The organism is Streptomyces sp. NPDC087787 (genome assembly GCF_044743035.1).
In the GTDB taxonomy this organism is placed as follows: Bacteria; Actinomycetota; Actinomycetes; order Streptomycetales; family Streptomycetaceae; genus Streptomyces.
In genome coordinates this window covers 1-111625 of sequence record NZ_JBIUVQ010000002.1, presented here as the reverse complement: position 1 = coordinate 111625, position 111625 = coordinate 1, and the positions used below count along the sequence as shown (strand labels likewise).

At 73.6% G+C, this 111625-nt stretch carries 104 protein-coding genes and 3 pseudogenes (1 of these 107 cut by a window edge); 47 read left to right on the top strand and 60 right to left on the bottom strand.

From position 1 onward, the window contains the following. The 3 genes in view from ACIOWN_RS04570 to ACIOWN_RS04560 are tightly spaced (each overlapping or abutting the next) and all read right to left on the bottom strand, a layout consistent with a single transcriptional unit that may run on beyond the window. Positions 1-1235, bottom strand: the 5' portion of a protein-coding gene (locus tag ACIOWN_RS04570; RefSeq protein WP_401980354.1) for a V-type ATPase 116kDa subunit family protein. Its footprint begins 208 nt before the window's first position; 1235 of the gene's 1443 nt are visible here — the first part of the coding sequence; the start codon lies at positions 1233-1235; its stop codon lies off the left edge, out of view. After that, complete coding sequence (locus ACIOWN_RS04565) at positions 1222-2151, bottom strand: hypothetical protein (protein ID WP_362348491.1); 930 nt, start codon at positions 2149-2151, stop codon at positions 1222-1224. The genes ACIOWN_RS04570 and ACIOWN_RS04565 overlap by 14 nt, the downstream gene beginning before the upstream one ends. Next, the gene (locus ACIOWN_RS04560; protein WP_362348493.1) at positions 2148-2624 is read right to left on the bottom strand and encodes a hypothetical protein; all 477 of its coding nucleotides are present in this window, start codon (positions 2622-2624) and stop codon (positions 2148-2150) included. The genes ACIOWN_RS04565 and ACIOWN_RS04560 overlap by 4 nt, the downstream gene beginning before the upstream one ends. Before the next feature lie 368 nt (positions 2625-2992). On the opposite strand from ACIOWN_RS04560, the gene ACIOWN_RS04555 reads away from it, so the two are divergent. After that, positions 2993-3619 (top strand): CBS domain-containing protein, encoded by a 627-nt coding sequence (locus ACIOWN_RS04555; RefSeq protein WP_362348495.1) that lies wholly within the window; start codon positions 2993-2995, stop codon positions 3617-3619. A 72-nt stretch (positions 3620-3691) separates the two neighbouring features. Here ACIOWN_RS04555 and ACIOWN_RS04550 read toward each other — a convergent pair whose 3' ends face one another. Then, positions 3692-4315 carry a LysE family transporter gene (locus tag ACIOWN_RS04550; RefSeq protein ID WP_362348497.1) on the bottom strand — a complete coding sequence of 208 codons (624 nt, stop codon included), beginning with the start codon at positions 4313-4315 and terminating at the stop codon, positions 3692-3694. A gap of 279 nt (positions 4316-4594) precedes the next feature. On the opposite strand from ACIOWN_RS04550, the gene ACIOWN_RS04545 reads away from it, so the two are divergent. From ACIOWN_RS04545 to ACIOWN_RS04525, 5 genes are all read left to right on the top strand, one after another. Further along, on the top strand, positions 4595-5809 hold the full coding sequence (locus ACIOWN_RS04545; protein WP_362348498.1) for a cytochrome P450: 1215 nt from the start codon (positions 4595-4597) through the stop codon (positions 5807-5809). Positions 5810-5821: 12 nt separating this feature from the next. Next, positions 5822-6019: a ferredoxin gene (locus tag ACIOWN_RS04540; RefSeq protein WP_362348500.1), complete on the top strand. Its 198-nt coding sequence runs from the start codon at positions 5822-5824 to the stop codon at positions 6017-6019. A gap of 121 nt (positions 6020-6140) precedes the next feature. Beyond that, a complete protein-coding gene (locus tag ACIOWN_RS04535; RefSeq protein ID WP_401980350.1) occupies positions 6141-6755 on the top strand; it encodes a flavoprotein in 615 nt (204 codons plus the stop codon). 80 nt (positions 6756-6835) lie between these two features. Further along, positions 6836-7804: an aldo/keto reductase gene (locus tag ACIOWN_RS04530; protein ID WP_362348504.1), complete on the top strand. Its 969-nt coding sequence runs from the start codon at positions 6836-6838 to the stop codon at positions 7802-7804. A gap of 280 nt (positions 7805-8084) precedes the next feature. Further along, complete coding sequence (locus ACIOWN_RS04525) at positions 8085-10454, top strand: ricin-type beta-trefoil lectin domain protein (protein ID WP_362348506.1); 2370 nt, start codon at positions 8085-8087, stop codon at positions 10452-10454. Between the two features lie 6 nt (positions 10455-10460). Here ACIOWN_RS04525 and ACIOWN_RS04520 read toward each other — a convergent pair whose 3' ends face one another. From ACIOWN_RS04520 to ACIOWN_RS04505, 4 genes are all read right to left on the bottom strand, one after another. Next, positions 10461-10955, bottom strand: a complete 495-nt coding sequence (locus ACIOWN_RS04520; protein ID WP_362348508.1) for a universal stress protein — start codon at positions 10953-10955, stop codon at positions 10461-10463. A 20-nt stretch (positions 10956-10975) separates the two neighbouring features. Further along, positions 10976-12178 carry an arsenic transporter gene (locus ACIOWN_RS04515; protein ID WP_401980345.1) on the bottom strand — a complete coding sequence of 401 codons (1203 nt, stop codon included), beginning with the start codon at positions 12176-12178 and terminating at the stop codon, positions 10976-10978. Positions 12179-12319: 141 nt separating this feature from the next. After that, entirely contained in the window at positions 12320-13042 is a 723-nt protein-coding gene (locus ACIOWN_RS04510; RefSeq protein WP_401980343.1) for a DUF4232 domain-containing protein, read from the bottom strand. A gap of 254 nt (positions 13043-13296) precedes the next feature. Continuing rightward, positions 13297-14661: a serine/threonine-protein kinase gene (locus tag ACIOWN_RS04505; RefSeq protein WP_401980340.1), complete on the bottom strand. Its 1365-nt coding sequence runs from the start codon at positions 14659-14661 to the stop codon at positions 13297-13299. Between the two features lie 46 nt (positions 14662-14707). Here ACIOWN_RS04505 and ACIOWN_RS04500 point away from each other — a divergent pair, with 46 nt between their 5' ends. Then, a complete protein-coding gene (locus tag ACIOWN_RS04500) occupies positions 14708-15259 on the top strand; it encodes an RNA polymerase sigma factor (RefSeq protein WP_362348512.1) in 552 nt (183 codons plus the stop codon). Between the two features lie 13 nt (positions 15260-15272). On the opposite strand, the gene ACIOWN_RS04495 is transcribed toward ACIOWN_RS04500, so the two are convergent. After that, complete coding sequence (locus ACIOWN_RS04495; protein ID WP_401980337.1) at positions 15273-17648, bottom strand: SpoIIE family protein phosphatase; 2376 nt, start codon at positions 17646-17648, stop codon at positions 15273-15275. 219 nt (positions 17649-17867) lie between these two features. Between ACIOWN_RS04495 and ACIOWN_RS04490 the strand changes: the two genes are divergently transcribed. The 4 genes from ACIOWN_RS04490 to ACIOWN_RS04475 all read left to right on the top strand — a co-directional run bounded on the left by ACIOWN_RS04490 (position 17868) and on the right by ACIOWN_RS04475 (position 22800). After that, a complete protein-coding gene (locus ACIOWN_RS04490; protein ID WP_362348516.1) occupies positions 17868-20114 on the top strand; it encodes a glycoside hydrolase family 9 protein in 2247 nt (748 codons plus the stop codon). A gap of 187 nt (positions 20115-20301) precedes the next feature. Further along, entirely contained in the window at positions 20302-20547 is a 246-nt protein-coding gene (locus ACIOWN_RS04485) for a hypothetical protein (RefSeq protein ID WP_100571383.1), read from the top strand. Positions 20548-20550: 3 nt separating this feature from the next. Continuing rightward, positions 20551-20928, top strand: a complete 378-nt coding sequence (locus ACIOWN_RS04480; protein ID WP_326805618.1) for a toxin Doc — start codon at positions 20551-20553, stop codon at positions 20926-20928. Between the two features lie 234 nt (positions 20929-21162). Continuing rightward, the gene (locus ACIOWN_RS04475; protein WP_362348518.1) at positions 21163-22800 is read left to right on the top strand and encodes an RICIN domain-containing protein; all 1638 of its coding nucleotides are present in this window, start codon (positions 21163-21165) and stop codon (positions 22798-22800) included. Positions 22801-22986: 186 nt separating this feature from the next. Here ACIOWN_RS04475 and ACIOWN_RS04470 read toward each other — a convergent pair whose 3' ends face one another. From ACIOWN_RS04470 to ACIOWN_RS04460, 3 genes are all read right to left on the bottom strand, one after another. After that, complete coding sequence (locus ACIOWN_RS04470) at positions 22987-23682, bottom strand: alpha/beta fold hydrolase (protein ID WP_401980336.1); 696 nt, start codon at positions 23680-23682, stop codon at positions 22987-22989. Positions 23683-23781: 99 nt separating this feature from the next. Further along, positions 23782-25386 (bottom strand): cytosine permease, encoded by a 1605-nt coding sequence (locus ACIOWN_RS04465; protein WP_362348522.1) that lies wholly within the window; start codon positions 25384-25386, stop codon positions 23782-23784. Positions 25387-25582: 196 nt separating this feature from the next. Next, positions 25583-26149, bottom strand: a complete 567-nt coding sequence (locus tag ACIOWN_RS04460; RefSeq protein ID WP_362348524.1) for a hypothetical protein — start codon at positions 26147-26149, stop codon at positions 25583-25585. Between the two features lie 346 nt (positions 26150-26495). Between ACIOWN_RS04460 and ACIOWN_RS04455 the strand changes: the two genes are divergently transcribed. Next, a complete protein-coding gene (locus ACIOWN_RS04455) occupies positions 26496-26633 on the top strand; it encodes a hypothetical protein (RefSeq protein ID WP_401980334.1) in 138 nt (45 codons plus the stop codon). A gap of 163 nt (positions 26634-26796) precedes the next feature. Here ACIOWN_RS04455 and ACIOWN_RS04450 read toward each other — a convergent pair whose 3' ends face one another. The 4 genes from ACIOWN_RS04450 to ACIOWN_RS04435 form a co-directional block, all read right to left on the bottom strand. Continuing rightward, positions 26797-27039, bottom strand: coding sequence for a CDGSH iron-sulfur domain-containing protein (locus ACIOWN_RS04450; protein WP_362348526.1), 243 nt, complete (start codon positions 27037-27039; stop codon positions 26797-26799). Next, the gene (locus ACIOWN_RS04445) at positions 27011-27703 is read right to left on the bottom strand and encodes a HemK2/MTQ2 family protein methyltransferase (RefSeq protein ID WP_362348528.1); all 693 of its coding nucleotides are present in this window, start codon (positions 27701-27703) and stop codon (positions 27011-27013) included. Before ACIOWN_RS04445 ends, ACIOWN_RS04450 begins: the two co-directional genes overlap by 29 nt. Next, complete coding sequence (locus ACIOWN_RS04440) at positions 27704-28717, bottom strand: iron-containing redox enzyme family protein (protein WP_401980332.1); 1014 nt, start codon at positions 28715-28717, stop codon at positions 27704-27706. A gap of 75 nt (positions 28718-28792) precedes the next feature. After that, positions 28793-28999: a hypothetical protein gene (locus tag ACIOWN_RS04435; protein ID WP_362348532.1), complete on the bottom strand. Its 207-nt coding sequence runs from the start codon at positions 28997-28999 to the stop codon at positions 28793-28795. 187 nt (positions 29000-29186) lie between these two features. Between ACIOWN_RS04435 and ACIOWN_RS04430 the strand changes: the two genes are divergently transcribed. Further along, on the top strand, positions 29187-29714 hold the full coding sequence (locus tag ACIOWN_RS04430) for an SRPBCC family protein (RefSeq protein WP_362348533.1): 528 nt from the start codon (positions 29187-29189) through the stop codon (positions 29712-29714). Between the two features lie 38 nt (positions 29715-29752). Here the strand turns inward: ACIOWN_RS04430 and ACIOWN_RS04425 are convergent, their stop codons facing one another. The 5 genes from ACIOWN_RS04425 to ACIOWN_RS04405 form a co-directional block, all read right to left on the bottom strand. Next, positions 29753-32569: an NHLP bacteriocin export ABC transporter permease/ATPase subunit gene (locus tag ACIOWN_RS04425; protein WP_401980329.1), complete on the bottom strand. Its 2817-nt coding sequence runs from the start codon at positions 32567-32569 to the stop codon at positions 29753-29755. Between the two features lies 1 nt (position 32570). Further along, positions 32571-34793 carry an NHLP family bacteriocin export ABC transporter peptidase/permease/ATPase subunit gene (locus tag ACIOWN_RS04420; RefSeq protein ID WP_401980326.1) on the bottom strand — a complete coding sequence of 741 codons (2223 nt, stop codon included), beginning with the start codon at positions 34791-34793 and terminating at the stop codon, positions 32571-32573. Beyond that, the gene (locus ACIOWN_RS04415) at positions 34790-35596 is read right to left on the bottom strand and encodes an HlyD family efflux transporter periplasmic adaptor subunit (protein ID WP_362348538.1); all 807 of its coding nucleotides are present in this window, start codon (positions 35594-35596) and stop codon (positions 34790-34792) included. Before ACIOWN_RS04415 ends, ACIOWN_RS04420 begins: the two co-directional genes overlap by 4 nt. A gap of 75 nt (positions 35597-35671) precedes the next feature. Continuing rightward, entirely contained in the window at positions 35672-35887 is a 216-nt protein-coding gene (locus tag ACIOWN_RS04410) for a type A2 lantipeptide (protein ID WP_100571394.1), read from the bottom strand. Between the two features lie 572 nt (positions 35888-36459). Continuing rightward, complete coding sequence (locus tag ACIOWN_RS04405) at positions 36460-36906, bottom strand: anthrone oxygenase family protein (RefSeq protein WP_401980324.1); 447 nt, start codon at positions 36904-36906, stop codon at positions 36460-36462. 88 nt (positions 36907-36994) lie between these two features. Between ACIOWN_RS04405 and ACIOWN_RS04400 the strand changes: the two genes are divergently transcribed. Then, positions 36995-37573 (top strand): TetR/AcrR family transcriptional regulator, encoded by a 579-nt coding sequence (locus ACIOWN_RS04400; RefSeq protein WP_362348542.1) that lies wholly within the window; start codon positions 36995-36997, stop codon positions 37571-37573. Positions 37574-37720: 147 nt separating this feature from the next. On the opposite strand, the pseudogene ACIOWN_RS04395 reads toward ACIOWN_RS04400, so the two are convergent. Further along, positions 37721-38076 (bottom strand): annotated as a pseudogene (locus ACIOWN_RS04395) (DUF4158 domain-containing protein); the annotation flags it as partial. A gap of 227 nt (positions 38077-38303) precedes the next feature. On the opposite strand from ACIOWN_RS04395, the gene ACIOWN_RS04390 reads away from it, so the two are divergent. The 3 genes from ACIOWN_RS04390 (at position 38304) to ACIOWN_RS04380 (ending at position 41707) form a co-directional block, all read left to right on the top strand. Next, positions 38304-39563 carry a S1 family peptidase gene (locus ACIOWN_RS04390; RefSeq protein ID WP_401980321.1) on the top strand — a complete coding sequence of 420 codons (1260 nt, stop codon included), beginning with the start codon at positions 38304-38306 and terminating at the stop codon, positions 39561-39563. Positions 39564-39866: 303 nt separating this feature from the next. Further along, positions 39867-40184, top strand: coding sequence for a hypothetical protein (locus ACIOWN_RS04385; protein ID WP_362348546.1), 318 nt, complete (start codon positions 39867-39869; stop codon positions 40182-40184). A 101-nt stretch (positions 40185-40285) separates the two neighbouring features. Then, entirely contained in the window at positions 40286-41707 is a 1422-nt protein-coding gene (locus ACIOWN_RS04380; RefSeq protein WP_401980640.1) for a cytochrome bc complex cytochrome b subunit, read from the top strand. Here the strand turns inward: ACIOWN_RS04380 and ACIOWN_RS04375 are convergent. Next, positions 41637-42026, bottom strand: coding sequence for a cytochrome c oxidase subunit 4 (locus ACIOWN_RS04375; RefSeq protein WP_362348548.1), 390 nt, complete (start codon positions 42024-42026; stop codon positions 41637-41639). The genes ACIOWN_RS04380 and ACIOWN_RS04375 overlap by 71 nt on opposite strands. Beyond that, positions 42023-43690, bottom strand: a complete 1668-nt coding sequence (gene ctaD / locus ACIOWN_RS04370; RefSeq protein WP_362348677.1) for a cytochrome c oxidase subunit I — start codon at positions 43688-43690, stop codon at positions 42023-42025. Before ctaD ends, ACIOWN_RS04375 begins: the two co-directional genes overlap by 4 nt. 107 nt (positions 43691-43797) lie before the next feature. Between ctaD and ACIOWN_RS04365 the strand changes: the two genes are divergently transcribed. Then, positions 43798-44166, top strand: coding sequence for a DUF6479 family protein (locus ACIOWN_RS04365; protein ID WP_401980318.1), 369 nt, complete (start codon positions 43798-43800; stop codon positions 44164-44166). Positions 44167-44226: 60 nt separating this feature from the next. Next, positions 44227-44406: a hypothetical protein gene (locus ACIOWN_RS04360; protein ID WP_362348552.1), complete on the top strand. Its 180-nt coding sequence runs from the start codon at positions 44227-44229 to the stop codon at positions 44404-44406. A gap of 122 nt (positions 44407-44528) precedes the next feature. Here the strand turns inward: ACIOWN_RS04360 and ACIOWN_RS04355 are convergent, their stop codons facing one another. Together ACIOWN_RS04355 and ACIOWN_RS04350 are read right to left on the bottom strand one after the other, a co-directional pair. Further along, on the bottom strand, positions 44529-45113 hold the full coding sequence (locus ACIOWN_RS04355) for a hydrolase (protein ID WP_401980316.1): 585 nt from the start codon (positions 45111-45113) through the stop codon (positions 44529-44531). 55 nt (positions 45114-45168) lie between these two features. Beyond that, positions 45169-45630, bottom strand: a complete 462-nt coding sequence (locus tag ACIOWN_RS04350) for a MarR family winged helix-turn-helix transcriptional regulator (protein ID WP_401980313.1) — start codon at positions 45628-45630, stop codon at positions 45169-45171. Between the two features lie 109 nt (positions 45631-45739). On the opposite strand from ACIOWN_RS04350, the gene ACIOWN_RS04345 reads away from it, so the two are divergent. After that, on the top strand, positions 45740-46246 hold the full coding sequence (locus ACIOWN_RS04345; protein ID WP_401980310.1) for a metallophosphoesterase family protein: 507 nt from the start codon (positions 45740-45742) through the stop codon (positions 46244-46246). A 410-nt stretch (positions 46247-46656) separates the two neighbouring features. Here ACIOWN_RS04345 and ACIOWN_RS04340 read toward each other — a convergent pair whose 3' ends face one another. The 9 genes from ACIOWN_RS04340 to ACIOWN_RS04300 form a co-directional block, all read right to left on the bottom strand. Continuing rightward, complete coding sequence (locus tag ACIOWN_RS04340) at positions 46657-47319, bottom strand: SRPBCC family protein (RefSeq protein ID WP_401980308.1); 663 nt, start codon at positions 47317-47319, stop codon at positions 46657-46659. 15 nt (positions 47320-47334) lie between these two features. Continuing rightward, positions 47335-48441 (bottom strand): XdhC/CoxI family protein, encoded by a 1107-nt coding sequence (locus ACIOWN_RS04335; protein ID WP_362348561.1) that lies wholly within the window; start codon positions 48439-48441, stop codon positions 47335-47337. Positions 48442-48443: 2 nt separating this feature from the next. After that, complete coding sequence (locus tag ACIOWN_RS04330; RefSeq protein ID WP_362348563.1) at positions 48444-49727, bottom strand: VWA domain-containing protein; 1284 nt, start codon at positions 49725-49727, stop codon at positions 48444-48446. Between the two features lie 5 nt (positions 49728-49732). Next, on the bottom strand, positions 49733-50608 hold the full coding sequence (locus ACIOWN_RS04325) for a MoxR family ATPase (protein ID WP_100571407.1): 876 nt from the start codon (positions 50606-50608) through the stop codon (positions 49733-49735). A 15-nt stretch (positions 50609-50623) separates the two neighbouring features. Then, on the bottom strand, positions 50624-51478 hold the full coding sequence (locus ACIOWN_RS04320; RefSeq protein ID WP_362348565.1) for a xanthine dehydrogenase family protein subunit M: 855 nt from the start codon (positions 51476-51478) through the stop codon (positions 50624-50626). Continuing rightward, complete coding sequence (locus ACIOWN_RS04315) at positions 51475-53865, bottom strand: xanthine dehydrogenase family protein molybdopterin-binding subunit (RefSeq protein ID WP_362348567.1); 2391 nt, start codon at positions 53863-53865, stop codon at positions 51475-51477. The genes ACIOWN_RS04320 and ACIOWN_RS04315 overlap by 4 nt, the downstream gene beginning before the upstream one ends. Further along, positions 53862-54368 carry a (2Fe-2S)-binding protein gene (locus tag ACIOWN_RS04310; protein ID WP_362348569.1) on the bottom strand — a complete coding sequence of 169 codons (507 nt, stop codon included), beginning with the start codon at positions 54366-54368 and terminating at the stop codon, positions 53862-53864. The genes ACIOWN_RS04315 and ACIOWN_RS04310 overlap by 4 nt, the downstream gene beginning before the upstream one ends. A gap of 165 nt (positions 54369-54533) precedes the next feature. Beyond that, a complete protein-coding gene (locus ACIOWN_RS04305; protein ID WP_362348679.1) occupies positions 54534-55763 on the bottom strand; it encodes a glycosyltransferase in 1230 nt (409 codons plus the stop codon). A gap of 528 nt (positions 55764-56291) precedes the next feature. Next, positions 56292-56657: a nuclear transport factor 2 family protein gene (locus ACIOWN_RS04300; RefSeq protein WP_362348571.1), complete on the bottom strand. Its 366-nt coding sequence runs from the start codon at positions 56655-56657 to the stop codon at positions 56292-56294. 364 nt (positions 56658-57021) lie between these two features. On the opposite strand from ACIOWN_RS04300, the gene ACIOWN_RS04295 reads away from it, so the two are divergent. The 6 genes from ACIOWN_RS04295 (at position 57022) to ACIOWN_RS04270 (ending at position 61845) form a co-directional block, all read left to right on the top strand. Further along, on the top strand, positions 57022-58107 hold the full coding sequence (locus tag ACIOWN_RS04295; RefSeq protein WP_401980305.1) for an S-(hydroxymethyl)mycothiol dehydrogenase: 1086 nt from the start codon (positions 57022-57024) through the stop codon (positions 58105-58107). After that, a complete protein-coding gene (locus ACIOWN_RS04290) occupies positions 58107-58736 on the top strand; it encodes an MBL fold metallo-hydrolase (RefSeq protein WP_362348575.1) in 630 nt (209 codons plus the stop codon). Before ACIOWN_RS04295 ends, ACIOWN_RS04290 begins: the two co-directional genes overlap by 1 nt. 207 nt (positions 58737-58943) lie before the next feature. After that, on the top strand, positions 58944-59858 hold the full coding sequence (locus tag ACIOWN_RS04285) for an SDR family oxidoreductase (RefSeq protein WP_401980302.1): 915 nt from the start codon (positions 58944-58946) through the stop codon (positions 59856-59858). Positions 59859-59935: 77 nt separating this feature from the next. Beyond that, a complete protein-coding gene (locus ACIOWN_RS04280; RefSeq protein ID WP_401980300.1) occupies positions 59936-60742 on the top strand; it encodes an SDR family NAD(P)-dependent oxidoreductase in 807 nt (268 codons plus the stop codon). A gap of 135 nt (positions 60743-60877) precedes the next feature. Beyond that, positions 60878-61573, top strand: a complete 696-nt coding sequence (locus ACIOWN_RS04275) for a L,D-transpeptidase family protein (RefSeq protein WP_401980297.1) — start codon at positions 60878-60880, stop codon at positions 61571-61573. Positions 61574-61659: 86 nt separating this feature from the next. Next, positions 61660-61845 (top strand): hypothetical protein, encoded by a 186-nt coding sequence (locus ACIOWN_RS04270; RefSeq protein WP_100571417.1) that lies wholly within the window; start codon positions 61660-61662, stop codon positions 61843-61845. 72 nt (positions 61846-61917) lie between these two features. On the opposite strand, the gene ACIOWN_RS04265 is transcribed toward ACIOWN_RS04270, so the two are convergent. Further along, positions 61918-63300 (bottom strand): S1 family peptidase, encoded by a 1383-nt coding sequence (locus ACIOWN_RS04265; protein ID WP_362348581.1) that lies wholly within the window; start codon positions 63298-63300, stop codon positions 61918-61920. 130 nt (positions 63301-63430) lie between these two features. Further along, a complete protein-coding gene (locus ACIOWN_RS04260) occupies positions 63431-64450 on the bottom strand; it encodes a DUF3800 domain-containing protein (protein WP_362348683.1) in 1020 nt (339 codons plus the stop codon). 265 nt (positions 64451-64715) lie between these two features. On the opposite strand from ACIOWN_RS04260, the gene ACIOWN_RS04255 reads away from it, so the two are divergent. Further along, positions 64716-66011, top strand: coding sequence for a glycosyltransferase 87 family protein (locus ACIOWN_RS04255; protein ID WP_362348582.1), 1296 nt, complete (start codon positions 64716-64718; stop codon positions 66009-66011). A 27-nt stretch (positions 66012-66038) separates the two neighbouring features. Here ACIOWN_RS04255 and ACIOWN_RS04250 read toward each other — a convergent pair whose 3' ends face one another. Then, complete coding sequence (locus ACIOWN_RS04250; protein WP_362348584.1) at positions 66039-66452, bottom strand: zinc ribbon domain-containing protein; 414 nt, start codon at positions 66450-66452, stop codon at positions 66039-66041. A 147-nt stretch (positions 66453-66599) separates the two neighbouring features. Next, entirely contained in the window at positions 66600-67361 is a 762-nt protein-coding gene (locus ACIOWN_RS04245) for a TetR family transcriptional regulator (protein ID WP_401980292.1), read from the bottom strand. Between the two features lie 162 nt (positions 67362-67523). Between ACIOWN_RS04245 and ACIOWN_RS04240 the strand changes: the two genes are divergently transcribed. Both ACIOWN_RS04240 and ACIOWN_RS04235 read left to right on the top strand, forming a co-directional pair. Next, positions 67524-68357 (top strand): hypothetical protein, encoded by an 834-nt coding sequence (locus ACIOWN_RS04240; protein ID WP_401980290.1) that lies wholly within the window; start codon positions 67524-67526, stop codon positions 68355-68357. Between the two features lie 143 nt (positions 68358-68500). Then, positions 68501-69172: a peptidoglycan-binding protein gene (locus ACIOWN_RS04235; protein ID WP_401980287.1), complete on the top strand. Its 672-nt coding sequence runs from the start codon at positions 68501-68503 to the stop codon at positions 69170-69172. A 28-nt stretch (positions 69173-69200) separates the two neighbouring features. Here the strand turns inward: ACIOWN_RS04235 and ACIOWN_RS04230 are convergent, their stop codons facing one another. From ACIOWN_RS04230 to ACIOWN_RS04215, 4 genes are all read right to left on the bottom strand, one after another. Beyond that, entirely contained in the window at positions 69201-71567 is a 2367-nt protein-coding gene (locus ACIOWN_RS04230) for a SpoIIE family protein phosphatase (RefSeq protein ID WP_401980636.1), read from the bottom strand. Between the two features lie 143 nt (positions 71568-71710). Further along, on the bottom strand, positions 71711-72085 hold the full coding sequence (locus tag ACIOWN_RS04225) for a hypothetical protein (protein ID WP_362348592.1): 375 nt from the start codon (positions 72083-72085) through the stop codon (positions 71711-71713). 282 nt (positions 72086-72367) lie between these two features. Beyond that, positions 72368-73291 carry a MurR/RpiR family transcriptional regulator gene (locus tag ACIOWN_RS04220; RefSeq protein ID WP_362348594.1) on the bottom strand — a complete coding sequence of 308 codons (924 nt, stop codon included), beginning with the start codon at positions 73289-73291 and terminating at the stop codon, positions 72368-72370. A 159-nt stretch (positions 73292-73450) separates the two neighbouring features. Next, positions 73451-74110 carry a nucleoside/nucleotide kinase family protein gene (locus ACIOWN_RS04215; RefSeq protein WP_362348596.1) on the bottom strand — a complete coding sequence of 220 codons (660 nt, stop codon included), beginning with the start codon at positions 74108-74110 and terminating at the stop codon, positions 73451-73453. Positions 74111-74215: 105 nt separating this feature from the next. On the opposite strand from ACIOWN_RS04215, the gene ACIOWN_RS04210 reads away from it, so the two are divergent. After that, a complete protein-coding gene (locus ACIOWN_RS04210; protein WP_362348598.1) occupies positions 74216-74968 on the top strand; it encodes a beta-phosphoglucomutase family hydrolase in 753 nt (250 codons plus the stop codon). Then, the gene (locus ACIOWN_RS04205) at positions 74965-77310 is read left to right on the top strand and encodes a glycoside hydrolase family 65 protein (protein ID WP_401980284.1); all 2346 of its coding nucleotides are present in this window, start codon (positions 74965-74967) and stop codon (positions 77308-77310) included. The genes ACIOWN_RS04210 and ACIOWN_RS04205 overlap by 4 nt, the downstream gene beginning before the upstream one ends. Before the next feature lie 120 nt (positions 77311-77430). On the opposite strand, the gene ACIOWN_RS04200 is transcribed toward ACIOWN_RS04205, so the two are convergent. Both ACIOWN_RS04200 and ACIOWN_RS04195 read right to left on the bottom strand, forming a co-directional pair. After that, positions 77431-78324 (bottom strand): M56 family metallopeptidase, encoded by an 894-nt coding sequence (locus ACIOWN_RS04200; protein ID WP_362348602.1) that lies wholly within the window; start codon positions 78322-78324, stop codon positions 77431-77433. Further along, positions 78321-78704 (bottom strand): BlaI/MecI/CopY family transcriptional regulator, encoded by a 384-nt coding sequence (locus ACIOWN_RS04195; protein ID WP_362348604.1) that lies wholly within the window; start codon positions 78702-78704, stop codon positions 78321-78323. Before ACIOWN_RS04195 ends, ACIOWN_RS04200 begins: the two co-directional genes overlap by 4 nt. A gap of 270 nt (positions 78705-78974) precedes the next feature. On the opposite strand from ACIOWN_RS04195, the gene ACIOWN_RS04190 reads away from it, so the two are divergent. After that, complete coding sequence (locus ACIOWN_RS04190; protein ID WP_401980281.1) at positions 78975-80462, top strand: hypothetical protein; 1488 nt, start codon at positions 78975-78977, stop codon at positions 80460-80462. A gap of 9 nt (positions 80463-80471) precedes the next feature. Here the strand turns inward: ACIOWN_RS04190 and ACIOWN_RS04185 are convergent, their stop codons facing one another. Next, a complete protein-coding gene (locus ACIOWN_RS04185) occupies positions 80472-81200 on the bottom strand; it encodes a phosphatase PAP2 family protein (RefSeq protein WP_401980280.1) in 729 nt (242 codons plus the stop codon). Continuing rightward, positions 81197-81799, bottom strand: a complete 603-nt coding sequence (locus tag ACIOWN_RS04180) for a phosphatase PAP2 family protein (RefSeq protein ID WP_362348609.1) — start codon at positions 81797-81799, stop codon at positions 81197-81199. Before ACIOWN_RS04180 ends, ACIOWN_RS04185 begins: the two co-directional genes overlap by 4 nt. A 276-nt stretch (positions 81800-82075) precedes the next feature. Between ACIOWN_RS04180 and ACIOWN_RS04175 the strand changes: the two are divergent. Continuing rightward, positions 82076-82576: pseudogene (locus ACIOWN_RS04175) on the top strand (FTR1 family protein); the annotation flags it as partial. A gap of 132 nt (positions 82577-82708) precedes the next feature. Continuing rightward, positions 82709-82837, top strand: a complete 129-nt coding sequence (locus ACIOWN_RS04170; protein ID WP_401980633.1) for a DUF5709 domain-containing protein — start codon at positions 82709-82711, stop codon at positions 82835-82837. A 35-nt stretch (positions 82838-82872) separates the two neighbouring features. Here the strand turns inward: ACIOWN_RS04170 and sthA are convergent, their stop codons facing one another. Continuing rightward, positions 82873-84276: a Si-specific NAD(P)(+) transhydrogenase gene (gene sthA, locus ACIOWN_RS04165; protein ID WP_401980278.1), complete on the bottom strand. Its 1404-nt coding sequence runs from the start codon at positions 84274-84276 to the stop codon at positions 82873-82875. A 94-nt stretch (positions 84277-84370) separates the two neighbouring features. Further along, positions 84371-84577: a hypothetical protein gene (locus tag ACIOWN_RS04160; RefSeq protein ID WP_358729697.1), complete on the bottom strand. Its 207-nt coding sequence runs from the start codon at positions 84575-84577 to the stop codon at positions 84371-84373. 230 nt (positions 84578-84807) lie between these two features. Between ACIOWN_RS04160 and ACIOWN_RS04155 the strand changes: the two genes are divergently transcribed. Then, positions 84808-86652 carry a glycoside hydrolase family 15 protein gene (locus tag ACIOWN_RS04155; protein WP_401980276.1) on the top strand — a complete coding sequence of 615 codons (1845 nt, stop codon included), beginning with the start codon at positions 84808-84810 and terminating at the stop codon, positions 86650-86652. A gap of 46 nt (positions 86653-86698) precedes the next feature. Here ACIOWN_RS04155 and ACIOWN_RS04150 read toward each other — a convergent pair whose 3' ends face one another. The 3 genes from ACIOWN_RS04150 to ACIOWN_RS04140 form a co-directional block, all read right to left on the bottom strand. Continuing rightward, positions 86699-89458, bottom strand: coding sequence for a SpoIIE family protein phosphatase (locus ACIOWN_RS04150; protein ID WP_362348617.1), 2760 nt, complete (start codon positions 89456-89458; stop codon positions 86699-86701). A gap of 70 nt (positions 89459-89528) precedes the next feature. Then, positions 89529-90221: a GAF and ANTAR domain-containing protein gene (locus ACIOWN_RS04145; protein WP_362348619.1), complete on the bottom strand. Its 693-nt coding sequence runs from the start codon at positions 90219-90221 to the stop codon at positions 89529-89531. Positions 90222-90413: 192 nt separating this feature from the next. Then, entirely contained in the window at positions 90414-90887 is a 474-nt protein-coding gene (locus ACIOWN_RS04140) for a hypothetical protein (protein ID WP_362348620.1), read from the bottom strand. Between the two features lie 207 nt (positions 90888-91094). Here ACIOWN_RS04140 and ACIOWN_RS04135 point away from each other — a divergent pair, with 207 nt between their 5' ends. Beyond that, a complete protein-coding gene (locus tag ACIOWN_RS04135; RefSeq protein ID WP_362348621.1) occupies positions 91095-91568 on the top strand; it encodes an SRPBCC family protein in 474 nt (157 codons plus the stop codon). Between the two features lie 2 nt (positions 91569-91570). Here the strand turns inward: ACIOWN_RS04135 and ACIOWN_RS04130 are convergent, their stop codons facing one another. After that, positions 91571-92455 (bottom strand): fructosamine kinase family protein, encoded by an 885-nt coding sequence (locus ACIOWN_RS04130; protein WP_362348623.1) that lies wholly within the window; start codon positions 92453-92455, stop codon positions 91571-91573. Continuing rightward, complete coding sequence (locus tag ACIOWN_RS04125) at positions 92452-92916, bottom strand: low molecular weight protein-tyrosine-phosphatase (protein ID WP_362348624.1); 465 nt, start codon at positions 92914-92916, stop codon at positions 92452-92454. The genes ACIOWN_RS04130 and ACIOWN_RS04125 overlap by 4 nt, the downstream gene beginning before the upstream one ends. A 442-nt stretch (positions 92917-93358) precedes the next feature. Here ACIOWN_RS04125 and ACIOWN_RS04120 point away from each other — a divergent pair, with 442 nt between their 5' ends. After that, positions 93359-95638 (top strand): catalase, encoded by a 2280-nt coding sequence (locus ACIOWN_RS04120; RefSeq protein WP_362348626.1) that lies wholly within the window; start codon positions 93359-93361, stop codon positions 95636-95638. 195 nt (positions 95639-95833) lie between these two features. Continuing rightward, a complete protein-coding gene (locus tag ACIOWN_RS04115; protein ID WP_362348627.1) occupies positions 95834-96364 on the top strand; it encodes a hypothetical protein in 531 nt (176 codons plus the stop codon). A gap of 49 nt (positions 96365-96413) precedes the next feature. Here the strand turns inward: ACIOWN_RS04115 and ACIOWN_RS04110 are convergent. Then, positions 96414-97927 (bottom strand): annotated as a pseudogene (locus ACIOWN_RS04110) (glycerol-3-phosphate dehydrogenase/oxidase). After that, positions 97924-98568 (bottom strand): TetR/AcrR family transcriptional regulator, encoded by a 645-nt coding sequence (locus ACIOWN_RS04105; RefSeq protein ID WP_362348630.1) that lies wholly within the window; start codon positions 98566-98568, stop codon positions 97924-97926. Before ACIOWN_RS04105 ends, ACIOWN_RS04110 begins: the two are co-directional and overlap by 4 nt. Positions 98569-98620: 52 nt before the next feature. Between ACIOWN_RS04105 and ACIOWN_RS04100 the strand changes: the two genes are divergently transcribed. Together ACIOWN_RS04100 and ACIOWN_RS04095 are read left to right on the top strand one after the other, a co-directional pair. Next, entirely contained in the window at positions 98621-100216 is a 1596-nt protein-coding gene (locus tag ACIOWN_RS04100; RefSeq protein WP_401980631.1) for an FAD-binding oxidoreductase, read from the top strand. 49 nt (positions 100217-100265) lie between these two features. After that, positions 100266-101147: a YegS/Rv2252/BmrU family lipid kinase gene (locus tag ACIOWN_RS04095; protein WP_362348632.1), complete on the top strand. Its 882-nt coding sequence runs from the start codon at positions 100266-100268 to the stop codon at positions 101145-101147. A 28-nt stretch (positions 101148-101175) separates the two neighbouring features. Here the strand turns inward: ACIOWN_RS04095 and ACIOWN_RS04090 are convergent, their stop codons facing one another. Further along, entirely contained in the window at positions 101176-101541 is a 366-nt protein-coding gene (locus ACIOWN_RS04090; RefSeq protein WP_362348634.1) for a transglycosylase family protein, read from the bottom strand. A gap of 166 nt (positions 101542-101707) precedes the next feature. On the opposite strand from ACIOWN_RS04090, the gene ACIOWN_RS04085 reads away from it, so the two are divergent. From ACIOWN_RS04085 to hypE, 7 genes are all read left to right on the top strand, one after another. Next, positions 101708-103417 carry an enoyl-CoA hydratase-related protein gene (locus ACIOWN_RS04085; RefSeq protein ID WP_362348636.1) on the top strand — a complete coding sequence of 570 codons (1710 nt, stop codon included), beginning with the start codon at positions 101708-101710 and terminating at the stop codon, positions 103415-103417. Beyond that, on the top strand, positions 103414-104016 hold the full coding sequence (locus tag ACIOWN_RS04080; protein WP_362348638.1) for a hydrogenase maturation protease: 603 nt from the start codon (positions 103414-103416) through the stop codon (positions 104014-104016). Before ACIOWN_RS04085 ends, ACIOWN_RS04080 begins: the two co-directional genes overlap by 4 nt. Positions 104017-104082: 66 nt before the next feature. Continuing rightward, positions 104083-104856: a hydrogenase nickel incorporation protein HypB gene (gene hypB, locus ACIOWN_RS04075; RefSeq protein ID WP_362348640.1), complete on the top strand. Its 774-nt coding sequence runs from the start codon at positions 104083-104085 to the stop codon at positions 104854-104856. After that, entirely contained in the window at positions 104853-107225 is a 2373-nt protein-coding gene (gene hypF / locus ACIOWN_RS04070; protein ID WP_401980266.1) for a carbamoyltransferase HypF, read from the top strand. The genes hypB and hypF overlap by 4 nt, the downstream gene beginning before the upstream one ends. Positions 107226-107298: 73 nt before the next feature. After that, a complete protein-coding gene (locus tag ACIOWN_RS04065) occupies positions 107299-107631 on the top strand; it encodes a HypC/HybG/HupF family hydrogenase formation chaperone (RefSeq protein WP_362348644.1) in 333 nt (110 codons plus the stop codon). Then, positions 107631-108791 carry a hydrogenase formation protein HypD gene (gene hypD / locus ACIOWN_RS04060; protein ID WP_362348646.1) on the top strand — a complete coding sequence of 387 codons (1161 nt, stop codon included), beginning with the start codon at positions 107631-107633 and terminating at the stop codon, positions 108789-108791. The genes ACIOWN_RS04065 and hypD overlap by 1 nt, the downstream gene beginning before the upstream one ends. Then, a complete protein-coding gene (gene hypE, locus ACIOWN_RS04055; protein ID WP_362348648.1) occupies positions 108784-109866 on the top strand; it encodes a hydrogenase expression/formation protein HypE in 1083 nt (360 codons plus the stop codon). Before hypD ends, hypE begins: the two co-directional genes overlap by 8 nt. Positions 109867-109935: 69 nt before the next feature. Here the strand turns inward: hypE and hypA are convergent, their stop codons facing one another. Genes hypA through ACIOWN_RS04040 form a run of 3 tightly spaced genes read right to left on the bottom strand, consistent with a single transcriptional unit; the run spans position 109936 to position 111531 of the window. Continuing rightward, positions 109936-110295 (bottom strand): hydrogenase maturation nickel metallochaperone HypA, encoded by a 360-nt coding sequence (gene hypA, locus ACIOWN_RS04050; RefSeq protein ID WP_362348649.1) that lies wholly within the window; start codon positions 110293-110295, stop codon positions 109936-109938. Positions 110296-110341: 46 nt separating this feature from the next. Then, positions 110342-110938, bottom strand: a complete 597-nt coding sequence (locus ACIOWN_RS04045) for a DUF5947 family protein (protein WP_362348651.1) — start codon at positions 110936-110938, stop codon at positions 110342-110344. Further along, positions 110935-111531: a NifU family protein gene (locus ACIOWN_RS04040; protein ID WP_362348653.1), complete on the bottom strand. Its 597-nt coding sequence runs from the start codon at positions 111529-111531 to the stop codon at positions 110935-110937. Before ACIOWN_RS04040 ends, ACIOWN_RS04045 begins: the two co-directional genes overlap by 4 nt. Between the last annotated feature and the right edge of the window lie 94 nt (positions 111532-111625).

Below are 111625 nucleotides of genomic sequence, written 5' to 3'. Positions count from 1 at the left end.
ATGACTCCGGCGGCGCCACGCCCTGCCAGGGCCGTGGTGCCGTGCCATACCAGGCCGGCGAGCGCGGCATGGGTGAGGCCGAAGGCCGCGAGCCGGGCGAACGAGAGGGTGTTGGTGCCCGTGCGCACGACGACGTCGAACAGCCGTACCGCCGTCTCGGCGAGTCCCGCGCCGCCGCCCGCCGTGGCCCGGAACAGGCCCGACGCCACCAGCGCCAAGCCGACCACGGCAAGGGCGCCCCCGGCGACGGCCGGAGCCCGCAGGTGCAGAAGCAGGCCCGCCGCGGCCAGAGCGAGCCCCAGATAGAACAGAAGTCCGGCACAGCCGGACGCCGCGTACAGTCCCGTGCCCCAGCCGCCCTCACGCACGCGGTTCACCGCGCCGGCGGCGTGCGCGAGCGCCAGCAGACCGGCCCCTATGGCCACGGCGGCGGCCAGTAGACGGGTGGGATCCTCCAGCGGGCTCAGCCACAGCACCGGCAGCAGCCCGGTGGGCCCGAAGAACTCGCCGTAGGCGGCGCCCGCGAGCACGGAGGCGACTCCCGCGCCCGCCAGGAAGGGCCACAGCCTGCCCAGCCGGGCCCATCGCCGGGGCCACCCGAGGCGCAACGCCAGCGCGCCGAGCAGCAGCAACGCCCCGTGCCCCACGTCACCAAACATGATCCCGAACATCGCGACGTACGCCAGACCCGCGGGCCACGAAGGGTCGAGGTCCGCGTAGGCGGGCGTGCCGTACGTCGTCACCAGCGGGGTGAAGGAGGCGGTCCGGCCCGGTCGAAGCAATGTCGGGGGATCGATTCCGCGCGGGGAGGGCAGCGGCAGCAGCGCACCGCCCGCCGCGGCCAGCCGCCCCGCGACGCGGGGAACCTCGGCGGCCGGGCACCACCCGGCCAGCGCGGCGACCTCCCCACGCCGTACGGCGCCTTCCGCACGCTCCTCCAACTGGGCCTCGCCCGCCAGCAGAGCGACACTGCCCCGCTGTTCGAGCAGATCGAGATCGGGCGAGGCGGCTGCCAGAACAGCTGGAGTGGCGCTCTCGGGTCCGGCGGTCGTCCTCCGCCCGCGCAACCGCTGCAGCCGCACGGCCGCCGCTCCCGAGGCAGCCTCCTCGGCCCGGTCCAGTTCCACGCAGCCGGCTTCGGCGATGCGCACGAGTGTGTCCCGCAGGGCCACTTGCGGCACGACCACCGCCACACGGCGCATCCGGACCGGCGTCACCGCCTCAGACCAGGGCATCGAACGCCTCCCCGGGCCGTCCACTACGGGCAGCCGATTCCAGCGCCGCCCGCACCCGCCAGGCGTCCACGGACAGCACGGCGACCGCACCAACGACCACCCTGGGCCCGTACCGGCCCTCGCGCAGCATCGCCGCCCCGTCGGACTGCACCGTCCGCCACCAGCGGACCTCGGCCCGCCACAGCTCACCCGGCTCATCGACATCCGCCAGGACCCAACCGGCCGCCGAGGGCAGGTGCTCACGGAACTCCTGGTAGGAGGCGGCGATCGGCGCCCGGGTCCCGAGCAGCCGTGCCGCATCGCGCCGCACGGGCTCCGGAAGAGAGCGGTGGTGTACGAAGAGTTCACGCGCCGCCAGCAGGAGCGCGCGTCCCCGGGCCCAGCGGCGTGCGGACGGTACGGCGACAGCGGTACGCCGAGCGGCGGCCATCCGCATGCCCGTGAGCAGGGCCCACGGCGTATCGCCGCCCGGGTCACCCCAGGGTGAGGCGGTGAGCGCCGCGCGCAGTTCCGCGGGCGTCCCGGCCCGCTCCAGACTTCGCCAGGCGGTCTCCAGCGCCCCGAGCCGGTACGGCTCAGGCGCCTTGGCGCGGCGACCCTCCGGTGCGGTCAGCCGGGCGACCACGTTGGCGATCTCGAACCCGGCGGCGAGCGGAACGAGCAGGCGAGCACCACCCGGCGGCAGCCATCCGGCCAGAACCCGCAGATGCCACAGCACGGTGGCGGCCACCGCCCGCTGCGCTTGCGGCAAGCCCGTCGCTGTCCGCGCGTAGCGAGCGTACGGCGTCGTGGCCAGGCGCTGCAGGGCGTCGTCGAGCGTTGGGCCACGGGCGATCTCCCGCGCCGCACCGGCACCCGGATACCGGCCGGCGAGGGCTTTCGCGCGCACCGCCCCGGCGACCCAACCGGCACTCATGGCTCTCCCCGCGCCCCGCCTGCCAGACGCAGGGCATCGGCCACCACGACGTCCACCAGGTGCGGCATGCGCTCCATGGCCCGCGCGTGGATCGCCGAGGCCGCGCGGTCACCGGCGGCGCGCAGGGCCTCGGCGTCCCGCCGCGCCTCCCGGAGGAGTGGTTCAGCGGTCTTTCGGCGAACCTCCGGTGCTTGTTCCCGCGCGGCCGCCACAAGACGTTCGGCTTCGCGGGAGGCGTCCCGCCGAAGGGCCTCGGCTGTCTCTTGAGCGGCGGCCCGGATCTGTTCCGCCTGCTGTTGAACATCCGTCAATCGGTCGAGGGCAGGCTCCAGTTCCGCGGCGCGCTCCGACGCACGGTCGGCGGGCACGCCCGTGGCGGACGCTCCCGGCGTGCCCGCCGGACGGAACCGCTCCAGGAAGTCCCGCAGGCTCATCGGCGGCCTCCTGCCGATCGGCTGTTCCTTCAGTTTCACCGTTCCTCGCCCGCCCCGCACCGGATAGGGCCGTCACGCCGTTCCACCAGGGCCGATCGGCTCTTGGCACGGTCAGGGAGAGCGAAATACTGGGATGGCAGGCAGCTCGACGGAGTGAGGAGGCCGCCGTGGACGCGCACCAGAACTTCCGCGCAGAGGCCGAGGCCCGGCGGGATGTGCCCTCCCGCTCCTGGAGCCCCGAGGAAACGGCACGGCACGAGAGGCTGCTCCGTTACCTGGGTGCCGTGGCCAGGGCCGCGGCGAAGCACGCGGGCACCGCGGCCGAACAGCCCGGCACGGAGGGGCAGGGAACGTCGGCCGCCACTCCTACGCCGCGGCCGGCACTCCCCGAACCCGGGGTGCCTTTGGTGCGGGACGTGATGCACGTGCCGGCGACCTCCCTCCGCGAAGACCTGCCGTATCGCGACATCGCCCGCCTGCTGGCACGCGAGCATGCGGGCGCGCTCCCGGTCGTGGACGCCGAGGACCATGTGGTCGGCGTTGTCTCGGAGTCCGATCTGCTGGCGAAGGTCGCCTTCGATGCCTCCGGTCACCGGCCCGGACCCGTCGGCAGGCTGCGTGAACGCCGAATCCATGGCAAGGCGCGTGGTGAAACGGCCGCCGACCTGATGACCAGCCCCGCGATCACGGTTCTGCCCGGCGCGACGGTTACCGAGGCTGCCTGGCTCGCTGCGCTGGCCAGGTTGAAGCGAATGCCCGTCACCGATCGCAGGGGCCGTCTGGTGGGCGTCGTGCGCCGTGACGCGCTGCTGCAGGCGCTGATCAGGGACGATGTCGGCATCCAGACCGAGGTGCAGGCCAGGATCGAAGCCTGCTGTCCCCCGGCAGACCGGGAGACCGTCGACGTGACCGTGCACGACGGCATCGTGGAGCTGACCGGGCGGCTGCCCTCGGCGACGATGGCCCGGCTGGTGGCCCAGGTCGACGAGATCGCCGACGTCGTCGAGGTGAAGAACCTGCTCACCACCGCCTGACCTCGGCCGCCGTCATCGGACCGGCACCGTCCCCACCCGCGCCGCCACGGGCCGCGGCTGCCACCGGGGTGCTCACCCCGGCGCTGCCGCCATCCGTGCCGCCAGCAGCATGATCACGCCGCTGGACACCAGGGCCGTCGCCAGTTGTCCCCGGGGGCCTGTCAGGGTGCGGCCGAGCAGCGTGCCGCCGCCCGCGAGCAGTAGTTGCCAGCTTGTGGAGGCGGCGAAGGCCGCCAGGACGAACACCGCCCGATCGGACGGTGTGGTGGCGTGCGTGCCGAGGACCAGTGCCGCGAAGTAGAGCAGCGTGGTGGGGTTGAGGAGGGTGAGGCCGAGCAGGGCGAGGTACGCGCGGGCCGGGTTCGGTGGCGGTGGGGCCGTCCGGGTGGCCGTCCGGTGCCCTCGGTACCGGCGCAGCGCGCCGGCCGCGCCCCGGACGGCCAGCGCGGCGAGGAGCAGGGCCGAGGCCCAGCGCAGCGGCACGATCACCGGTCGCAGCGCGGTGGCCAGGGCCGAGCCGCCGAGGGTGGCGAGCAGGGCGTAGAGCCCGTCGGCCGTCGCCACGCCGAGCGCGGCGCACACACCGGTCCGCAGGGACGAACGGGCGGTCAGGGTGACGAGGTGGGCCCCGACGGCTCCGACGGGCACGGCGATGCCGTAGCCCGCGAGGAGACCCGCGACGAGCGCGGCGCTCACGACCGCGGCGGACCGGGTCTCCGGGGACGGCCGGGCTGCTGTCGGCCCCGCGACGGAAGGCCGGCGGCGGACGGCAGCGGCGGGAGCACGCGGGTCGTGGACATGGCCGGATCCTGTACGCCGTACCGTTTCGGCGGCAACCGAATTACGATGCGGAATGGATGGTTCCCGGCCAGATCCCGCAGGTAGCCGATCTGGCCGAACTTCATGTCGTGCACTGGATGCCCCGGGCATCTAATGAAGATCGGCACGACGCATCCTTCGTCTGCGAGGTCTTCCATGACAGACACGACAGACCTGACCGAGCTGTCAGATCCCGTCTCCTTCCCCCAGGACCGGAGCTGCCCGTACCACCCGCCCACCGGGTACGACCCGCTGCGCACCGAACGGCCGCTCGCCCGCATCCGGCTCTACGACGGCCGCCCCGCCTGGCTCGTCACCGGCCACGCCGTCGCCCGTGACCTGCTGGTCGACCCCCGCCTGTCCACGGACCGCACCCGCTCGGGCTTCCCGGCCACCACCCCTCGCTTCGCCGCGTTCCGCGACCGCAAGCCGGCGCTCCTGGGCGTCGACGACCCCGAGCACCGCACCCAGCGGCGGATGATGATCCCGAGCTTCACCCTCAGGCGCGCCACCGAGCTCAGGCCGCGCATCCAGGAGATCGTCGACGAACTGCTGGACGCGATGATCGCGCAGGGACCCCCGGCCGACCTGGTGCGTTCCTTCGCGCTGCCGGTGCCGTCCATGGTGATCTGCGCCCTGCTCGGCGTGCCCTACGCCGACCACGAGTTCTTCGAGGAGCAGTCCAGGCGGCTGCTGCGCGGACCGGCGGCCGAGGACACGCAGGACGCCCGGGACCGGCTCGCCGCGTACCTGGAGGACCTGATCGACCAGAAGCGGCGCCGGCCCGGCGACGGCCTGCTGGACGAACTCGTCCAGCAGCGCCTGAACGAGGGCGAGCTCGACCGCGAGGAACTGACCGCCCTGGCGATGATCCTGCTGGTCGCGGGCCATGAGACCACCGCCAACATGATCTCCCTGGGCACCTACACGCTCCTGCTGCACCCCGAACGGCTGACCGAGCTGCGCGCCGACCCCGCGCTGCTGCCGGCCGCCGTCGAGGAACTGATGCGGATGCTGTCCATCGCGGACGGACTGCTGCGGCAGGCCACCGAGGACATCGAGATCGCCGGGACCACCATCAGGGCCGGGGACGGCGTGGTCTTCTCCACCTCCGTCATCAACCGCGACGAGGACGTCTACCCGGCCCCCGACACCCTCGACTTCCACCGCTCGACCCGCCATCACGTCGCCTTCGGTTTCGGCATCCACCAGTGCCTCGGCCAGAACCTCGCCCGCACCGAACTGGAGATCGCCCTGCGCACGCTCCTCGAACGGCTGCCCACGCTCCGGCTCGCCGCCCCACCGGAGGAAATCCCCTTCAAACCCGGCGACACCATCCAGGGGATGCTGGAACTCCCCGTCAGCTGGTAAGAGGCTGCCGTCATGCACATCGAGATCGACAAGGACCGCTGCATCGGCGCCGGACAGTGCGCCCTGACCGCCCCAGGGGTGTTCACCCAGGACGACGACGGCTTCAGTGACCTGTTGCCCGGCCGGGAGGACGGCGCCGGCGACCCGATGGTCCGGGAGGCCGCCAGGGCCTGCCCCGTGAGTGCCATCACGGTGTCCGAGGACGGGTAGGGGGCCAAGCCGCGCCGCCCGCCGCCGTGGGGTCGGGCCGACGTGGCGGCCGGCCGGCCCGTCCGGTGCCCGTCGCGTCGCCCCGTGGCCCCGGCGGCGGGGGATTGACTAGGGTTCCCGGGTGAGCGAACAGGCCCAGCAGTCCTCGGAGGCGCCGCCCGCGAAGAACGCCGGGACGGCGCCCGGGAAACCCTTCCTCTACGTCGTCGTCTGCGCCGCCGGCATCGCCGAGGGCGTCAGCAAGCTGATCACCGCCGCGCAGGAGCGGGGCTGGGAGGTCGGTGTCATCGCGACCCCGGTCGCCATGGGCGGCTTCTTCGACACCGCCGCCGTCGAGGCGCAGACCCGCCGCCCCGTACGGTCGGCCTGGCGCACGCCGGGCGACCCGCGCCCGTTCCCGCCGCCGGACGCCGTGGCCGTGGCGCCCGCCACCTTCAACACCCTCAACAAGTGGGCCGCCGGGATCGCCGACACCCTCGCCCTGGCCACCCTGTGCGAGACGTACGGCCTGGGCGTCCCGGTCGCGGTCCTGCCGTGCGTCTCCGACACCCTCGCCGCCCACCCCGCCTACCGCGACAGCCTCGTCCGCCTGCGAGGGATGGGGGTCCGCTTCGGTGAGCCGTTCTCCGGCGAGCCGGCGCCGGGCGGCGGCCGCCCCGAGTTCGGCTGGGAACGGGTACTGGACCTGCTGGACACGTCCGTGACGCGGACGCCCGCGGGCAGCCCCGGCCCGTGACCGGCGACGCCACCGAGGCACGCACCAAGGACGACCGCACCTAGGACAACCGCATCCACTCAGCGACAGGAGCAGCAACGATGCAGTACGTGAAGCTCGGTTCGACGGGCCTCGAGGTGTCGCGGATCTGTCTGGGCTGCATGACCTACGGCGTGCCCGGCCGCGGTTCGCACGAGTGGACGCTCGACGAGGAGGCGTCGCGCCCGCTGATCCGGCAGGCGCTGGAGGCGGGGATCACGTTCTTCGACACGGCCAACGTCTACTCCGACGGCACGAGCGAGGAGATCGTCGGCCGCGCGCTGCGCGACTTCGCCCGCCGCGACGACGTCGTCCTCGCCACCAAGGTGCACGGCCGGATGCGGCCGGGGCCCAACGGCGGCGGACTGTCCCGCAAAGCGATCATGACGGAGATCGACCACAGCCTGCGCCGGCTGGGCACCGACTACGTCGACCTGTACCAGATCCACCGCTGGGACCCGCACACACCGGTCGAGGAGACCATGGAGGCGCTCCACGACCTGGTGAGGGCGGGCAAGGTCCGCTACATCGGGGCGAGTTCGATGTACGCGTGGCAGTTCTCCAAGGCCCAGTACACGGCCCGGCTGCACGGCTGGACCCGGTTCGTCTCCATGCAGAACCACTACAACCTGCTCTACCGCGAGGAGGAGCGGGAGATGCTGCCGCTGTGCGCCGACCAGGGCGTCGGCGTACTGCCGTGGAGCCCGCTGGCCCGCGGCCGTCTCACCCGGGACTGGGGCACCACCACCGAGCGCAGCGTCACCGACGCCTTCGGCGGCCGGCTCTACGCGGAGGGCGACCGCGGCATCGTCGAGGCCGTCACCCGCGTCGCCGGTGACCGCGGGGTGCCGCGTGCCCAGGTCGCCCTCGCCTGGCTGCTGCGCCAGGACACGGTCACGGCGCCGATCGTGGGCGCGTCCAGGCCGGAACACCTGCGGGACGCGGTGGCCGCCGTCGAACTGGAGCTGAGCGACAAGGAGGCCGAGGAACTGGAGGGACCCTACACGCCGCACGCCGTCAGCGGTCACTGAGGGCGGAAATTGCCGTGTGCATCGGGTAGTAATCGCATTCCATCCGCGGGAATTGACAATAGGTCAACGCGGGGCGCCGAGAGCATTATGCACAAAACTGTGTGATCCCTTGTTGCTCGCCGCCGGCCTGTGCAAAGGTGTGGCCAGTCGGCGAGCAGGCCATGGTCCTCCCTCTGAGCGGGGGACGTTCGAGATGTCGCACGCCTTCTTCGGCACGGACTTTTGGTATGGACCAAGTCCGCGGTGTGTATGGAGGAATGCAGCCGTGAAAGACCCGGGCATGTCCAATTCCCCCACGTCACCCGCTCCGTTCGGTACCACGGACGAGCAGTTGAGTGCCGAACTCCGGAAGTGGACGGGCGCCTCGCCCGCTTTGCTGCCGGTGGGTGAACTCCTCGACCGGCACTGGGAGTCGGCCTTCGCCTACGCGCGGCTGTGCACCGACGGGTCCCATCCCGCGGGCATGCTCACCACGGCGGCCTTCACCCGGCTGTTCGGCCAGTCCCTGCGGCAGTCCGGTCCGACGGCCGCCTGGCGGCCCCAACTGCTCGTCACCGTAAGGCGGCTCGCGGGGGAGTGGAGTACGGACCACCGCCGGGAGATGCTGCACCCCGAGCTGCGGGCCGCGGACGCCGAGGGCGAGCGGATCGCCGCGCGGCTGCTGCCGCCGGGCGACCGGCGGCTGCTGTCGCGGGCGTTCCAGCGGCTGCCGCAGACGGCCCGCGCCCTGCTGTGGCACGCCGAGGTCGAGGCCGAGCCGCTCGCCACGCCGGCCCGGCTTCTCGGCCTCGACGAGGAGGACGCGCGCCTCGAACTCGAGCGCGCCCGGGAGCGTTTGCGTGAGGAGTGCCTCCAGGTCCACCGCGAGATCGCACCCCGGCAGGAGTGCCTGCTCTACCTGCGGCTGCTCGACGTGACCCACCGGCGCGGCGGCGTCCACGTCGACCCCGACCTGCGTACGCACCTGGCCGGCTGCACGCACTGCCGGCAGACCGCCGGCCAACTGGCCCAGTTCAACGGAGACCTGGGCGCCGCGCTGGCCGAGGGCGTCCTCGGCTGGGGCGCGGCCGGCTACCGCGCCCACTGCCTGGCCGGCCCCCCGGCCCCGACGGAACCGGCCCCTGAGCGAACCGCGCCCACCGGGGGCGAGCCCTTCACACCGACACGGCCCAAGACACGCGCAGGTGACGACCTTTTCGCCCCTAACCCGCCCGGCCCACCGGCGGCCGGTGACGCGTACCGGGGGCGGCGGCCCGGCGCGACGGACCGGGACGGCGCCCTCCCCGCCACCCTGCCCGCTACGGAGTCCGCGTCGGCCGGGGACCCGTTCTTGGCATCGGGTCCGTCCGCTCCGGTGGCGGCCGGCGAGGCGTACCCGGGGCGGCGGCCCGGCGTGGCGGGCCAGGGCGGTGCCCTGGGCGCGAACCCGCCCTCCCCCGCCGGGTCCCGCGACCCCGAGTCCGTGTCGGGCGTACCGGCTGAGGGCGAACTGTTCGCGCCGCCGGATCCGTCCGCACCGCCGGCGGCCGATCAGGCCCGCCCCCCGGCGCCCGGCGCCCTCCGCGCGGTCCCGCCCACCCCGGGCGGGCAGCTCGTCCCGGAGGCGTCCGACGCCGTGCCCTTCGGGGCTCCCTCCTCCGCCGAGCCCTGGGGTTCCGGCCCGCCGACCCTCACCCCGGCGCGCGGTCCGGGGGCCGGGCCGGGCGGGGAACCGGGCCCGGCGGAGCGCGGTGGCACGGCAGCGGGACCGGGGGGCAGGGCGGCACGCCGGGGGCGGGTGGCGCGGAAGGCGGCGCGGCGGGTCGCGCGGCGGCGGAACGTGGCCATCGCCGCGGCGACGGTGAGCGGGCTGGTCGTGCTGCCGTTCGCGCTGTGGGCGGTGCTCGGCTCCGGGGACGGGGCCCCTGCGCGCGCCGAAGGGCAGAAGCCCACCGAGCCGCCCGGCACCGGCGCTTCCGCCTCCGGACCGTCCTGGACCGGAGCCGGGACGGCGGCCAGGGGCACCCTGCGCGGACGGCTGCACAACGCCGCGTCCGGGCTGTGCGTCGGCCCCGTCGGCGGGAAGGCCGTCGAAGGCGCCGAGACCGAGCTGACGGCCTGCTCCTCGGCACCCGGCCAGCAATGGGTCTACGAGACCGACGGACTGCTGCGCAGCGGCGCCGCGCCCGCCCTGTGCCTGGACTCCCACCTCGGCTACTCGGTACGGCTCGCCCCCTGCGTGGACGTCTCCCGGCCCGGCGCCAAGAACATCCGCTACGACTTCACCCTTCAGGGCACCCTCGTACCCCGCTTCGACCAGGACCTGGCCCTGACGCCCGCCGCCACCGACGGCGGCGGCGCCCTCGTGCTCAAGACCCGCGTGAAGAGCGACACCCAGCGCTGGGCGATGGACACCACCATGCCGGAACTCCAGATGGAGGTGGTCAACTGGGACCTGGACGGCGGCTCGTCGGCCGGACCCCCGGCCCCGGCACCCGGCCCGTCGGACTCGGCGGAACCGGGCACACCGGCCGGCATCACGCCGCGGACCACCCCGCCACCCCCGGCCGCCGACGCGGGCACACCCGCCGCGGACGGCTGCTCCTCAAACGGCCACCCCTGCTCCTGGAACGACCGGGACAGGCACCGCCACCACGGCGGCGGCCGCTGAACGACGTCAGCGGTGGCGCGGGGGCGGGGGAGGGGGCATCGTCGTGAGGTCCGGGGCCGCCTCCGGCCACACCAGCAGCACCGCACAGGGCGCGTGGTCGACGGCGAACCGCGCGGCCGGGCCGAGACTGTGCGGGCCGAGCCGCCCACGGTCGCCGTCGCGGGCGAGCACCAGCAGGTCGGCGTCCTCCGCGGCCGCCACCACCTCACGCTCCACCCGCCCGCGCCGCTCCACCAGCGTGCACGGCCGCCCCAGCCGGGCCGCCGCAGCCTCGAGGAGTTCCGCCGCCGACGTACCGCCGAGGTCCGTGAGCAGGTCGCCGGGGTCGCGTTCGGCACCGCCGCGGCCGAGCAGCCCGGCGAAGGCCCCGTGCGCCACGGCGGGCACGTCCGGCCCGCTGACGTGCAGCAGGACGACGTCGGACGCGTGCGGAGCATGGGTGCGTACGGCGTCCACGCAGGCGGGCCAGGTGCCCTCCACCAGCCAGGTGATCACACGCATCCGCTCGGCCTCCTCCACCCTCACAGAATCCGGAGTGCTCCCCACAGTGCCACCACCGCGGGCACCAGCGCGGCCGGCACGGCCAGCAGGCCCAGCCGGGTGAACTCCCTCAGGTCCACCCCGTGTTGGTGCTGGTGCACGATCCGCCGCCACAGCAGGGTCGCCAGGGACCCGGCGTAGGTGAGGTTCGGGCCGATGTTGACGCCGAGCAGGACGGCGAGGACCGCCCCCGGTCCGGCCGGTGCGGTCAGCGGCAGCAGGACCAGCACCGCGGGCAGGTTGTTGATCAGGTTGGCGAGCACGGCCGCCACCGCGGCGACGGCGAGCAGCGCGGGCAGCCCCGTACCGCCGGGCAGGACGCGCCCGAGCGCCCCGGCGAGCCCGTTGTCGACCACCGCGCGGACCACGATGCCGAGGGCCAGCACGAAGGCGAGGAAGGCCGGTGCCGCGGCCCGCACCACGCTCAGCGCGGTCGCCCTGCGCCGCAGCAGCGCCCGCCCGGCCAGGACCAGCGCCCCCGCCAGCGCGGCCCACACCGGTGCCACGCCGAACGCGGAGGCCACGACGAACCCGGCGAGCGTACAGGCCACGGTGACCAGGGCGAACAGCGGCAGTTCGGGCGGTTCACCGGTGGGCGGTGAGGGCACCGCCGCGGCCAGGTCGCGGGCGAAGAAACGCCGGAACACCACGTACTCGGCGCCGATCGCGACCAGCCACGGCAGCGCCATCAGCGCCGCGAACCGGGTGAAGCTCAGCCCGCTCGCCGCGAACGCCAGCAGGTTGGTGAGGTTGGAGACCGGCAGCAGCAGCGACGCCGTGTTGGACAGGTGCGTGCAGGCGTAGACGTGCGGCTTGGGCCGTACGCCGGTGCGGGCGGCGGTGGCGAACACGACCGGCGTCAGCAGCACGACCGTGGCGTCCAGGCTGAGCACGGCGGTGATGGCGGACGCCAGCGCGAACACGGAGGTCAGCAGCCGCACCGGGCGGCCGCGCGACCGGCGGGCCATCCACGCCCCGCAGGCCTGGAACAGCCCCTCCACGTCGCAGAAGTGGGCGAGCACCAGCACCGCGGCGAGGAACCCGACCACCGGCCCCAGCCGCTCCGCCTCGGCCCGCGCGTGGTCGAGGCGGATCGCGCCGGTGGCGACGGCGATCCCGGCGGCGGGCACGGCCATGACCGCCTCGGGCCAGCCGAGGGGACGGACGACGGCCCAGGCGAGCACGGCGACGAGCAGGACGACCGAGAGTGCCTCGGCCAGCGGGGTGTTCAGAGCGGTGTTCCTCAGGACGTGACCGATGGTGCACGCCCATCAAAGCAAAGGACCGTGCCCACCTTCGCGTGAGAGCGCCGCGGACGGGCCGGGTCAGGGCTCGGTGCCGGGGCTGAAGACCGTCAGGAACACCGAGGAGGCGTTGCCGCCCACCGGCACCTGGCCGGCCGTCCACTTCACCGTGAGGTGGTCGCGTTCGTCGGGCGGCGTGACGATCAGCGCCGCGGGCGTCGCCGTCCTTGCCCCGCTCACCCCGGGATTGGAGAAGGTCAGTCCCGCCCAGGCGCTCCGGCCGGGCTTCAGCGTCACCGTGGTGGGCGTGCCCGAGGACCGCTTCGGGTCCGGGCCGAGCTGCCTGCCGGAGGCGTCCACGAAGGCGGCGCCGGGATAGCCGCGCACGGTGCAGGTGCGGCCGGAGGTGTTCGTCAGGACGACCGGGAAGTTCTCCTGCCCGGCGCCCGGGTTCACGCGGCCCACCGACGCCCTGAGTTCGGAGGTGTGGCAGCGGGTGCTCGCGGCGGGGGCGGCGGTGCCGCCCGTGTGCCGGGCGGTGCCCGGGGCGGAGGTGGCCGTGCCGCTCGGGGGCGCGGCGCCGACGCTGGGAGCCGAGCTCGTGCCGGGTGCCGTGCCGGGTTCCGTACCGGGTGCCGTCCCGGGGGTGGTGTCGCCGGTCGCGGGCGCGGCGGTGCCGGACACCCTCTGCGGAGCGCCGCTCGCGCCGCTGCCGTGGCCGCAGGCGGTCAACGGCAGGCCCAGTACGGCGACCGCGCCGACGAGCAGGGCCGCCCGGCGGGCGGACGGGGACTTGTGCGCCATGTTCCACACTCCTGGGTCGCTCGCACGCGGTGACCGCGTGCCTCCGGCGCCGGGTGCGCCGTCATGAGTGTCCGATGCGCGGACCGGGCGAAAAGTTCGCGACCGTTCGCACCCTTTTTCCGGGACTTCTTCCCGCGTCCTTCTCCGGTGACTGCCGTCCGCGCGTCTCTCCCGGTGACTTTTCCCGCGCGGAGCCCGGGCGGCCCTCGCCCGAACGGGTCAAGCCGCCCTCGCCCGTACGAGGTCCCGCGGGATCACGTGACGCGCAGGGAGCGCAGTACGCCGTCGGTCGCGTCGCCGCCGCCGTGCTGGCGGATCTGCACGTACACCTGCGGCTGCCCGCCGCCCGCCGGGACCAGCGCGGTCTCCGTGAGCCGGCCGCCGCCGGGGCAGCCGCTCCAGGTCCGGACCCGGCCGTGCCACCGCCCGCCGGTGTAGGCGCGGGCGCCGTCGTAGTGGCAGTCCGGATGGCCGAGCGCGTCGACGCGGGCGATGACGTCGCCGCGCTCGCTCAGGCCGGCGAACACCCCGCTCACGTCGGCCCCGAGGTCCTGCCACCGGGTCAGGTCGCCGGCGACGGCGAGCCCCGGCTCGTGCCCGGCGGGCAGCCCCAGCGCCGCCGGGTTCCAGCCGGAGTCGCGCAGTTGGCGCCCCCAGCCGTCCGGCACCCGCACCGCGATCCGGCCCGTGGCGTCCTCGACGTCGACCCCGGACGCCGAGGACGGCAGGTCCACCCGGGCGAAAACGGCGCCGGCGACGGCGACGGCGGCCACGGCGGCGGCGAGCACCGCGGTCCTGGACCGCCCGCGGGGGCGGACGGCGGACGCCGGGGCCGAGGCCAGCTGCTCCAGTTCGTCCGCGAACGCCTTGGCGGTGGGCCAGCGCCGTTCGCGGTCCGGCTCCAGGGCCCGCGTCAGGGCCCGGGCGACGCCGGGGTCGAGGCCCGGCCGCAGCCGCTCGGGCCGTATCACCGCGCCGGGTTCGGCGGGCACGGTGCCCGTGACGAGCCGGTAGCCGACCGCGCCGAGGCCGTAGACGTCCGCCCGCGCGTCGATGCCCGCGCCGGGTCCGGCTTGCTCCGGCGGCCGGTACCCGGCCGAACCCGCCGCCAGGGTCAGCCCCGAGGCCTGCGCCAGGCTCTTGGCGAGGCCGAGGTCGGCGAGCAGTACCCGGCGGGTGCCGTCCGGCGCGGTGCGCAGCAGCACGTTGCTCGGCTTGACGTCCCGGTGCACGATGCCCGCCTCGTGCAGGGCGTGCGCGGAGCGGGCGGCCAGCGCGGTCAGCCGCAGGGCCTCGGGCACCGGCAGCGGGCCGGCGGTGAGCAGGTCGTCGAGGGTGCCGGCGTCGGCGTACTCCATGACGAAGTACGGTCTGCCGTCCGGGAGTTCGCCGATGTCGTAGACCTGAGCCACCCGGGACGAGCCCGCCCTGCGCAGCAGCCGTGCCTCGGCCAGGAACCGTTCGCGCACGTCGAGGCGGTGGGACCAGTTCTCGGCGAGCACCTTGACGGCCACGGGGGCCTCGAGCTCGTCGTCGTGGGCGAGCCACACCGTGCCGAAGGCGCCCGTGCCCAGGCGCCGTTCGAGCCGGTAGCGGCCGATCCGCTCGAGGGAGTGCATGCGACTATCATGCCTGCCGCGGGATCGACGCAAAGGGGGCCTTGTCGTGCAGAACGCCGCACCGGTCGAAGACCTCGCCCGCCGAGCCGCCGCCGGTGACGGCGCCGCGCTGGAGGCACTGCTCCAGCAGGTCCGGCCCGAGGTGGTCGGGCGCTGCGGGCGTTTCCTGCCCTGCCGCGAGGACGCCGAGGAGGCCGCGCAGGACGTACTGCTCCGGATCGCGCGCGGGATCACCTCCTTCGAGGGCCGCAGCCGCTTCAGTACCTGGCTGTACACGGTCGTCGCCAACTGCTGCCGCCAGAAGTACCGGGAGCTCAAGCGCCGCGCCGCCGAGCAGCCCGCGCGGATCGAGCCCGCGACGTACGCCGACCCGCGCACCACGAGCGTCATCGCGGGCTCGCGGGTGGACCTGCTGGAGGCGCTGGACCGGCTGGAGCGGGAGTATCCCCATCTGGTGGCGCCGCTGGTGTACCGGGACATCTGCCGGCTGGAGTACGCCGAGGCCGCCGAACGGGCGGGCGTTGTGCTCGGCACGTTCAAGTCGCGGCTGCACGAGGCGCGCCGGCGGGTGCGGCCCTGGCTGGCCGACGGATCCTGAGACCCGGCCGGGCTCACTCGTCGTCGAGCAGGCCCAGCTCGGCCCAGATCGTCTTGCCCTCGGCGGTGTGCCTGCTGCCCCACCTCCGGGTGAGCTGGGCGACCAGCAGCAGGCCGCGGCCGCCCTCGTCCCAGGACTTGGCCCGGCGCAGATGCGGAGCGGTGTGGGTGGTGTCGGACACCTCGCAGGTCAGGTGCGCCTCGTCGTGGATGAGGCGGAGGCGTATGGGCGGCGTGCCGTACCGGATCGCGTTGGTGACCAGCTCGCTGACGACCAGTTCGGTGGTGAACGCCGCCTCGCTCAGACCCCAGTCGTCGAGCCGGTCGACGACCTGTTTGCGGACCGGGGCGACCAGCGACGGGTCGGCGGGGATGTCCCAGGTCGCCACCTGGGAGGGCGGCAGGGCGCGGGTGCGGGCCAGCAGCAGCGCCGCGTCGTCGGAGGCGCTGCCCGCGGGCAGCAGGGTGCGCAGGACGCGGTCGCAGGCCTCCTCCAGGGAGCCGTCGCGGGCGGCCAGGGCCTCGCACAGCAGCCGGTGGCCGGCGTCGGTGTCCCGCTCGCGGCTCTCCACCAGCCCGTCGGTGTAGAAGCACAGCACACTGCCCTCGGCCAGCTGGAGCTCGACGCTCTCGAACGGCAGCCCGCCCAGGCCCAGGGGCGGTCCGGAGGGCAGCTCCACCCGGCGGGGCGGGCCGTCCGGCGGGATCAGCATCGGCGGCGGGTGCCCGGCGCGGGCGAGCGTGCAGCGCCGGGAGACCGGGTCGTACACCGCGTACAGGCAGGTCGCGCCGACCTCGCCGGGCCGTCCCTCGGCCCCGGCCTCGGCGGACAGCCGGGTCACCACGTCGTCCAGATGGGTGAGCAGTTCGTCGGGGGCGAGGTCGATGTCGGCGAGGGTGCTCACGGCGGTGCGCAGCCGGCCCATGCTGGCCGAGGCCTGCACACCCTGCCCGAGGACGTCCCCGACGACCATGGCGACCCGGGTCCCGGACAGCGGGATCACGTCGAACCAGTCGCCGCCCACCCCGGCCCGGGCCGCCGGGAGGTAGCGGGAGGACGCCTCCACCGCGGCGGTGCGCGGCAGGCTGCGGGGCAGCAGGCTGCGCTGGAGGGCGAGGGCGGTCTCCCGTTCGCGGGAGTAGCGGCGGGCGTTGTCGATGCAGACGGCGGCGCGGGCCGTGACCTCCTCGGCCAGCAGCACGTCGTCGGGCATGAAGGGGGCGGGCTGCCGGAACCGGCTGAACACGGCGACCCCGAGGGTCACGCCCCTGGCCCGGATCGGCACGGACATCGCGGCGTGGACGCCGAGTTCCTGGGAGTGCATGCGGCGCACCGGGTCCCAGGACAGCCACTTGTCGAGGTCGCCGGACTCCTTGGAGATCACCACGGAGTGGCCGGTCACCAGGGAGGCGCCCTGGGGCGAGGTGGCCGGGTAGAGCTCGGTCCGCCCGGTGACGGCGAGCGCCTCGGGACTGCCCGCGTTGATGGAGGCGTGGGCGGCCCGGCGCAGCACGACCGGCGTCGTCACCGGCCCGGTGAGGGGTTCCCCGCCGTGCTCGGGCGGATCGAGCAGGTCGACGCTGACGAAGTCCGCGAGGGCGGGCACGCAGACGTCGGCGAGTTCCTGCGCCGTCCGGACGACGTCGAGGGTGGTGCCGACGCGCACGCTCGCCTCGTTGACCAGTTGGAGCCGTTCGCGCGCCCGGTACTGCTCGGTGAAGTCGTGCGCGGCGACGCACACTCCGCGCACCCGTCCCTGCCGGTCGGTGATCGGGGACATCCGGGCCAGCCAGGCGCTCACCTCCCCGTCGCCGCCTATCGGCACATACGTCCGCACGTCGTTGCCCCGGCCGGTGGCGAGGACCTGGTGCATGTGCCACTCGAAGTCCTCGCTCTGCCGGCGGCCGCCGATCTCGGAGATACGCAGGCCCCGCAGCCGGTCGGCCGGCATCCCGACCACGTCCGCCATCGCGGTGTTCATCCCGTGCAGCCGCAGCCGCTCGTCGTAGATCGCCACCGCGCAGGGCGACTGGATGAGTTCGGCCCGGGCCAGGGGGTCGTCGGGGTCCGGGGGGCCGCCGCCCTCCAGCGGGGTGACCAGAAGCCAGTTGCCGCCGTCCTCCGGGCGCCGGTGGTGGGCCAGGATCCAGACGGGCAGCGCGCGCCCGTCGCGGTGCCGCACGGTGAGCGTGCCGTTCCAGCGGGGCGCGTCGGGAAGGGCCTTGACCGGGCCGTCGTCCAGCAGGTTCGCCGCCCGTTCGCCCAGCACCTCCTCGGGCGCCCAGCCGAGCAGCCGGCGCGCGCCCTCGTTCCACTCGACGAGGACGCCGTGCTCGTCGACGACAGCCCGGGCCGTGGCCGCGTCGTCGAACGGATACACGGGGCTCATCGTCGCCACTCCATCGCGCACACTCACAGTTAACAGGTGCGTCACTTCCGTCCCAGCCTAGTGCCTGCCGGCGCCGTACGGACGGCGACCCCCCTGCCGGAGGCAATACGTCCCGTCAGGACCGTTGACGGATGTCATGGCTGCGAACAAGCATGGTGCGTCCACCCTTGGGAGCGCTCCCATGGGTGTGGTCCGTACCCTCCTCCGAGGAGCCCAGACGTGAAACGACGCAGAACCACCCTGCTGTCCGTGGCAGCCCTGCTCGCGGCGGCCCTCACCACGCTGCCGTCCGCCCCGCAGGCCCTGGCCGACGAGGTCGAGCAGGTCAGGAACGGCACCTTCGACACCACCACCGAGCCGTGGTGGACCAGCAACGTCACCGCGGGCCTCTCCGACGGCCGGCTGTGCGCCGACGTGCCCGGCGGCACCGCCAACCGCTGGGACGCCGCCGTCGGACAGAACGACATCACCCTGGTGAAGGGCGAGAGCTACCGCTTGTCGTTCTCGGCGACCGGCACCCCCGACGCGCACGTCGTCCGGGCGCTCGCGGGGCTCTCGGTGGCGCCGTACGACACCTGGTTCGAGGTGAGCCCGCAGCTGAGCGTCTCGGGCAACGTCTACTCCTACACCTTCACCTCCCCCGTGGACACCACCCAGGGGCAGGTCGCCTTCCAGCTCGGCGGCACCGCGGACCCCTGGCGCTTCTGCCTGGACGACGTGTCACTCCTCGGCGGGGTGCCGCCGGAGGTCTACGAGCCCGACACGGGGCCGCGGGTGAGGGTCAACCAGGTCGGCTATCTGCCCGGCGGCCCGAAGAACGCCACGCTGGTCACCGACGCCGGCGCCAAGCTGCCCTGGCGGCTGCGCGACGCCCGCGGGAAGGACGTGGCCCACGGCTGGAGCGCGCCGCGCGGCACGGACGTCTCCTCCGGGCAGAAGGTGCACTCGATCGACTTCGGCGGGTACCGGGGGAGCGGCAAGGGCTTCACCCTGGTCGCCGACGGCGAGACCAGCCACCCGTTCGACATCGGCACCGGCATCTACGACCAGCTCCGCCTGGACTCGCTCAAGCACTACTACACCCAGCGCAGCGGCATCGCGATCCGCGAGGACCTGCGGCCCGGCTACGGCCGCCCGGCCGGCCACCTGAACGCCGCCCCCAACCAGGGCGACTCCAAGGTGCCCTGCCAGCCGGGCCTGTGCGACTACACACTGGACGTCACCGGCGGCTGGTACGACGCCGGCGACCACGGCAAGTACGTCGTCAACGGCGGCATCACCACCTGGGGACTGCTGAGCACCTACGAGCGCACCCTGCACGCGCGCACCGCCCGGCCCGCGAGCCTCGGTGACCGCACGCTCGCCCTCCCGGAGAGCGGGAACAAGGTGCCCGACATCCTGGACGAGGCCCGCTGGGAGCTGGAGTTCCTGCTGAAGATGCAGGTGCCGGCCGGGCAGCCGCTGGCCGGCATGGCGCACAGCAAGGTCCACGACGAGCAGTGGACGGGACTGCCGCTGCTGCCCAGCCAGGACCCGCAGAAGCGCGAACTGCACCGGCCGACCACCCAGGCGACCCTGAACCTGGCGGCGACCGCCGCGCAGGCCGCCCGCCTCTACGAGCCCTACGACCGCGCCTTCGCGGCGAAGGCCCTGCGGGCCGCGCGCACGGCCTGGTCCGCCGCGCTCGCCCACCCCGCCGTGTACCCCGACCCGGACGACGGCATCGGTGGCGGCGCGTACCCCGACGACAACGCCACCGACGAGTTCTACTGGGCGGCCGCCGAGCTGTACCTCACCACCGGTGAGCGGCAGTTCGCCGACTACGTGACCAAGTCGCCCCTGCACACGGCCGACATCTTCGGGAACGTCAGCTTCGACTGGGCCGCCACCGCGGTGCCCGCCCGCCTCGACCTCGCCACCGTCCCCAGCGGGCTGCCCGGCCGTGAGAAGGTGCGCCAGTCGGTGATCAAGGGCGCCGGCAAGTACCTGGCCACACTGAAGGCGCAGCCCTACGGCATGCCGTACGCGCCCGCCGGCAACATGTACGACTGGGGCTCCAACAGCCAGATCCTCAACAACGCCCGTGTCCTCGCCGCCGCCTACGACCTCGACGGCGCCACGAAGTTCCGCGACGGCGCGGTGCAGAGCATGGACTACATCCTGGGCCGCAACGCCCTCAACATCTCCTACGTCACCGGCTACGGCACGGTCAGCTCGCACAACCAGCACAGCCGCTGGTACGCCCACGAGCTCGAGCCGAGCCTGCCGAACCCGCCGAAGGGCACCGTCGCCGGCGGGGCCAACTCCAGCATCCAGGACCCGTACGCGCAGAGCAAACTCCAGGGCTGCGTGGGCCAGTTCTGCTACATCGACGACATCGAGTCCTGGTCGACGAACGAGACGGCCATCAACTGGAACGCGGCGCTGGCCTGGATGGCCTCCTTCGCGGCGGACCAGGGCCACTAGCGGCTGTTCCGGCCACCCACCCCGGACGCGGGTGAGCGGGCCGGACCACCAGGAGGAACGCCGCCGCGCCCCCAGTGGCGCGGCGGCGCCGCCCCCCACGGCTGCGGACCCGCCCTCGGTACCACCTTCCCATCGCCGTGACCAGCGGGTATTTACGGGAAAGTACCCGCGCGGTACCGTGTGGGTCATGCCAGCTCTCAATGTGGAGTTCAGCGACCGCGAGCTCGAGGACCTGCGCCAGATCGCCAAGGAACGCGGCACGTCGATGAAGGCACTCGTACGCGAGGCCGCCGCCGCGGACATAGCCCGGCACCGGGCCCTCCAGGAGGGTGCCGAGGCCTTCCGGCGGTTCTTCACCGCACACGCGGACGAGTTCGCGACGGCCTTTCCCGAGGACGAGACGGCCACGAAGGGCGAGGGGCGGGCTGCCTGACCGATGACACCCGTCATCCACATCGACGTGCCCTGGCTGCTCCAGCGGCACGAGGAAGTCCTGCCGGACCAGCCCGCGGTGGACGACTTCTCGGCCCTGGTCGCCGCCGTCGCCCGCCACCGCGTCGACCCGCCGCGCCTCGGCGTCGACTCCGACCCCGCCTGGCGGGCCGCCGCCCTGCTGCACACCCTCGCCCTGCTCAAACCCCTGCCGTCGGCCAACGCCCGCTTCGCCTGCGCGACGGCCGTGGCCTACATGTACGTCAGCGGCGTCGGCATCGACCCGCCCTACGGCGCCCTCGTCGACCTCACCCGCGACCTGATGTCCGGCAAGACCGACGTCTACGGCGCCGCCGACCGCCTGCGCTCCTGGGAGATCTGACAGCCCTTGCCGCATGCCCCCGGTGACGTCCCGCTTCCTGAATTTCCGTCAACGATGCCCGTGTTGTCTGCATGTCTTGTTGCGCGTCAATGAGCTGTGCAAGGCTGAGCGGTCCGTGCGTGGGCAAGGGCCGGTTCTGAAGCGACAGTTGGGGAGTCGAGCCGATTCGTCCGCCGGCCGTGTGCCAGACCCGCGGGCCCGCTCCACACCGGTACGTACCGAAGGAAGTCTTTCGTGCCCACCCCCCACCCCTCCCGTCCCCCCAGCCCGCCGCCCGGCTGGGTCCCCGGGGAGCCCGACGAATCCATCGCCGCCCGGCTCACCGGCAGCACCGACGAAGAAGTCGCCCACTGCGTCGCCCTGCTGATCGCGCGCCACTGGCAGCCCGTCCACGACTATGCGGTGATCTGCCTCGCCTCGTCGGCGCCCCTCGCGGCCATGGTGACCTCGGCCGCCTTCCATCAGGTCTTCGACCGGCTGACCGTGGGCGAGCCCGGCGTCGCGCTGCGCCCCCGGCTGCTGCTGACCGTGCGGGACACGGTCCGGCTGTGGGCCGCCGAGGACCGTATATCCGCCGCGCTGCCCGAGCTGCACAAGCCCGCCGGCGGCCGGGGCATGCGGGCCGCCGCGTCCCTGGTCCCGGACAACCGCCGGCTCGCCCAGCGGTCCTTCGAGAACCTGGTCCCGGCCGCCCGGTGCCTGCTGTGGCACACCGAGGTCGAGGCCGAACCGCTCGATGTCCCGGCCGGGTTGCTGGGCATGGACGAGGAAACCGCCCTCCGCACGCTGGAAGAGGCCCGGGACAAGTTCCGCGAGGGCTGCCTGCGTGCCCACCGCGAACTCGCGACGGGCGACGACTGCCGGTATTACAACCGGCTGCTGGAGGCGCCGATCCGCCGCGGCGGCGGCCTGCTGCCGGACGTCAAGCGGCACATGGACGACTGCCGCTACTGCCGGGACGCCGCCGCGCAGCTCGGCCTGCTGGAGAACGCGCCGGGCGTGCTGCTCGCCGAGGCGGTGCTCGGCTGGGGCGCCCGCCGCTACGTCGACTCCCGTCCGGGCCGCGCCGGACAGACCCCGCGCACGAAGGGCTCCGGCCGGCACGGTGGACGACGGCCGGGCGGCGGCGGCCGCGGCTGGCCGCTGTCGCGGTTCGCCGCGCAGGGCCGCCGAGCCTCCGGCGGCCCGCGGTCGTCCCGGGCGCTGCGCACCGGCCTCGGCCTCGTCTCCGCCTCACTGCTCGCGACCGTGCTCGGCGTCAGCCTGTGGTCGCACGGTGACGGCACCGCCCCGGCCGCGTCCACCGGCGCGCGGGACACGGCGCACGGCACCGACTCCCGCACCCCGCCCGACGGTTCCGCGACGCCCCGCTTCACCGTGCCGTCCCCGTCGCCCGACGAGATCCGGCTGCGCAACACCGCGGCCGGACTGTGCCTGGCCGTCCGGGGCGAGCCGAAGGCCGGAGCCGCCACCGAACTGGCCGAGTGCTCCTCGGCCTGGAACCAGCGGTGGACGCTGGAGGACGACGGGCTGCTGAGCAGCGTCGCCGCCCCCGGCCTGTGCCTGGACTCGCACGCGGACGCGGGCGTGGTCGTCCTCGGCACCTGCGCCGAGGCCGGTGACGAGCGGGGCCCCGACGTGCGCTACGACATCAGCGCGCAGGGGGAGTTGCTGCCCCGCTGGGGCGAAGGACTCGCGCTCACCACCGCCGCGGCGCAGGCGGAGGCGGACATCGTCGTCAAGGTCGACGACGGCACCGCCGCGCAGCGCTGGTCGGCCGAGCCCGTATCGGTGACTCCGGGCCCGCTCTCGGTCGCCGGGACGAGCGCCCCGCCCACCCCCCGGCCCGCACCACCGGACGTCACGGCGTGATCCGAGGCGACCGCCGCCGGGCCCCGACGCGTCGGCCCAGCACGGAAGGCTTCCGGCGCCGCGCCTCTTGCCGGGCTGGAAGCCGCCCGTGAGCGGGGCCGGGAGCCTCGCTGAGTGGGTGCGTGCACCCGACCGTACCGGCCGGCCGGCAGCGCTCAGCAGCCCCCGGAGCGGACCGTCCGGTCGTCAGTTCCGGGCCGCGGCCTCGGCCAGGAGCGCGGCCAGTTCTCGGGGCCGGGAGAACATCGGCCAGTGGCCGGTGTCCATCTCCACCAGATTCCAGCGCTCGCTCCTGAGTGCCTCGGCCACGGCGGGCATCGGTTCTGGCCCGTCCAGCAGGCACTTGACGTACGTCGCCGGCAGCTCGCCGACCGGGTGCCGCAGCACGGCCGGCTCGGTGAGCGTGGCGCCGGGGTGCGGTGTGCCCACGGTGACGATGCGGTGGATCTGCCCGTCGGTCAGCTCCTGGCCGGTGTAGTCGTCCGGGGGCAGCGGCGGCCAGAAGCCGCCGTGCGCGTCGAGCGCACGGCGGACGTCGTCGCTGTCGAAACCCGACAGGAACGGCCGGCCGTCGACCGGCACGTCGGAGTCCACGAACACCACGCGCCGCAGCCGGCCGCCGATCCGCTCGGCCGCCTGGCCGACCGGGATGCCCGAGTAGCTGTGCCCGACCAGGACCACGTCGTGCAGGTCGCGGCGCTCCACGTGGCCGACGATGTCCTGGACGTGGGTCCGCTGCCCGGCCGGCAGGTCCTTCTTCTCGGCCAGACCGCTGAGGGTGAGGGCGTGGACGTCGTGCCCGGCCTCGCGCAGGCCGGGCAGCACCTCGTCCCACGCCCAGGCACCCAGCCACGCGCCCGCCACCAGTACGAAGTGAGTCATGCCCACCAACGTATCCCCGGGGTGTGACAACGCCCCGCGCACCTGGGGCCTGGCGCCGCAGGTCCGGGAGGGCGGCGGCGCGCCGCCCTCCCGGACCGGTCAGCCGGCCTTCGCGGGCACCGCCGCCGCGCCGCCGTCCCGCGCGCCCGGTCCGGTGACCGGCGGCACCGGGACGTCGACGGCACGCACCAGCCGCGGGCCCTCGGGACCGTAGACCGCCCGGGGCTCGGGGAACAGCCACAGCAGCGCGAGGAACAGCACCGCGGCCGACGCCAGCGACAGTGGCAGGCTGATGTCGACGCCGTTCGCCACGTCGCCCAGGGGGCCGACGAACTGCCCGGGGATGTTGGTGAACAGCACCCCGATCAGCGCCGACACCCACCAGGCGGTCAGTCCGCGCCAGTTCCAGCCGTGGGTGAACCAGTAACGTCCGCCACGCTGACGGCGGTTGAAGACCTGGAGCGCGTCCGGGTCGTACCAGCCGCGGCGGGTCCAGAAGCCGAGCATCATCACGACCATCCACGGCGTGGTGCAGGTGACGATCATGGTGGCGAACGTGGAGATCGACTGCACCAGGTTCAGCGCGAACCGGCCGATGAAGATGAACGCGAAGGCCAGCAGGCCCACCAGCACCGTCGCCCGCACCCGGGACAGCCACGGGACCACCGAGGCGAAGTCGAGGCCGGTGCCGTACAGGGAGGTCGTGCCGGTCGACATGCCGCCGATCAGCGCGAGCAGGCACACCGGCAGGAAGAACCAGCTCGGCGAGATGGCGAGCAGTCCGCCCACGAAGTCCGGAGCGTCGGCGTCTACGTACGAGGGGGCCTTGGTGGCGATGATGCTCGCCGTCGCCAGACCGAAGACGAACGGCAGCAGGGTGGCGATCTGGGCCAGGAACGCGGCGCCGACCACGCGGCGGCGCGGGGCGTCGGCCGGGATGTAGCGCGACCAGTCGCCGAGGAACGCGCCGAACGACACCGGGTTGGACAGCACGATCAGGGCCGCGCCGATGAACGACGGCCAGAACATGGACCGTGTGGCCGCGTCCGCCGAGGCCGTGAACACCCCGGCGTAGCCCGGGTCGAAGTCGCCGGCGAACGCGATGACGCCGAGCAGGAACAGCACGCTCGCGGAGGTCACCGCGATCTTGTTGACGAACAGCATGAAGCGGAAGCCGTAGACGCACACCACGAGGACCAGCGCGGCGAACACCGCGTACGCGACGGCGTACGACGCGGTGCCGCGCGGCAGCCCGAAGAGCCGGTGCGCGCCGCCGACCAGGGCGTCGCCGGAGCTCCACACCGAGATGGAGAAGAACGCGGTGGCGGTCAGCAACGACAGGAACGAGCCGACCACCCGGCCGTGGACACCCAGGTGCGCCGAGGAGGAGACGGCGTTGTTGGTGCCGTTGACGGGGCCGAACACCGCCATCGGACACAGGATCAGCGCGCCCGCGACGACCCCGAGGACGGTGGCCGCCAGGCCCTGCCAGAAGGAGAGGCCGAACAGGATCGGGAAGGCGCCCAGGACACAGGTGGAGAAGGTGTTCGCGCCGCCGAAGGCGATGCGGAACAGGTCCAGGGGCCGGGCGGAGCGGTCGGCGTCGGGGATGCGCTCGATGCCGTGGGTCTCGACCTCGGTGAGGGACGGCGCGGCGGGGGAGGGGGCAGGCGGCTGGGCCTGCGGTGACTGCTGCGGGGACATGGGGGCTCCATCGGAGGACGGCGGTGGAGCGCCTGGTGGCGCGGCGGGCGGACGGGTGCTCGCCGGCGCGGGGTGTGCGGCGGAAAGATCACCGTTCTCGGGGGTCCGCTGACGCTAAGACGCCGCACCCGGACCACACCAGAGGACGGTTCATCCATCTTTCCCGCCCCTACTGGACGAATCCTCCACCCTCCGCTCATCCCTCAGCGTCGTGAGTGTCCTCGTCGTGGGTGCCCTCGGGCCGGGCGTCGGGCCCCTGCGCCCGGACCCGCTGCACGTGTTCCAGCGACGCGCGCAGTTCGCCGAGCCACTCGTCGGTGTGCCGCTGCACCAGGCGCACGCACCAGGCGAGGGCGTCACTGCGGCTACGGGCGACGCCGCCCGCGATCAGGGTGTCGAGGACCTGGCGCTCGGGCTGGCGCAGCCGCGTCATGACGGGCGCGGCGACATGCGTGAACAGGGCGCGCCGCCCGTCGCACTCCACGCCCCAGGACACCTTCCGGCCGAAGCGGTGCTCGCCCTCGCGGGCCACCGCCATCCGGTCCTCGCGGGTGCGCTCCCGGAACTCCCGCACCCGGCCCTCGACGGCCGCCTCCCGCTCAGCGGCCCCGGCGTCCTCGGCGAGCCGGGGTGCGGGAATCCGGCCGATGACGGTGATCTCCTCGCGGTCCACCGCCACCTCGACCAGTTCCTCGAACAGATCGTCCGGCAGCCGGCCGGCGAACCAGCCGCGCACTTTCTCCAGCTGCTCTGTCGTAATCATGTAATGACCATTACGCGACACGACCATGAACACAAGGGGTCATGAACCAGTCCGCCGAGAGCGGAACGGGAGTGTTTCAGGACGATTGGCGGACATGGGGAAACAGGCCATTCGGCCGGATCCGATGATCGTCGGGCCCGTGGGCCAAGGGTTGTCGCGGCGGCGTTCCGTGACTTCACGCCACTGATTCAATACGCAAGGTTACTGAAATCCGTGGGTTCGAGATGTGTTTCCGTCGCGGACTCGGCAGACTCCCGCACACCGCCCCGGCAACGACCGAGCCCGGACCGGCACCCGACGACTTTCCACCGGCACCCGACGACTTTCCAGCGGAAGGAAGCGCACGATGCGGAACCCCGACGCCTTCCGGCACCCACCCGGCCGCGACGAGGGCGTGTGGCAGGGCAGGCGCGTCTCCTGCGAGCGCACCTGCTCCAACGAGTGCGTGAAGAGCGCTTCGACGACGAGCGTCTTCACGTTCTGAGAGCCGGAATCGCGCGTCCCGCACGCGCCTGGAGGTCCCGTGGCTGGGGAGCGCGGGGCCTGCGGCGGGGACGGGGCGATTCCGCACCAGGGGCCGGCGGGCGGAGTGGGGCCGCCCGCCGGCCCCTGGCACAGGCCGCGGTGCTCCCGAGGTGAGGCGCCCGCTACGCCCGGTCGCGGTGGCTGGTGTCGCACCAGGGGTAGCGGCGGCTGCGACGGCAGGTGCACAGGGCGACGCGGAAGCGGTCCGAGAAGACGGTGCTGCCGTCCTCCAGTTCCACCTCGACCGGCCCGTCGACCAGGATCGGACCGCGGCGCCGCATCGTGACCCGGCGGGGCGGGTCGGGCCGCGGACCATCCGCGGAGGTGCTGGGGTTGTCACCCTTGTCCGGGCGGGCGTTCGGCACGGATCACCACCAGCTCTTCCTTCTCGTCGGCCGCTTCCGCCGCGGACAGCAGACCGCGCTCCCGCAGCCAGCCGCGCCGCGAACGCAGTACGGGTCCGAATGCGATGCGGCGGCGGCGCACCACCGCCGCCTCGAGACCGGCCGCGCGCAGCCGGTGCAGGCTGAGGTCGGGATCGCTCAGCGCGGAGTGCACGACCAGCAGCACGCCCCCGGCCCGCAGCAGCGGGGGCGCGTCCCGGCAGATCCTGTCCAGGACGAGCCGTCCGTCGCGGCCCGCGTCCCAGGCCCGGCGCCTGCCGTGCGGCCCGCGCCGGGTGTCGGGGGCCGGGACGTACGGCGGGTTGGCCAGGACCACGTCGAACGACCGTCCGCGCACCGGACCGAAGAGGTTCCCGTGGTGGATGCGGACCGGAAGCCGGCTGAGCCGGGCGTTGAGCCGGGCCGTCCACACCGCGCGCCAGGACACGTCCACCGCCGTCACCCGGGCACCCCTCCGGGCGGCCACCAGCGCCAGCGCGCCGCTCCCGGTGCCCACGTCGAGGACCCGTGCGCCCGGCTTCCACGGTTCGTCGGACAGGGCCTCGGCCAGCAGCGCGGTGTCGTCCTGCGGGGCGTAGACACCCGGAAGCACCAGTGCGTTCACATCCGGCGGGTACCCCGGCATTCAGGAGATACCGGTAGTTTCCGCCGCAAGGGGTGTCCGCAGCGACGACCGGCCGGCCCGCCAGTCGGCGAGCAGCCGCCCGCCGAAACGGTCCTCCAGGTACCCGGTGGCGTCGATGCCGAAGGCCACGTCGGACGCCAGCTCCGGTTCCTCGGCCAGCAGCCCGCCGATGACGTCATGGCGTACGACCTGCTCGTGCACCGCGTCCGCCTCCACGTGCTCGTCGTAGAAGAACCGCGCGGCAGGCCCCGCGCCCGTCCGGCGCATGGCCTCGGCCAGCCGGCGGGAGCCGGGCGAGGAGGTGATCTCGACCGCGGCGAAATGCCCCACCAGGGCGCCCCGCAGCTCGCGGTGCAGGCCGAACAGGGACATCAGGTTCACCGTCGCCAGCGCTTCCGCCGTGGCCGCGTCCAGGTGTCGGCCGTACGTCGTGTCCAGGCCCAGGTCCGCCATCAGGTCGGCGAACAGCCGGGCGTGGACGCGCTCGGCGCGGCCGCCGCCCCACTCGTCGAACTCGACCGCCGCCATCGCCGCCTTGGCCCGGCCCCACAGGCGCGGCAGCACCCAGGCGTGCGGGTCGGCCTCCTTGAGGTGGTACAGGGAGCGCTGTGCCGCGTACTCGCGCAACTGCCACAGCGTGCCCTCGTCCCGCAGGTAGTGACTGACGCCGGTGCCCTCGACCGGCTCGACGAGCACATCCGCGAGTGCGTCGTCGAGGCTGTCGTGCACGGGCGTGTCGGCGCGCAGGGCGGTCAGGAAGCGGTGCTCCAGGGCCCAGCGGACCGCCAGCAGACCCGGGTCCCACTCGTACCGGGCGTCGACCTCCGCGAAACCGCGGTAGTGCAGCTCGTAGCAGAGGTACAGGGCGAGCTGGAGATCGTCGCCGTAGGCCGCCGCGCCGCCGGCGTCCTCGGCACGGGGCAGGGGACCGGTGCCCCGCAGGTACGCCGTCACGGCCGCGGAGACCGGCCCACGGGCGGGAGGCAGCTCGGGTCCTCGCCGATCGTCGGTCATGGGCCACGGGTACCCGCGACGCCCGGCGGGCCACCCCCGTCCTTCCCGGCCCAAGAGGCGCCGGGACCGGCCGGGTCAGTCGCCCTCGGACTCCTCCTCGGCCCGGGTGTTCGGGGTGATGGCGTCGCCCGCCTCGCCCCGGTGGCGCCGCCCGGCGGTCCCGGTGACGTCCCTCTCGGCGTTCTCGAACTCGCGCGGCGCCTCGCCTGCCGCCGTCTCCGGCCGGTCGGAGCGTCGCCCGTCGCCACCGGTGGTCCCGCGCTTTCCGGGCTTCTCGGCCATGGCCGCCTCCTGTCCTCGTTCGGTCCGCCTCGGGCGGAACCACGCGGCCGCCGGAGCGGCCGGTGGTGGATCTCTGCCCCACGCGTACCCGGCCCGGCGGTTCCATGCGTCCCGCACGGGCCCGGCCCGGTACATTCCGTCGACGCCCAACCCCTCCTCCGAGGCAGACCCCGAAGGACTGATCCCCATGCCCGCGGACCTCACCGGCACCTTTCTGCGGCTCGGCGACGGCCGCCCCGCCCTTCGCTTCACCCGCGTCCACGGCCATCCCGTGGACCGCGTCTGGCACTTCGTGACCGACCCCGGCGAACTCGCGCTGTGGTTCCCCTTCCGCGCCGAGATGGACCTGCGGCCCGGTGGCATCATCACCTTCCGCGGGGAGCCGGGGGCGGAGGAGTTCACCGGCACCGTGCTCGCCGTCGACCCGCCCCGGCACCTGTCCTTCGCGTGGGGCGGCGACGAGCTCCACTTCGACCTGGAAGAACTCGACGACCGGCACACCCGCCTCACCCTCACCGACGTCCTCGCCGCCGAGGACACCGCCGCCCGCAACGGCGCCGGCTGGGAGGTCTGCCTGGCCGCCCTGGACGCCAGGGCGCGCGGCGAGCGCTTCGAGGGACCGCACGCCGGAGTCCACGCCCCGTGGAAGGGCTTCTACGAGGCGTACGTCGCCGCCGGAGTCCCCTCCGGCGCCCCGATTCCGGGCCAGGACTGACACGGCCGGGGCCACGAGGGAAGCGCCCGGACCGGCCCTCACGCCAGCTGCCGCCGCACCAGTTCGTGCAGCCGCCCGCCCGTGTCCGCGAGCAGTTCGGCGGGCGGCCCCTGCTGGACGACCCTGCCGTCCTCCATCACCACGACCCGGTCCGCGTCCAGCACCGTCGACAGCCGGTGGGCGATGACGACGCGGGTGGCGTCGAGCTTGCGGGTGCTCTCGATCACCGTGCGCTGCGTGTCGTTGTCCAGCGCGCTGGTCGCCTCGTCGAAGAAGAGGATCCGCGGCCGGCGCACCAGGGCCTGGGCGATCATCAGCCGCTGCCGCTGCCCGCCGGAGACCGCGCCGGTGCCCGAGACGATCGTGTGCAGGCCCATCGGCATCCGCTCGATGTCCCGCGCGAGGCCCGCCAGTTCGGCCGCCGCCATCGCCTCCTCGGCCGTGCACGGCTCCGTGCCGCGGATGACGTCCAGGATCGAACCGGTGAACGGCTGCGCGTGCTGGAGCACGACCCCGCACTGCCGCCGCACGGCGGACTGGTCGAGCGCCGCCAGGTCCTGGCCGTCGTACAGCACGCTGCCGGACAGCGGCCGGTCGAACCCGATCAGCAGCCTCAGCAGCGTCGACTTGCCGCAGCCGCTGGGCCCGACGATCGCCACGAACTCGCCCGGCCGCACCTCGAAGGACACGTCGTCGAGCACCAGCGGCCCGTCGTCCGTGTAGCGGAACGACAGCCGCCGCGCCTCGATCGCCCCGGACAGCGGCCCCGGCCGGGTACTGGCCGTGCGCACCTCCGGCGAGGCGTCCAGCACGGGCCTGATCTCCTCCAGCAGCGGCAGCGCGGCCACCGCCGAGACGAAGGCGCCGGTCAGCTGGGTGACCGAGGTCAGCAGCATCGTCACCGAGGTGTTGAAGGCCAGGAAGGCCGCCGCCGACATCGAGCCGCGCGCCGGGCCCGCCAGCAGCATGAACATCAGCAGCGTGCACACCGGCAGGTACACCGCGCCCAGCACCGTGGTGAGGTTCTTGATCCGGCCCACCTTCTGCTGAAGCTCACGGCCGCGCGCGAACCGGGACGCCCAGGCGGCGTACGCGTAGTTCTCGGCCGCCGCCACCCGCAGCTTCGGCAGCCCGCGCAGAGTCTGGAAGGCCTGGTTGTTCAGCTTGTTGGTGAGCACGACCAGATGCCGCTGCCATCGCGCCTGCCACAGCCCGAGCCCGAGGAACACGGCGCCGATCACCACCAGCACGCCGAGCGCCGCCAGCGCCATGGAGGCGCTGTACCAGAACAGCAGCCCCAGGTTCATCGCGCCCACGGTCACCGACTGGACGACCACCGGGCCCACCCCGGCCAGCAGCCGGCGGATCGCGCCGACCCCCATGGCGGCGCTCGCCAGTTCACCGGTGGAGCGCTCGGTGAAGAACTTCGCCGGCAGCCGCAGCAGCCGGTCCCACACGGCCGACTGGAGGGTGGCCTCGATGCGGCCCTCCAGGCGCAGGACGGTCAGGTTCTGCAGGAGCATGAAGGCCGCCGCCACCACACTGCTGATGATCACGGCCAGGCACATCTGCGTGATGAGGCCCTGCTCGGCCCTGGGCACGTACTCGCCGAGCACCTTGCCGGTCGCGATGGGCACCAGCGCCCCGAGGACGACCGTCACCAGCCCCGCGGACAGCAGGTTCAGCAGATCGCCGCCGGTGCCGCGCAGGCTGAACCGCAGCAGCCCGAACGGGCCGAGCGGACGGTCGGGCAGCGGCCGGTAGAACATCACCGCGCGCGGCTCGAACTCCTCCGCGTTCGCCTTCTCGACCGGGTTCTCCCGCCCGGTGGCCGGGTGCACGGCGACGTATCCGCCGCGCCGCCACAGCAGCGCGACCGGCGCCCCGGACAGCGCCCGGTGGCCCACCAGCGGACCGATGTCCTCCCGCCACCAGCGGCCCTGAAGGCGTACGGTCCTGGTGCGCACCCGGGAGGCCAGGGCGACCCGCTCCACCGGGTCGAGCCGGTCGCTCTCGGTGCCGGCCCGGGGCGGTGAGGCCAGGGTGATCCCGGCGGCCCGGGCGACCAGCTCGCAGGCCGCGTACCCGGCGTCGGCGTCGGCGGCCGTGGGCCGTCCCGCCGAGGACCGGCCGATGGACGCCAGCAGCGTCCGGTCGGCCTGGGCGCGCACCGTCTCACCGGCCTTGATGCCGGCCGCCGTCCGGGTCTCGTGGGTGCGCTCCAGTTCTTCGATCCAGCGGTCCAGGGCGGTCAGCAGCCGGTACTGCTGATCGACCATGCTCTGCCACAGGGCCGGGTCCATCAGCAGATCGGCCGCCGCCTGAGCGCCGTACATGGACCCGTACTGCACGCTGCCCGGCGGGATTTGCATCCAGAACACGTCGTCGTCCGTGGGCGCCGCCGCCCGCTCCTCGGCCATCGGTGCCTGGAAGAGCACGGACAGGCCGCGGCCGACGCCGAGCGCGAGGGCGTACTCCAGCGGGCTCGTCTGCGGCGGCACGTACTGGGGGTTGCCGTACTCGTCGTACGACCAGGTCCGGGTGCTCGCCGGCTGGTACAGCTCGCGCAGCCCGATACGGCGTACCACGCAGTCCCGCAGCGGGCGCGCGACCAGGGTGTGCCGCGGGCCCGCGACGGGACCGAGCAGCAGCGAGCCCGCCCCCAGCCGGCCCAGGTGGTGCCAGTGCCCCTGCTGCGCCGCGTCGACCGCGAACAGGTCCACCGCGCCGGCCGCGACCAGCCACAGCTCCTGGGGGCCCGCCAGGTCGAGCCGGCTGAAGCCCGAGCAGTCGATCGGCGTGCCCAGGGAGCCGAGCGCCCCGAGTACCAGGTCCGGCTCGCCGGCTGTCGTCATCTCACCGCTCCCTGACCAGCGCCGCGTACGCGCCGCCGCGCGCCATCAGTTCCCCGTGCCGTCCACGCTCGACGACCGTGCCGTGCTGGAGCACGACGATCTCGTCGCTGTCGCGCACGGTGGACAGCCGGTGCGCGATCACCACGCAGGCGCAGCCGCGCCGCCGCAGGTTGTCCATCACGGTCTGCTCGGTCTCGGCGTCCAGGGCGCTGGTCACCTCGTCGAGCACGAGGATGCTGGGCCGGCGCACCAACGCGCGGGCGATCTCCAGGCGTTGGCGCTGCCCGCCGGAGAAGTTGCGGCCGTCCTGCTCGACCCTGCTGTGGATGCCGCCGGGGCGGCGCGTCACGACCTCGTACAGGGCCGCGTCGCGCAGCGCCTCCACCACGGAGTCGTCCGGGATCGACGGGTCCCACAGGGCCACGTTGTCGCGGACCGTGCCCTCGAAGAGGAACACGTCCTGGTCGACGAACGACACGGAGGCCGCCAGCGCCCCGCGCGGGATGTCCTCAAGGCGCTGCCCGTCGATGCGGATCACCCCGTCCCAGGGCGTGTAGAGGCCCGAGATCAGACGGGAGACGGTCGACTTGCCGCTGCCGGAGCCGCCGACGAGCGCCACCTGCCGGCCGGGTCCGACGGTCAGGTCGAAGCCGGTCAGCAGCGGTTTGTCCAGCGGGCTGTAGCCGAAGGTGATGTTCTCCAGCTCCACGTGCCCGCGCAGCCGGCGGGTGGAGTCCCCGCCGCGGGGGCGGGTGTACAGGGGGTCGGCCTGGAAGTTCTCGACGTCCTTGAGCCGGGCCACGTCCGCCGCGAAGTCCTGGATGCGGCCCGCGACTCCGTTGAGCCGGGTCAGCGGCGCGGTGAACCGGGTCACCAGTGCCTGGAACGCGACCAGCAGCCCGACCGAGATGTGCCCCTCGACGGCCCGCATTCCGCCGATCCACAGGATCAGCGCGCTGTTGAGGGTCGCGAGCGCCGGTGCGACCACGCCGAGCCAGGCGGTCGGCACCCCGAGCCGCTGCTGCTCCTCCAGGGTGGCGGCGTGCTGCCCGGCCCACGTGCGGAAGTAGCCGTCCTCGCCGCCGGTCGCCTTCATCGTCTCGATCAACTGGAGCCCGGTGTAAGCGGTGTTGGTCAGCCGGGCGTTGTCCGCGCGCAGCTTGGCCGTGCGGGTGGCGCGCAGCCGTACGACCACCCGCATCGCCACGACGTTCAGCAGGGCCACGCCGATGCCGACGAACGTCAGCTGCGGGTCGTAGGTGTAGAGCAGCAGCGCGTACAGCACCACGACCACCGCGTCGACGCCGGCCGCCGCCAGATCACGGGCGAGGGTCTCGGCCACCTGGTCGTTGGAGGCCAGCCGCTGCACCAGGTCGGCCGGGGCGCGCTGGGCGAAGAAGGTGACCGGCAGCCGCAGCAGGTGCCGCAGGAAGCGGGCACCGGCGAGCGTGGACGAGATGAGGCGCCCGTGCAGCAGGTTGGCCTGCTGCAACCAGGTCAGTACGACGGTGAGCAGCACGCACGCGCCCATCGACGTGAACAGCACGCCGAGCAGCGAGGTCCGGCCGCCGATCAGGTAGGTGTCGATGTAGGTCCGGCTGAGCGCGGGCACCGCCGCGCCGACCGCGACCAGCAGCAGACTGGCCAGCACCGCCGCCGGCATCGTGCCCGCGGTGCCGCGCATCCGGGCCGGCAGGGTGCCCAGGACTCCGGGCCTGCGGCCGCCCTTCTCGAAGTCCTCGCCGGGCTCCATGACCAGCACGACACCGGTGTAGCTGGTGTCGAAGTCCTCCATGGGCACGAACCGGCGGCCCTTGCCGGGGTCGTTGACGTACACTCCGCGCCGGCCGAGGCGGCGGCCCATGCCGTCGTAGACGACGTAGTGGTTGAACTCCCAGAACAGGACGGCCGGCGCCTTCACCCCGGCGAGGGCGGCGGTGTCCATCTGCATGCCCTTGGCCGTCAGTCCGTAACCGCGGGCCGCCTTCAGCAGGTTGCTCGCCCGTGAGCCGTCCCGGGAGACGCCGCAGGCGATCCGCAGTTCCTCCAGCGGGACATGGCGGCCGTAGTGACCGAGCACCATGGCGAGCGAGGCGGCGCCGCACTCCACGGCCTCCATCTGGAGCACCGTGGGCGTGCGGACGGTCCTGCCCCGCGTCCTGGGGGCAGGCCGCGCGGGCCGGGCGGCGCGCCGGCGGCCGCGGTTCTCCTGGGTGGTGGTCACGGCAGCAGCCAATCGAGGGGACGCTGGTCGGCCAGCCGGATCGAGGCGGTGGCCGCGGTCATGGAGTCGAGCCGGTACGGCGGGCCCCCGGCGGAGGACCAGGCGAGGCCGCTCCGCGTCGTGGACGAGGTGTCGAGGCGTACGAGTACGGCGACGGGCCGGCCCTTCCGGGTGAACTGCTCGCCGAGCCGGCTGTCGCCGAGGAAGGCGGCGATCCGCTGCGCCGACTGGGCCGACCGGTCCACCGCCTTCACATGGCCGCGCAGCACGCCGTAACGCTGGGCGGGCACCGAGGACACGGTCAGGTCGACCGGGGCGCCGACGGGGACGGCGGCGGCGTTCTCGGCGGGCACGTACACGGTCGCGTACAGCGGGTCGGAGGCGTGGGCGACCTTCTCCACGGCGGCGACGTCCGCGCCGGTGGACAGGATCTGGCCGATGGTGGCGGCGAGCGCGGTGATCCGGCCGGCGGCCACCGTGCGCACGGTCTGCTCGCCCTGGCCGGTACGCACCTTGAGCACGGGCGAGTTCGCGGGCAGCCGCTCGCCCTCCTCGGCGAGGACCGCGGTGACCTGTCCGGCGACGGGGCTCTGCAGGACGTAACTGCCCTGCGCGTGCGTGAGGATGGCGGGCGCGCCGACGGTGGAGGCGACCGATCCCGTCACGGCCCACAACGACGCGGCCGCCATGGCGAGGAGGGTGACGGACAGGACGAGCCATCCCTGGGGGCGGGCGAGCCGCACGGGGAGGTCGAGTTCTTCCGGCGACTGGAGCTTGGCGAGGGCCTGTTGTCGGAACTGCACGTTACGGCTTTCTGCGGCGACCGCGAGTCCCGGAACCGGCGTGCGGCCCCGGGACTCGGCGGCGACGAGGTGCGATCAGAGACCGGCGACCAGGTTGGCCACCGGGGCGGTGCTCAGACCGGTTGCGCCCTCGACGGTGCCGACGGCCGTGTTCACCACGCCGGAGACCGGGACAACGCTGTCCACCAGGCCGGTGGCGGTGCCCAGAGCGTTCACGGACAGGCCGCCGGAGACGTTGTCGAGGTCGGCGTCGGAGATCTCGGCGGTCTCAACCTGGGGGGTCGGGTTCATGATTGGAACGTCCCTTCATATGGATGTCTCACAAGGGGGGAGCGGCCCTCTCTGGGGAAAGACGGCCGCGAACGCGGGTGCCGGGTCGCGCTTCCCGAGCGCCCGGCCGGGGTCCCGCGCTGCGATGGATGTAAGCACGGTGCCGCCCGCCGATTCCACTCAACCAAGCCCCTTACCAGGGCACTTGACGACGCGACCGGAGAACCGTGCAGGCCCGGCAACGGTATGGCGGCGACTTCTTCACACACCGCACCGCATCGGCGCACCGCCTCCCTTGCCGCCGCGCCGGTGGACCGGGAACCGGGCGCCGAAGGCCGCGCCGGGGGCGCGCGGTTGTGCAGATCCTCCGAACACGGTGACCCCGCTGGGCATTCGATGTGCAGATTCACTGAAGCCCGGATTCCGCTTCCTGTCCGCCACCGAACGTCGCCGCGCGGTGGCGGAGCGTGCCGTGCCGGCTGGGGATGGCGCCGCGGTGCGGCGCCCGTCGCGCTCGCGGGCGAGGCCGGCGATGGACTGGCCGTCCAGGTGCGTGGTGCGCACGGCGCCTGCGCGGTCTCGGTCCGCGGGGCTCAGGCGAGGGCGGCGGCCAGCAGGGTGAAGGCGGCGACGATGACGGCGACGCGGACGTAGTGGAAGAGGTTCCAGCGGTTCATCTGCTCCTTCCAGTCCTCGGGCAGGTTGTCGGGGGTCCACGTCCTGCCCCGGTTGTTGATCGGGACGAGCAGCAGGAGCGACATGATCACGCTCAGGATCAGCAGCGCGGCGGCGATGACGACGAGGCCGGTGCCGTGGTGATGCCGTCCGGCGACGGCCCAGGCCGCGACGAGGGCGAGCGAGCCGATGTACCAGAACGGCATCACGGCGCCGAGCATCCGGGCCCCGTGGGCGCGGCCGCGCACGGCGCTGTCGCCGGGGAGTGCGTTGAGGATCGGGTTGATGACGAAGGCGACGGAGAACTCCACCCCCACCATCAGGCCGACGACCACGATGGTGAGGACCTCGAGTGCGTTGAGCATGCTGCCCCCTGGGATCTAGTATTGCTAGATGATGAGGCAACGCTAGTGCTACTGCCGATCGATTGTCTAGCGGTGCTAAGATCGGGTCATGTCGGTACAGGAGCGCAAGCAGCGCGAACGGGCTGGCCGCGAGCGGCTCATCGTGGCGACGGCCCGTGAACTCGCCGAGCAGCAGGGCTGGGACGCGGTCACCACCCGCCGGCTCGCCGAGCGCATCGAATACAGCCAGCCCGTCCTCTACAGCCATTTCCGCGGCAAGCGCGAGATCATCGGCGCCGTCGCCCTCCAGGGTGCCGCCGAGATGGCCGCGGCGCTGCGGGCCGTGGCCTCCGCCGCGGACGGCCCGCGCGCCCGGGTCACGGCCCTCGCCCGCGCCTACCTCGACTTCGCCGAGCGCAACCCGGCGGTCTACGACGCCATGTTCCAGCTCGACGGCGGCCTGGCGTTCGCGAAGGAGGACACCCCGGAGCCGCTGAAGGACGCCTTCGCCGCCCTGCTGGAAAACCTCGGCGAGGTCGCCGGGGACGGCGTCCACCCGGCGCTGTTCACCGAGGTGTTCTGGGCGGCCCTGCACGGGCTGGCGACCCTGACCCGGGCGGGACGGCTGCCACCGGGGGACGCCGAGCGGAGGGTGGAACTGCTGGTGGACCGGCTCGCCGTGATCTGACACACCGTCCGGGCGGCCGCCCGGCACGGATGCCCGGCTTCTTCCCAGGGTCACCCACCTCGCGTACCGGATCACGCCGCCCTGGGCCGCCCCTGGAGTCATGACGGTGATCCCGGGTTCCCGCTCAGCGCCTGCCGGTCGTCCCGGTCGCTCCGGCGACCGCGCGAAGGCCGTGCCTGGCGTACGCGTCGTCGGCCGGCGCAGCCGCTCCGGCTCCGAGTACCGGCCGCCCTCGGGTGTCCCCGGCGTGGCCACCGAATTCACCGGGACACCCGGCAGCAACACCCGGTTCCGCCGCGGCTGGCCCACCGCCTGATCGAACAGCGCGACCGGCCCCTCCACGTGCGTCCACGCCCGGCCGTCCGGGATCGCACGGAACTTTCGACCCCACTCCGGATCGTCGTACGGGTGTAGCCGTAGGCGTCCCGGATCTCCCACGCGTGCTCGTACGCCTCGGCCTGATCAGCAGTCAAGGACTCCCAGGCAGGAGGCGGACGGTAGCCGGGCTCGCCCGTGACCGACGATCTTTCGGCGAACCCCAGGCCTGCGGGCGATCGCTGCGTCAGCTCGGCCACCGGGCCCACGAGTTGGCCGATTCGGCGCGGTCCCGGGGGAGTTGGCGAACGGGATTGAACGCGGTGGCCGCTCCCTGCGTACCAAGAGCCGTCCAGGCGTCCCCCCAACCGCCCCGGACGGCGGCACGGACCGCGTCCCCAGGAGGTCGAGAAGTTTGAGTCACAAGCGAATTCCGAAGCGCAGGGCCGCGATGGCGGCGGGCGGCGTGGTGGCGCTCGGAGCGGCGGCGATACTGCTTCCGAACGCCAACGCCTCCCAGGACGGCGCTGCGGACGACGCCACCCCCAGGACCCTCAAGGCCGCGGACGCCTCGGGTCTTTCCACCCGGCTCGCCACGGAGCTCGGCGACTCCTTCGCCGGCTCCTACTACGACAGCGCCGGACAGCGGCTCGTCGTCAACATCGCGGGCGGCGACGCCGGCACCGTCCTCCGGGCGAAGAAGGCGGGCGCGGCCGTCCGTCAGGTCGGCAACAGCACCGCAGCCCTGAAGTCCGCCGCCCGGACCCTGAAGACCGAGGCCACCATCCCCGGCACCTCCTGGGCCGTCGATCCGCGCACCAACAAGGTCGTGGTCACCGCCGACAGCACGGTCACCGGCGCCCGGTGGAACAGACTCCAGGCCACCGTCCGCGGTCTCGGCTCCGGCATGGCGACCCTGAAGAAGTCCGCCGGCACCTTCAAGACCTTCGCCGCCGGCGGTGACGCCATCTTCGCCCAGGCGCAGGGCGGCACCGTCCGCTGCTCCCTCGGCTTCAACGTCACCGCGAGCGACGGCAGCCCCGCCTTCCTGACCGCCGGGCACTGCGGTGTCTCGGCCGCGCAGTGGTCCGACTCCCAGAACGGCGGCCCGGTGGCCACCGTGGACCAGGCCACCTTCCCCGGCAGCGACCTCGCCCTCGTCACGTACGACGACCCGGCCACCCAGGCGCCGAGCACGGTCGACGTCGGCAACGGGCAGAGCGTCCAGATCACCGGGGCGGCCGAGGCCACCGTCGGTGCGACGGTGTTCCGCATGGGCAGCACCACCGGACTGCACAACGGCACGGTCACCGGCCTCGACGCCACCGTCAACTTCCAGAGCGACAACGGCGGCGTCGACACCGTCACCGGTCTCATCCAGACCAACGTATGCGCCGAGCCCGGCGACAGCGGCGGCCCCCTGTTCACCCAGGACGGAGGCGCGGTCGGCCTCACCTCGGGCGGCAGCGGCGACTGCACCCGAGGCGGCGAGACCTTCTTCCAGCCGGTCACCACCGCCCTCGAGGCGACGGGCGCGGCATTCGGCGCGGGCGGCGACACGGTCGGCGCGGCGGACCAGCAGTCCGGCACCGACCAGTCCGACGCGCCGCAGTCCGGTGCCGGAGGCCACCACTCCGGCCCCGCGTACGGATCCGGGCGCGGCCGGACCCACTGAGCGGCCCCCTCCGAGCGGCTACCCCCTGAGCCGTTCGCCCCGGGCCGCTGACCGGCTCCCCCCACGCCACCGGCCGGCCCGCCGGCCGGTGGCAGCCGGTCAGTGCATCGGTCCGGCCCTCCCGGCGGAGGGCCGGACCGATCAACCTTCCGGCCGCCCCCGCTCCGTCACATGTCCGGTGCGGGGCGAGCACCGGTGCCGTGCCGCCGCCCATGGGCCCGCGACCCGCCACACGGGTGTGCCATGTCCCCGCCCGGCAGGTCGGCGCCGCCGCGCGCGCCGGTCGTGCTTAGGGTCCGGGCTGTGTCACACACCTTCGAAGAGCTCGTGGCCAAGCAGCGGGCGGCCGACGAGGCACACGCCCGGGTCGAGCAGCTGCGGCAGAACTACGGACCGCCCGCGCAGGTGCAGTGGACCGGCACGCAGAGCGAGACGTACGAGACGGCTTGGCGGGCCTGGCGGGACCTGGCCCGTGATCTCCAGGCCGCCCTGGGCGAGTACGCGAGCGACGAGGGCAAGCCGCGCACCGAGATCGAGGCCGAGGTGGAGCGGGCCGCCCGATCGGCCCCGGATACGGGCGAGGGCGGCCGGGACGAGGGCGGCGGAGCGGAGGAGCCGTGAGCCCGGCACGGCGCGGGCGCACCGCGCGCGGAGCCGGGGCCGGTGAACGTCTCACCGGCTTCCTGGACGCCCGGCTGCCGCTGTCCGAGGGCGGCGGGCTGATGCGCAAGGCGTTCCCCGAGCACTGGTCGTTCCTGCTCGGCGAAATCGCCCTGTACAGCCTGATCGTGCTGGTCCTGACCGGTGTGTGGCTGACGCTGTTCTTCGAGCCGGGGATGCGCGAGGTCGCCTACGCCGGGTCGTACGCGCCGCTGCGCGGGGTGCTCATGTCGGAGGCGTTCGACTCCACCCTGCGCATCAGCTTCGACATCCGTGGCGGGCTGCTGCTGCGGCAGGCCCACCACTGGGCGGCGCTCGTCTTCGTCGCCGCGATCGGCGCCCACCTGCTGCGGATCTTCTTCACGGGCGCCTTCCGCAGGCCCAGGGAGATCAACTGGGTCATCGGGGTGACGTTGTTCGCCCTCGCCATCGCCGAGGGCTTCGCGGGCTACTCCCTGCCCGACGACCTGCTCTCCGGCACGGGGCTGCGCATCGCCCAGGCGATCACGGTGTCCCTGCCGGTGATCGGCACCTACGTCAGCTTCTTCGTGTTCGGCGGTGAGTACCCCGGGCACGAGTTGATCGGCCGTCTGTACAGCTTTCACATCCTGCTGCTGCCGGGCGCCATCGTCGGGCTGGTCGTCGTGCACCTGATCCTTGTCTTCTACCTGAAGCACACCCAGTGGCGCGGCCCGGGCCGCGGCAATCGCAACGTGCGGGGCAAACCGCTCTTCCCCGAGTTCACCGCCTCTTCGCTGGGCCTGCAGTTCACCGTCTTCGGCGTGCTGTTCCTGCTCGCCGGGATCGCCCAGATCAACCCGGTGTGGACCTATGGCCCCTACCAGCCGGATCTGGCGTCCACCGGGTCCCAGCCGGACTGGTACGTCGGGTTCCTGGAGGGCTCACTGCGGCTGATGCCGGCCTGGGAGACGAACGTGGCCGGGCACACCATCATGTGGAACGTCTTCCTGCCGGCGGTCGTCCTGCCGGTGCTGCTGTTCGCCGTCCTGTACGCGTACCCGTTCGCCGAGCAGCGGCTGACGAGGGAGTGGCACCAGGAGCAGCACCTGTGCGACCGGCCGCGGGAGCGCCCCGTGCGCACCGGCCTCGGCGTCGCCGGGATCGTCTTCTACGGCGTGCTGCTGCTTGAGGGTGGCAACGACGTCATCGCCGCCACCTTCCGGGTCTCCGTGAACACGATCACCTGGGTGCTGCGGACCTCGTTGGTGCTGGCCCCCGTGGTCGCCTTCCTGATCACCCGGACCCTGTGTCACGCCCTGCTGGCCAAGGAGCAGGAGGCCCTCGCCGAGGGCGAGGAGACCGGCCGGGTGCGGCAGTCCATCACCGGGGGCTACGAGAGCGAGCACCGCCCCGTCGAGTCCCGCCGGCCCGGGGCCCCGGCGGGACCGGTCGTCACTCGCCCCGGTGAACGTACTGGAACGCCATCCCCGCCACCCCCCGCGCCAGCACCGCGAGACCGATGAGGAACAGCCACAGTCCGTAGACCACGCCCAGCGCGCTGACCGAGAAGCCCAGCGCGGTGATGATCGGCCAGGTGCTCTCCGGGGGGAAGAACTCCAGCGGTCCGGCGGCGTCGGCGACCTCGGCCTCACGGCGGTCCTGCGGGCGAGTTCCCTTGCGGCGGTACTGGATCACACAGAAGAAGGAGTCCAGCGCCGCCATTCCGCAGGCGATGACCAGCGCCGCCGTGCCGGCCGGCTCGCCCGACCAGACGCCGTACAGGGCGGCGGTGCCGCCGAAGAACAGCGCGACGCCGGCGAAGAGCAGGGCTTCCACCTTCATCGGCGTCCCTCCAGTTCCGCCTGCCGCACGATGCCGGGGTGGTGCAGGTCGAAGGCGGGCGCCTCCGAGCGGATCCGGGGCAGCGCCTCGAAGTTGTGCCGCGGCGGCGGGCAGGAGGTCGCCCACTCCAGGGCGCGCCCGTACCCCCAGGGGTCGTCCACGGTGACCTTCCGTCCATGGCGTGAGGTGTGCCAGACGTTGTAGAGGAACGGCAGGGTGGACGCGCCGAGCAGGAACGCCCCCGCCGAGGAGAGCGTGTTCAGGAGGGTGAAGCCGTCGGCGGGCAGGTAGTCGGCGTACCGGCGGGGCATCCCCTCCGCGCCGAGCCAGTGCTGCACCAGGAAGGTGAGCTGGAAGCCGGGGAACAGCAGCCAGAAATGGATCTTGCCGAGCCGTTCGTCCAGCATCTTCCCGGTGATCTTCGGCCACCAGAAGTAGAACCCGCCGAACATCGCGAACACCACGGTGCCGAACAGCACGTAGTGCAGGTGCGCCACGATGAAGTACGAGTCGGTCACGTGGAAGTCCAGCGGCGGCGAGGCGATCAGCACGCCGCTCAACCCGCCCAGCAGGAACGACACCATGAACCCGATCGACCACAGCATCGGCGTCTCGAACGACAGCGAGCCGTGGCGCATCGTCCCGATCCAGGCGAAGAACTTGATCCCGGTGGGCACCGCGATCAGGAACGACATGACCGAGAAGAACGGCAGCAGCACCGCGCCCGTGGCGAACATGTGGTGCGCCCACACCACCGCGGACAGCATGGTGATCGCGATGGTCGCCCCGATCATCGGCAGGTACCCGAACTGCGGCTTGCGGGAGAAGACCGGGATGATCTCACTGACGATGCCGAAGAACGGCAGCGCGACGATGTAGACCTCCGGGTGGCCGAAGAACCAGAACAGGTGCTGCCACAGCAGCGCCCCGCCGTTGGCCGCGTCGAAGACGTGCGCCCCGAATTTCCGGTCCGCCTCCAGGGCGAGCAGCGCGGCGGTCAGCACCGGGAAGGCGGGCAGCACCAGGATCGAGGTGAACAGCACGTTCCAGGTGAAGATCGGCATCCGGAACATCGTCATCCCCGGTGCACGCAGGGTCGTGATCGTGGCGATGAAGTTCACCGCGCTGAGCGTGGTCGACACACCCGTCACCACCAGTCCCATCGCCCACAGGTCGCCGCCCGCGCCGGGGGAGAAGTAGGCGCTGTTCAGCGGCGCGTAGGCGAACCAGCCGAAGGCCGCCGAGCCGCCGGGCACGAGGAACCCCGACACGACCATGAGCCCGCCGAAGAGGTACATCCAGTACGACAGGGCGTTCAGGCGGGGGAAGGCCAGGTCGGGGGCGCCGATCTGCAGCGGCATCACCGCGTTCGTGAAGCCCGCGAACATGGGCGTGGCGAACAGCAGCATCATGATCGTGCCGTGGATCGTGAAGAGCTCGTTGTAGGTCTGCTGGTTCATGAACTGCAGGCCCGGCTGCGCGAGCTCGGCGCGCATCGCCATCGCCAGCAGACCGCCCAGCAGGAAGAAGCCGAAGGCCGTGACCATGTAGAGCTTGCCGATCACCTTGTGATCGGTCGTGGAGGCCCACTCCAGCAGCTTCCGGCCGAGCGGGCGGGAGGGGGCGGCGGGCCGCTCGGCGACGGACGTGGGTGTTTCGGACATGTCGGTCATCGGCGGCGAGGCTACCGCCCTGCCCCCCGACCGGGCCCGCGCCACGCCCTCGCCGGTCCGGCAGGCATCGGCCGCGCGGTGCCGGGTACCCGGCGACCATGGACACCACCTGGTACGAAGCAGCCGGTGCCGGCTCGGTCGCCGGCATCGCCGTCATCGTCGTCGGCGGTCTGGTCGTCGCGGCCGTCCTGGTGTGGGCCGTCCGGCTCGGCATCAGGGTCAAGCAGGCCGAGCCGAGGACGCCCCGGGGCGGCGAGCACCCGACACTGGCGGACTCCGGACCGGTCCACGAGGAACGCCATCGGCGCGAGCCGGCCGAGGTGCCCCGGGTGGAGGAAACCGGCCGGCGCCTGACCCCGCACGAACTCGGCTCCTTGGGCAGCAGGCGCAGCGAGGACCAGAGTCGCCCGCGCTGGGAAGAGGGCTCCAGCGGCTCGTTCGGCAGCGGGGGCTCCGGTGGCAGGTGACCGGGGCGTTCCGGAGGAAGTCGCTCCACAGCATGTGACGCAGAAGGAAGATGAGGCGTCGTGATCGCGCACACCAGTGAGAAACACCCCGTACGGCCCCCCGAGACGGGCTGGGCGCAGGCTCGCCGCCGGCGGGAGGAGGGCGTGCGCACCTGCCTCCCCGCGCTCGAGGACCGCGGCGGCGGCCCTCAGCAGGACCGCACGGGCAACGAGTCGAACATAGTGCGGGGCGAGGACTGAACCGCTGGTCCGGGCAGGCGGCGGCCCGGCCGCGGGGCGCGGGGAGGCAGGCGGTCGAACCGGCGGGGGGGCGGATGCCGGACCGCGGGGCGGGGGAGGCGGCGGGCGGCGTGCCCGCCGGGTCAGGCGTGCGTCTTGGCCAGCATTTCGAGGATCTCGGCGGTGGTGCCGGTCTCGCCCAGGCGCGGGAAGATCCGCTCCACGCTGCCCCGGTGGGCCTCGGCGTCCATGTCGCTCATGGCGTCGGTGGCCAGGGTGACGTGGTAGCCGTGCTCGTGGGCGGCGCGGGCGGTGGACTCCACGCCGATGCTGGTGGCGATGCCGGTCAGCACGATCTGGGTGACTCCGCGGCGGCGCAGCTGCACATCGAGGTCGGTGCCGTGGAAGGCGCCCCAGTTGTGCTTGGTGACGGTGACGTCGCCGGCGTGCCCCGCCAGCTCGGGAACGATCACGTCCCAGCCCTCGGGGCGGGCGCCGCCGGAACGCGTCGCCTCGGTGCGGCCGGGGGGCATGTCGGCGAAGTCGGGGGCGAAGGAGACCCGGACCAGGACGACGGGCAGGTTCCTGGCGCGGAACGCGTCGGCCAGTTCGACCGAACGCGAGATCACCTCCGGGCCGGAGTACGGCTGGGTGGGAGCGGCGGCGATACCGGCCTGGAGGTCGATCACGACGAGTGCGGTGCGCGGGTCGAGCGCGGTGAGTGCCATGGTGGGGTCAGGCCTTTCACGATGAACTTCGAGTGGTGCTGACGGGTGCTGCTTGTCAGGGCTGGGTCAGCCGTTCCAGCAGGGCGAACGCCTCGAGGAGCGTTTCCCGCTCGGCCTCGGTGTAGCGGTCCTGCAGGGCCCGGGTCAGCCACTCCCCGCGGCTCTGGCGGTCGCCCGCGATGCGCTCGCGGCCGGCCTCGGTCAGGGTGACGAGCTGACGCCGTCCGTCCTTGGGATCGGGGCTGCGCCGGATGAGCCCGTGCCGCTCCAGGGCGGCGAGCATGGCGGCCATGGACTGCGGCCGGACCCCCTCGGTGGCGGCCAGGGCGCTGGCCGTGGCGGCGCCGTGCTTGCCGACCAGGGTGAGGGCCGACACCTGGGGCGGGGTCAGGTCCTCGTCCCGCGCGACCTCACGGATCCGGCGCCGCAACCGGCTGAACACCACCCGCAGGTCGCGGGCGGCCTGAGCGGAGGAGGCGGAGGTGCCCGGCGGTACCTCGCCGGCCGTGTGATCCATGACGGCACCGTAGAACCGCCCGGACGGAACTGTCCAGTCTGAACTGAACAGTCTTGCCTGAAGAACCTGCGCGCGGTCGCCGTCGCGGCCCCCGCAGTACGCTGACCTCGTGCGTCTGCTGCTGATGTCCGACACCCATCTGCCCAAGCGCGCCAAGGAACTGCCCCCGCCCTTGCTCGACGAACTCCCGAACGCCGACGTCGTCCTCCACGCCGGGGACTGGGTGGACGCCGCGACGCTCGACCTGCTGGAGAGCCGCAGCCGCCGCCTGATCGGCGTCTTCGGCAACAACGACGGCCCCGAACTGCGCGCCCGCCTGCCCGAGGTGGCCCGCGCCGACCTGGACGGGCTGTGCCTCGGCGTCGTCCACGAGACCGGGCCGGCCCAGGGCCGTGAGGGCCGCTGCGCCGCCCGCTTCCCCGACCTCGACGTCCTGGTCTTCGGGCACAGCCACATCCCCTGGGACACCACGACGCCCTCCGGTCTGCGCCTGCTCAACCCGGGCTCGCCGACCGACCGCCGCCGCCTGCCCCACTGCACCTACATGACCGCGACCGTCACACGCGGCCGTCTGACCGACGTGGAACTGCACCGGCTGCCGCGCCGGACCCCGTGACGCACCCGGCTGCCGGGCGGTGTCGCGCGAGGACGGGCCCCGCGAGGACGTGACCACACAGCAGGGCAGCCCCTGAATCAGGGGCTGCCCCGGGGTCACTCTTCCCTTTCTCGTATCCGACTTCTCGGCGAGTTCCGGGCCGCTCGATGCGTGGCGGCGGCCCGGTCGCTGCGAGTGTGCGCTTTCACGGACCTCCTTCCCACTGGGATGTCTGCGGCACATGTGCTGCGGAGGCCATGCATGCCTCATCCGTTGAAGGCGCACGTACCCGTCCCGCACAGCCTCACACCATCGAATCCCGCAAAACCCGGATGAAATACGAAACTGCAGGTCACACGGGCAACGAGCGACTGATCAAGCCTCATGGGCACCCTTCGCACCACGGACGGGCCCCGAACGTCCGTGGCCGGTCAGGGGCGCCGGAGCCGGCGTACGGCGACGATCAGCAGCGCCACCGCCAGGGCCGCGCCCGTCGCCGCGGCGGCGCGCTTGGCGACCGGCACACCGGCGGTGCGCAGCAGATCGAGCGGCTCGGGCTCCGGCTCCGCGTACCGGGGCGCCGGCTCCGCGGGCTCTCCACGCGCCTGTGTCGCCGTGCTCCCGGCGGCGCCCTCGGCCGCCACGGGCGGCGTCTCGGCGAGGCGCCGCGAGAGACAGTCGGCGAACTGCCCCACCAGCCGGTCGCCCACCTCCGCCAGCACCCCGCGCCCGAACTGCGCCGGGCGGCCGGTCACCGTCAGATCGGTCCGCACCGACACCGCCGTACCGCCGTCACGCTCCTGAAGGGTGCCCGTGACGGTGGCCCGCGCCGTGCCCTGTCCGCGCGTCTCCCGGCCACTGGCGGCGAGGACCATGCGGTGCGCCGCCTCGTCCTGCTCCTCGAAGACCGCCGTCCCCTTGTAGTCGACGGTGATCGGCCCCAGCTTGACCTTGACCGAACCGGTCACGGTCCTGCCGTCGTACTCCTGCACGGTGGCCCCCGGCAGGCACGGCGCCACGCGCTCGATGTCCAGGAGCGCCCGCCAGGCGTCGTCGACCGGCACGGGCACGGTGAACTCGTGGTGCAGTTCCATGACTTCTCCTCGCAGTCAGGCGGAGCCGGTCGCGTGGATGGCTCCGGCGGTCACGGCCAGGGGCGCACCGGTGCCGCCCCAGCGCAGCGCGACGATCTCGGCCGCGACGGACACGGCCACCTCCTCCGGGGTACGGGCGCCGAGGTCGAGCCCCACGGGGGAACGCAGCCGCGCGAGCTCGTCCTCCGTCAGACCGGCCTCGACCAGACGCTCCAGCCGGTCGTGGTGGGTACGGCGGCTGCCCATCGCGCCGATGTACGCGGCGGGCCGGCGCAGCGCCTCCTCCAGCAGCGGAACGTCGAACTTCGGGTCGTGCGTCAGGACGCAGATCACCGTGCGCTCGTCCGTCTTTGTGCCGTGCAGATAGCGGTGAGGCCAGTCCACGACCACCTCCACGCCCGCGGGGAAGCGTTTCGGTGTGGCGAACACCGGACGGGCGTCGCAGACCGTGACGCGGTAGCCGAGGAAGGCGCCGATACGGGCCACCGCGGCCGCGTAGTCGATCGCGCCGAACACCAGCATCCGCGGCGGCGGCGCGAAGGAGTGCAGGAACACCGTGACGGCGTCCTCACGGCGCTCGCCCCGTGCCCCGTAGTGCCTCAGCCCGGTGGCGCCCTGGGCGAGTTCGCCGCGGGCGTCGGCGGTCACCGCCACGTCCAGGCCGGGCGCGCCCAGCGTGCCCGCCACGGTGCCGGGCCACACCGCGAGCGTCGCCCCGCGCGGGGCCGGCCCGTCGACCACGGTCGCCACGCTCACGGGATCGCCCGCGGCGACGGAGGCGGCGACCGCGCCGAAGGCCGGGTCCGACTCCTGGGTCACCGGCCTGACCAGCACCGAGATCTCACCACCGCAGGTGAGCCCCACCGCGAAGGCGTCCTCGTCGCTGTAGCCGAACGTCTCCAGCCGCGCCTCGCCGTCGGCAGCGACCTCCTGGGCCAGCTCGAACACCGCCCCCTCCACGCACCCGCCGGACACGCTCCCCACCACCTCGTCGTCCGGACCCACGGCCATCGACGCGCCCGGTTCACGCGGCGCGCTGCGACTGACCGTGACGACGGTGGCGAGGCCGAACGGCACCCGCGCCGCGTACCACCGCTCCAGTACCGGAAGAATCTCCCGCACGTTCAGCTCCTCTCCGACAACCCCGGCAGCCGGCCGGCCCCGTCCGTGCCGGCGCCCTGCACCACCGCCGCCAGACGCTCCAGCGCGGCCAGGCTGTGCCCCTCGACGAAGTCGTCCACGCTGGGCAGCGCCGCCGCCATGCCGGCGGCCAGCGGCGCGTAACCGGGTCGCGCCTTGCGGGGATTGGACCAGACCACCCGGTGCGCGAGCCGGTGCAGGCGGCGCATCTGGGCGGCGAGCAGGTGCGGGTCGCCGCGCTCCCAACCGTCGGACAGCAGCACCACGACGGCACCGCGCGCCATGCCCCGCTGGCCCCAGCGGTCCAGGAACTCCCGCAGCAGCTCACCCAGGCGGGTGCCCCCGCGCCAGTCGGGTACGGCCTCGGCGACCGCGGCCATGGCCAGATCCGGGTCGCGGTGGGACAGCTCCCGGGTGACCCGGGTCAGCCGGGTGCCGATGGTGAACACCTCCGTACGGCGGCCCCGGGCGGCGGCGTGCGCGAAACGCAGCAGGGCGTCGGCGTAGGGCCCCATGGATCCGCTGACGTCGACCAGCAGCACCACCCGCCGCGGCCGTTCCGCCCGCGCGTGCCGCCGCAGCCGTGCGGGCTCGCCGCCCAGCCGGAGCAGTTCCCGCACGGTGCGGCGCGGGTCGACGGACCCGCGCCGGGCCGGCCGGCGCCGCGCGGTGCGTCGCGGCTGCCCGCGCAGCGCGAACGCGGCGAGCAGCCGGCGCACCTGCGCGCGCTCGGCGGGATCGAGCTCCGCCACGTCGCGGTGGCGCAGCACCTCGGCGGAGCTGGCGAGCGAGGCGGTGGGCGGGCCCTGCGGCTCCTCTGCGGGCGGCCCGGCACGCGACCCTGCGGGCGCCTCGCGCAGGACCAGCCGCAGCCGGGGCGGGGGAACGGCCCGGGCCGGCCGCGCCGGCGTCCCGCCGGTGCCGAAGTACGCGGCGAACACCCGCTCGTAGCGCTCCAGATCGTCCCGGTCCCCGCACAGCGTCACCCTCCCCGCCCAGTACACGTCCGCCCGCGAACCGGGGCGCAGGGCGTCCACCGCGCGCAGGAAGGCGTGCACCCGCTCGGCGCTCGCCGCGACCCCGGCAGCCCGCAGCGCCCGCGCGAAACCCAGCAGCGCGGCATCGCCACCGGGCCCGCCGGCCCCACGGCCTTCACCGCGCCCGCCGTGCCCCGCGCTGCCGCTCTGGGCGGTGGGAACGTCCATGGCGGCGGCGCTGTCGGGCGGCTGCTCCCGCGGGCCCGTCGTGGAGGGGTGTTCCCCGGTCATGATGATCACGTCCCCCGGCCCGCGAGGACCGTCGCGAAGTCCAGGCCGCGGGCGCGGTCCGTGTCCTCGCGGTACTTCAGGACCGAGCCCAGGGTGGACACCGCCAGTTCCGCGTCGACCTCGTTCGCGCCGAGGGCGTCCAGGGCGCGGGCCCAGTCCAGGGTCTCGGCCACGCCGGGCGGCTTGAGCAGGTCCTCGGCGCGCAGGGCCTGCACCAGCGCGGTCACCTGTTCCGCGAGCCGCGCCGACACCTGCGGCAACCTGCGCCGGACGATGGCGAGTTCACGGCCGAAACCGGGATGGTCGAACCAGTGGTACAGACACCTCCGCTTGAGCGCGTCGTGCACCTCGCGGGTGCGGTTGGAGGTCAGCACGACCACCGGCGGCACCTCCGCCCGCAACGTGCCCAGCTCCGGAATCGTCACCTGGAACTCCGACAGCACCTCCAGCAGGAACGCCTCGAACTCGTCGTCGGCCCGGTCGATCTCGTCGACCAGCAGCACCGACGGCTGCGTCTGCAGAGCCCGCAGCAGCGGCCGGGCGACCAGGAACCGCCGGTCGTACAGCTCGCGCTCCAGCCGCTCCGCGTCCCTGACTCCGGCGGCCTCGGCGGCCCGCAGATGCAGCAGCTGGCGCGGGAAGTCCCAGTCGTACAGCGCCTGGGAGGCGTCGATGCCCTCATGGCACTGGAGCCGGATCAGCGGCGCGCCGAGCACCTCGGCGAGGGCGGAGGCGAGCGCCGTCTTGCCGACGCCCGCGTCGCCCTCGCAGAAGACCGGCCGGTGCAGCCGCAGCGCCAGGAAGCAGGCGACGGCGAGCCCGTCGTCGACGAGGTAGCCGGTCCGCTCCAGACAGGAACGCACCTGTTCGGGGCTGTCCATGGAAGTGATCGACGCTCACCCCATCCCGGCGGCGGCCAGAACCGCCCGCTTGGTCAGCACCCGCGCGAGGTGGGCCCGGTACTCGGGCGAGGCCGACGCGTCCCGCGAGGGCCGGGTGCCCTCCGCCGCCGACCGGGCCGCCCGCGCCACCGCGTCGGCGTCCCCGGCCCCGGTCAGCGCCTCCTCCGCCGCCTCGGCCCGCAGCGGGGTCGCGCCCATGTTGGTCAGGCCGATCCGCGTCTCCGCGATGCGGCCGTCGTCGCGCCGCACCAGCGCGGCCACGCCGACCATGGCCCAGGACTGCGCCACCCGGTGGAACTTCTCGTACCGGTAGCCCCAGCCCTCCCGCTTGGGCACCCGCACCTCCACCAGCAGCTCGTCGGGGGCCAGCGCGGTCTGCAGATAGTCGGCGAAGAACTCGCGCGCCGGGATCGTACGCCGCCCGCCGGGCCCCTCGGCGACCAGTTCGGCGTCCAGCGCCAGCGCCACCGCGGGCAGGTCCCCGGCCGGGTCGGCGTGCGCGAGCGAGCCGCCGAGGGTGCCCCGGTGCCGTACCGCGGGATCGGCGACCGTCTCGGTGGCCTGGGCCAGCAGGCCCGCGTGCCGCCGTACCAGCGGGTCGTGGACGACGTCGTGGTGGGTGGTCAGCGCGCCGATGGCGAGCGTGCCGCCGTCCTCGCGGACTCCGCGCAGTCCGGGGATCCGTCCGATGTCGACGACGAGTTCGGGGAAGGCCAGCCGCAGCCTCAGCAGCGGCAGCAGGCTCTGCCCGCCGGCCAGCACCTTCGCCTCGTCGCCCGCGTCGGCGAGCGTGCGCACGGCCTCGCCGAGACTGGTCGGGCGGGCGTAGTCGAATGCGGGGGGAATCATGCCGAGGCCTCCTTCGGTGCCGACTGCCCCTGCGCGGACCGCACGGCCTCCCACACCCGCTCGGGGGTGCACGGCATCCGCACGTCGTGCACGCCCAGCGGGCGCAGCGCGTCGACGATCGCGTTGACGACGGCGGGCGTCGAGGCGATGGTGCCCGCCTCGCCGACGCCCTTGGCGCCGAGCGGGTTGGAGACCGCGGGCGTCTCCGTCCGGTCGGTCACGAAGTCGGGCAGGTCCGCCGCGGACGGCACCAGGTAGTCGGCCATCGTGCCGGAGACCAGGTTGCCCTCCGCGTCGTAGACGGCCTCCTCGTACAGTGCCTGCGCGATGCCCTGGGCCAGTCCGCCGTGCACCTGCCCCTCGACGATCACCGGATTGATCACCCGGCCCACGTCGTCCACGCAGACGTAGGAGCGGATACGGGTCTGCCCGGTCTCGGTGTCGACCTCGACCGCGCACAGGTGGGTGCCGTGCGGGTAGGAGAAGTTCTCCGGATCGAGCAGGTACTCGGAGTTGAGGGTGGGTTCCATGCCGTCGGGCACGTCGTGCGAGGTGAACGTCTCGAAGGCGACCTCCTGGATGGTCCTGCGCGCCTCCGGCGAGCCCTTCACCGAGAACACGCCGCCCTTGAACTCCAGGTCGTCCTCGCTGGCCTCCAGCAGGTGCGCGGCGACCCTCCGGGCCTTTTCCACCACCTTCTCCGCGGCGCGGTGCACGGCCGACCCGCCCACGACCAGCGAGCGCGAGCCGTAGGTGTCCATGCCCTGCGGGGCCGCCAGGGTGTCGCCGTGCAGCACCTCGACGTCCTCGAACGGCACGCCCAGCACGTCCGCGGCGATCTGGCTCCAGCAGGTCACGTGCCCCTGCCCGTGCGGGCTGGTGCCGGTGACCACCTCGACCTTGCCGGTGGGCAGCATGCGGATGCTCGCCGCCTCCCAGCCGCCGGCCGAGTACCTGAGATCCCTCAGCACCCGGCTGGGCGCCAGCCCGCACATCTCCGTGTACGTCGACACGCCGATGCCCAGCCGTACGGTGTCCCCGCGCTCGTCGCGCTTCCGCTGCTCGGCGCGCAGGCCGTCGTACCCGAACAGGGCGAGCGCCTTCTCGGTCGCCGCCTCGTAGTTCCCGCTGTCGTAGGTCAGCCCCGCGATCGAGGTGTACGGGAACTCCTCGTGCCGGATCCAGTTCCGCCGCCGCACCTCCACCGGGTCGAGCCCGACCTCGGCGGCGAGTTCGTCCATGGCCCGCTCGATGGCGTACGTGGCCTCCGGGCGCCCGGCGCCGCGGTAGGCGTCGGTCGGGGTGCGGGTGGTGAACACGCCGGTGCAGTTGAACTCGTAGGCGTCCATCTTGTAGATCGCCGGGTACATGAAGGCGCCCAGGATCGGGATGCCGGGGGTGACCAGCATCAGGTAGGCGCCCATGTCGGCGAGCAGGTCGACCTTGAGTCCGAGCAGCCGGCCCTCGCGGGTCGCGGCGATCTCGATGTCCTGGATCATGCCGCGGCCGTGGTGGGTGGCCAGATAGCCCTCGGAGCGGGACTCGGTCCACTTCACCGGCCGTCCCAGCCGGCGTGCGACCTCGACCGCGATGGCCTCCTCGCCGTACACCTGGAGCTTGGAGCCGAAGCCGCCGCCGACGTCGGGCGCGACCACCCGCAGCTTGTGCTCCGGCACTCCGGTGACCACGGAGAGCATGATCCGCAGGATGTGCGGGATCTGCGTCGCCGAGTACACCGTGAACTCCCCGGAGGCGGCGAGCGGGGTGACGACGACCGCACGCGGCTCCATGGCGTTGGGGATGAGGCGCTGCTGCCGGTAGCGGCGCTTGAGCACGACGTCGGCGCGCTGCCTGAGGGCCTCGAAGTCCTCACCGGTCCTGAACGGCCACACGTAGGCGCGGTTGGTGCCCTTGTCGGCGTGGACCAGCGGGGCGTCCTCGGCGAGCGCCTCCTCCAGGTCCAGGACCGGCGGCAGGGGCTCGTAGTCGACCTCGATCGCCTCCAGCGCGTCGGCCGCCGCGTACCGGTCGCGGGCCACCACGACCGCGACCGGGTCGCCGGCGTGGCGCACCTCGTCGACCGCGACCGGCGGGTGGTCGGGCAGCACCATGTCCTCGGTGACCGGCCAGGCGCAGGGCAGCGACCCCAGTCCCCCGGCGAGCTCGCGGCCGCTGAACGCGGCGACGACGCCGGGCCGTTCCAGGGCGGGGGAGACGTCGATCCGTTCGATGCGGGCGTGCGCCATGGGGCTGCGCAGGATGGCCAGGTGCAGCAGTCCGGTGACGGTGATGTTGTCGGTCCAGTTGGTCTGCCCGGTGATCAGCCGGGCGTCCTCCTTGCGGAGCCGGGCCCTGCCGACCTCGCGTTCGACGGCCTGGTCGGTCATGCCGTCACCTCCTGGGCGGAACCGGTCCGCTCGCCGGAGGCCGTCTCCCCCTCGGCGACGGCGAGCACCGCGCGGACGATGTTCTGATAGCCGGTGCACCGGCAGAGGTTGCCCTCCAGCGCCTTGCGCACCTCGTCGGAGTCCGGGTGGGGGTTCTCGCGCAGCAGATCGCGCGCGGCCATGATCATCCCGGGGGTGCAGTAACCGCACTGCAGCGCGTGCCGCTCGTGGAACGCGCGCTGCAGCTCCGTCCACTCGCCGTCCCCGGCCAGTCCCTGGACCGTGGTCACCTTGCCGCCGTCCGCCTGGACGGCCAGCACCGTGCAGCTCTTGACGCTCGCGCCGTCCAGCTCGACCGTGCAGGTCCCGCAGTTCGAGGTGTCGCAGCCGATCGGGGTGCCGGTCAGCCCGAGGCGCTCGCGCAGATAGTGGACCAGCAGAAGACGCGGCTCCACCTCGTCCTCGTAGACCGTGCCGTCCACCGTGACCGAGATGTGGGTCATGTTCCCTCCGGTGACCGTGTGGGCGTGGGTGGGGGAAATGTGGTCAATCGTGTGGTGTACGTCACTCTATGTCCACGCTTGACCGGCGGCGAGTGCGGCGGTGGGCACGGCGGCGGGCCGCGACATCAGGCGCGTGGTCTTCGGCGGGCGGGTGGGCGGGCCGTCCTAACGGGACAGGCGTTCGACCGCTGCCAGTACGGGGGCCAAGCCGTTTTCCCCGCGGATTCGGGTGCCCAGGGTTCGCGCCCGGTCCCGGTGGCCGTCGTCCCGGGTGGCGCGGACCAGCGCGGCGGCGAGGCTGTCCGTCGTGAGGGCGCGCAGCGGGACCGAGCAGGGGGCCACGCCGAGCCCGACGAGACGGTCCGCCCAGAAGCCCTCGTCGAACTGGACCGGCACCGGCACCGCGGGGACACCGGCCCGCAGCCCGGCCGCGGTCGTACCCGCCCCGGCGTGGTGCACCACGCCCGCCAGCCGCGGGAACAGGGCCGAGTGGGGCACCTCGCCGATGGTCAGCATGTCCTCGCCCGACGCCTCAAGGCCCGCCCAGCCCCGCTGGACCACACCGCGCAGCCCGGCCCGGCGCAGCGCACGCACGATGGTGTCGCTGAGCCGCCCCGGATCGGGGACGGTGGCGCTGCCCAGGCCCACGTAGACGGGCGGAGGGCCCGCGTCGAGGAAGTCCCACAGGCCTTCGGGGAGTTGGGTGCAGCGGTCGTACGGCCACCAGTAGCCGCACACGTGCAGCGTGCTGCGCCAGTCGTGGGGCCTCGGCACCACGAGGGGGCTGAAGCCGTGGTAGACGGGCCGGCGCTGCCCCCGGCGGATGCGCCGCCCGGTGCCGGCGCGGGCGGGCGGCAGCCCCAGCCGGGCCCGTACGGCGGGGACGGCCGCCGAGAAGACCCGCTCCACGGCCAGGTTCACACCGTGCCCGGCGAGCCGGTTCGCCGCCGTGCCCCAGTGTCCGCCGCCCAGCAGTGGAGGGGCGAACTCCCTTGTGGGGGAGAGAGGTTGCAGATGGGCGCCCAGACTGGGCAGGCGCAGCGCCTCGGCGATGGCGTGCCCGACCGGCCCGAGCGAGCCGGCGAGCAGCAGGACGTCGCTCTTCTCGGCCGCCGCGATCAGGTCGTCCGTCATCTGGTCGATGGCCGTCCGTACCAGACTCACGGCCCGCAGCATCTTGCCCGCGCCGGTCGCGCTGCGGTGCAGGCCCCGGCCGCGCGAGGACTCCAGCTCCGCCCGCGGGTCCACCGGCAGCGGGTGGAAGCCGAGGCCCGCGCCTTCGACCAGCGGTTCGAAGCATCCGTGCGTGACCAGGGTGACCTCATGACCCGCGAGAGCCAGGCCGTGCCCCAGTCCGGTGAAGGGGGCGACGTCGCCCCGGGATCCCGCCGTCATGATCGCTACGCGCACGTCGGCCAGTATGGCCGCGCCCCCGCCCGCCGCCCGTGAACGACCCGAGGGGTGTCGATGCCTTCACCCCCGCTCCGGCTTCTGGCCGGGTTTGGTGTCTCGCCTGCTCCGGCTTCTGGCTGGGTTTGGCTTCCGCCCGCTCCGGCCCCCCGGCTCGCTCCGGCCTCTCACCCGCGCCGGCTCCCGTGCCGCGGCGTCACCGGCCGGCCGCCGCTGCGCCGGCCCCGGCGAGGCCCGGCGACACGTGGAGAGGACCGCCGCTGTCCGGTGGTGCTCCACCTCAGGGCCAGTCACGGCCCCGCCGCAACCTGACCGGTACGGCCCGCCGCCGTCGAAGACCGCGCGCCGCCTGAGGGCTCCGGCCCGGACGAGGCCGTGCCGCCCGCAGCAGTGACCGGACCAGCGCGGCGGACGCCAGACGGGACCGGGCGGAGCGGGACCGGCCCAGGCCGGCGCGGGCGGAGAAGGACCAGGTCAGCCGCGAGCTGACCTGGAACCGCGCGGCCCTCCTGCCTATTCGTCCCATGCCTGGATGAGGATCTGTTCGACGATCCTGCCGTCGCGCAGCGACACCATGGACTCCGCGAGGACACGGACGCCGTCCGCGTACTGGCAGGACTCCACGTACGCGGCATGGTCGCCCTGCACGACGCACTGCTCCAGCCGGTGCGTCATGTCGCGGCCGTAGACGTTCTCGAGCATCGTGCCGATCTCGTCCCTGCCGTGCAGGACCTTGGGGCTGCTGGGCTGGGTGTTGCGGTCCACGATGCGGATCTCCGCGTCGTCCGAGTAGAGCGACAGCAGCGTGTCCGCAGTGTCTCCTTCAATGCCGCGCCGGAGCGTACCGGTGTCGAAGACGGGGGTTGCCGAACTGGACATGATGACCTCCTACGAGGGCCCGCGGCCCCGGGGAGGAGCGGGCCGCGACGGGCCTCACAGTTCGAGGCTCCTCCGCCCCGGCGGGCACGGCAAACGCGGTCCGGGCGCTGCGCCTGACGGGTGAGCGCGGCCGCGGTCCCGTGTCCGGGCGGGCCCGGACGGCGTTCCTCCGGGCATGATGCGCACTTGACGCGTCGCCGCCGCCTCGCACGCGCCATCCAGCACTGATCCACCACCCCGCGGGCCGGCCCGAGCGCTTCGCTCACCAGTCCCCGCAGATCAGAGGCCCCCCTCGGTGCCCCTTACCGATCAGTCGGACGTAGGGTCGAGGGACGTACACCGCTCGACGGAAGGGACCACCACCATGGCGCAGGAAGTGCGCGGCGTGATCGCACCCGGCAAGAACGAACCGGTGCGGGTCGAGACGATCGTCGTGCCGGACCCGGGGCCGGGAGAGGCCGTCGTACGGATCCAGGCCTGCGGCGTCTGCCACACCGACCTGCACTACAAGCAGGGCGGAATCAGCGACGAGTTCCCGTTCCTCCTCGGCCACGAGGCCGCGGGTGTCGTGGAGTCGGTCGGCGACGACGTCACCGATGTCGCGCCCGGCGACTTCGTCATCCTCAACTGGCGGGCCGTCTGCGGCAAGTGCCGCGCCTGTCTGCGCGGACGGCCCTGGTACTGCTTCGACACCCACAACGCGCGCCAGCGCATGACCCTGACCGACGGCACCGAACTCTCCCCGGCGCTCGGGATCGGCGCGTTCGCCGAGAAGACCCTGGTGGCGGCCGGTCAGTGCACCAAGGTCGACCCGTCGGTCTCCCCGGCGGTGGCCGGACTGCTGGGCTGCGGCGTGATGGCCGGCATCGGCGCGGCGATCAACACCGGCGGCGTCGGCCGCGGCGACTCGGTCGCCGTCATCGGCTGCGGCGGCGTCGGCGACGCGGCGATCGCCGGGGCGTACCTGGCGGGCGCGGCGAAGGTCATCGCCGTCGACATCGACGACCGCAAGCTCGAGACCGCCCGCACCATGGGCGCCACGCACACGGTCAACTCCAAGGACAACGACCCGGTCGAGGCCATCCGCGAGCTGACCGGCGGCTTCGGCGCCGACGTCGTCATCGAGGCCGTCGGCCGCCCCGAGACGTACCAGCAGGCGTTCTACGCCCGCGACCTGGCCGGCACGGTCGTCCTGGTCGGCGTGCCGACCCCCGAGATGAAGCTGGAACTGCCGCTGCTCGACGTCTTCGGACGCGGCGGCGCGCTGAAGTCGAGCTGGTACGGCGACTGCCTGCCCTCCCGGGACTTCCCCATGCTCATCGACCTGCACCTGCAAGGACGCCTGCCGCTGGACAAGTTCGTCACCGAGACCATCCAACTGGACGAGGTGGAGAAGGCGTTCGAGCGGATGCACCGGGGCGACGTGCTGCGCTCGGTGGTGGTGCTCTGATGGCCGCCCGTATCGAACGCGTCGTCACCTCCGGGCAGTTCACGCTCGACGGCGGAACCTGGGACGTCGACAACAACGTGTGGATCGTCGGCGACGACCATGAGGCCGTCGTCATCGACGCCGCCCACGACGCCGAGGCCATCGCCGCGGCGGTCGGCGACCGCCGGCTGACCGCCATCGTGTGCACCCACGCCCACAACGACCACGTCAACGTGGCCCCGGCGCTCGCCGACCTCACCGGCGCGACGATCTGGCTGCATGCCGACGACCTGCCGCTGTGGAAGATGACCCACCCGAACCGGGACCCCGACGAGCACCTTGTCGACGGCCAGGTCATCGAGGCGGCCGGCGCCGACCTGAAGGTCCTGCACACGCCCGGCCACGCACCGGGCGCGATCTGCCTGTACGACCCGGGACTCGGCGTGGTCTTCAGCGGCGACACGCTCTTCCAGGGCGGTCCCGGCGCCACCGGGCGTTCCTACTCGCATTTCCCGACGATCATCGACTCGATCCGCGACCGCCTGCTGGCGCTGCCGCCCGAGACGAAGGTCCTCACCGGCCACGGCGACCCGACCACCATCGGCGCCGAGGCCCCTCACCTCCAGGAGTGGATCGCCCGCGGGCACTGACGAGGGCAGGACCGGACCGGGAGCCCCCGACCCCTGAGAACGGGCCGTACGAGACCGAGAGACGCTCGCACGGCCCGTTCCGCGTCCCCGGCCCTCCCGCTTCCCGGACAGCGCGGGAAACGCGCGCCCGAAAGGCGACAGAAGATGTCCGGTTTCCCCGGCACCCTCGACCACGGCATCGAAGCGGAACACATCGGGAGGTCGGACATGCCGGGACCACTGGAAGGCAAGGTCGCGCTGGTCGCGGGGGCGACGCGGGGAGCGGGCCGGGGAATCGCGGTCGAACTCGGCGCGGCCGGCGCCACCGTCTACGTCACCGGACGCACCACCCGCGCCCGCCGCTCGGAGTACGACCGCCCCGAGACCATCGAGGACACCGCCGACCTGGTCACCGGGGCCGGCGGTCACGGCATCGCCGTACCGGCCGACCACCTGGAGTCCGACCAGGTCCGCGCCCTCGTGGACCGTATCGCTCGTGAGCAGGGCCAGCTCGACGTCCTCGTCAACGACATCTGGGGCGCGGAGCACCTCTTCGCCTGGGACACCCCGGTGTGGGAGCACGATCTCGACAAGGGACTGCGGCTGCTCCGGCTCGCGGTGGAGACGCACGCGATCACCAGCCACCACGCCCTGCCGCTGATGCTCCGTCACCCCGGCGGTCTGGTCGTGGAGATGACCGACGGCACGGCCGAGTACAACCGGGACACCTACCGCGTGAACTTCTTCTACGACCTCGCCAAGGCTTCCGTCCTGCGCATGGCCTTCGCGCTCGGCCACGAACTCGGCCCGCGCGGCGCCACCGCGGTGGCCCTCACCCCCGGCTGGCTGCGCTCGGAGCTGATGCTCGACCACTTCGGGGTCCGGGAGGACAACTGGCGCGACGCCCTGGAGAAGGTCCCGCACTTCGCCATCTCCGAGACCCCGCGCTTCGCGGGCCGCGCCGTGGCCGCCCTGGCCGCGGACCCGGAGGTGGCCCGCTGGAACGGCCGGTCCCTGTCCAGCGGCGGCCTCGCCCGGGTCTACGGCTTCACCGACCTCGACGGCAGCCGCCCCGACGCCTGGCGCTACCTTGTCGAGGTCCAGGACGCGGGCCGGCCGGCCGATCCGACCGGCTACCGCTGACCGGGTGGCGCCGAACGCGCCTTTCCCGGGCGCGCCCCGACGGCCCGCAAGGCGGTCGAGGGCAGTAGGTTCGGCGCATGACGGACAGCGGGCGATTCGGCGGGTACGGGGTTCTCATCACCGGCGCGGGCCGGGGCATCGGCGCGGCCACCGCGTGCAGGCTGGCGGAGGAAGGAGCCGGGGTCCTGGTCACCGACGTGGACGGGGACGTGGCGGAGCGGACGGCGGCGGCACTGCGCGAACGCGGACTCACCGCGCGGGCACATGAGTTGGACGTCGCGGACCGGGACGCCGTCCCGGCGGCGGTGGAACTGGCCGTCCGCACCTTCGGATCCCTCGACGTCCTGGTCAACTGCGCGGCGCACTGCACGCCCGACACCCCGCTGTTCGAGGACGACCCGGAAGCGGTGTGGGCCCGCGACCTCGACGTCACCCTGACCGGCGCCTACCGCTGCTGCCGCGCCGCCCTGCCCCACCTGGCGGCGGCCGGCAGGGGAGCGATCGTCAGCATCGGCTCGGTCAACGGCGTCCAGGACTTCGGCAACCACGGCTACAGCGCGGCCAAGGCGGGCCTGGCCTCGCTCACCCGCACCCTCGCCGGACACGCCGCCGCCCGCGGGGTCCGCGTCAACCTGGTGGTGCCGGGCACGGTCCGCACCTCGGCCTGGGAGGGACGGGAGGCCGAACTCGACCGGGTCCGCGACCTGTACCCGCTGGGCCGGGTCGGGGAACCGGAGGACATCGCCGCCGCAGTGGCCTTCCTCGCCTCCCGCGACGCGGCCTGGATCACCGGCACCACCCTGACCGTCGACGGCGGCCTCACCGCGGTCAACACCGCTTTCCGCGCCGCCGTTCAGGAGGAACGGGAGGAGGCCGACACCTGAACGCGCCCTGCCCCGGCCTGAACTGACGGCCAGTTGTCACCGTTTCGTCTCGGTGCGCGAAGCTCCGCAACCGATGTGCCCCACCGCGGGTCTAGGTGTCGGGAAGTGCCGGAACGCACGAGGGGCAGGGCCGTCATGAGGGACATCGGCAGGCGGGGAGCGGTCGTACTGGGTGTCACGGGACTGGTGGCGCCACTCACACTCGCGCTCGGTACCGCACCGGCGCAGGCGGCGAGTTGCACGACGCAGGCGGGGCCGTACCAGAAGAAGGTGGAGAAGTTCCTCGGGCGGCCGGTGGACGGACAGCAGTCGGCCGCCGACTGCAAGGCCATACGGGCCTTCCAGAACAAGCACGGCATCACGCCGAACATCGGCTACGCGGGACCCGTCACCTGGGGCGTGATGGACCTGATGAACAAGCAGAAGGCCGTGGGCAAGAAGCCCGACAAGAGCGGCAAGTGCCCGGTCAACAAGGGCCGCATCGCCTGCGTCGACCTCACCCTCCAGCTCAGCTGGATCCAGGACGGCAGCCGGCTCGTCTACGGGCCGGTCCCGGTGCGCACGGGACGCAAGGGGTACGCGACCCGCACGGGTCTGAAGAAGATCTACTGGCGGCACATCGACCACTACTCGACCCTCTACAACGTGCCGATGCCCTACAGCCAGTTCTTCGACGGCGGCCAGGCCTTCCACTCCGTCGCCCTGAGCGTGTGGAACCCGCCCGGCTCGCACGGCTGCGTGAACATGACGACGAAGGACGCCAAGAAGTACTGGTCGCTGCTGAAGAAGGGCGACGACGTCTTCGTCTACGGCCGCAAGCCGGGTACCTGACCTGCGGAATTGACGTGATGAGCAACACGGTCCGGTATGTCCGTATCGCTCGTACTTATTCACGGCACCTTCACGTCGGGCGGCATATGCTTCACGGCATGTCCACCAGTGTTGAACCCGTATCCGAGCGATCGGCCGCGGAGGTCAACGAGGAGATCCGGGCGCTGTGGCTCAGGTCGGGCGGGATACTGACCACCGAGCAGCGCGAGGAGTACCAGCGCCTGGTGATGGAGTGGGCCGCGGCCGCCCCGCACTCCGCGAGGGCGGCCTGAGCCGGCCCTGACCTCCGTCCTCCGACCTCCACCTCCGGTCCGGCCGCGGCCACCCGCCGTCCACGCCCTTCATCAGCTCCACGTCGCCGAGTAGTACCTCTGGTAGGCCTTCCGGTCCCGTTCCGCACGGATCCAGCGGGTGGCCACCAGGACGATCAGGCTGCCGCCCATGACCAGAAGGCCGGGCCCGACGTTCTGCGGGTCCGACAGCCGGGAGAGCAGCGCGGTCCCGTCCGGGACGCCGGTCACCGGTGCCGAGGAGCCGGGGGAGGCCGCGCCCGGCGCGATGGCGCTGTGGGTCGCCGCGGCGGACGGCTGCGCGCTCGGCCCGGTGCCCAGCCGCGCCCCGGACACGATCAGCCGCACATCGAGGGCGGAGAGCGCCTTGGTGACCGGCTGGAAGAACGTCGTGCCGCCCGTCGTGCAGTCGCCGCTGCCGCCCGAGGTCACCCCCAGGGCGATGCCCTCGGAGAACAGCGGACCGCCGCTGTCGCCCGGCTCCGCGCACACCGAGGTCCGGATGAGGCCGGTGACGGTGCCCTCCGGGTAGTTGACGGTCGCGCCCAGGCCGGTCACCTCGCCGTCGCGCAGCCCGCTCGTGCTGCCGCTGCGGAACACCCGCTGCCCCACGGCCGGATCGCCCGCACCCGTGATCCGTACGCCGTTGCCGCCGCCGATCGCCACCACGTCGGCGCCCTGTCCCGCGCTGCCGGAGTCGTACCGCACCAGCGAGAAGTCGCCGCCGGGGAAGGAACCGGCGACCGTCCTGCCGAGCTGCTGATCGCCCTGGCCGTCGGCGAACCAGATGGAACCGTTGGGCCCGCAGTGGCCCGCGGTGAGGATGTAGTCGCTCCGCCCGTCGGTCACGTTGAAACCCGCCGAGCAGCGCCCGCCGGGCGACAGGATGGGCTGCGCCCCGTTGAGACGGGTGGTGAAGGTGCCCTTGGTGCGCTCCATGCGCACAAAGCCGCCGATCCTGCTCGTGACCTCGGTCATCCGGGCCCAGTCGGCGGCGGAGACCGTGCTGTCGCCCTCGACCGTCACCTGGTTGGCGCGGTAGTCCATCACCCAGGCCGTGCCGGTCACCCGGGGCGCCGCGCGCAGCGTCGCGGTGGCCGCCTGCAGCTCGTTCATGCTGTGCCGCACGATCTTCGCCTCGGCGCCCGCCCGCCGCACCTCCGCGGCCGCCCGTTCGTCGGTCACGGCGACCACCGGACGCCCGTCGGAGCCGATCCAGCTGCCCGCCGTGCGGGAGGCGCCCAGCCGGGCCACCAGGGCGGCGCCGGAGATGCCGGGCGTGTTGGGCGTGTCTTCCGCCCCCGCGGTGCCGCGCGCCCCGGGGGGAGGCTCGCTCGCCATCGCCGCCTGCGCGACCATCGCTCCTCCCAGGAGGAGTCCCGCGACGGCCGTCAGCCGTGTCACCCGCCGAACGACCCGTCGTCGTGCGTGCCCCATGCATGGCTCCCGAACCCGAACGCGCGGCCTCAACACCGCGGAGCGCTACGGTCGTTGAGCGCCCCTTCTCCATACGTGGTGCGGCGCGGCCGTGTTCAGCGCCCGGGTGATCTTTTGCGGGCGGGCCCGCTCAACAGGGCAGCCGCGCCCCCGAGCCGGCCCGCGGCTCGGGGCCGGGGCCGTCCGGGAACGGATCGAGGCGGGCCCAGCTCGGGGCGTCCCCCCAGACGGAGGCCGCACCGACGTAGGGGCGCAGCAGCGCGGTGAGCACGGGATCGCCGTACCCGTTCAGCTCGTCGGAGGCGAGCTTGCGCGCCACGCCGGCGAGGAAGTCGGCGAGCTGCACCCGAGGATCGCTCCGTGAGTGGACGAGTTCCACGCCGTCCAGCGCCACCTCCTGCTGCCGGGCCGTCCGCAGGAGCCAGTCGACACGGTCGGGGGTGAGCATGTTCTGCCGGTCGTGCACGAGCCGCACGGCGATGCCCGGCGCGCTCCACAGCGCGGCCGTCCGCACGATCGCGGGCAGCATCGGGTTGAGCACGGGGATCAGGGGCGGGCCCGCGGCGACCCGGGCCCGGTAGGCCTCGGCGCGCTCACGGCTGCCCGCCAGCCGTTCCAGAACCGTCGCGGCCGGTTCGGAAGGCTCCCGCGCCGCCGCACGCCGCAGCTCCCGGACGTCGGTGAAGAAGGCGTCCACCGGGTCCGCGGGATCCGTGTCGCTCCTGGCCCGCAGCAGCCGGTTGGCGGCCCGCAGGAACCGCCGCCAGCCATCCTCGCCGAGGGCCTCGCGCCCCGCCCTGTACAGGGCGTCCGCCCCGGCCGCGTCCCCGAGCAGCAGGTCCAGGGCCCGGTCCACCACGAAGTACGCCTTCTCGGTGAGGTCGACGCGGGCGTGCCCGTACATCGGCCCGGCGGGGGAGAGCACCCACTCCAGCACCGCCCGGTGCTTCTCCCGCAGCAGGTGGTTGGCCTTGTACTCCTCCGCGGGCGAGCGGATCCGGTGCCGTATCTCCTGCACGCACCCGGCGGCCGACTCGACCGGGAGCAGCACACTGGCGTGCGCGAAGACGTCGGTGTTGCCGTCGATGAGGTTCTCGCCGTCCGACCCCGACTCGTCACAGGCGACCTCCCGTACCCCGTCCCGCGCCATCCGCCCGCCCCCGTCCTCGTCCTCGTCGTCCCGGAACACAGCCCGAGTCTCCCACCCTCACCCCCGGCCCAGGGGCCGCCGGCCACGCGAGGGGTCAACGGAACCGCGACCGGGGGGACCACCGGATCCGCGTCACCCTCCGGCCGCGTGGCATCCGCCGTACGCGGTACCCGCTGCACTAATGTCTGCCGTTCGGGTCATGCGGGGTCGAACCGGACGAATGGCTCAGGTGTGCGAGGCGCTGCGAGACGACGGGGCTGGTGCGGTGAAGGGGTTCTGGGCCAGGAGCCAGGGGGGCAGGGGCCGGGCGGTCCGGGCCAGGGGCCGGGGGATCGGCCAGTGGCTCACCGGCCGTGCCGGCTGGTGCCTGGCCCTCTCCGTGGCGGTGCACGTCGCCGCCGTCGTCACCCACCCGACGCATCCGCTGGACCTGCGCGTCTACCGCGAGGCCGCGCCGCACGTGCTCTCCGGCGGGCTGTACGACTACGCGCTGCACACCACCCCGCCCATCCCGTGGTTGCCGTTCACCTACCCGCCCTTCGCCGCGCTGGTGTTCCTGCCGCTGTCGAGGCTTCCCTGGGCGGTACTGGTCGCGCTCTGGCAGACGCTGTCCGTGGCGGCCCTGGTCGTCGTCGCCGTGTGCGCGGTGCGGCTGCTGGGCCCGCGCCCGGGTATCCGGGGCCGGCGGCAGGCGCTGCTCTGGGCAGCCGCGGGGCTGTGGCTGGAACCCGTGCGCCACACCCTTGACCAGGGCCAGGTCAACCTGCTGCTGGGTGCCGTGGTCCTGTGGGGTCTTGCCGTGCCGCGCGCCGCGCCGGGCCGGGGAGCGGGGGTGGGCCTGGCGGCGGCGGTGAAGCTGACCCCGGCCGTCGGCGGTCTGTACCTGCTGGCGACCCGGCAGTGGCGGGCCGCCGCCTGGGCGGTCGCGACCGCGGCCCTGGCGACCGCGCTCGCCTGGGGCATCGCCCCGCGCGAGTCCGCCCGCTACTGGTCCACGCTCGTCACGGACACCGGCAGGATCGGCCCGGTCTGGTCGGTGCGCAACCAGTCACTGCGCGGGGCCGTCGCCCGACTGCTCGGTCAGGACGCCACCGCCACCATGGTCCTCTGGGCCGTGCTCGCCCTGGTCACCGTGGCGCTGGTCCGTGCCCTGCGCGCGGGCCTGCGGCGGCACGACCTGCTCGGCGTGCTGGTCGCCGTGCAGCTGTACGGGCTGCTGGTGAGCCCCGTCTCGTGGAGCCACCACTGGATCTGGTGCCTGCCCGCCATGATCTGGCTGGCCCACGGATCCCTTCGCGCCCGCCCGCTCAGCCGGGTCACGCTCGGGTTGTGGGCCGTGGTCACCGTCGCCCGCGTGGTGCCCGCCCTGATCGGCGCCGAGGACCACGAGGTCCACCCCGGCGCCTATCCGGCGCTGCTCGCCTGGCCCGGCTGTGTCTACGCCGGATGCGCCGTGCTGACGCTCGCCGCCGTGGCGCTCGGAGGCGGGGGACACGACCGGCCGGTCCCCGCCGCCGACGGTGCGCGGGAGCGGGATCACTCGGAGGTCCCGGGCGGCTGACCGCCGGTCACCCCCGGGTGCCGTCCGTCAGTTCCAGGCGCCGTAGGGCTCGTCGACCAGCTGGAACACCGGCTCGCCGCGCACCGGGTCCTTCGCCGTGGACAGCCGCACCCGGTCCCCGCCGTGGACGCCGATGGGCGGTCCCATGACCCGGCCCCGTACGACGAAGCCCTCGCTCATCTCGACCAGCGAAACATTGCGCGCGGCCGGGGAGTTGCGGTTCACCACCGTGGAGTGGCGGACCGTGCCCGTCCCCGCGCTGCGCTCGGTGCGCAGGTCGCTGCCCCGGCACACCGGGCACAGCAGCCGGTGGTACACGGCCGTGCCGCACCACGTGCAGCGCTGGAAGTACAGGGCCTGCGTGTCGCGGGCCGTGGGCGCGAGAAGGCCGGTCGTGGTGCCGGCCGCCCGGGGAACGGTGTTTCCTGAGAGGTAGTACACGCTGGTCAACTCCCTGCGCTGGGCCGGAATCCCGCGTGCGCGGCGCACCCGGGCACGCACGTGCGTGGTGGGTCGCGCCACCGTGCACGGCCACAGAGTATGGCACTGGGTGTCACTCGTAAATGCACTGCGTACCCTCGATTGCCCTCAACTCCCGGGCGGACGCCGCTCCGCGAGCGCCGTCTCGACCTCCCGCACCACCTGCCACAGGGGTGCTCCGCGCCGTGCGACCACGACGACCACGTCGTCCCGGGCCGACCCGGACGCCCGTTCCGCGCGCGGGGCGGCCGGGTCGCGGAAGGCGGTCTGTACGTGGTTCAGCGCGTGGTCCACCGCGGCGCCCGCGTCGCCGAGGCCGTCCGAACGCAGCCACGAGCGCAGGGCGTTGTTGTGCGCCGCCACCACGGCCGCCGCGATCACGTCCGCCCGCAGGGTCCCGTCGCGCCGCCCCGCGAACCGGGCCCGCAGATATCCGGCCAGCGCGCGCTCGTAGCGCCACACCACCGACAACTCGTAGGCCCGCAGCCCCGGTACACGCTTGGTGATCCGGTAGCGCTGGACGGAGAACGCCGGGTTCTCCGCGTACATCCGCAGGACCAGCCGGGCCGCGTCGCAGACCCGTCGCACGGGCTCGTCCTCCTCGCCGCCGGCGGCGAGGAAGGCCCTCATGTCGGCCAGATACCGCTCGTGGTCGGGGAAGACCACGTCCTCCTTGGAGGGGAAGTAGCGGAAGAAGGACCGCCGTCCGACCCCGGCGAGCGCCACGATGTCGTCGACGGTGGTCTGTTCGTAGCCGCGCTCCAGGAACAGCCGGAACGCCGCCGCCACGAGGGCCTCCCGCATGGGCCGCCGCCCGGCCGCCGGCCGCGCCTTCTCACCGCGGCGGGACGCGGCAGTGCTGGAGCTCATGGACGGGAACGTAGCACCCGTACGGGCACCGATGGCACTCGGTGCAGCCTGACGAGGGAACCGAGTGCAACAGGGGGCACCGGACGGTCCGCGCAGTAACCTTTCCTCACCCTCGCCCGCTCCTCGTCCGTCCCACCGGACACCTCGCTCCAGGAGACGCCCATGCCGCCCGTCCGCTCCCGTCTGCTCTACGTCACCGACCTGGCGTACCCGGCCCGTGGACGCCGCTACTGCGACGAGGACATCCGGCTCACCTCCCGCCTGCGCGAGGACTTCGACCTGGCACTGTGCAACCCCCGGGACGCCGCCGCGCTGATGGACGCCTTCGACGCCGTCGTCGTCCGCAACAGCGGACCCGTCCTGGAGTACCAGGCGGCCTACGACGACTTCCGGGCCCGGGCACTGGACCGCAAGACACGGGTCTACAACCCGCTCACCGGCCGCGCGGACATGGCCGGCAAGCAGTACCTCCTCGATCTCAGCGCCGCCGGCCGCCCGGTCATCCCCACCGTCGACCGCCCCGAGGACCTGCACCGGCTCCCCGCGGCCGACCGCTACGTGGTCAAGCCCAAGCTGGGCGCCGACTCCATAGGCCTGCTCACCGTCCCCGCCGGGGAACTGCCCGGCCTCGCCGACGGCAGCGTCCTCGTCCAGCCGCGCGTCGAGTTCGCCTACGAGGTCTCGTTCTACTTCGTCGACCACGACTTCCAGTACGCCCTGTACGCCCCGGACCCGGAGCGGCGCTGGGAGCTGCGCCCCTACGAACCCTCCCGCGAGGACCTGGAGTTCGCCGAGGGCTTCGTCGAATGGAACACCCTCGCCCACGGCATCCAGCGGGTCGACGCCTGTCGTGCCCCGAGCGGCGAACTGCTGCTGGTCGAACTGGAGGACCTCAACCCCTACTTGTCCCTGGACGCCGTCGACGACACGCGCCGGGAGGCCTTCGTCGCCGCGATGAAGTCGTCCCTGCACCGCTTTCTCGCCGCCACCGGATGAGCCGCACCGCTTTCTCGCCGCCACCGGATGAGCCGCGGACGAGCCGCCGCCCGACGCGCCGCGGGCGGCGCTGAACCGGCCGGGCGGCGGCCGCGTATCACTCCTCGGGACGGGGCCCGTACGCAGAGCGTGAGGAGTGCAGTGTGTCGACACCGCCCGGACACGGACAGCCGAACGGCGGGGAGCCCCTGGAGCCGGTACGCGTCATCCGGCCCAGACGGACCGACGCCCTCGCCGACCTCATGCGGGAGTTCAGGGAGTACCAGCGGAACACCGCCGACGGCGGACCGGCCGAGGACGCGGCGACCGAGGAACTCCCGGCCGCACCGGCCGGGAGGCCCGCGTCCCGCCACGTGCCGCTCCGGGAGCCGGCCGGGGCGGGGCGCTCACTGCGCTGGGCCGCCGTCGCGGTCGCCGTCGCAGCGGCCGCCCTGCTCGGTTTCGGCTGCGCCCTCCTGCTGCCCGCCCGGGGCGAGGCCGCGGGAACGGCGGCCCCGCCGCAGCCGTCCGTGACCGCCGCGGACCCGCCCGCCCGGGCCACGGCCCCCACCGCGGCCCCGTCGACCGACCCGGACGGCCCCGGCACCCTGCGCGAGGGCGACAGCGGCCCGGACGTCACCGCACTGCAAGAACGCCTCCTGCGCATCCCGGACGTCTACCGCGACGGCTCCACCAGCGGCCGCTACGACGGCGAACTGAAGGAGGCCGTCGCCCGCTTCCAGCTCTGGTACGGCATCAATGGCGACGAGACCGGCGTCTACGGCGACGACACCCGCCGCGCCCTGGAGTCCCGCACGACGGCCGACGGCGGATGAACACGACGACCGCGCGGCGGGCGGGGCCTCAAGCCGGTTGCGCGGGCACCCGGAGGTCAAGGACGCAGACGTCGTCGCGGCGTTCGCTCTCCAGCATCGAGGCCAGCAGCGACCCCAGCGCACCGGCCGGGTCGCCACGCCCTGCCGCGGCCGCCGCGGCGAGTCGCTCCAGGCCCTCCTGGATGCCCTCGCCGGGCCGCTCGACCAGGCCGTCGGTGTACAGCAGCAGCCGGTCGCCCGGCTCCAGCCGGCACTCCGCCTCCTCGAACACCGGGGTTCCGGTCGCGCCGAGCAGAACACCGTGCGGACGGTCCAGGAAACGCGGCTCGCCCCGGCGCAGCAGCAGCGGCGGCGGGTGGCCCGCCTGGGCCCACAGCAGACGGCGCTCGGCCGGCTTGTAGCGGGCCAGCACCATGGTGGCCGTGCGACGCGTGTCGCGGGAGTGCAGGAGCAGGGTGTTCAGTCCGAGGAGCGCGTCCGTCAGCGCCGAACCGGTGAGGATCATGCCCTTGGCCGTGAAACGGAGCTGGGCCATGGTGGCCACCGCGTCGATGCCGTGCCCGGCGACGTCGCCGATCACGAACAGCGCGTCGCCGCCCGGAAGTTCGATCGCGCTGAACCAGTCACCACCGACGTGGATCCCCGACTGCGCCGGCAGATAGGCCACGTCGACCCGAAGTCCGGCCAGTCGCACGGGCCGCCGGGGAAGCGGCAGCAGCGCGTGCTGGAGCCGGCCCGCCAGCGTCCGCTCGGCCTGCAGGATCCCGTGCTGCGCCAGGATCGCCCGCTCGCTCTCCACCAGGGCGAGTTCGGCGCTGCGCTGCGCGGTGAGGTCCTGCACGAAGCCGTGCACCTGGACCGGGGTGCCCTCGGCGTCCGGTACGGCCTCGGCGACGACCCGCAGATGCCGTACCCCGGCCGCCGTTCTGATCCGGAACGGCACGTCGAACGGCTTGCCCTCACCGAGCAGTTCGCGTACCACCCGGGCGAGTGCGGGTTCGTCCTCGGGCAGGGCGAGCCCCGGCAGTTCCGCCAGGCGGACCGGGCCGTCCGCGGGGTCGCGGCCGCACAACTCGTAGACCTGGTACGACCAGACCGCCTCCTGGGTGACCAGGTTCCAGGTGGCCCAGCCGAGGCGGCCCAGCCGCTGGATGTCCGCGAGGCGCTGCTCCTGGCGGTCGGAGGACTCGTGCCGCAGCCAGGTGACCACGAGGCCCTCGCCCAGCCGGGCGGCCCGCACCGAGTACGTCGACAGCTCCTGGCCGCCCGGCCCCAGCTCCTGCCGCGCGAACGGCTCGCCCTCGAAGGGCTCCCCGCCGCTCAGCGCGTCCAGCCAGCCGTGCCACAGCGGCTCCCGGGCGACGGCCGGCCAGCACTCCAGGACCCGGCGGCCGACCAGCTCGCGTCCGCCATGGCCGACCACGTCGACGGTCTGCGCCGTCGCGGCGTCGATGCGGTAGTCCTCGACCTCGCCCGACGGCGACCGCAGCGGGGTGAGCAGCAGTGTGGCGCCGGGCAGCGCGTCGAACAGGGCACGGACCACAGCCTCGGCACCGTCCCCGGCACCCGCCACGGCGGGCACCGGCCGGGTGGCGAAGGCACGCAGCCGGCTCGCGCACAGCCGGGTCACCCCGCGCAGCAGCTCCCGGACGTCCGGGGGGAAGGGGCCCTCGCGGTCGCGCAGCACACCGATGACGGCGTCCGCCGTGTCCCCCTGGAGTACGGGCAGCCAGGCGCGGGTGCGCCACGGGCCGGACGGACCCCCGATCGGCACGTACCGCTTGCTGTCCTCGGCGAGGTCCTCCAGCCACAGTTCCTCGCGGGTCTCCAGGGCGTGCCGGGCGGCCACGCCGCTGACCGGCGGCACGTGCCGCCACAGGTCGGCGAACGCGTCGTCGACGCCGGCGTGGCCGGTCAGCTCCAGCCCTCCGGAGGGCAGCCTCCGGTAGATCACCACCGCGGCGGCACCCACGGGCCCGGCGAGGTGCTCCAGCAGACACCGGGCGAGATCCCGTGAGGTGCCGACGCGGACCAGAGCCCTGCCGAAAACCGCGAGGACCCCCGAGCCGCCGTCCCGGTTCGGAACATCAGCCCCGGTCTCTGTGGGGTCCGGCCGGGCGGGGGCGAGCGCGGGGTCCTCGGCTGCCGGCTCGGCGTCGGCAGGGTCCGGTCGGGACTCCAGGGCGCCGAGGGTGATCCAGCACTCCTCCATGAGCGTGCGGTCCGCGGTCTTGGAGCGTGCCAGCAGTTCCTCGTACGCGGCCTCCGCCGCGCAGCCGGTCAGCGCCATCAGCGCCCCCTTGGCCCGCTCCAGCACGGCCGCGGCCGCCGCCTGGTCCTGGAGCCGGTCGAGCTCGGCCCGCTGCCTGGCCACCACCTTGGCCAGCGCCGCCATGTCGGGGGCGGTGCCGGACTCCGCGGGAACGGCGCCTTCGCTGGTCACGCGTCGAGCATCGCACATACCGGCCGGTCCGATCACCGGATTGCCGGCCCGGATTCACGGGGGACCCGGCGCCGGGCGGGCGCGGCCGGGACGCCTCACCGGTGTCCCGCGCGCTCCGCGAGTGCCTCCGTCACCACGCGGACGCTGCGCGCGATGTGCTGGAGTTGCAGCAGTTCGGCGGCGTACAGCTTGATCGTGTGCTCGATGACCGCCTCGGGCACACCGAGCCGGGGCAGCTCGGCGCGCGCGGTCTGCAGGGCGGTGCGGGCCACCCTGACCTCCTGCTGGACCTGTATCTGCGCATGCCGGGCGAGCAGGACGGGGTGGCGGATCAGCGCCGGGTAGCTGCCGTAGCGCGCCGGGACCAGTTCGCGGAGCCACTTGGCCGCGGAGCGTTCCCAGTCGTGGCTGCCGGGGGTCTTGACCTGGCGGGGCCAGTCCGGGCCGAGGCGCGTGGTCGTCTGGGTCATGGCATCGCTTCCGGTGTGCGGCGTCGTGCAGGGGTGGGACGACGACGGGGTGGGACGACGAGGTGAGCGGCCCCGGCCTAGGGGAGGGCCGGGGCCGCCGCGGGCGCTCGCACAGGCGATACCCGACCCGGCACCCCATGTGCCGACGCCGGTGGGAGACGGCGGCTCGGGGCCCGTGCAGGGTGGGGCACGTACCGGGGTTGGGCCGGGCGTGATCCGTGAGCAGTATTTATATATGCCGTCCGCTTGGCAAGGGGTATGTAAACATTCATGCTCCGCCGGTCAGTCCCGGAGGAAGAAGTCGTGCTGGTCGGCGATCTGCTCGTACGCCTCCAGCCGGGCCTGGGTCCGTTCCGGGTCGGCGTCGGTCATGGCCTGGAGCAGCGCCGCGCACATCACCGCGGGCGCGGCGTAGGAGTCGAAGACCAGCCGCGGCCCGGTCCCGGTGGCGAAGGTGACGTCGGCCTCGTCGGCCACCGGCCCGAGCGCCAGGTCGGTGATCACGGCCACCTTGAGCCCGGCGTCGCGGGCCACCCGGACGGCGGCCAGGGTCTCGTGGGCGTGCCGGGGCATGGAGAAGGCCAGCACCCAGGTGCCGCCGGCCTCCCGGGCCTGCAGCAGCGTGTCGTAGGCGACGCTGCCGCCGCGGGTCACCAGCCGCACGTCCGGATGGATGCGCCGCGCCGCGTAGGCGAAGTACTCGGCGAGCGACGCCGAGATGCGCAGGCCGAGGACGGTCAGCGGGGTCGAGAGCGACAGCGCGCGGCCTGTGTCGATCACGAGGCGGGGGTCGGCGAAGTCGCGGCGCAGGTTCTCGAGGTTCCCGATCTCCGCGTCGACGGCCGCCTGGAGTTCGTTGCTCCGGTCCTGCGCGGCCGCGCCGGGCCCGCCCGCCAGCGTCCGCAGCGCGAAGGACTGGAGCCTCTCGCGCAGCGCGGGGTAGCCGCTGAAGCCGACCGCCGCGGCGAACCGCGTCACCGACGGCTGGCTGACGCCGACCCGGTCGGCCAGCTCCGTGATCGACAGGAACGCGGCCTCGGTGATGTTCTCGATCAGGTACTGCGCGATGCGGCGCTGCCCGGGAGACAGATGGGGTCCGTCGAAGATCGTCCGCAGCTGGGACGCGGGGGCGGCCTCCGCGCGGGGCGCCGTCTTTCCCGAGGTGATCGCGGACGCCTGCGCGCGCGCCTGCTGCGGTGATGACACCGGCGCGCTTCCTTTGTCTCCCACAGAGGCCCAACATAGTCCAACGCGGCGCGGCCGCCGCCGCGTCGGGTGACCGGGAGCGGATTCGCCGGACGGCCGGGGCCGGGCCCCGGCCGGGCGACCCGCCCGGGGCTCGTCGGCGGCCGGGACCGGCCGGGCTCAGGCCGCCCGCCTGCCGGGCGGCAGGGCCGACGTCGGCACGACCAGGTCGGCGCGGGACCGGGTCGCCGCGACCAGGTCGGCGTTGCGCTGGTCGGTGCCCAGGACCCAGGCCACCGCCTCCTGGTGCGACTTGCCGAACTCCTCGTGCCGGGCGACCAGGCGGCGTACGCGCTCCGGCTCGTCGAGTTCGCAGAACCACACCTCGTCCAGGCGGGGCCGCACCCGCGCCCACAAACCGGTGTCCAGCAGCAGGTAGTTGCCCTCCGTCACCACCAGCCGGGCGGACGGCGGCACCGGGACGGTGCCCGCGACGGGCTGCTCCAGGACGCGGTCGAAGCCGGGCGCGTACACCGTCTCGTCCGTCTCCTCGCGCAGCCGGCCCAGCAGCGCCGCGTACCCCGCCGCGTCGAAGGTGTCCGGCGCGCCCTTGCGGTCGCGGCGGCCGAGCCGGTCGAGTTCGGCGTCGGCGAGGTGGAAGCCGTCCATGGGCACGTGCGCCACCCAGGGTTCCCCGTCCGCGTTCAGCGCCCGCACCACGTGCTCGGCCAGGGTCGACTTGCCCGCGCCGGGGCTGCCCGCGACCCCGAGAACCGCTCGGTGTCCGGCACGGGGCAGGGCCCGGGCGCGGGCCAGGAGGTCGTCGAAGGTCAGCGGCACACGGCACAGTGTGTCACCCGGTCGGCGGGAACGGATGGGCACGACAAGGGCCGGATGTGGCACTCGACACCCTCTCAAAGCCGCGATGCGGGGAAAGGTGCCTTTATGACAGAGCTCGGTCTGCCCGAAGACATCACCGTCTGCCTCTTCGACCTCGACGGGGTGGTCACCAAGACGGCCGTGGTGCACGCGGCCGCCTGGAAGGAGACGTTCGACGCCTTCCTGCGCGAGCGGGACGGCGCCGGCTTCCGGCCGTTCGACCCGGTCGCCGACTACGACGAGTACGTCGACGGCCGCCCGCGCGCCGACGGGGTGCGCACCTTCCTCGCCTCGCGCGGCATCGAACTGCCCGAGGGCGAGCCCGACGACCCGCCGGACGCCCGGACGGTCAACGGGGTCGGCAACCGCAAGAACGAACTCTTGCTGGAGAAAATCCGTACCGAGGGTGTGGAGGCGTACGAGGGCACCCTGCGCTACATCGGGGCCGTCCGGGCCAAGGGCCTGCGGACCGCGATCGTCTCCTCCAGCGCCAACACCCGGGACGTCCTGCACTCCATCGACGCCGAGCGCCTCTTCGACGTCCGTGTCGACGGGGTGGTCGCCCGCGAACGCGGTCTGCCGGGCAAGCCCCACCCGGACACCTTCCTGGCCGCCGCCCGCGACCTGGGCGTCGACGCCGGGCGGGCCGCCGTCTTCGAGGACGCTCTGGCCGGCATGGAGGCGGGCCGCTCGGGCCGCTTCGGATACGTCGTCGGCGTCGACCGCGTGGGCCAGCGCGACGCGCTGTACGCGCACGGCGCCGACGTGGTCGTCAAGGACCTCGCCGAACTTCTCGGCGTGGGAGGAGGAACCGCGTGATCACCCATCGTTCGTACGCCGTCGAGCCGTGGACCGTGCGCGAGACGGAACTCAGTCTGGACGTCCTCGCCCAGAGCGAGTCCGTCTTCGCGCTGTCCAACGGGCACGTCGGCTGGCGCGGCAACCTCGACGAGGGCGAACCGCACGGACTGCCCGGCTCCTACCTCAACGGCGTGTACGAGGTGCATCCGCTGCCGTACGCGGAGGCCGGCTACGGCTACCCCGAGTCGGGCCAGACGCTCATCAACATCACCAACGGCAAGGTGCTGCGGCTGCTCGTCGACGACGAGCCGTTCGACCTGCGCTACGGCCGGCTGGTCTCGCACGAGCGCACCGTCGACCTGCGCCGCGGGGTGGTGGAGCGGACCTGCGAGTGGATCTCCCCGGCCGGTACGACGATCCGGGTGCGCTCCACCCGGCTGGTCTCCCTCACCCAGCGGTCGATCGCCGCGGTCGCCTACGAGGTGGAGCCCGTCGGCTCCCAGGCACGCGTGGTCATCCAGTCGGAGCTGGTGGCCAACGAGCAGATGCCGCAGTCCAACGGAGACCCGCGGGCGGCGATGGCCCTGGAGTCCCCGCTGGAGCCGGAGGACGACTTCGCCTCCGGCAAGCGGCTGCGGCTGGTCCACTGCACCCGGCACAGCGGCCTGCGGGTGGCCGTGGCCGCCGACCACGCCGTCTCCGGGCCCGAGCACACCACGGCCGACAGTGAGAGCCATCCCCACCTGGCCCGGCTGACGGTCACCTCCGTCCTCCAGCCGGGAGAGCGGCTGCGGGTGGAGAAGTTCGTCGCGCACGGCTGGTCCGGCGCCCGTTCCCTGCCGGCGATGAGCGACCAGGTCGACGCGGCCCTGGCGGCCGCCGCGCACGGCGGCTGGAACGGCCTGGTCGAGGAACAGCGGGCGTACCTCGACGACTTCTGGTCCCGTGCCGACGTCGAGGTGGACGGCGACGAGGAGATCCAGCAGGCCGTCCGCTTCGCCCTCTTCCATGTCCTCCAGGCCGGCGCCCGCGCCGAGGAACGGGCGATCGCGGCCAAGGGACTGACCGGCTCCGGGTACGACGGGCACGCCTTCTGGGACACCGAGATGTTCGTGCTCCCCGTGCTCACCTACTCCTCGCCCGACGCCGTGACCGAGGCGCTGCGCTGGCGCCAGAACACCCTGCCCGCCGCCCGGGAGCGCGCCGCCCAACTGGGCCTGCGCGGCGCCGCGTTCCCCTGGCGGACCATCGATGGCCAGGAGGGGTCGGCGTACTGGCCCGCCGGCACCGCCGCCTTCCACGTGAACGCCGCCATCGCGCACGCCGTGGTGCGCTACGTCGCGTCGACGGGCGACGAGGACTTCGAACGCGACACCGGAGTCGAACTGCTGGTGGAGACGGCCCGGCTGTGGCGCTCGCTGGGCCACCACGACCACCACGGCACCTTCCACATCGACGGCGTCACCGGCCCCGACGAGTACAGCGCGATCGCCGACGACAACACGTACACCAACCTGATGGCCCGGGCGAACCTGCTGGCCGCGGCCGACGTCGTCGAACGCCATCCGAAGGAGGCCGAGCGGCTCGGCGCCGACGACGAGGAGAGCGCCACCTGGCGGGACGCGGCCGAGGCGATGAACATCCCCTACAACGCCGAGTTGGGGGTGCACGAGCAGCACGCGGGCTTCACCCGCTACCAGCGCTGGGACTTCGCCGGCACCCGCGCCGACCAGTACCCGCTGCTGCTGCACTTCCCCTACTTCGACCTGTACCGCAAGCAGGTGATCAAGCAGGCCGACCTGGTCCTCGCGATGTACACCTGCGGCAGCGAGTTCGACGAGGAGCACCTCGCCCGCAACTTCGCCTACTACGAGCCGCTGACCGTTCGGGACTCCTCACTGTCGGCCTGTGTGCAGGCCGTCATCGCCGCGCGGGCGGGCCATCTGCGCCTGGCCTACGACTACGCGGCCGAGGCCGCCCTCATGGACCTGGAGGACCTGGAGCACAACACCCGCGACGGGCTGCACATCGCCTCCCTGGCCGGTACCTGGCTGGCGCTCGTGGCCGGGTTCGGCGGCACCCGCAGGGAAGGTGAGGAGCTGTGGTTCTCGCCGCGGCTGCCGGAGAAGTTCAGCCGCCTCGCCTTCTCCGTCCAGTTCCGTGGCCGCCGACTGCGCGTGGAGGTCACCCAGCAGAGCGCCACGTACTCGCTGCTCGACGGGCCGGCCATGACGATCCGTCACCACGGCACCCCGGTCACGCTCCGGCCGGGCGCCGCCACGGCCCGCCCGCTGCCGCCGCCGAAGCACCTGCCGGCGCCGGAACAGCCCCCGCACCGCAAGCCCAACGCCCCCGGCTGAGGCGTGCGCCGCCCGCCGTACGGTCGCTGCGGGCCCACGATCCCGTCGGTCCGCGGAAACCGTCGATTCACGGAGACAGCCGGCCCGGGAAACGCCGTCGGCCCCTGGAGCGCCGTCGGGCTACGGCACGACGTGCGCCAGCAGTCGCAGCAGGTCGCCCGTGGCGTCGGCGGCGCCCAGGGCGGTCAGTGCGCCGAGGGCGAGGACGGCCGCAGCGACGGAACGCAGGTGCGGCGGCGGGGCGGACTGGAGGGCCGCGATACGCCGGGTGACGGCACGGTCGGTGAAGCCAAGCCCGCACGAGGGCTCCGCCCGCCCGGCCGTGAGCGCCGCGCGGGCGAGCGCGCGGGCGGTGGTGGTGCGGTCCCCGACCGCCGCGGCGGCCCGCTCGTCCGCCCAGCGCTCGACGAGGAAGGCCACCTGGTCGCGCACCGGACCGAGCAGCGGGTTGGCCGCGAAGGCCAGCGTGGCCGCGGTCACCAGCAGCGCGTGCCGGTGCGCCAGATGGGCGCGCTCGTGGGTGAGCAGCACCCGGCGCTCGACGGGTTCCAGCGCGCGGAGCATCGCCGCGGTGACCAGGATCCGGCCCGGCGAGCCGGGAATGGCGAACGCCCGCGGCACGGGCGAGGCGGCGACGACGAGTTCGGTGTCCCCGGGCTGCCCCTCGCACAGCCGCCGCAGTGCGCGGCGCGTGGTGCACTCGGCGCGGACGGCACGCCACAGCCGGTGGGCGATCAGCGCGAGGGCCGGGCAGGCGGCGATCCCGATGGCCTCGGGCACCGGCTCCGGGATCGGGTGGCCGGCCGCCCGGGCCCCGGCGACGAACGGCGGGGCGTCGTCGAGGAGGGTGGCGGCCAGCAGGACCAGGGACCAGACGGTGGCGGCGGCCGACACCGCGGCGGCGGCGGTCAGCACGCGCGCCGCCTGGGCCGGAGCCACCCGCCGGCCGACAGCGGGGCTGATCGCGGCGAGCAGCACGGACAGCGCCAGGGGGGTGTAGACGTCGACCGTCACGCGGCTCCCCCGGCGAGCAACTCGCGCAGGGCCCGCTCCTCCTCGGGGCTCAGCCCGGTCACGAACTGCTGGAGGGCGGCGATCGGATCGGGGCCCCGGTCCAGGGCGTCGTGCATCGCCTGGGCGGTCAGTTCGGCCGCGTTCTTGGCCGGCCGGTAGGCACCCCGCCGCCCGTCCACCTCGCGCAGTACAAGGCCCTTGTCGTACAGGCGCTTGAGGATGGTGTGCACGGTGTTGTAGGCCAGGCCTCCGCCGATCTCCAGCTGGATCTCGGCCGGGGTGAGCGGGTGGTCCGTGGACCACAGAGCCGCGAGGACCTCGCTCTCCAACTCGCCCGGACTGCGCCGTTCCACCCTGCCGTGAGGCCCTCTTCCAGCCATGCCCTCAACCTTACAGCGCGTAGGGGGTTCAGGCGTCCGGCGGCGTCCCGCACGGCACGTGGGCGCGGCGCGGGTTAGTTTGTCCCTGTTCCCCCCGATGTCATGGCTGTTTTGCTGATGTCGACCCCCTTCTTCTCTTCCGTTGTCCCGTTCTCCCGTTGTCCTGCTTGTTTCTCTGACGTCCCACCTGGTTCCTGCTTACCTGGTTCCGCGCCGCGGCGCGGAACGCGGGGAGTCCGAAACCCCGCGGTACGGGGGTGAGGGATGGAGATGGCCGACAGTACGCACGCCATACCCGCCGGGACGCGGCGAGCCGGACCGAGACCCGGCCCGGTCCGCGTCCACCGCGCCCGCGGCGACACCCTCGTGGCCGCCGCCTTCACCCTCGCCCAACTCCTCCTGGTCCGCCCCGCCATGGGCCTCGGCTGGGACGAGTCCATCTACGTCAGCCAGGTCAGCGCCCACGCGCCGGCCGCCTACTTCAGCGCCCCGCGCGCCCGCGGCGTCTCGCTGCTCGTCGCGCCGGTCGCCTCCTGGTCGTCCTCCACCGTGCTGCTGCGCGTCTACCTCGCGGTACTCTCCGGGCTCGCCCTGTACTTGGCGTTGCGCGTGTGGCGGCACCTGTTCGGCTCCGGCGTCCTGGCCCTGGCCGGCGCCCTGTTCGCCTCCCTGTGGGTGACGCTGTTCTACGGTCCGCAGGCCATGCCCAACTACTGGGTCGCCATCGGCGCCCTCGCCTGCGCGGGCTGCTTCCTGCGCGCCCGGACCGCCCCGCGGGATCACGCCGCACTGGGGGGCCTGGCGGGCGGCGCCGCCCTCATGGCGCTGATGCGTCCCATGGACGCCGTCTGGGCGGTCCTGCCCCTGCTCGTGCTCGCGCTGCTGGAGCGGCACGGGAAGCCGCTCGCCGCGCTGCTCGCCGGACTGGTCGCCGGGTCCGCCGAATGGGTGATCGAGGCGTTCGTCAGCTACGGCGGCCTGTTGCAGCGGCTCTCCGACGGCTCCGCCATACAGGGCGGCCTGGGCTGGCACTTCGCGGTGGCCGACCAACTGCGCAGCCTGGGCGGGCGCGCGCTGTGCCGGCCGTGCACCGGAGCGCAGCCCAACCCGGCCGTCACCGCCTGGTGGTACGTCCTGCCGCTGCTCGCCCTGCTGGGCCTCGTCCTCGCCGTACGCGCCCGGCGGACCCCGCCCACGCTGATCGCGCTGGCCTGCGCCGCCACTGCCGCCTTCCCCTACCTGTTCCTGATCGGATACGCGGCCCCCCGCTTCCTGCTGCCCGCCTACGTCCTGCTCGCGCTCCCGGCCGCCGACGCACTCGTCCACCTCGTCGGGGCGCCGAACGGCAGACGGCGGCGCCTCGCCGTGTCCCTGGTCGCCCTCGGCCTCGCCGGGCACCTGGCCGTGCAGTACGCCGTACTCGCCCACACCGTCCACCGCACCACCGCCGACCGCCGCGTCTGGTCCGGCACCGCCGCCACGCTGCACGGCCTCGGGGTGCGCCCGCCCTGTCTGCTCGCCGGTGAGGAGGCCATTCCGATCGCCTTCTACACCGGCTGCGGCTCCGCCTCGACCTCGGGCCCCAACACCAACAGCACCCCGGCGGCCATCGAACAGGCCGCCCGGAGCCTGCCGGTCGCCGTCCTCACCACGGCCGACGGCACCCCACCGGCGTACGCCCGCACCTGGCCCTCCCACCGCTACGGCGACCTGCGCCTGTACGTCGCCCCGCGGGCGCGCGACAGCAGCGGTCTCTGAGGTTGGATGTCACGCGGGGTGCGATCGTCCGCCATCCCCCGGGCCCCGGCCCGCATGCTCCGCCGCCGGTTCCTCGGTTCTCCTCTTCAGTCCGGACGCGAGGCCGACGGGCAGCCACTGGGCCGCCGCTCCCAGGCACAGCCCGAGCCAGCCCGCGGCGAACAGCCAGCCGCCGATCACGTCGGTGAACCAGTGGACCCCGAGGTACACCCGGGTCAGCCCCACCAGCGCGCCCCAGCAGCCGACGACGAGGCAGCCCGCCGTACGGCCGTGCGGGGCGCGTACGGTCACCGCCAGGATCACCAGCCCGGCGGTCAGCGCCGAGGTGGTGGTGTGCCCGGACGGGAACGACCAGCCCGAGGCGTGGGCCGCCCAGTCCTGCCGCGGTGGACGCGGCCGGGCCACCAGTTCCATCACGGCGTACCGCACGGCCTGACCCGCCAGCAGGCAGCCGAGTCCGGCAGCGGCCGCCGCCGCACGCTGCCGGACCGTGCGGCCGACGGCGAGGCCGGCCAGTGCGACGAGCAGGTACGGGACGGCACCGGTCCCGGTGGCGGTGAGCCCGCGGGCAACCGCCACCGCCACCGCCGGGCGGTGCCCCAGGGACCAGGAGAGCAGCGTGCCGTCCACGGACAGGGGACCGCCGTGGCCGGCGACGACCAGGCCGAGCAGGGCGAACGCCGCCCAGGCGCCGAGCCCCACGCTGCCCGCGAGGCCGGGGGTCTCCCGGGGCCTCATGCCACCAGCAACGGCCGCAGCCGGGTCGCGGCCAGGCGCCGGGCGAGTGTCTCCGGCCGTCGCAGCAGCGCCTTCATCACCACGTAGGCCACGAGGGCGCCGGTCAGGAGCCCGGCCGCCACGTCGTGCGGATAGTGGGCGCCGACCCAGACCCGGGAGGCGGCCATCGCGACGGCGGCCAGGCAGGCGACCGCGCCGAGCCGGCGCGAGATCACGAGCAGCGCCACCGCGGCCGCGGCGGCGATCGCCGCGTGATTGCTGGGGAAGGACCAGTCGGTGCGGGCCGGACAGGACTCCAGGGTGACCACGTGCAGCGTGCGGCACGGGCGTATCTCGTGCACGAGCAGCTTCACCAGCGAGTTGACGCCATAGGCGAGGACCACGACGAGCGGCACCGCCAGGGCCGCGACCGCCGCCCGGGCACCCACCCGGCGAGAACGCCACCAGGCAGCCGCCATCAGCACGGCGAACACGGCCAGGCCGTAGGCCGACCACGCCGTCACCATGTCGTCCCACCATGCGGGGGAGCGGCGGGCCAGCTCCACCACGTAGGAGTACAGGGAGCCGTCGATGGACGAGCCCGACAGGGCGAGGATCATCCGCGCGCCTCCTTGTTCCTCGATCTTCGCGGTGTTCTTCGTTCTCCGCGACCGGGCGACTACAAATCTGTAGACCGTCTACGTCACTGTAGACGATAAAGGCTTCCGGGGCGTTCCTGTGATCGCTCGAACGAGTGAAGTGTGAGCCGACCGAGGACTCCCCTCATGACCAGTCGACCACACACCTGGGGTCATGATGGATCACCAAGTTAGGCGTGCCTTCACTAACCCGGCCCCGGAGTGGCCGGGGCGGTGTGCCAGGGAGGACCGTACGGCATGTCGGACGACGCGTTTCCGAGTTTCCTGATCGGACTGCGAGAGGGACTCGAAGGCGGACTGATCGTCTCCATCCTGGTCGCCACCCTGGTCAGGGCCGGAGCCAAGTCCCGGCTGCCGCAGGTGTGGACCGGCGTCCTCGCGGCCATCGCGCTCGCGATGAGCTTCGGCGCGGTGCTCACCTTCACGGCGGCCTCACTGTCCGCGACCGCGCAGGAGGCGCTCGGCGGCGCCCTCAGCGTCGTGGCCGTCGCGTTCGTCACCGCCATGGTGTTCGGGATGCGCCGCTCGGCCCGCGGCCTCTCCGGTGAGATCAAGGAGAAGGTGACCGGCGCGCTCGGCATGGGCGCGGGCGTGCTGATCCTCACCTCGTTCCTCGCGGTGGGCCGCGAGGGCCTGGAGACGGCCCTGTTCCTGTGGACCACCGCCCGCGCGGCCGGCGAGTCCGCGGGACCGCTGACGGGCGCCGGGATCGGCCTCGTCCTGGCGGCCGGCCTGTGTCCGCCTGACGGACGCGGGACCTCTCCTCCCGCCGGCCGGAGTGATTGGGACGGACCCTGCGGGAAACGCGGACGACGACACGCACAGAGTCCGCACGCACGCAGTCCGCCAGGGAGGAACCCGTGAGCACCGATCCGATGGCCGACGACGCCTACCAGCCCACCGGGGAAGGGCGTCGACGCGGGAGCCGCCGGCGCCGAGGAGGCCGCCGTGCACATCGTCGACGACGACACGCTGCCGGACGACGGCACCGAGCCCTGACCCGGCCCCGGGCAGTCCCCGAGCCGGCCCCCGGGTCAGTCTCCGATCCGGTCGATCTGCCGCAGCTTGTTCGTCGCGTCCAGGGCGGCCACCTTGTACGACTCCGCGAGCGTCGGGTAGTTGAACACCGCGTCCACCAGGTAGTCCACGGTGCCGCCGCAGCCCATCACCGTCTGCCCGATGTGGATGAGTTCGGTCGCCCCCGCGCCGAAGCAGTGCACGCCGAGCAGCGTGCGGTCCTCCGGCGAGACCAGCAGCTTCAGCAACCCGTGCGAGTCGCCGATGATCTGCCCGCGGGCCAGCTCGCGGTAGCGGGAGACACCCACCTCGAACGGCACCCGGTCCTCGGTGAGCTGGTCCTCGGTCCGCCCGACGAAGCTGATCTCAGGGATCGTGTAGATGCCGATCGGCTGAAGGCCGAGCATCCTGCCGACCGGCTCACCGCAGGCGTGGTACGCCGCCGCCCGCCCCTGTTCCATCGAGGTCGCCGCGAGCGCGGGGAAGCCGATCACGTCGCCGACCGCGTAGATGTGCGGCACCTGCGTACGGTAGTGCTCGTCGACCGCGATCCGGCCCCGCGCGTCGGCGCTCAACCCGGCCTTCTCCAGGTCGAGTCCGTCGGTGAGGCCCTGCCGGCCCGCCGAGTACATCACCGCGTCGGCCGGTATCCTCTTGCCGCTCTCCAGCACGGTGAGCGTGCCGTGCTCGTGCCGCTCCACCGCGGCCACCGTCTCCCCGAAGCGGAAGGTGACGGCGAGGTCCCGCAGGTGGTAGCGGAGCGACTCCACGATCTCGACGTCGCACATGTCGAGCATGCCCGGACGCCGCTCCACGACGGTCACCCTGCTGCCGAGCGCGGCGAACATGGAGGCGTACTCCATCCCGATCACCCCCGCGCCGACGATGACCATCGACTGCGGCACCCGCTCCAGCGTGAGCACGTTGTCGGAGTCCATGATGGTGCGCCCGTCGAACTGCACGCTGTCCGGCCGGGCCGGCCGGGTTCCGGTCGCGATGACGATGTGTTCGGCGGTCAACAGCTTTTCCTCGCCGGTCACTTCGCGCAGCGCGACGGTGTGGTCGTCGACGAAGCGGCCGGTACCGGCGAGCAGGGACACATGGTTGCGGGAGAGCTGGCTGCGGATGACGTCGACCTCGCGGCCCACCACGTGCTGGGTGCGCGCGGTCAGGTCGGCGACGGTGATGTCCTCCTTCAGCCGGTAGCTCTGACCGTACAGATCGCGCTGGCTGAGCCCGGTGAGATAAAGCACCGCCTCGCGCAGGGTCTTGGAGGGAATGGTTCCGGTGTGGATCGAGACCCCGCCGACCATGTCGGGGCTGTCGACGACAGCCACTCGGCGGCCCAGCTTGGCCGCGGCGATGGCGGCCTTCTGGCCGCCCGGTCCGGATCCTATGACGATCATGTCGAAGTCGGGCACGCCCCGGAGTCTGGCAGAGCGGTGCCCCCCGGCGAAAGGGACGAGAGGAAGGGACCGGAGCGTCAGAACTCCGGTCCCTTCCGGCTCCGGCCTTCTACGGCAGCAGCTTGTCGAGGGCGGCCGGGCCCTCCGTCTCGATCTTGCGCTTGGCCCACTCCAGGTTGCGCGGGGTGATGTCGCGGCCCGCGGCCAGCACCACGTCCTCGGGCGAGACGTCGGTGCCGGTGCGGGCGTGCAGCATGTCGTCCGGGGTGCACCGCTCCCCGGGCTCGCGGGATGCGTCGGGTTGTGACGTCGACATGTGGCCTCCTCGGGTCCGGCCCGGTCCCCGCCCGGGTCCGGGATGCGGCCCTCGTACTGCGGGAGCGGGACCTCCTCCCACGATTGCCCGTCGGACGGCACCCTGCATCCGGAAGGCCGCTCCTAAGCTGGAGGGGAAACTGCGCGAAAGCCGGACGGACCGCGACAACCGCGACACCGGTCCGCACGGGAAGCAGTGAGCGCACGGCGCGGGGACAGGAGGCAGCCGCGATGGCCGGCACCCGAATCCGAGAGCCCGACACGGGCGCACCCGGCTACGTTCCGATCGCCGACCACGGCCTGATCGGCGACCTGCGCACTGTGGCCCTCGTAGGCACCGACGGCACGATCGACTGGTACTGCTGCCCCTCCTTCGACGCCCCGAGCGTCTTCGCCGCGATCCTGGACGCCGAGCGCGGCGGCCGCTTCGAACTCGCCGCGGCCGACGCGGCGCGCACCAAGCAGTTCTACTTCCCCGACACCAACGTGCTGATCACGCGCTTCTTCACCGAGGACGGCGTCGGCGAGGTGCAGGACTTCATGCCGGTGAGCGGAGACCGGCGGGGATCCGCCGAGACCGAACGGCACCGGCTCATCCGGCGCGTGCTGTGCGTACGCGGCACCCTGCCGTTCCGGGCCCGGGTGGCCCCCCGCTTCAACTACGGCGCCGACCCGCACACCGTCCGCGTGGAGGGCTGCACGGCCCTGTTCGAGTCGGCGACCCTGTCCCTCGCCCTGACGTCCACCGTGCCCCTGGAGAACGACGGCACGGACCTGCGGGCGGACTTCAAGCTCGCCGAGGGCGAGTCGGCTGTCTTCGCCCTGGACCAGGTCGGCGGCGAGGTGGCCCCACGGCGGTGCGCCCATGCCGAGGCCGAGGACCAGTTCTGCGCCACGGTCGCCTACTGGCGCCGCTGGCTCGCCCAGTCCCGCTACCGCGGTCGCTGGCGGGAGATGGTCCACCGCTCCGCCCTGACCCTGAAACTGCTCACCTACGCCCCGACCGGCGCCATCGTCGCCGCGCCCACCACGAGCCTGCCCGAGCGGGTCGGCGGTGAGCGCAACTGGGACTACCGCTACGTCTGGGTGCGCGACGCCGCGTTCGCCGTCTACGCGCTGCTGCGCCTCGGCTTCGCCGGCGAGGCGGAGGCGTTCATGCGCTTCGTGACCCGGCACATCAGCCCGGGCGACGGCAAGGCGACCGGCCCGCTGCAGATCATGTACGGCATCGACGGCCGCACCGAGCTGCCCGAACGCGAACTCGGCCACCTGGAGGGACACCGGGGCTCCGCGCCCGTGCGGGTCGGCAACGCCGCCGCCGACCAGCTCCAGCTCGACATCTACGGCGCCCTGATCGACTCGATCTACCTCTTCGACAAGTGGGCCCAGCCGATCTCCAGCGCCCAGTGGGACGACGTGTCCGCGCTGGCGGAATGGGTCTGCGAGCACTGGGACCAGCCCGACGAGGGGGTGTGGGAGACCCGCGGCGGCCGGCGGAACTTCCTGTACTCGCGCCTGATGTGCTGGGTGGCCGTCGAACGCGCCATGCGGCTGGCCAACCGCCGCGGTCTGCCCGCCGACCTGCCCCGCTGGCGGCAGTGCCGGGACGCCGTCTACCGCCGCATCATGGACCGCGGCTGGTCCGCCGGGCGGCAGGCCTTCGTCCAGTGCGAGGACGGCGACGTCCTGGACGCCGCCGTGCTGATGATGCCGCTGGCGAAGTTCATCGCGCCGACCGACCCCAAGTGGCTGTCCACCCTCGACGCGCTGACCGAGGACCTGGTGTCCGACTCGCTCGTCTACCGCTACGACCCCCAGGCCAGCCCCGACGGGCTGCGCGGCGACGAGGGCACGTTCTCCATCTGCTCGTTCTGGTACGTCGAGGCCCTCACCCGGGCCGGCCGTCTCGACGAGGCCCGCCTCGCCTTCGAGAAGATGCTCACCTACGCCAACCACCTCGGCCTGTACGCGGAGGAGATCGGCCCCACCGGCGAGCAGCAGGGCAACTTCCCCCAGGCCTTCACACACCTGTCCCTGATCAGCGCGGCCTACAACCTCGACCGCGCCCTGGGCTGACGCCGCGCCTCGGCCCCCCGTGGCGTCAGCCGGCGACAGAGGTCTCTCAGGGCAGCGGCTGTTTTGCCCAGATGACCTTGCCGGTCGGCGTGTACCGGGTGCCCCACCGCTCGGCGAGCTGCGCCACGAGGAACAGCCCGCGGCCCCCCTCGTCCGTGCTCGCCGCGTAGCGCAGATGCGGCGAGGTGCTGCTGCTGTCGAAGACCTCGCAGATCAGGGAGCGGTCGCACAGCACCCGGACACGGATGGGCTCGGCGCCGTAACGGATCGCGTTGGTGACCAGCTCGCTGAGGATCAGCTCGGTGGCGAACGTCAGCTCCTCGAGACCCCACTCCACCAGCCGCCGGCTCACCGTCGCGCGTACGTCCCCGACCGCCGACGCCTCCCCGGGCACATCCCACTCGGCCACCTGCCCGGGGCCCAGTGCCCGGGTGCGGGCCACGAGCACCGCGATGTCGTCCACCGGCCGGGACGGCCGGACGTCCAGGACGGCCCGGCACGTGTCCTCCGGGGACTCGCCGGCGGAGGCGAGAGCGGTGCGCAGCTGGGCCAGCCCGGTGTCGATGTCCCGTTCCCGGTCCATCACGAGCCCGTCGGTGTACAGGACCAGCCGGCTCCCTTCGGCCAGCTCCAGCTCCGCCGTCTCGAACGGCAGCCCGCCCAGCCCGAGCGGAGGACCGGCGGGCAGGTCGGGGAACGTCACGTCCCCGTCGGGCCCGACCACGGCGGGCGGCGGATGGCCGGCGCGGGCGACCGCGCAGCGGCGCGAGACAGGATCGTAGATCGCGTACAGGCAGGTCGCGCCGGTGACGGGCACACCGGAACTGTCGGCCGTCTCGTCCTGGTCGATACGGCAGACCAGTTCGTCCAGCAGCCCGAGCAGCTCGTCGGGCGGCAGGTCCAGGGCGGAGAAGTTGCTGACCGCGGTCCGCAGCCGGCCCATCGTGGCCGCGGCGTGCAGCCCGTGACCGACCACGTCCCCGACGACGAGCGCGACCCGCGCCCCGGACAGCGGCAGCACGTCGAACCAGTCGCCGCCCACGCCCGCCTGCGCGGGCAGATAGCGGGAGGCGACGTCCAGCGCGTTCTGCTCGGGCAGGCTGCGCGGCAGCAGACTGCGCTGGAGGGCGACCGCCAGCCCGTGCTCGCGGGTGTAGCGGCGGGCGTTGTCGATGGAGACCGCCGCCCGGGCCACCAGCTCCTCGGCGAGGGCCAGCTCCTCGGTGTCGAAGGGCTCGTCCTTCTCCGACCGCCAGAAGCTGACCAGGCCGAGGAGCAGGTTGCCCGCCCGCACGGGCACGGCGATCAGCGAGTGGATGCCGGACGCCAGCACCCGCCCGGTGCGCTCGGTGTCCTGTGCCTGCCAGCCCGGGGCCGCCTCAAGACGGGGTTCGAGGACCGGCCGGCGGGACTTGAGACCGAGCGCCTGCGGAGTGGAGGGAACGAAGCGGATCTCCTGGCCCAGCGGGTACAGCGGTGTGTCCTCGCGGATCCCGGCGAAAGCGGTGCGGCGCAGCGCGGCCCCCGGATCCGGGTCCTCGCCGGCCAGCACGGCGTCGTACAGATCCAGGGTCGCGAAGTCCGCGAACCGGGGAACGGCGACCCGGACGAGTTCCTCGGCGGTCCGGGTCACGTCCAGGGTCGTGCCGACGCCCACGCCGGCGTCGTAGAGCAGACTGAGGCGTTCCCGTGCCTTCTCCGCCCGGCCGGACAGAGCGCGCAGCTCCGTGGAGTCGCGCAGCGTGGCCACACTGCCCGACGGGCCGCCCGCCATCTCCGTGGGCCGCTGGTTGATCGCGAGCAGCCGGTCGCCGACCAGGCGCACCTCGTCGGTGGCCCTCCGGCCGGAGGCCAGCAGCTCAGCGGTCCGGGGGTCGAGTCCGAGGTCGAGCACGGGGCGGCGCTCGGCGTCCTCGGGCAGGCCGAGCAGATGCCGCGCCTCGTCGTTGGCCAGCAGCAGTCTTCCGTCGTCGCCGACGATGATCACGCCTTCCCGGACCGAGTGCAGCACCGCGTCGTGGTGCTCGTACATCCGGGTCATCTCCCGCGGGCCGAGCCCGTGGGTCTGGCGCAGCAGCCGGCGGGTGACCAGAGCGGTGCCCGCCGTGGCGAGGGCGAGGGCCACGGCAGCGGCGCTCAGCACCACCGGCAGCTGCCGGTCCGCCAGGCCACCGACGTTCCTGGTGGTGATGCCGGCCGACACCAGGCCCACCACCTTGCCGTCCGGCGCTCGGATCGGCACGACGGCCTGCACCAGCGGCCCGAGGGTTCCGTCGACCTGTTCGACGACGGTGCGGCCGGCCAGCGCGGGCTGCAAGGTGCCGACGAACCTCTTGCCGATGCGGTCCGGCTCGGGGTGGGTGTAGCGGACTCCGTGGGTGTTCATCACGACGACGAAGTCGACGTGCGCGTCCTTGCGGGCCGCCTCGGCCCGCGGTTGCAGCACCGCCGTCGGGTTGGGGGCGGCGAGCGCCTCCCGGACTCCCGGCGCGTTGGCGAACGTCTCGGCGACGGCGAGCGAGCGGTTGCGGGCCTCGTCGTCGCTGTCGTGCCGCACCTGGAGCACCAGTGCCACCACGGCGGCCGCGACCAGCAGCAGCACGATGGCGACCTGGAGCAGGAACACCTGTCCCGCGACGCTGCGCCCGCCGAGGGCCGAGCGCAGCGCGAACGGTCTGTTCCCGCCCGTGCGGCCATGCCCGGAACGCCCGCGCGCCTGCCCGGCCGGGCCGGACGCGAGCTCTGGACGCCGTCGATGGGGACGGCGGGCCGACCGGGAGCCGGTGCGACCCGGGAGTCGGACCATGAGCCATGTCTACACTGCCGCGCCCCGTGAGGCGAGAGGCAGTGCCCGGCCGTGCCGCGTCGCTGCGGTGTCAGGCTTCCTTGTGGGCGTCGGTGCGGATGGTCTGGGCGAGGTCGCGGATCTTGATGTTGTGGTGCTGGGAGATGCGGCGCAGCACGGCGAAGGCGTCCTCCTCGCTCAGGCCGTGCCGCTCCCGCAGGATGCCCATGGCCTCGCCGATGGCGTGCCGGGTCTCCAACGCGTGTTCGAGCTGGTCGACGGTTCTGGCACCCGCCACGGCGACGGCGGCGTGCGAGGCGAGCAGCCAGCCCGCTGTCTCGCTGTCCTTGGTGAAGGAGCCGGGACGGCCGGAGTACAGGTTGAGTGCCCCGAAGTCCTGGTCCTGGGTGTACAGCAGGAAACCCATCATGCTGCCGATGCCCAGGTCGCGGGCGGCCGGCGCGTACCGCGGCCACGCCGGCTGCGGCGTGGTGAGGTCGGCGATGCGGAACAGCCGGTCCCCGTCGACGCGGCGGGCCGCGTCGAAGCAGGGCCCCTCGCCCGTCTCGCCCTGCAACCGGTCGGACTCCACGACCAGGTCCCCACTGGCGGCCAGCGTCACGGCGCGCCCCTTGCGCACCGCCAGGATCCCGGAGGCCTCGCACCCGTCGATCAGCTCGACGGCCGCCCGGACGATCTCGTCGAGCGTCTCCTGAGTGGAGTCCTGGGCCAGCAGGCGCCGGGCGAGCTGGGCCATCTGCTCGGCGAAGCCACGCCAGTCCATCCGCACCCGCCCTTCTCGCAGCCGCGCGCACCGGTGCGCACAGGGCGGCGCTCTCAAGCGCCCGTATTCGCAGCGTACCCCGCGGTCACCCGCGTACCCGGGTGGCGCCGATCATGGTCCGCGCAGGCCCGTGCCCCGGCCCGGCGAGGGCGGTGCCCCGGCCCGCGCGGGGCCGGGGCACCGCCCACGGGGTCAGGCGCCCCACGTGCCCTGGTTGACGGCGCAGTTCCAGCCGGAGCCGTGCAGGGCGAACTTCACCTTGTAGCTCCTGGTGTTCAGCAGGTGGGTCCGGACCTTGAAGCCGAGGCTCGCCTTGCCCTTGAAGGTCGTGGTGCGGACCGTCACGACCTGCGAGGTCCTGTGGCTGATCTTGCCGCCCTTCGGTGTCGCCGTGCTGAAGCGGATGTTCTTGACGTTGGTGACCGTGAACGTGACGTTCTTGATCTTCTTCGTGGTCTTGCTCTTGATGCCGAAGTACAGGCCGCCGTTCGTCACCCACCCGTTGTGGTCCACGTAGAAACGGGACGGGTAGACGATGTCGATCGGGCAGCCCGAGCTCTGCGGCGCGGCGGTCGCCGCGGAAGCGGCCCCGGCGAGACCCAGCTGAGCGGCGGTGAGGACCCCGGCCGCGGCCAGTGCCGCGACGGTCGTGCGCTTACGGTTCACTGCGGTGACACCTTCCCCCTACGGCCCTCACGGACCGGACCGACATGGCGTACGGCGTCCCCGTGGGACGCCGCGCGCCACTGTGACGGCGTATTTCATAGCACGGCTCAAAAGCGCGGAAGCAACCCCTGGGACTCCAGGGCTACTTGGTGACAAAACCGGGACAATCGTGAGGCACCGCGCCCGGCGCTTGTGTACGTTGCAGCCATGTATGCCACACGGGTCTCACGGCGGGTGCGGGCCACTCCCGCCGCTGTCTACCGGGCCCTCACCGACCCCGGCGCGGTGGCGAGATGGCGCGTCCCCGACGGAATGACCGCCCATGTCCACGAGTTCGACGCCCGTGAGGGCGGCACGTTCCGGGTGTCCCTCTCCTACGACGAGCCGGGCGCCCGGGGTAAGTCGGGTGGCCGCACGGACACCTACCGGGGGCACTTCGCCCGGCTCGTGCCCGGTCGGCTGGTGGTCGAGGTGCTCGCGTTCGAGACCGACGAGGACTCCCTGCACGGCACGATGACGATGACCACGTCACTGGCCGGGGCGGACGGCGGGACGGAGGTCGTGATCGTGCACGAGGGCATCCCCGACGAGGTGCCGCGCGCGGACAACGAGCTGGGGACGCGGATGGCCCTGGACAACCTCGCCCGGCTGGTGGAGAGCCACGCCCGGGACGGCACGTAGGGTCAGCCGCCGACGCCACGGGCCGCGGCGACCGCCTGTTCGGCGTATCCGCGCCCGAAGAGCACCGTGTGCACCAGCAGCGGGAAGAGCTGGTGCAGTCCGACGCGGTCCGCCCAGCCGTCCGCGAGCGGCGCGGCCCGCTGGTATCCGTCCAGTACCCGGTCCAGGTGCGGGCAGCCGAAGAGCTGGAGCATCGCCAGGTCGGTCTCCCGGTGCCCGCCGTGCGCGGCCGGGTCGATCAGCCACACCTCGCCGTCCGCACCCCACAGCACGTTGCCGTTCCACAGGTCGCCGTGGAGTCGCGCGGGCGGCTCGGCGGGACCGGCCCGTTCGGGCAGCCGTTCCAGTGCGCGCTCGATCACGGCCGCCTCGGCGGGGCGCAGGATGCCGTCGTCGGCCGCGCGGCGCAGATAGGGGAGCACCCGGTGCTCGGCGTACCAGCCCGGCCAGTCGGTGCCGGGCACGTTGCGCATCGGCGCGAGCCCGATGTACGCCTCACGCGGGCCGCCTGGCGGGGCGGCACCGAACTCCGGCGCCCCGGCGGCGTGCAGGGCGGCCAGGTCACGGCCGAACCGTTCCGCCGCCCCCGCACCGGGCCGGCCGGCTGGGACCCGGCCGGTGACCAGCCACCGGCGGTCGTGGCCGTGCACGGCGGGGACCCGCACCGCGGCCGCCTCGGCGAGCCAGCGCAGCCCGGCGGCCTCGGCGCGCACCGCCTCCGGCTCATCGCCGCGCTTGACCACGACCGCCCGGCCGTCGTCGAGGGTCACCTCGGCGGGGTTCCCCGCCGACGAGCCCCGTCGGGCCGCCGCACGTCCGGTCAGCCGGGCGGCCGCGGCAGCGGGATCCTCGCCGGAGCCGGAGCCCCGCGGCGGGCCGGCGGTCACGAGGGCAGGCGCTCGCGCACCCAGTCGAGCAGGCCCGGGGTCGCGGCCTCGATCATGGCCAGTACCTCTTCGAAGCCCTCCGGGCCGCCGTAGTACGGGTCGGGCACGTCCAGGTCGCCGGTCGCCCGCGGGTCGAACGAGCGCAGCAGCCGCACCCGGGACGGTTCGTCGACGAGTCGCCGCAGCGCCTTCTCGTGGTCGCGGTCCATGGCCAGGAGAAGGTCGGCGTCCAGATGCTCGGCGCCGACCTGGGCGGCGACGTGTCGCACCGGGTAGCCGCGGCGGATCAGCGCCTCACCGGCCCGCTCGTCGATGGCCTCGCCGACGTGCCAGGGGCCGATGCCGGCACTGCTGACCGAGACCGCGTCCGTGAGCCCCGCCCGGCGCAACCGCTCGGCGAACACCAGCGCCGCGGACGGCGACCGGCAGATGTTCCCGCTGCAGACGAAACAGATGTGCACGGCCCCCAGAGTACGGGCCCCCCTCGGGGGCCGCCGACGGGACGTCGTGGTCCGAAGACTCGCCGGCCGGGCCCGTCGCCCGCACGGCGGAGGCACCCTCGCGACGCCCCCGAACAGGCCGTCAGCGCGCCGCCCAGCAGCTGCCTTGTCCGGGTACGCGCTCCGGGCGGCCGGGGTGCCCGGCGGGGTCACTCCACTGGCGCATACCCGTGCGCCGGTCCCCGGGCCGTGAGAGATTGACAGGACCGATGCCCGTTTCGGGTGCTTTGTTCGCTTGCCTCGCCGGTGTGAGCCCATGCCCGCCGACCCCACGCACCGCCCGCGGTGCCCGTGGCGCGGGCGGCACACGCTCGGCGGCGACCCACGGCGGGCGACCGCCAGTACCCCGACAGCACGCGGCCGCGGTCCACAGCGCACGGCCGACGAGCGGAGGAACGTACGCATGAGCAAGGCCAAGCCGATAAAGCAGGCAGCCCAGAAGATCACCGGCGCCCTGCACGGAGACGGAGCGGGACCGGAGGGGGGCATTCCGGGCAAGCCCGGTTCCGAGTCGCCGTCCCTCGCCGAGCCGACGGACCCGCGGGGGCCGCTGCCGCCGAAGCCGGACCAGACCGGCCCGGACACGTTCTCGCCCACCGGGCAGCCGACGGGCGCTGACCAGGCCGAGATGGCGCAGGCCGGGAGTTACCTGACCACCGCCCAGGGCGCCCGGCTGTACGACACCGATCACTCGCTCAAGGCAGGGCCGCGCGGTCCCGTACTGCTTCAGGACCACCATCTGCGCGAGAAGATCATGCACTTCGACCACGAGCGCATCCCCGAGCGCGTGGTCCACGCCCGCGGCGCGGCGGCGCACGGCACCTTCAAGAGCTACGGCACGGCCGCCTCGGTGACCAGGGCCGCGTTCCTCGCCAAGGATGTCGAGACCCCGGTGTTCGTACGGTTCTCCACGGTGCTCGGCTCCCGGGGCTCGGCCGACACCGTGCGCGACACCCGTGGATTCGCGACCAAGTTCTACACCGGCGAGGGCGTCTTCGACCTGGTCGGCAACAACATCCCGGTCTTCTTCATCCAGGACGCCATCAAGTTCCCCGACGTCATCCACGCGGGCAAGCCCCACCCGGACCGGGAGATCCCGCAGGCGCAGAGCGCACACGACACCTTCTGGGACTTCGTCACCCTGCACACCGAGGCCACCCACCACACCCTGTGGAACATGTCCGACCGGGGCATCCCGCGCTCGTTCCGCACGATGGAGGGCTTCGGCATCCACACCTTCCGCCTGGTCGACGCGGAGGGCCGCACGACCCTGGTGAAGTGGCACTGGAAGCCGAAGCTGGGCGTGCACTCCCTGGTGTGGGAGGAGGCGCAGATCGTCAGCGGCGTCGACCCGGACTTCCACCGCCGGGACCTCGCCGACGCCATCGAGGCGGGCGCGTACCCCCAGTGGGAGCTGGGCATCCAGACCTTCCCCGACAACCCGGAGCAGACCTTCGAGGGCATCGACCTGCTGGACCCGACGAACATCGTGCCCGAGGAACTCGCACCCGTGCAGCCCATCGGCCTGCTCACCCTCGACCGGAACCCGTCGAACTTCTTCGCCGAGACCGAGCAGGTCGCCTTCCATCCCGGCCACCTCGTCCCCGGTATCGACATCACCGACGACCCGCTGCTCGCCGGGCGCCTCTTCTCGTATCTGGACACCCAGATCACCCGCCTGGGCGGCCCCAACTTCGGGCAGATCCCGGTCAACCGCACGCACGCGCCCGTCAACGACATGCTGCGCGACAGCTTCCACCAGACGGCCGTGCACCGGGGCGTCGCCCCCTACCGCCCCAACTCCCTCGACGGCGGCTGTCCGTTCGTCGCGGGCGCGGACACGGGCGCGTACATCGAGGCGCCGGTACGGGTACCGGAGGCGAAGAAGGTCCGGGAGGCGCCAGAGACGTTCGCGGACCACTTCAGCCAGCCGCGCCGGTTCTGGCTCAGCATGAGCCCGGTGGAGCGCGAGCACATCATCGGCGCCTACACCTTCGAACTCGGCAAGTGCTACGAGCAGTCCGTCAAGGAACGCGGTCTTCAGGTCCTGGCCAACGTCGACCCCGAACTGTGCGCCCAGGTCGCCGCCGGCCTCGGTCTGCCCGCGCCCCGGCCCACCGTGCCCCTGGCCGACGTCGCGCCCAGCCCGGCACTGTCCCAGGTCGGGCGCACCTGGCCCACGGAGGGCCGGGTCATCGGCATCGTCGCCGGGCCGGACGGTGACCTGGACGGGGTGCGGGCCGTGCGCGACGCGGTGCTCGCCGCGGGCATGGTGCCGCTCGTCGTCGCGCCGTCCGGCGGGAAGCTCGGCAACGGCGACGGCGCGCTGACCGTTCAGCGCACCTACGCCACCGCGCGGTCCGTGGAGTTCGACGCGATTCTGCTGGCCGGCACGCCGGGTCTGGGCGCCGACGCCTACGGTGCCCGCGACGCCAAGGCCGGCCTGACCGCCGCCCAGCAGCCGACCCACGATCCGCGGGTCGGCCTGCTGCTGTCCGAGGCGTTCCGGCACGGCAAGGCGATCGGCGCGTGGAAGGGCGCCGAGGACGCGCTCGAGGCGGCCGGTGTGCCCGTCGACGCGCCCGGCGTGATCGTCGGCGCCGGCGGTCCCGCCACGCTGGAGGAGATCACGTCCCTCCTCGGCACCCACCGCGTCTGGGAACGCTTCCCCGCCGGGGCCTGACCGGGCCCCGTTCCGTACGGGTATCGGCCTCGGGGCCGCCTTCCGGGCGGGCGCCGCCGCTCATCGTCGTCGGCGCGTGCGAATGTGGCGGAAGCCACGCCCTGGAGGCGGCCTGGGCCATATTCCTCGGCCCGGGTCACGGGCTACCGTTTCACGCAGTCCTTTTTGTCCGTGAACGGCTCGAACGGCCCGGCAGTGCACGAAGTTCTCTCCCCGCTCATCGCAGCGACCACCCACTGGCTGACCAGCGCCTACCCGGCGTCCGGCGGCGCCCTGGCCTCAGCCCTGTGCGAGGCGCAGGCACGCCAGGCGGTGACGGTCGCGGCCCGTCTGCGCTACCCGACGCCGGTGGACGCCGCGCTGGTGATGATGGCCGGCCCCGGCGGCTCGGCCCGCCTCGACTGGATCGCCGGCGCGGACGGCGTCGAGAGCGACGACCCGGACGCGCACGCGTGGCGCACCTGGGTCGACGAGGTCGTACTGAGCTGGGCCGCCTGTCTGCTCACCGACCCCGAACTGGCCTGGCGCGCGGTGGACGCGCTCACCGAGGCGACCGAACCGACCTCCACGCCCCCCGAGTTCCGCCGCCTGGTGACTCCCGACGAGGGCGACCGGCAGGCAGCGGCCCTGCTCCGCCACCCAGACCTCCTGGCGGCGATCTCCGCCCTCCACCACCCCCAGCTCCTCGACCGCCTCGAGGAACAGGGCCAGGCCTTCGCCGCCTGAGAGGTGGCCTTCGGCACCAGGGCGACGCACGTCGTGGTGAGGGGCCCTTTCACCGGGAGCCCGGAGTCTCGCCCAGCACCTCTCGGGCGGCCCCCAGAGCTCTTGTCCGGTCGGAGGGGATCAGGCCGATTCGGGTGCGGCGGTCCAGGAGGTCGGACTCGTCGAGGGCGCCCTCGTGATGTGCGGCCCAGAGGAGTTCGGCGCGGGTGACGGGGTGGCCCTCCAGTACGGGGGCGCGCAGGTGCGGGTCACGAGCGCCCAGGGCGTGGACGGCCGGTGCCTCCGTGCCGTAGAGGCGGACCAGGCGGCGCGGGGCCGGCAGCGAGGCCAGAGTCCGTGGTGACGCGGCGCCTACGAGGGGGAGGGAGGCCGTGGGGGAGGGGCCCGCGCCGAGTCCGTGCGCGGCGACGGCGGTGTCGACGGCGTCCTCGGCCATGCGCCGGTAGGTGGTGAGCTTGCCGCCCACCACGGTGACCACGCCGTCCGGAGAAGTGAGCACCGCGTGTTTGCGGGAGATGTCCGCCGTCCGGGGCGCCGAGTCGGACCCGTTCGCCGGCGTCGTGTCCAGCAGCGGACGCAGCCCCGCGAAGGCCCCGGCCACGTCGTCGCGGCGTACCGGCACGTCGAGGGCCGAGGCCAGTACGTCGAGCAGGAAGCCGACGTCGGACTCGGGGACCTCCGGCACGTCCGGGACGCCGCCCCCGACGGGCTCGTCGGTGAGCCCGGCGTAGACCCGGCCGTCGTCCTGCGGCAGGACCAGGACGAAGCGGTTGGCCTCCCCGGGGACCGGGATGTGCAGCCCGGCCGGCAGCGGACCGAGCACACCGGGGCGCAGCACGAGGTGGGTACCGCGCGAGGGCCGGACCCGGATGCCGTCCACCAGGCCGCCCGCCCACACCCCGGAGGCGTTGATCACGGCGCGCGCCCGGATCTCGCCCTCCTCGCCGGTCAGCTCGTCCCGCACCCGGGCCCCCGAGCCGGTGAGTTCCAGGGCCCGGACCCGGGTCAGGACGCGGGCGCCGCGCCCCGCCGCCGTGCGGGCGATCGCGGTCACCGGGTCTCCACCACGGACAGCCTGCGCGGCACCGGCAGGGTGGTGCGGGCGGTGCGCGCCGCCAGCCGCAGCCCGTCGCCCGCGCGGAAGCCGGCCCGGGCCAGGGCGGCCTGCCCGCGCGAGACCAGCGGGGTGAGGGGCAGGACGAACGGCTGGGCGCCGACCAGATGGGGAGCGGTGCGTTCCATCAGCACACCGCGTTCGACCGCGCTCTCGTGGGCGACGTCGAACTGGGCGGAGGCGAGGTAGCGCAGTCCGCCGTGGACGAGTTTGGAACTCCAGCGGGAGGTGCCGAAGGCCAGGTCGTGCGCGTCGATCGCGGCGACGGTCAGTCCGCGCGCCGCGGCGTCCAGTGCGGCCCCGGCGCCGGTCGCGCCGAGGCCGACGACCAGGACGTCCACGGCCGGACCGCCGACGGTCCTGGCCAGTTCGCGGGCGCGGCGGGCGGCGGTGAGCGAGGTGCCCGGAGCCGTGCGGGCGGGAACGGCCGGGCCGGTGCCGGGGCTCATGGCGTCAGGGTCCTCTCCAGGAGGGTCCGCAGTTCCGCGAGGAAGGCCTCGCTGTCGAGTTCGGGGTCGTCCTCCTCGGTCATGGTGCGCAGCGACAGCGTGAAGGACTGCACGACCAGCAGCAGGGACCGCGCCTGCCGCTCGGTGTGGCCGGCGCGCACCGACCCGTCGTCGTGGCCCTCGCGCAGGTGGTCGGCGAGCAGGGACAGCAGGGCCTCCTGGCTGGCTCCCCGGCGGTCCAGCACATAGGGGAGCAGCAGCTCGGGGTCCACGTCGACGATCTTGCGGAAGAGCGGATGGGCGCGGAACGCCCTCACCCCGGCCACCAGCCCGTCGACGATCAGCGTGCGCGCGGTCGTCCCGGGCGTGCGTTCCGGCATCGCCCCGACGGCCACGGCGATCCACTCCCGCGTCATCAGGTCGCCGACCAGGGACCGCACATCGGGCCGGCGGCGGTAGAGCGTCATCCGGGACACACCCGCGCGGCGGGCCACGTCCGTCAGGGTCGTACGCCGTACGCCGACGGCCAGGACGCAGTCGCGCACGGCGTCGAGCACGGGATCCCCGTCCGAACGGGCGGGGCGGTCTGCGCGGCCGGAGCGGGCCGGCCCCTCCGAACCGTTGTGACGAATAGGCGTCATGTGTCACAGTGTAACGCACGTCTCCTTCGACACGACCGGTGAGGAACACCCCATGGACATGCTGTGGAGCGGCTGGGGCGACCCGGCCAGGGCCACACCGCTGCCCGAGCCGGTGACCGGACTCCTGCGCGACCTGCTCGGCGTCAAGCCCCGCGGGTCCGGGCCGGTCGCCCTGGAGGAGATCCGCGTCCCCGCCCCACCGCTGACCGCGGACGCGCTCCGCGCCCTGGGTGAGGCCGTGGGCGGCGAGGCGCACGTCCGCACCGACGGCGAATCCCGGATCCGCCACACCCGCGGCAAGTCCACCCCGGACCTGCTGCGCATCAGGGACGGCGACGTCACGGACGTCCCGGCCGCCGTGGTGCTCCCCGCGGACCACGACGACGTACTCGCCGTGCTGCGCGCCTGCGCCGCCCACGGCCTCGCGCTGGTCCCGTACGGCGGCGGCACCTCCGTCGTCGGCGGTCTCGCCCCCGAACGCCGGCGCCCCTTCGTCGCCCTGGACCTGCGCCGGATGAACCGGCTGCTCGCCCTGGACCCGGTCTCCCGTACCGCCACCCTGCAAACCGGCCTGCGCGGCCCGGACACGGAGGCTCTGCTGGCCGGACACGGCTTCACGCTCGGCCATTTCCCCCAGTCCTACGAGTGGGCGACCCTCGGCGGTTTCGCCGCCGCCCGCTCCAGCGGGCAGGCCTCCGCCGGGTACGGACGCTTCGACGAGATGGTGCTCGGCCTCACCCTCGCCACGCCCGAGGGCACGGTGGAGGCCGGCCGCGCCCCGCGCTCGGCGGCCGGACCCGACCTGCGCCAGCTCGTCCTCGGCTCCGAGGGCGCGTTCGGCGTGATCACCTCGGTGACCGTGCGCCTGCGTCCCCTCCCGCAGATCCGCGTGTACGAGGGCTGGCGCTTCGCCTCCTTCGAGCAGGGCGCCGCGGCCCTGCGCCGGCTCGCCCAGGACGGGCCGCGCCCGACCGTGCTGCGCCTGTCCGACGAGACCGAGACCCTGATCGGCCTCGCCCAGCCCGACGCCATCGGTTCCCCGGACAGCCAACGAGCCGCCGGCTGCCAGGCGATCGCCGGCTACGAGGGCACCGCCGAGGACACCGCGCACCGCAGGCGGCGGGCCGCGGCCGTGCTGCGCGAATGCGGCGGCACCTGCCTGGGCGAGGAACCGGGGGAGCGCTGGGCCCACGGCCGCTACTCGGCGCCCTACCTGCGCGACTCCCTCCTGGACGCGGGCGCGTTCGCCGAGACGCTGGAGACCGCCGCCTTCTGGTCCCGGATCCCCGGGCTGTACGCCGCCGTCCGGGAGGCGCTGACCACCACGCTCACCGAGTCGGGCACCCCGCCCCTGGTGATGTGCCACATCTCGCACGTCTACGAGAACGGCGCCTCGCTGTACTTCACCGTGGTCAGCGCCCAGGGCGACGACCCGGTGGCGCACTGGGCGCCCGCCAAGCGGGCCGCGAACGAGGCGATCCTCGCCGCGGGCGGCACCATCAGCCACCACCACGGCGTGGGCACCGACCACCGCGACGGATACGTCCGGGAGGCCGGCCCGCTCGGCGTCGAGGCGCTGCGGGCCGTCAAGCGCCGGCTGGACCCCGACGGCCTGCTCAACCCGGGCGTCCTGCTGCCCCTCGACTGACCCCGACTGCCCCCCGCCCCACCCCGTTTCCGTCCCGGAGGCCCCACCGATGCGACAGTTCACCGCCATCGTCAACCCCACCGCGGGCGGATCCGCCGGGGCCGCGGCGCTGCTGCGGGTGGCCAGGCTGCTCCGGGAGGCCGGCGCCGGGGTGGAGACCGAGTACAGCCGCAGCCTCACCCACGCCCAGGACCTCGCCCGCCGGGCCGGCGAGCGCGACCGCGTGGTGCTCGCCGTGGGCGGCGACGGCATCGCGGGCGGCATCGGCGGAGCCCTCAGCGGTACCGCCACCCTCCTGGGCCTGGTCCCCGCGGGCCGCGGCAACGACTTCGCCCGCGCGCTCCAACTGCCCGAGGATCCGGCCGCGTTGGCCCGCATCCTGCTGCACGGCGCCCCGCGCCGCGTCGACACCGTCGAGGTGGAGTCGGCCGCGCACCCGCGCACCGTCGTCCTCGGCAGCGTGTACGCGGGCGTCGACGCGCTCGCCAACCGGCACGCGAACAACTCCCGGCTGCTGCGCGGCGCCGCCTCCTACTACGCCGGCGGGCTGCGTGCCGTGGCCACCTGGCGACCGGCGACCTACCACGTGACCGTCGACGGGGAGGAGCACATCCACCGCGGCTACACCGTGGTGGCCGCCAACTCCGCCTTCTACGGCTCCGGTCGCATGATCGCGCCCGGCGCCCGCGTCGACGACGGCCTGCTCGACGTGGTGATGATCCGCGAGGCACCGCGACGGCTCTTCTTCACGCTGATGAACGAGCTGAAGTCGGGCGCGCACGTCGAGCGCCCCGAGGTGCGGATCCTGCGGGGCGGACGGATCCGGATCGCCGCCGACCGGGAGGTGCCCTACGGCGCCGACGGCGAGGTCGAGGCGGTGCTGCCCGTCACGGCCCGTGTGCTGCCCGGCGCGCTCGCCGTGCTGTGCTGACCGTCCGCCGGCGCGGCGCCAGGTGCCGTCAGGAACAACCCCAGGCCGACATCCCCTGGAGGACGGCGAGCCGCCTGGCCACGGCGATCTGCTCTCTGCGCGAGGCCAGGTCCGCCCGGCGCGCGTACTTCAGGCCGCCCGCGGCCACCCAGCTCGACTGGCGGAACTGGAGCCCGCCGTAGTACCCGTTGCCGGTGTTCGCCTTCCAGTTGCCGCTGGACTCGCAGGCGGCGATGGCCTCCCAGTCGGGACCGAGACCGACGGCCGGAGCCGCCGTCGCCTGGGGTCCGCCGGCCAGTGCCGCGGTGGTCGCCGCGGCCAGCAGGGTCCCGTGCAGCGCGCGACGGCGAGGGTGGCGGCCGGGGGCTCTGTCGATGTTCTGCCGATTATTCATGCACAGACTGTTACATCATATGATCGGAAAGTAGTGAAGTGGCGCGCCGGGCGATCCGGATGAAAAGGGAGCCTGACGCGGACGGCGGAGAGTGTCTGAGGCAGACGGACGAACCTTCCGCCGGGGTCCTTTCCGGAGCCCGGCAAAGGGGACACCATGCCGCGTCATGGACATTCTGCTCGTCGCCAGTGCGTTCAACAGCCTGTCCCAGCGCGTCCACGCCGAACTGACGGACCACGGCCACCACGTCGACGTCGTGCTCGCCGCGCACGGCCCCGACGCCGTCCGTGCCGCCGTCACCGAGACGAACCCGGAACTCGTCATCGCGCCGATGCTCAAGACCGCGCTGCCCGAGGACGTGTGGCGGGAGCACACCTGCCTCATCGTGCACCCCGGCCCACCGGGCGACCGCGGTCCCTCCTCGCTGGACTGGGCGATCGCAGACCAGGCACCCGAGTGGGGCGTCACGGTCCTCCAGGCCGAGGCGGCGATGGACGCCGGTGCCATCTGGGCGGCCGTGCCGTTCCCTACGGCACCGGTCGGCAAGAGCGACCTGTACCGCAACGAGGCCTCCGACGCCGCCGTGGCCGCCGTGCTCCTGGCCGTACGGCGCTACGCGGAGGGCTCCTTCAAACCGCTGCCGCAGAGCGACCCCTCCGTCGGCGTCGTCCGGCGCGGCTTCCTGCGCCAGGAGCGGCGCCGCGTCGACTGGGAGAACGACAGCACGGCGACCGTGCTGCGCAAGCTGAGAGGCGCCGACTCGCAGCCCGGAGTCCTCGACGAACTCCACGGCCGTGAACTGTTCCTGCACGGCGGCCACCCGGAGGACCAACTACGCGGCCGTCCGGGAGAGTTGCTCGCCACCCGGGCGGGAGCGGTGTGCCGGGCCACCCGGGACGGGGCCGTGTGGATCCCGGAACTCAGGCCGCGCAAGAACTCCGGCGACCCCGCCCCCTTCAAACGCCCGGCCGCCTCGGTCCTCGGCCCGACCGGCCTCCCGGAGGCCGCCGTCCCGCTCGAACTGCCCCCGGACCGGCGCACCTGGACCGACATCCGCTACCGGCAGCGCGGCGAGGTCGGCTTCGTCACCTTCTCCTTCCCCGGCGGCGCGATGAGCACCGGCCACTGCCGCAGACTGCTCGCCGCCTACCGCCACGCCCTCTCCCGCCCCACCCCGGTACTCGTCCTCGGCGGCACCCGCGACTTCTTCTCCAACGGCATCCATCTGAACGTCATCGAGGCGTCCGAGGACCCGGCCGCCGAGTCGTGGGCCAACCTCAACGCCATGGACGACCTGGTCGAGGCGGTGCTGCGCACCACCGACCGGCTGGTCGTCGCCGCGCTCGGCGGCAACGCCGCCGCGGGCGGCGTCATGCTCGCCCTCGCCGCCGACGAGGTGTGGTGCCGCACCGGCGCCGTGCTCAACCCGCACTACCGCCGGATGGGCCTGTACGGCTCGGAGTTCTGGACCTACAGCCTGCCGCGCCGCACCGGCACCGGCACGGCCGGGCGGCTGACCACCGAGGCCCTTCCGGTGAGCGCCGCCACCGCGCACGGCCTCGGCCTGGTGGACCGTCTCGTGCCCGTCCCCGCCGGGGAGTTCACCACCGAGGTGGACCGCATGGCGGCCGCGCTCGCCGACGCACCCGACCTCGGCCGGCGCATCGACGCCAAGGCGTCGGCCCGCGCACGCGACGAGGCCGTACGGCCGCTCGCGGACCACCGGCACGCCGAACTCGCCCGGATGCACGACATCTTCTTCGACCCCACCGCCCCCTACCACGCACTGCGCTCGGCCTTCGTCCGCAAACTCCCCGGCGCCTGCGCCCGTCCCCTGACCCCGGCCCCCGCCCCGCTCACCGGAGGCACCCGATGACGCCGCCGCCCGCCGCCCGGATCCTGGTCGCCGGTGTCGGCAACATCTTCCTCGCCGACGACGCCTTCGGCCCCGAGGTGATCCAGGCCCTCGGCATCCGCCCGCTGCCGGCCGTGGTCCGGGTGCGGGACTACGGCATCCGCGGCCTCGACCTCGCCTACGAACTGCTGGACGGCTACGACACGGCCGTCCTCGTCGACGCGGCGCCGCGCGGACACCGGCCCGGCACCCTGTCCCTGATCGAGGCGGAACTCCCCGACCCGGAGACCGGCGCCGCGGCCCCGCCGGAGGCCCACGGCATGGACCCGGCCAAGGTGCTCGCCCTGGCCGCCCACCTGGGCGACGGGCCGCTCCCGCGTGTCCTCGTGCTCGCCTGCGAGCCCCAGGTGCGGCCCCGCGGCGACGAGGACATCATGCCCGGGCTCAGCGACCCGGTGCGGGACGCCGTCGCCCCGGCCGTCGAGGCCCTGCACACCATGATCCCGGTGCTGCTCGCCGACCCCACGGCCACCCCGCCGTTGGTCCGCACGGAGGAATCCGCCCCCGCGCACACGGCTGCGCTCCCGCACCTCGCCACCGACGCGGCCGAAGATCGGTGAGGGGCCCCGCCCCCGCCCGCCCTGCCTCTCCCGCCCCGCCCCGAGCCGACTCCCAGGAGCAGCGCCATGTGCCGGTCCGTCGACGTCAAGCAGGCCGTCCTCGCCAAGAACGACGACCTCGCCGCCACCCTGCGCGGCGACCTGGCCCGGCAGGGCGTGGCCGCCGTCAACCTGCTGTCCAGCCCCGGCAGCGGCAAGACCGAACTCCTCGGCCGGGTACTCGCCCGCGCCGTCGAACGGGGCGTCCCGGTGGCCGCGCTGACCGCGGACCTGGCGACCGAGAACGACGCCCGCCGGCTGGCCCGCTCCGGCGCCCCGGTGCAGCAGGTCCTCACCGACGGACTCTGCCACCTGGAGGCCCGGCAGGTCCGCTCCCGGCTGGAGGGCTGGCTGCCTGAGGACACGGCGGTGCTGTTCGTGGAGAACGTCGGCAACCTCGTCTGCCCCGCGTCGTACGACCTCGGCGAGACCCTGCGGATCGTGCTGATGGCGGTGACCGAGGGCGAGGACAAGCCACTGAAGTACCCCACCGCGTTCGGCTCCGCCCACCTGGTCGTGGTCACCAAGACCGACCTGGCCGAGGCCGCCGGCTTCGACGAGAGCGCCTTCCGGGCCCATGTGCGGCAGGTCAACCCCGGCGTGGAGATCGTACGGACCTGCGCGCGCACCGGCGACGGCGTCGACATCGTGCTGGAACACGCGCTCGCCGCCCGCGACGGCGCCCCGCGGCACCGGCCGCCGCTCACCCCGCACCCCCACGTCCACGACCACGCCGCCGACGGCGAGCAGGCCCACGACCACCACACCCATCCGCACCCGGCGACCACCCCCGTCTCATGACCGCACCCGTCACCGGCCCGGTACGCCGCCGCCTCACCGTGCGCGGCACCGTGCAGGGCGTGGGCTTCAGGCCGTACGTGCACCGCCTGGCCGCCGACCTGGCGCTGGCCGGCTTCGTCGGCAACACCGCCGCCGGCGTGCTGATCGAGATCGAGGGGCCGCCCGACGACGTCACCCGGTTCTGCGACCGGCTGGCCCGGCAGCCGCCCCCGCTGGCCGCCGTCACCGGCATCGGCCTGGAGGACCTTCCCGCCGACGGCGCCACCGGCCCGTTCGTCATCCGCGCCACCGAACACTCACCGGGTCGCACCCAACTCCCGCCCGACACCGCGACCTGCGCCGACTGCCTGCGCGAACTGGCCGACCCGGACGACCGCCGCCACCGGCACCCCTTCATCACGTGCACCCACTGCGGCCCCCGCTTCACCATCGCCACCGCCATGCCGTACGACCGCGCCGTCACGACCATGGCCGGCTTCCCGATGTGCCCCGCCTGCGCCCGGGAGTACACCGACCCCGCCGACCGGCGCTTCCACGCCCAGCCCGTGGCCTGCCCCGCCTGCGGCCCCCGGCTGCGCCTGGTCCCCGCAGCGGGCAGCGGGCTCCGCCCGGCCCGGGACGCGGCCGCCCTGGCGGCCGCCCGGGCCCTGCTCGCCGCCGGACGGATCGTCGCCGTCAAGGGCATCGGCGGCTACCACCTGGCCTGCGACGCCACCGACGCCCGCGCCGTCGCCACCCTGCGGGCCCGCAAGGAACGCGGCGGCAAGGCGTTCGCCGTGATGTGCGCCGACCTCGCCGCCGTCGAGCGGATCGCCTGCCCCACCGACCGCGAACGGGCCGCGCTCACCGGCCCGAGGCGGCCCATCGTCCTGCTGCGCCGCCGACCACGGCCGGACGGGCTCCGCCTGTCCGACGAGGTCTGCCCCGGCAGCCCCCACGTCGGCGTGATGCTGCCCTACACCCCCGTGCACACCCTGCTGTTCGGGCTGCCCGGCGATCCCCCCGGCCCGCGCGCACTCGTGATGACCAGCGGCAACCGCTCCGGCGAACCCATCGTCACCGACGACGAGGAGGCGCTGACCCGGCTCGCCGGACTGGCCGACGCCTGGCTCGCCCACGACCGGCCCATCGCCTGCCCCTGCGACGACTCCCTGCTGCGGGTGCGCCCCGACGGCACCGAACAGGTCCTGCGCCGCTCCCGCGGCTACACGCCCCGCCCCCTGCGCCTGCCGATCGCGGTGCGCCCCGCGCTCGCGGTGGGCGGCGACCTGAAGAACGCCCCGTGCGTCGGCGACGGCGAGCAGGCCTGGTTCGGGCCGCACATCGGCGACATGGGGGAGCTCGCCACCCAGGAGGCCGCCCACCGGGCAGAACGGCACCTGCTGCGCCTGACCGGAGTGACCCCCGCCCTGGTCGCCGCCGACCGCCATCCCGGCTACCACTCGGCCCGCTGGGCGCGCCGCCGCGCCGCCGGGCTTCCGCGGCCGGAGCCCGTACTGGTCCAGCACCACCACGCGCACATCGCCTCGGCGATGGCCGAGCACGGCCTCGACGGCACCTCGCCCGTCATCGGCGTCGCCTTCGACGGCACCGGATACGGCGACGACGGCACCGTCTGGGGCGGCGAGTTCCTGCTCGCCGACTACACCGGCCACCGCCGCTACGCCCGGCTGACCCCCGCCCCGCTGCCCGGCGGCGACGCGGGCGTGGCCAACCCCTGCCGGCTCGCCCTGGCCCGGCTGTGGGCCGCGGGACTGCCCTGGGACCCCCGCCTGCCCAGCGTCGCCGCCTGCACCGCCGACGAACGGACGCTGCTGCAGCAGCAGTTGGAGCGTGGCCTGGCCTGTGTGCCGACCTCGAGCACGGGCCGGCTCTTCGACGCCGTGTCCTCCCTCGCGGGCGTGTGCCATCGCGCGGGCTACGAGGCGCAGGCCGCGCTGGAGTTGGAGGCGGCCGCGACCCTGGCCCGGGACGCCGACAGCGCGGCGTACCCCTTCGGCTTCACCGACGGCCCCGGCCCCCTCGGCTGCGACCCGGCGCCCATGCTGCGGGCGCTCCTGGACGACCAGCGGCGCGGCACCCCGCCGCCGGTCCTCGCGGCCCGCTTCCACCGGGGCCTCGCGCGGGCCGTCGCGGAGATCTGCCACCGCGCCCGCGCCGCCACCGGCCTGACCACCGTCGTCCTCAGCGGCGGTGTCTTCGCCAACGGGCTGCTGGAGGACGCGTGCGCCGCGCTGCTCACCGCGGACGGCTTCACCGTCCTGCGCCATGGCGAAGTCCCCCCGAACGACGGCGGACTGGCCCTGGGACAGCTCGTGGTCGCGGCACACGAGCCACACCACCGGCGGCGCCAGGAAGCCGCCGGATGAGCCGACCGGGCCGGGACCCGCGCGAGGGCCGCGAAGCCGGCGGACGACCGACAGCGACGAGACGGAGTGACCCATGTGTTTGGCAGTGCCCGGCAAAGTCGTGGCCATCGACCACCGCGCCGACCCGCTCACCGGTCTGATCGACTTCGGCGGGGTGCAGAAACAGGCGTGTCTGGAGTACCTGCCCGATGTGCGGGTGGGGGAGTACGTGATCGTCCACGTCGGGTTCGCCCTCCAGCGGCTGGACGAGGAGTCGGCCCGGGCGTCCCTGGAGCTGTTCAAGGAACTGGGGCTGCTGGAGGAGGAGTTCGGCGACGCCTGGGCCCAGGCGGCCGAGCAGGCCGGCGATCCGGCCCCGCACGCCTTGGGATCCGGGGAACGCGAGAAGAGCGGGAGTGAGGCCTGATGAAGTACATCGACGAGTTCAACGACCCCGAGCTGGCACGGCGGCTGCTGGACGAGATCCGCGCGACGGTCACCCGGCCGTGGGCGCTGATGGAGGTCTGCGGCGGCCAGACCCACTCGATCATCCGGCACGGCATCGACCAACTGCTGCCTGAGGAAGTCGAGTTGATCCACGGCCCCGGCTGTCCGGTGTGCGTGACTCCCCTCGAAGTCATCGACAAGGCACTGGAGATCGCCGCCCGTCCCGACGTGATCTTCTGCTCGTTCGGCGACATGCTGCGGGTGCCGGGCACCGACCGGGACCTGTTCCGGGTCAAGGGCGAGGGCGGGGACGTACGGGTGGTGTACTCGCCGCTCGACGCCCTCCAGCTCGCCCGGCGGCACCCGGACCGGCAGGTGGTCTTCTTCGCCATCGGCTTCGAGACGACCGCTCCCGCCAACGCCATGGCCGTGCACCAGGCCCGCCGCCTGGGCCTGGACAACTTCAGCCTGCTGGTCTCCCATGTCCGGGTGCCACCGGCCATCGAGGCGATCATGACGGCCCCGGCCTGCCGGGTGCAGGGCTTCCTCGCCGCCGGGCACGTGTGCAGCGTCATGGGCACCGCCGAGTACCCGGATCTCGCCGAGCGGCACCGGGTCCCGATCGTGGTCACCGGGTTCGAACCGCTGGACATCCTCGAAGGCATCCGGCGCGCCGTGCACCAACTCGAACGGGGCGAGCACCGGGTGGACAACGCCTACCCGCGCGCCGTGCGCGAGGCGGGCAATCCGGCCGCCCTGACCATGCTCCAGGAGGTCTTCGAGGTCGCCGACCGGTCCTGGCGCGGCATCGGACGCATCCCGGCCAGCGGCTGGCGGCTGTCCGAGGCCTACCGCGACTACGACGCCGAGCACCGCTTCGACGTCGCGGGCATCCGCACCGAGGAACCCGCCGTGTGCCGCGCGGGCGAGGTACTCCAGGGGCTGATCAAGCCCACCGAGTGCTCCGCGTTCGGCACCACCTGCACCCCGCGCACCCCTCTCGGCGCCACCATGGTCTCCAACGAGGGTGCCTGCGCCGCCTACTACCTGTACCGCCGGATGACCGGACAGGCCTCACCGGGCGCCCCGGCGCCGCAGGGCTCCCGCATCCCGCAGGAGGAGATGAACCCCGTTGGCTGAACTGGCTTCCCCCACCGCCGACGCCCCCGTCGACCCGGCGAACTGGACCTGCCCCGCTCCGCTGCGCGACCAGCCGGTCGTGGTGATGGGCCACGGCGGAGGCGGCGCGCTGTCCGCCGAACTGATCCAGGACGTCTTCACCCCGGCCTACGGCAACCCCGTCCTCGCCGCCATGGGCGACTCCGCCGTCCTCCACCTCGGCGGCACCCGGCTGGCGTTCTCCACCGACTCCTACGTCGTCAGGCCGTTGTTCTTCCCCGGCGGCAGCCTCGGCGACCTGGCGGTCAACGGCACCGTCAACGACCTGGCGATGAGCGGCGCCCGGCCCGCCTACCTCTCCGCGGCCTTCGTCCTGGAGGAGGGCGTGGAGCTGACCGTGGTCGACCGGGTCGCGCGTGCCATGGGCGCCGCCGCCGAGGCCGCGGGTGTCACCGTGGCCACCGGCGACACCAAGGTGGTGGAGGCCGGACACGGCGACGGCGTGTACGTCACCACCGCCGGCGTCGGCCTCGTCCCCGAGGGCGTGGACATCCGCCCGCAGCGCGCCCGGCCGGGCGACGCCGTCATCGTCAGCGGCCCGATCGGCCTGCACGGCGTCGCGATCATGAGCGTCCGGGAGGGCCTGGAGTTCGGCGTCGAGGTCGCCAGCGACACGGCGCCCCTGGGTGACCTGGTGGCCGCCATGCTGGCCGTCACCCCGGACATCCACGTGCTGCGCGACCCCACCCGGGGCGGTCTCGCCGCCTCCCTCAACGAGATCGCCCGCGCCTCCGGCACCGGGATCCGGCTGAGCGAACGCGCCATCCCCGTCCCCGACGCGGTCGCGAACGCCTGCGGATTCCTCGGCCTGGATCCGCTGTACGTGGCCAACGAGGGCCGGCTCGTCGCCTTCGTGCCGCCCACCGAGGCGGAGGCCGTCCTGGAGGCGATGCGTGCCCACCCGCAGGGCGGCAAAGCCGTGCTCATCGGCGAGTGCGTCGCCGAGCACCCCGGCATGGTGGTCGTCGCCACCGGCCTGGGCGGCACCCGGGTCGTCGATCTGCCGCTGGGGGAGCAACTGCCTCGTATCTGCTGACCCGCAGTGCCGAACGGCCCCGCCGGTGCGTCGGGCACCGGCGGGGCCGTCCGGCCGGCGGACGGCCCGTCAGGGCGTCGGCGACGACGCGGGCTCGATGGCGGTGATCTCCAACTCCCGTCCGCTGCGCAGGTCCCGCGAGGGACGGTCGCAGTGGGGGCACCAGAAGAACGGGGGCATGCCGACCGGGAACTCCGCGTCGCACGGCACGCAGTGGGCGTGCGCGGTCACCTGTTCGACGACGAGCCGGGCCCCGGCCAGGGCGGTGCCCTCGCGGGCGACCTCGAAGGCGAAGCTCAGCGCGTCGGGTACGACCCCGGCCAGCTCGCCCACCCGCACCGTCACCACCGAGACGGGGCCCGTGCCCTCGGCGCGGGCCACCTCGTCGGCCTGTTCCACGATCGCGGTCGCGATCGACAATTCGTGCATGCCGGCCAGCTCCGTTCGGTAGCTTTGATCGGCCAGTTCCGTACGGTCAGTTCCGCTCGGTCAGCTCCGCGAAGAACTGCTCGACGGCGGGCCACAACCGGCCCCCGCCGGACAGGCCCCGCCACTCGCGGCGGACCACGGCCAGCATCCGGAAGCAGTCGTCGACGGGCACGATCCAGTGGTGGTCCATGCCCTGGACGGTGTTGACGAGCAGCGCCTCCACCTCGGCCTCCATGCCGCCGAGTTCGGGGATCCGGCCGGCCAACTGCCGCCAGGCCGCCGCGTCCACCTCCCAGCGCATCGAACCTGCCGGGCTCGGACCCTCGGCGGTGACCGTGCCGTCGGCGCGCGGCACGAAGAAGACCAGGCCGACCGGCACGCCCAGCGCCGCCGTGTCGACGTGCGGAAGCCGCACCCGGCGCCGGGGGACGAGCCGGTGGTGCCCGCCGCCCGCCCCGTCCCCGGCGAAGAGCACCGAGCACGGGCCGCAGGCGCACCGCACCTCCGCCTCGGCGGTGTCGTAGAGATGGCGGTGGTCCTCGGGCACCGGCGCGGCGCACAGATCGCACACCTCGCCCGCCGCCGCGGCTCTGCCGCCGGCCGAGGAACGGATGAGACGGGCCAGCGCCCCGTCCCCGGTCACCGCGGCTCCTGCGGCTGTGGCGCACCCCGGCGCATGAGCGTGTCCAGGGGGACGAACGCCGGGGCCGCCTGCCGCTCGGCCGCGGCGGCCACCGCCTCCACCGCCGCCAGTTCGGGAGCGGCGGCGAGCACGGCGGCACGGACGGCCTCGCCCACGTCGTCCGTGCCGCCGCCGCACCCGGCACCGCACCCGCCGCCGCCCGTGGTGACCCGTACTCGGGCCACCCGCTCCTCCAGGCCCACCCACTCGACGTCGCCGCCGCGCTCGCGGACGGCCGGGCGCAGCCGTTCGACCGCGCGCTCCGCCCGGCGCTCGGCCGGCTCGGGGTGGATCTCGTGCAGGACCAGGAGATGGCCCAGCAGCTCGTCCTCGGCCAGACGCCCCGTCAGTTCACCGTCCGCGCGGTCGAGCACGCGGCCCAGCGCCTCGCCGTACACCTCGGTCAGCAGCCGCACGGCCTCCAGGGCGGACCGCACGGTCGGCCCCGGAGCGGCCTCGAGGCCCGCGAGGAGTTCGTCGAGCCGGGCGAGCCGCGCCTCGACGTCCGGGTCCGCGAGCCGGCCGGACCGGGTGCTCTGCTCCGTGTCAGACATGGTCGGTTCCGTAGGTGGGGGTGTGGGTGGTGGTGAGGGTTTTGCCGTTGCCGAGGTACATGTGGACGCCGCAGGGGAGGCAGGGGTCGAAGCT

Excerpts from the sequence above, each read along its gene's own strand:
- ACIOWN_RS04565 (WP_362348491.1), bottom strand. The coding sequence starts at position 2,151 with ATGAGTGCCGGTTGGGTCGCCGGGGCGGTGCGCGCGAAAGCCCTCGCC.
- ACIOWN_RS04545 (WP_362348498.1), top strand. The coding sequence starts at position 4,595 with ATGACAGACACGACAGACCTGACCGAGCTGTCAGATCCCGTCTCCTTC.
- ACIOWN_RS04540 (WP_362348500.1), top strand. The coding sequence starts at position 5,822 with ATGCACATCGAGATCGACAAGGACCGCTGCATCGGCGCCGGACAGTGC.
- ACIOWN_RS04530 (WP_362348504.1), top strand. The coding sequence starts at position 6,836 with ATGCAGTACGTGAAGCTCGGTTCGACGGGCCTCGAGGTGTCGCGGATC.
- ACIOWN_RS04525 (WP_362348506.1), top strand. The coding sequence starts at position 8,085 with ATGTCCAATTCCCCCACGTCACCCGCTCCGTTCGGTACCACGGACGAG.
- ACIOWN_RS04520 (WP_362348508.1), bottom strand. The coding sequence starts at position 10,955 with ATGCGTGTGATCACCTGGCTGGTGGAGGGCACCTGGCCCGCCTGCGTG.
- ACIOWN_RS04510 (WP_401980343.1), bottom strand. The coding sequence starts at position 13,042 with ATGGCGCACAAGTCCCCGTCCGCCCGCCGGGCGGCCCTGCTCGTCGGC.
- ACIOWN_RS04505 (WP_401980340.1), bottom strand. The coding sequence starts at position 14,661 with ATGCACTCCCTCGAGCGGATCGGCCGCTACCGGCTCGAACGGCGCCTG.
- ACIOWN_RS04495 (WP_401980337.1), bottom strand. The coding sequence starts at position 17,648 with ATGAGCCCCGTGTATCCGTTCGACGACGCGGCCACGGCCCGGGCTGTC.
- ACIOWN_RS04485 (WP_100571383.1), top strand. The coding sequence starts at position 20,302 with ATGCCAGCTCTCAATGTGGAGTTCAGCGACCGCGAGCTCGAGGACCTG.
- ACIOWN_RS04480 (WP_326805618.1), top strand. The coding sequence starts at position 20,551 with ATGACACCCGTCATCCACATCGACGTGCCCTGGCTGCTCCAGCGGCAC.
- ACIOWN_RS04470 (WP_401980336.1), bottom strand. The coding sequence starts at position 23,682 with ATGACTCACTTCGTACTGGTGGCGGGCGCGTGGCTGGGTGCCTGGGCG.
- ACIOWN_RS04465 (WP_362348522.1), bottom strand. The coding sequence starts at position 25,386 with ATGTCCCCGCAGCAGTCACCGCAGGCCCAGCCGCCTGCCCCCTCCCCC.
- ACIOWN_RS04460 (WP_362348524.1), bottom strand. The coding sequence starts at position 26,149 with ATGATTACGACAGAGCAGCTGGAGAAAGTGCGCGGCTGGTTCGCCGGC.
- ACIOWN_RS04455 (WP_401980334.1), top strand. The coding sequence starts at position 26,496 with ATGCGGAACCCCGACGCCTTCCGGCACCCACCCGGCCGCGACGAGGGC.
- ACIOWN_RS04445 (WP_362348528.1), bottom strand. The coding sequence starts at position 27,703 with ATGCCGGGGTACCCGCCGGATGTGAACGCACTGGTGCTTCCGGGTGTC.
- ACIOWN_RS04440 (WP_401980332.1), bottom strand. The coding sequence starts at position 28,717 with ATGACCGACGATCGGCGAGGACCCGAGCTGCCTCCCGCCCGTGGGCCG.
- ACIOWN_RS04435 (WP_362348532.1), bottom strand. The coding sequence starts at position 28,999 with ATGGCCGAGAAGCCCGGAAAGCGCGGGACCACCGGTGGCGACGGGCGA.
- ACIOWN_RS04430 (WP_362348533.1), top strand. The coding sequence starts at position 29,187 with ATGCCCGCGGACCTCACCGGCACCTTTCTGCGGCTCGGCGACGGCCGC.
- ACIOWN_RS04425 (WP_401980329.1), bottom strand. The coding sequence starts at position 32,569 with ATGACGACAGCCGGCGAGCCGGACCTGGTACTCGGGGCGCTCGGCTCC.
- ACIOWN_RS04410 (WP_100571394.1), bottom strand. The coding sequence starts at position 35,887 with ATGAACCCGACCCCCCAGGTTGAGACCGCCGAGATCTCCGACGCCGAC.
- ACIOWN_RS04405 (WP_401980324.1), bottom strand. The coding sequence starts at position 36,906 with ATGCTCAACGCACTCGAGGTCCTCACCATCGTGGTCGTCGGCCTGATG.
- ACIOWN_RS04400 (WP_362348542.1), top strand. The coding sequence starts at position 36,995 with ATGTCGGTACAGGAGCGCAAGCAGCGCGAACGGGCTGGCCGCGAGCGG.
- ACIOWN_RS04380 (WP_401980640.1), top strand. The coding sequence starts at position 40,286 with ATGCGCAAGGCGTTCCCCGAGCACTGGTCGTTCCTGCTCGGCGAAATC.
- ACIOWN_RS04375 (WP_362348548.1), bottom strand. The coding sequence starts at position 42,026 with ATGAAGGTGGAAGCCCTGCTCTTCGCCGGCGTCGCGCTGTTCTTCGGC.
- ctaD (WP_362348677.1), bottom strand. The coding sequence starts at position 43,690 with ATGTCCGAAACACCCACGTCCGTCGCCGAGCGGCCCGCCGCCCCCTCC.
- ACIOWN_RS04365 (WP_401980318.1), top strand. The coding sequence starts at position 43,798 with ATGGACACCACCTGGTACGAAGCAGCCGGTGCCGGCTCGGTCGCCGGC.
- ACIOWN_RS04355 (WP_401980316.1), bottom strand. The coding sequence starts at position 45,113 with ATGGCACTCACCGCGCTCGACCCGCGCACCGCACTCGTCGTGATCGAC.
- ACIOWN_RS04350 (WP_401980313.1), bottom strand. The coding sequence starts at position 45,630 with ATGGATCACACGGCCGGCGAGGTACCGCCGGGCACCTCCGCCTCCTCC.
- ACIOWN_RS04340 (WP_401980308.1), bottom strand. The coding sequence starts at position 47,319 with ATGGAACTGCACCACGAGTTCACCGTGCCCGTGCCGGTCGACGACGCC.
- ACIOWN_RS04330 (WP_362348563.1), bottom strand. The coding sequence starts at position 49,727 with ATGACCGGGGAACACCCCTCCACGACGGGCCCGCGGGAGCAGCCGCCC.
- ACIOWN_RS04325 (WP_100571407.1), bottom strand. The coding sequence starts at position 50,608 with ATGGACAGCCCCGAACAGGTGCGTTCCTGTCTGGAGCGGACCGGCTAC.
- ACIOWN_RS04320 (WP_362348565.1), bottom strand. The coding sequence starts at position 51,478 with ATGATTCCCCCCGCATTCGACTACGCCCGCCCGACCAGTCTCGGCGAG.
- ACIOWN_RS04315 (WP_362348567.1), bottom strand. The coding sequence starts at position 53,865 with ATGACCGACCAGGCCGTCGAACGCGAGGTCGGCAGGGCCCGGCTCCGC.
- ACIOWN_RS04310 (WP_362348569.1), bottom strand. The coding sequence starts at position 54,368 with ATGACCCACATCTCGGTCACGGTGGACGGCACGGTCTACGAGGACGAG.
- ACIOWN_RS04305 (WP_362348679.1), bottom strand. The coding sequence starts at position 55,763 with ATGACGGCGGGATCCCGGGGCGACGTCGCCCCCTTCACCGGACTGGGG.
- ACIOWN_RS04300 (WP_362348571.1), bottom strand. The coding sequence starts at position 56,657 with ATGTCCAGTTCGGCAACCCCCGTCTTCGACACCGGTACGCTCCGGCGC.
- ACIOWN_RS04295 (WP_401980305.1), top strand. The coding sequence starts at position 57,022 with ATGGCGCAGGAAGTGCGCGGCGTGATCGCACCCGGCAAGAACGAACCG.
- ACIOWN_RS04290 (WP_362348575.1), top strand. The coding sequence starts at position 58,107 with ATGGCCGCCCGTATCGAACGCGTCGTCACCTCCGGGCAGTTCACGCTC.
- ACIOWN_RS04285 (WP_401980302.1), top strand. The coding sequence starts at position 58,944 with ATGCCGGGACCACTGGAAGGCAAGGTCGCGCTGGTCGCGGGGGCGACG.
- ACIOWN_RS04280 (WP_401980300.1), top strand. The coding sequence starts at position 59,936 with ATGACGGACAGCGGGCGATTCGGCGGGTACGGGGTTCTCATCACCGGC.
- ACIOWN_RS04275 (WP_401980297.1), top strand. The coding sequence starts at position 60,878 with ATGAGGGACATCGGCAGGCGGGGAGCGGTCGTACTGGGTGTCACGGGA.
- ACIOWN_RS04270 (WP_100571417.1), top strand. The coding sequence starts at position 61,660 with ATGCTTCACGGCATGTCCACCAGTGTTGAACCCGTATCCGAGCGATCG.
- ACIOWN_RS04265 (WP_362348581.1), bottom strand. The coding sequence starts at position 63,300 with ATGGGGCACGCACGACGACGGGTCGTTCGGCGGGTGACACGGCTGACG.
- ACIOWN_RS04260 (WP_362348683.1), bottom strand. The coding sequence starts at position 64,450 with ATGGCGCGGGACGGGGTACGGGAGGTCGCCTGTGACGAGTCGGGGTCG.
- ACIOWN_RS04245 (WP_401980292.1), bottom strand. The coding sequence starts at position 67,361 with ATGAGCTCCAGCACTGCCGCGTCCCGCCGCGGTGAGAAGGCGCGGCCG.
- ACIOWN_RS04240 (WP_401980290.1), top strand. The coding sequence starts at position 67,524 with ATGCCGCCCGTCCGCTCCCGTCTGCTCTACGTCACCGACCTGGCGTAC.
- ACIOWN_RS04230 (WP_401980636.1), bottom strand. The coding sequence starts at position 71,567 with ATGGCGGCGCTGGCCAAGGTGGTGGCCAGGCAGCGGGCCGAGCTCGAC.
- ACIOWN_RS04225 (WP_362348592.1), bottom strand. The coding sequence starts at position 72,085 with ATGACCCAGACGACCACGCGCCTCGGCCCGGACTGGCCCCGCCAGGTC.
- ACIOWN_RS04210 (WP_362348598.1), top strand. The coding sequence starts at position 74,216 with ATGACAGAGCTCGGTCTGCCCGAAGACATCACCGTCTGCCTCTTCGAC.
- ACIOWN_RS04195 (WP_362348604.1), bottom strand. The coding sequence starts at position 78,704 with ATGGCTGGAAGAGGGCCTCACGGCAGGGTGGAACGGCGCAGTCCGGGC.
- ACIOWN_RS04190 (WP_401980281.1), top strand. The coding sequence starts at position 78,975 with ATGGCCGACAGTACGCACGCCATACCCGCCGGGACGCGGCGAGCCGGA.
- ACIOWN_RS04185 (WP_401980280.1), bottom strand. The coding sequence starts at position 81,200 with ATGAGGCCCCGGGAGACCCCCGGCCTCGCGGGCAGCGTGGGGCTCGGC.
- ACIOWN_RS04180 (WP_362348609.1), bottom strand. The coding sequence starts at position 81,799 with ATGATCCTCGCCCTGTCGGGCTCGTCCATCGACGGCTCCCTGTACTCC.
- ACIOWN_RS04160 (WP_358729697.1), bottom strand. The coding sequence starts at position 84,577 with ATGTCGACGTCACAACCCGACGCATCCCGCGAGCCCGGGGAGCGGTGC.
- ACIOWN_RS04155 (WP_401980276.1), top strand. The coding sequence starts at position 84,808 with ATGGCCGGCACCCGAATCCGAGAGCCCGACACGGGCGCACCCGGCTAC.
- ACIOWN_RS04150 (WP_362348617.1), bottom strand. The coding sequence starts at position 89,458 with ATGGTCCGACTCCCGGGTCGCACCGGCTCCCGGTCGGCCCGCCGTCCC.
- ACIOWN_RS04145 (WP_362348619.1), bottom strand. The coding sequence starts at position 90,221 with ATGGACTGGCGTGGCTTCGCCGAGCAGATGGCCCAGCTCGCCCGGCGC.
- ACIOWN_RS04135 (WP_362348621.1), top strand. The coding sequence starts at position 91,095 with ATGTATGCCACACGGGTCTCACGGCGGGTGCGGGCCACTCCCGCCGCT.
- ACIOWN_RS04120 (WP_362348626.1), top strand. The coding sequence starts at position 93,359 with ATGAGCAAGGCCAAGCCGATAAAGCAGGCAGCCCAGAAGATCACCGGC.
- ACIOWN_RS04105 (WP_362348630.1), bottom strand. The coding sequence starts at position 98,568 with ATGACGCCTATTCGTCACAACGGTTCGGAGGGGCCGGCCCGCTCCGGC.
- ACIOWN_RS04100 (WP_401980631.1), top strand. The coding sequence starts at position 98,621 with ATGGACATGCTGTGGAGCGGCTGGGGCGACCCGGCCAGGGCCACACCG.
- ACIOWN_RS04095 (WP_362348632.1), top strand. The coding sequence starts at position 100,266 with ATGCGACAGTTCACCGCCATCGTCAACCCCACCGCGGGCGGATCCGCC.
- ACIOWN_RS04090 (WP_362348634.1), bottom strand. The coding sequence starts at position 101,541 with ATGAATAATCGGCAGAACATCGACAGAGCCCCCGGCCGCCACCCTCGC.
- ACIOWN_RS04085 (WP_362348636.1), top strand. The coding sequence starts at position 101,708 with ATGGACATTCTGCTCGTCGCCAGTGCGTTCAACAGCCTGTCCCAGCGC.
- ACIOWN_RS04080 (WP_362348638.1), top strand. The coding sequence starts at position 103,414 with ATGACGCCGCCGCCCGCCGCCCGGATCCTGGTCGCCGGTGTCGGCAAC.
- hypB (WP_362348640.1), top strand. The coding sequence starts at position 104,083 with ATGTGCCGGTCCGTCGACGTCAAGCAGGCCGTCCTCGCCAAGAACGAC.
- hypF (WP_401980266.1), top strand. The coding sequence starts at position 104,853 with ATGACCGCACCCGTCACCGGCCCGGTACGCCGCCGCCTCACCGTGCGC.
- ACIOWN_RS04065 (WP_362348644.1), top strand. The coding sequence starts at position 107,299 with ATGTGTTTGGCAGTGCCCGGCAAAGTCGTGGCCATCGACCACCGCGCC.
- hypD (WP_362348646.1), top strand. The coding sequence starts at position 107,631 with ATGAAGTACATCGACGAGTTCAACGACCCCGAGCTGGCACGGCGGCTG.
- hypA (WP_362348649.1), bottom strand. The coding sequence starts at position 110,295 with ATGCACGAATTGTCGATCGCGACCGCGATCGTGGAACAGGCCGACGAG.
- ACIOWN_RS04040 (WP_362348653.1), bottom strand. The coding sequence starts at position 111,531 with ATGTCTGACACGGAGCAGAGCACCCGGTCCGGCCGGCTCGCGGACCCG.